The organism is Dietzia sp. NPDC055343, assembly GCF_053645265.1.
This window is the reverse complement of the sequence record NZ_JBSHMJ010000002.1, coordinates 1-112590: the sequence shown is the minus strand read 5'-3', so window position 1 is coordinate 112590 and position 112590 is coordinate 1. Positions and strand designations below refer to the sequence as shown.

The window sequence follows — 112590 nt, the reverse complement described above, 5'->3', positions numbered from 1 at the left end:
CGGCAATATCCTGCGCGACTACCTCACGGACCTGTTCCCGATCCTCGAGCTGGGCACCAGTGCCAAGATGCTCTCGATCGTGCCGCTCATGGCCGGCGGTGGGCTCTACGAGACGGGCGCCGGCGGTTCCGCGCCGAAGCACGTCCAGCAGCTGGTAGAGGAGAACCACTTGCGCTGGGATTCGCTCGGGGAGTTCCTCGCGATCGGTGCGAGCCTCGACGACCTCGGTCGCAAATACGACAACCCGAAGGCCACCATCCTCGCCCAAGCGCTGGACACCGCGACCGGCAAGCTGCTGGAAAACGGCAAGTCGCCCTCGCGCGTGACCGGCGAGCTCGACAACCGGGGCAGCCAGTTCTGGCTGGCGTTGTACTGGGCGCAGGAGCTGGCGGCGCAGACCGAGGACGCCGAGCTCGCAGCGCGGTTCGCCCCGCTCGCCGAGAAGCTGGACGCCGACAAGGACACGATCCTCGAGGAGCTGACGGTCGTCCAGGGCCACGCGGTCGATCTCGGCGGTTACTACCAGCCCGACACCGAGAAGCTGAAGTCCGCGATGCGTCCGAGCAAGACGCTCAACGACCACCTCGACAGCGCCTTCGCCTGATCTCCCGCTGAACCCTCACTACCCACCGCGCCCCCGCCGGAGTGATCCGACGGGGGCGCGGTGTGTCGTGGGACGAGGAATACGACGACGACTCAGCTCATGTCACTCGCCGAACGCTGCGCTCAGGCACCGCATCGCAGCCAGGGTCTTGGGCACGCCGATGTACGGCATGAGGTGCACGAAACACTCGGCGACCTCTTCCTTGCTCATCCCGGCCACCTCGACCGCGGTCCGGATGTGCCCGGTCAGCTGGGGCTCGGTGCCGCCCATCGCCGCCAGGGCCGCCATGTTGAGCATCTGACGGTCGCGCAACTCGATCCCCGGCCGCTGGTAGGTGCCGCCGAACACCGCGCCCACCACCCAATCGGAGGCGCCCGGGGCGAACTCGTCCAACTGTTGCTTCCAGGCGGCGGCGCCCTCGGGCGACTGTGTCTCCTCGACGAACTGGTTGCCCTTGTCCATACTCAAATCCACGAGTGTCCTTCTCGACGATCGGAAAGTGCCTGGTCAGGCTAGCAGTCTTCCTACACTGCGGCAGGTGGTGAGCGAGCCGGGCCGAGCTGTCGGAGCGCTGTGCCATAGTTCAGTTCCGCGCGCCGGGCCCGGTCTTACAAGGGCCTGCGCCATCAAACCGAGGAGAGGCCATGCCCCGAACCCAGCCCGATCTCGACTCCGGCCTGTGCTGGCGTCTGCTGCTCGCCGCGGTGCAACTGCTTTATGAGCGTGGGCTGACCGGCCTTCGGGTTGTCCCCTCCATAGGTGCCGTCGGCTGGTGGCGGATTGAGATCACCACCGCAGCGAATCTGCGCTCTGGCGTGAACCTGCCGGCACGCGACGAGAATGCCGTCTTCCGGGCAACGGAAGGAGCCTTCCCGCGTGTGGGTGAGCTCGAGATCCTGCCCTCCACGACCGTGGACCAGGTTGCGGACGAGATCCTCCGCGAACTCGGCCCTCTCACAGGGGCCGGTTACTTCAACGACCGGGAGTATTGCGGTTGGTTCACCGGGATGTGCCGACAGGCGGAAGCCCTCGGCTCGCCGCCTTCCGCTTTCGATGAGTTCCACAACGGGTGGCGGTGCGGAGCATTCGACATCACCCCACCTCCCGGATGGGAGGCAGCACAATGGTCCGACGCGTGAAAGGTGCCGGCATGGCCAGAACGCTGGTGATGATCGGCGCAGCACTCCTGGCCGGGGGCTGCGCGGCCGGGCAGGCCGGTGATCAGAGCGAACAGCCCACCAGCCAGATCCCGAGTTCATCCGCTAGTCCCACCCTCACCACGACCGTCACCGCGGCATCCCCCTCGCGGAGCAACTTGACCAGCGTGGGCCCGGACGCCTTCGCCGCGCCGAGCAGCCCGGGCGTCTATGCGTGGAACTACTCCACGGGCGGCCGACACGTGGGACTGTGCGTTTCCGCAGGAGATACGGTGACCTGTACCGGGAGACCAGTCTCGGAGATACCGGATCTGACCGAGCACTTCCCCGGCCGTCCCGGCGCCGTCGAACTCGGCGTAGCAGGTCTGCGCTATACGTTTGTCGAGGGGGTGCCGCCGGTGTCCGCCCGGCTCGAGACCGGTCAGGCTGTAGAGATCGGCACTGTGCGGTGCGCCATGCCTGACGCGGCCACGCTCGAGTGTGGCTCCGGCAGCAACTCGTTCACGATCAGCGGCCCCGGCCGGGTCATCACCACCTCGGGTGCCATCCTCGGCGAGCGCGATACCTCGAACCACCCGGGCCCGGACTCCACGGGCACTTCGTCAGCCATCCCGGCACCGGTGGCACCCGCTGGCCAGCCGCGGGAATTCATCGGGGCCACGGGTCTGGTCAGCGGGGTTCGCACGTCTTCCGGTCACCTGGTGACCGCCTCCGTCCCGCCGTGTGACGGCAGGGGAATCCTCATCCTCGACTCGTTCGTCGAGACACCCCAGCCGCAGGCTGGGATCGCGGCCCTTCTTGACCGCCACCCGGGTGCTGAGTTCGCCACCCCGGGCCAGTGCCCGTCACTTCGCGCCGGTGTCGACGGAGCGCGCGTCTACCCGATCTATATGGACCACGCGCACGACACCGCGGAACTGTGCCGCGATAAGGCGGCTCGCGGCGGCAATGCGAGGTTGCTCACCACGTCGGCGGAGTACATCGATCCGTGCTGATGCCGCCGGTGGCCGCCGCCCGCGCGGCTAGATCCCCTTGTTGAGCAGCCGCTCCCACTTGCCGGGCATAGGCGCCGCCACCACGAGCTCTGTGCCATCGGGCAGTGGAATCACCATCTTCGTGGCGTGCAGGTGGAGGCCCCTTCCACCCCGCTCCTCCACCAGCGCGTTGAAGCGCAGGTCACCGTAGCGGTCATCTCCGGCGATCGGGTGCCCGGCATGCTGGAGATGGACGCGGATCTGATGCTTTCGTCCGGTGAGCAGCCGGACGTCCACGAGCGTGGCCCGGTTCCCCACCCTCCGGCGGACCTCGACATGTGTCTCGGCGCGCTGCCCGTTCGTGTGCACCACCACTTCGGCGGCCCGCCGCAGCAGCGGTGCGTCCAACGCCGTGACGTCCTCGGGCCAGCGGCCTGAGACGATCGCCAGGTAGTGTCGTTCGATCTCGTCCTCGCGGTCGCGGAGCATCTCGTGCAGATGCCGGAGCATCGAGTGGGTCTTGGCGAGGACGAGCACCCCGGAGGTATCCCGGTCCAACCTGTGCGCGAGTTCGAGTTCGGGCACGCCGGGTCGCAGGTGCCGGAGGGTCTCGATCACACCGGCGGGAACATCTGTCCCCCTGTGCACCGCCACTCCGGCTGGTTTGTCCACGATCAACAGGTCGGCGTCCTCGTAGAGAACGCACCTGCGCATCTGTTCCAGAAGTGCTGAGGGCGGCCTCGGTGAGACGGTGGCAGGGGCCTCCACATCGAGGGCGGGCACCTCGATCACGTCGCCTTTGACAAGACGGTAGTTCTGTTCGGTCCTACGACCGTTGACCCGGAGTCTGCCCTTGCGCAGCAGCTCGAACAGCAGGCCCGCCGGCACGCCTTTGAGGTGGGATCGCAGGAACTTGTCGAGTCTGCGGCCCGCGTGCTCGTCGTCGACGGTGATGGCGGCGGCCGGGCGCGAAACCATCGATTTTTCAGACCGGGATACCGACGCAGGCCTCGACGACTTCTTCCGGTGGGCGGGAGGCGGCCGCCCCGACGACCGGATCCGGTTGCGACCGACGTGCCCACCGGCCCCTGTGTGCGGGCGACGCCCTGCAGCTCTCCCCGCACCGGAATCGGACCCTCTGGCAGACACTCTGACTCCACGTGACACGAACAGCGACCGGACCTTGACACCTGAACTCCACCACACTCCTGCACGACCGGCCACTCGGTGTGCCCCGGGGCACGCAACAGGAACGGGCGCAGGAAGCGCCGGTCAGCCCAGAGAGGCGTGGTTCAGTGTGCTCAACTGCTCGTTGACGTCAGAGAACGTGGCGGTCACGTCCGTGATCCCGAACCCGGCAAGTCGCTCGGTGTGCATCCTGACGTAGGCCTCGGCGTTCTCGCGGGTGTCGAAGAGATAAATGCCCCCGGAGAGGTCGGCCGACTGGTCCTCGATCCAGAGCTTCCAGATGAATCCCGGCTCCTCGTTGATCGACTCCGCGAGCCCGCGGAACGCCTCCGCCATCTCCGCACCCCAGGGCCCCTGCATGGGGAAGTTCACCTGTACCACCACAGCCATCATCGACCTCCTGGTTTGCACCCGAACCTCAGGGTTACGCGTTGTGGATGGATCACCGATCCTCCCAGACCTGCCGCCAGTACCCGGCGAGTGAGTCGACGGTCTCGTGCGCGTTCAAGCCGCTCGGTTGGGGAACGACCCAGAGCGCGACCCCGTTTGGCCAGCCCCGAATCGCCGACGTGTCCTGCGGTCCCGTCGTCGCCCGCGGCTGCGCGAAGGAGATCCGGTAGGCGGTGATTCCCGCGACCGCCACGAGGTCGGGCCGTAGGTCGCGGACCCGCGAGATCAATCTTTCCCCCCCGGCGCGGAGCTCCTCGCGGCTGAGCTCGTCCGCTCTGGCGGTGGCACGACCCACCAGGTTGGTCACGCCGATGCCCCGCGACGTGAGCTGACGCTCGTCCGCGGCCGAGAGTCCGGCCGCGGCGTCCACGAGATGGTCGGTCAGGCCCGCTCGGTGAAGCGAGGGCCAGAAGCGGTTTCCCGGCCGGGCGAAAGGTGCGTTGACCGCCGCGGTCCACAGGCCCGGGTTGATCCCCGCAATGAGCAATCGGAGCCGCGCGGGGGCGGCGGGCAGTACATCGTCCATCGCGTGCGGATCGTCTGTGGCGAAGCGTGCCAGGTCCTCGCGCCCGGGCCTACCCCCGCCCATCGGAGAGGGGCGTCGTGGGACACCGGACGATGCTGCAGGTTCCGTCACGGGTGCGCAGCCTACTCGGCCGGGTGGCGCCTGTCTGCCCGGCCGAGCGGGCGGCGGTCCGATCAGGGCTTGAGGACGTACTTCAGGGTTTCCACCACCTGGTCGGTGGTCGTGCACCACGCCTGGGCTTCGGCGTCGACCTCCTTGAGTGGATGCACGATATCCGCGTCGTGGAGGGTCACGTAGGGCTTACCGAGGGCCGCACAGTAGCCGGCGTCGAATGCCGCATTCCACTGCTTGTACTTGTCGCCGAACCGCACCACGACCAGATCGCTCTGCTCGATCAACGTACGGGTACGGATGGCGTTGACCTTGGCGGACTGGTGGTCACGCCAGAACTGGCTACCGGTCTCGCCCAGGTGATCTCCGGCGGCGTCGCTGGCCGGGTGGTCGGTGACCGGGGCGGTGAACACGACGTTTAGCCCGGCGGCCTCTGCGCCGCGTCGGATCTCGTCACGCCACTCGGTGTGGATCTCGCCGGAGAGGTAGACGGAAAAACTCATATACTCAGACTCCTATATGGGAGTGACGTCGATTCTGGCCACTGCCTCTGAACGTCACTTGTACTGGACGCTAGCCGCTGACCTGCGCTCGATCGAATCGAGGCCCGTCAGCCGATCGTGTAGGTGAATCCCCGCTGGAATGTGCGGTCGCCACGGTCGGTCTCCGGTATAAGTGTCCGCTTGGCCGGCAGCGGTCCGGGCGACGGTAGGCGTGATCGAACTTCGACTGCCACCTGCGACCGACGGGAACCTCGAGAACCTCGGGACAATAGAACTATGGACGATCTGCTCATCCCTCTCGGCCCGGGTGCGCCTCATGGCCTCCGAGTGCCAGCAAATGAACTCGTCGAGCTGTTCTCCCGTTCCTCCGGCCCCGGCGGGCAGGGCGTCAACACCACCGATTCACGGGTCCAGCTCAGCCTCGATCTGGCCACCACCTCCGCCCTCGACGACGCGCAGCGATCTCGGGCGCTGCGCAATCTGGACGCCCGGCTTGACGGCACCGTGCTGACCGTCGCCGCCTCCGAGGAACGCTCCCAGAGGCGCAACCGAGCGGCGGCCCGTTCCCGCCTCTCCGAACTGCTGCGCGACGCCGTCGCCCCGGCCGTCCCGCGGCGCCCGACCCGCCCGACCAGGGGGTCACGGCGTCGCCGCCTGGAGGCGAAGACCCGACGCGGCGCGATCAAGGCGAACCGGCGCCGCCCCGATTCGGAGTAAGACCGCCGACGCCGCCAGTCACCTGCACACCGTTGGTTCATACGACGACGAGGTGATCACCACCGTCGGAACTGCGGCGTTCACCGCGAGTCGATCAGCTCGATTCCGTATGCCGCGACGACAGCCCGCACCTCGGCGAGGTAGCGCTGCGCCTGCCCGGTGAGCGGGATCCCGGAATGGCTGATCCAGCCGATCTCGATGCTCTCGTCCACCTCGAGCGGGATGGCGACGATCTCCGGGTCGAGGTCGTCACTGATGATGCCGGTCGAGATCGTGTAGCCGTCGAGTCCGATCATGAGGTTGAAGATGGTCGCGCGGTCGGAGACCCGGATCTCCCGCTTGCTCGACAGGGTGGAGAGGATCTCCTCGGCGAAGTAGAACGAGTTGTTCGCGCCCTGATCGAAAGTGAGCCGCGGCAGGTCAGCCAGATCGTCGAGTGTGACGCGATCCCGGGAGGCCAGCGGGTTCTGCCGGGAGATGAAGATGTGCGGTACCGCCGCGAAGAGCGGGTGAAAGACCAGCCCGGAATCCCGAAGGAGTTTGTCGATGACCTTGCGGTTGAAGTCGTTCCGGTAGAGAACGCCCACCTCGCTGCGGAGTGTGCGGACATCCTCGATGATGTCCCAGGTCCGGGTTTCGCGAAGCGAGAACTCGTACTGTTGAGCGTCGCCGGACCGCACCATCCGGATGAACGCCTCCACCACGAACGAGTAATGCTGCGCCGACACCCCGAGCAGCCGGCGGGACGGTGGCTGACCGAGGTATCGCTGCTCCAAGAGCGACATCTGTTCGACGACCTGCCGGGCGTAGCCGAGGAACTCCGCACCCTCGTCGGTCAGCGTCACCCCCCGGGCAGAACGAACGAGGAGGGTGCGCCCCACTCGGGATTCAAGGTCCTTCATCGCGGCAGACATGGTCGGCTGGGCGACGTAGAGCAACTCCGCAGCGCCGGTGATCGAGCCCTCCGCGGCGACCTCGATGAAGTAGTGCAGCTGCTGGAGTGTGATACCTCTGGATTTTCGATGCATAGCTACAGGCTATAGCGATCCATAGTAAACGCTAGTTACCCGATATCTGAACTGGGACTGCAGGATGGGGATACAGAATTTCCGTAGCGCCGAGCCCGGCCGACCAAGCCCTGAATTGGACGTACATGTCGAACGAACTCACGTTCAGCATCACCACCACCCGCTTCGACGAGAACTACTCGCCGTCGGAGAGCTCTCGGGCCACCACGAACTTCGCCAACCTGGCCCGGGGCGAGCACCGGCAGCAGAATCTCCGCCGAACCCTGTCGATGATCAACCACCGATTCAACGACCTCGCACGCCGGGATAATCCGACCGGGGACCGCTATTCGGTCGACCTCGAGATCGTTTCAGCGGACCTACAGTTCCATACGGCCGATGCCAATCACCGGTTCCCGCTGATCGAGGTGCTGGATATCCAGATCGTCGACCACCGGACCGGGCACCGCCTGCCGGGGATCGTGGGCAACAATTTCTCGTCCTACGTCCGCGACTACGACTTCAGCGTCCGGCTGCCGGCGGTCAACGAGGGAAGCTCCGAGTTCACCGTGCCCGGCGACTTCGGTGTCCTGCACGGCAAGCTGTTTCAGCATTTTCTCGACTCCGCGGCGTTCGGGGAACGATTCGAGGTGGATCCCGTGATCTGCATCAGCGTGTCGACGAGCAGGACCTATCGCCGGACCGGGAGCCACCACCCGACTCTCGGCGTGGAGTACCAGCAGGACGACTACTCGTTGACCGACGAGTACTTCCACAAGATGGGTCTCCAGGTCAGGTATTTCATGCCGCCCGGCGGGGTCGCCCCGCTCGCGTTCTATTTCCGCGGCGATCTGCTCAACGACTACTCGGACCTGCAGCTCATCGGCACGATCAGCGTCATGGAGACGTTCCAGAAGATCTATCGGCCAGAGATCTACAACGCGCACTCGGCCGCAACTGACGTTTACCGGCCGTCCTTGGATCAACAGGACTACTCGCGTACCCCCATTGTCTACGACCGCGACGAGCGCAGTCAGCTCGCGAAAAAACAGGGTGCGTACACGGAAGAACACTTCATCAAGCCGCACCGAGAACTCCTCGAGCAGTGGGCCTCCCGCAACCCCGTTCTCATCGGATGACCACCGGAGGAAAGTCGACCATGAACCGAACCCTGCCCACGTCCACCGTCGGCAGCCTGCCCAAGCCCTCGTGGCTAGCCCAGCCTGAAGTCCTCTGGTCGCCCTGGCGGTTGCAGGGCGACGAGTTGATCGAGGGCAAACAGGATGCACTTCGTATCGCGGCCCACGAACAGAGCAACCGCGGCATCGACATCGTCAGCGACGGCGAGCAGACCCGTCAGCACTTCGTGACGACCTTCATCGAGCATCTCGACGGCGTCGACTTCGAGCAGCGCGAGACCGTCCGGATCCGCAACCGCTACGACGCGAGCGTGCCCACAGTGATCGGCGACGTGAGCCGCTCAAAGCCGGTGTTCGTCGACGACGCGAGGTTCCTCCGGCAGCAGACGGATAAGCCGATCAAGTGGGCGCTCCCCGGCCCCATGACGATGATCGACACGCTCTACGACGGCCACTACAAGAGCCGAGAGAAGTTGGCGTGGGAGTTCGCGACGATCCTCAACCAGGAGGCCCGCGATCTCGAGGCCGCGGGGGTCGACATCATCCAGTTCGACGAGCCCGCGTTCAACGTCTACTTCGACGAGATGAAGGACTGGGGCGTGGCGGCACTGGAACGAGCAGCCGAGGGACTACGCGCGGAGACCGCGGTACACATCTGCTACGGCTACGGGATCAAGGCCAACACCGACTGGAAGGCCTCCCTCGGGTCGGAATGGCGACAGTATGAGGAGTCGTTTCCCCTCCTGCAGCAATCCAGCATCGACATCATCTCGCTGGAGTGCCACAACTCTCGTGTCCCGATTGACCTCGTCGAGCTCGTCCGGGGCAAGAAGGTCATGCTCGGGGCGATCGACGTGGCAGACGAGCGGGTCGAGACCCCGCAGGAAGTCGCCGCCACTCTCCGGCGGGCACTCGAGTTCGTCGACGCGGACAAACTCCTGCCGAGCACGAACTGCGGGATGGCGCCCTTCCCCCGGGACATCGCGCTCGCGAAGTTGAGCGCGCTCAGCGCGGGAGCACACATCGTTCGCGAGGAGATTTCTGCCGCGTCCCTGACCGAGGCAGTGAGGTAGCTAGGGTTCAGTCATCCGGATCCCGGGCGACCCCGTGGCACAGCTCGCGCGTTCATCACGTCAGCTGGGCTCGACCGCGCGCGTTTTCAAGGGCTTGTCAGTGGCCCCTGGACGTCGTACCGGACCACCACGAAGTCACGGTTCCGCTCGCACCCCTTGAGTTCGAGATCGAAGGCACCGCCGAACAGCGGCTTTCCCGAACCGAGGGTCACGGGCGCGATCGAGACCACCACCTCGTCGAGCATCCCGGCCCCGGCGAATTCGGCCGCGATGCCACCACCCCCCATCACCCACACATCGCGGCCGCCGGCCGCGGATTCAAGAGCCCCGCGATGATCCGCAGGGTCCCCGGCGACGAAGGAAACATGCTCGTTCACCGCCTCCAGACTGCGGTGGGTGAACACGAAGGTGGGGATCTCCGGCAGCCACTCACGGTCGTGCTGAAGCACCCACATATACGTGGACGAGCCCATGACCTGGGCCCCCAAATCGACGAGGAACGCCGCGATGCTGTCCGGCCCGTTCTCGTCGATATCGTGTTTGAACAGCCAGTCCAGGGAGTGCTCATCGTCGGCCAGAAACCCATCGAGGGTCGAGGCTGTGAAGTAGCGGTAGCGGGTCATGGAAGCCCTCCTGAGGCGCGGCGGTTCCGCGTGATCGGATCCGGATCGAGGTGCGCGATGTCCCGGTTACTGCATGGTAAACCGGCATCCCACCGAGCCCCGGCACACACCATTCTCTTGTGCGGCGAATCGCAGGGGGCGATGGTGCTGTCATGAGCATCGAACGAATCGTTCCCGATCTGACGGTCACAGACCTCGGACGGGCGGTCAATGAACACGTCACGGTACTAGGGCTCGAAGTCGTCATGGACCACGGGTGGATCGTCACGCTGGCTGACTCTGCAGGCCATCAGCTGAGCCTGATCACCGCCGATGACACAGCTCCCGAGAACCCCGACGTCTCCGTCTTCGTGGATGACGTCCAGACCGCGTACGACCGCACCGTGGCTGCAGGTCTCGAGATCGTGCACCCTCTCACGACAGAAGAATGGGGCGTCGCCCGGTTCTTCTACCGCGACGCGTCAGGCAATGTGATCAACGTCGGCACGCATGCTCGGTGACCGCCCGACTCACACGTTGAACCGGAACTCCACCACGTCTCCGTCGACCATCACGTAGTCCTTGCCCTCCATACGGACCTTGCCGGCGGCCTTCGCAGCAGCCATGGAACCGTGCTCGTCGAGGTCGGAAAACGACACGATCTCGGCCTTGATGAAGCCCTTCTCGAAGTCGGTGTGGATCACGCCGGCCGCCTTGGGCGCGGTGTCGCCCTTGCGAATGGTCCAGGCGCGCGACTCCTTGGGGCCGGCGGTGAGGTAGGTCTGCAACCCGAGGGTGTGGAACCCGGCGCGGGCGAGCGCGGCGAGGCCGGGCTCGGTCTGGCCGATCGACTCGAGGAGCTCCATGGCGTCGTCCTCGTCGAGCTCGAGCAGCTCGGCCTCGACCTTGGCGTCGAGGAACACGGCGTCGGCCGGCGCCACGGCGGCGGTCAGCTCGGCCTTGCGCTCGTCGCTGGTCAGCACCGCCTCGTCGGCGTTGAACACATACAGGAACGGCTTCGCCGTCATGAGGTGCAGGTCGCGCAGCAGTCCGCGGTCGATCTCGTCCTGCGCCTTGAACAGGGTCCGGCCGTCCTCGAGCACGGCCTGCGCCTTGCGGACCTCGTCCAGAACCGGCGCGAGTGACTTGTCCTTGCGGGAGTCCTTCTCCAGACGCGGGATGGCCTTCTCGACCGTCTCGAGATCCGCGAGGATCAGCTCGGTGGCGATCACCTCGATGTCGGACATCGGGTCGACCTTGCCGTCGACGTGGATGACGTCCGGGTCGTCGAACACCCGCACCACCTGGCAGATGGCGTCGGCCTCGCGGATGTTGGCGAGGAACTTGTTGCCCATCCCCTCACCGGTGCTCGCACCCTTGACGATGCCGGCGATGTCCACGAAGGACACCACGGCCGGCAGGATCCGCTCCGAGCCGAAGATCTCGGCCAGGCGGTTCAGCCGCGGATCGGGCAGGTCCACGACGCCGACGTTGGGTTCGATCGTGGCGAACGGATAGTTCGCCGCGAGTACGTCGTTGTTCGTCAGGGCATTGAACAGGGTCGACTTCCCGACGTTGGGCAGTCCGACGATTCCGAGGGTGAGGCTCACGGGACCCGAGTCTACGTCCCACTCCCCTGCCGGCCCGCCTCGCCACCCACGCCGGTGTCCGGCAGCACACCGCCGCTCCCTCTGACATCATGAACCCCATGAGTGACGAGCCGGTACGTCCGCCCACGCAGGACTCCGACGACCAGCATGTCGACCGTTCAGTACTACTCGGGATCGGGGGCCGCTGGCTCACGGACTGGGCACTGCGCCTGGCCATCGTCCTGGTGGCCGGTTGGCTGCTGTCCCGGGTCGGCGGCGCCCTGTGGGTCGGCATTCTGCCGATCCTGCTGGCGCTCATCGTCGCCACCGTGCTGTGGCCGCCGACGGGCTGGATGACGAGACACCACGTCCCCAAGTCCCTCGCCGCGCTCATCTCGATCCTCGGATCGCTGGGCGTCGTCGCCGGAGTGATCGCCCTCATCGCGCCGTCGATCGTCGAGCAGAGCGTCCAGCTGGCCGACCAGACGTCGGAGGCGATCGGCACGGTGCAGGACTGGCTGCGCGGGCCCCCGCTCAACATCCGGGACGAGCAGCTCGACGGGGTTCTCAACCAGCTCAGCACCACCCTTCAGGACCGCGGTGACCAGATCGCCAACGGCGTGTTCACCGGTGTGAGCGCCGTCGGCTCGCTCGTCGTCACCGTCGTCATGGTCCTGGTCCTCACGTTCTTCTTCATCAAGGATGGGCCGCGGTTCCTGCCGTTGGTGCGCCGGGTCGCGGGCCGCAACGCGGGCCGTCACCTCACCGAGGTGCTTACCCGCAGCTGGAACACCCTGGGCGGGTACATCCGTACCCAGGCGATCGTCTCGTTCGTCGACGCGGCGCTCATCGGACTCGCGCTGGTGATCCTCGGCGTGCCGCTGGCGTGGGCGCTGGCGGTCATCACGTTCATCGCCGGCTTCATCCCCATCGTGGGTGCGTTCACGGCCGGCGCGCTCGCGGTGCTCATCGCGCTGGTGGCCAACGGTTTGACCACGGCGATCATCGTGCTCGTCGTGATCATCGCGGTGCAGCAGCTGGAGGGCAACGTGCTCCAGCCGATCCTGCAGTCCCGCGCCATGAACCTGCACCCGGTCGTGGTCCTGCTGGGCGTCGCGGCGGGTGGCACCCTGTTCGGCATCATCGGCGCGTTCCTCGCCGTGCCCGTGCTGGCGGTGGTCGCGGTGATCCTGAGGTACCTCGGCGAGCAGATCGACCTGCGCACGGGCGACGTCACGGCATCGGATCTGGCCTCCGCGACGGATGAGGGCCGACTCACGGCGTGGCTCGGCGAGATGTCCAGCTCGCGGTTCGCTCCGCTGCGCAAGAGCAGCAGCGCGATCATGGCCGGGATGATCGACGAGAAGCCCCACATCGCCGCGACGGGAACCGCGGGCGGGCGCGTCGCCACGGGCACCGGCGAAAGTGTCGGGGACGACGACGACAACGCCGCCACCGCTCCCGGCGGCGACGATCTGGTGCCGACACAGGGTGAGCTTCCCGAGCCCGGCCCGGTCGATCCGGACGCCGTGACCGGTAACCGCCCGTCGCCCGCGGAGCAGAAGCTGAACCCGCTGCGCCGCTTCGGTCGATTCCTCGCTCGCAGGCTCGAGGGTTAGAGTCTTGTCCCGTGAGTAGACGCAGGAGTGGACGGGTGCCGGCGGACGAGAGGTCCGTCGTGTCCTCGATGCGTGGACTGCCCGCGTGGACTGCGGTCCTGCTGACGGTGGCCATCTCGCTGACCGGGGTGGCGATCGATTCGCTCTCCGGTGAGCTCGGTGCGGCGTTCACCGTCTTGTTCTTCGTCGGCTGCGTCCTCGCGGTGCTGATGGTCTCGCGCCGTTCGCTGTTCGTCGCCGGCGTGCAGCCGCCGATCGTGATGGCGGTCCTGGTGCCGCTGGTCTACGTGATCGCCGGCGTGGGCGGGGGCTCGGGGCTGTTCTCCCGCACCCAGATCATCTCGATCGGCCTGCCCCTGGCCACCCGGTTTCCCCTGATGATCACCACCACCGTCGTGGTGATCGCGCTCGCGCTGATCCGCGCGTACGTCCTGGAGCCACGGAACTCGCGACCCGTCGCGCGTCCCCAGCGGAGCGCCCCGGCACACGCCCGCCGCTGAGGCCGGGCGCGCCCGGGGCGCGTGGTGTTGGTGGGGCCGATCGGCCCCCGCGGGAAGAACCCGATCAGGCCTTGTTCTTCTCGGTGATCCGGAGCTCGCGCGGCAGCGCGAACGTGATCGTCTCCTGCGCGGTACGTACGGTGTCGACGTCGTTGTAGCCGTGCTCGGCGAGCAGGTCCACCACGCCGCGCACGAGGATCTCGGGCACCGAGGCGCCTGAGGTGACACCCACGGTGGTCACTCCCTCGAGCCACGACAGGTCGATCTCCTTGGCGTAGTCCACCAGGTGCGCGTCGCGCGCGCCGGCCTGGAGGGCCACCTCGACGAGTCGAACCGAGTTGGAGGAGTTCGTCGACCCCACCACGATCACCAGGTCACAGTCGGGGGCCATCGCCTTGACCGCGCTCTGCCGGTTCTGCGTGGCGTAACAGATGTCGTCCGACGGCGGATCGATGAGCGTGGGGTACTTCGCCTTGAGGCGACGCACTGTCTCCATGGTCTCGTCCACGCTCAGCGTGGTCTGGGAGAGCCAGATGAGCTTCTCCGTGTCGACCGGCACGTCCAGGGCGTCCACGGAATCGGGTCCGTCGACCAGGGTCACCACGTCGGGTGCCTCACCCGCGGTGCCCTCGACCTCCTCGTGCCCCTCGTGGCCCACGAGGAGGATCTGGTAGCCCTCGCGGGCGAAGCGCTTGACCTCGGTGTGCACCTTGGTCACCAACGGGCAGGTGGCATCGAAGGTGCGGAGCTCCAGACTCTTGGCGCTATCGCGGACGGCGGGGGAAACGCCGTGTGCGGAGAACACTAGGTTGGCTCCGCGGGGGACCTCATCGGTCTCGTCGACGAAGATCACGCCACGGTCGGTGAACTGCTCCACCACGTACTTGTTGTGGACGATCTCCTTGCGCATGTACAGCGGGGCACCGTGCTTCTCCAGTGCCTTCTCCACGGTCTCGACGGCCCGGTCGACACCGGCACAGTAGCCACGCGGTTCCGCGAGAAGCACTCGCTTGGTTGCCGGTTCGGCGATCATGTCGGTCTGCTCGGTCATGACCCCAGGGTACGGTTCATACTGGATTTCGACCATTACGTCTCCGGGCCTCCCCCGGCAGGAAGGTTCGCATGCTCCGCCCCCTGTTCCTCACCCGTGCCACGATCGGCCTCGCCGCCACCGCGGTGGAGGGTGTCGTGGCGCTGCCAGGTCGTGCGGCGGACGCGGTGTCCACGATTCCCGGCGTCCCGGTCAAGCTCGCCGGCTCCCTCGTCCAGTCGTACCTCCACGCAGGTCAGCGGCTCACCGATCTCGCGGTCAAGGGTGACCGGGTGATCGCGGCAGTGTTTCCCGCGCGCACCGACCAGCCCGAGTGGGCGACGTTCGACGAGGACCTCGTGACCGACGATCCGATGACCGGCGAGGCGGATGCGGGTGGCGCCGACGTCCCGTCCGGCCGCGTCTCCCCCCGGCACCCGTGAGCGGCTCGGCACCCGGGGCCAAGAGCAGCCCGGAACAGCCGTGGCCGGTGCGGGTCGTCTCCGACCAGATCGCCGCGTGGATCCACCGGCTGGGCGCGGTCTGGGTCGAGGGCCAGATCACCCAGTTGAGTCTGCGCCCGGGCACACGCACCGCGTTCCTGACGCTCCGGGACCCGTCGGTCGACAACTCGTTGACCCTCACCTGCCCGCCTCGCCTCATCTCCGAGGCGCCGGTGCCGGTCACCGAGGGCAGCCGGGTCGTGATCCGCGGCACCCCGCGCTTCTACACTGGTCGCGGCTCATTCTCGTTGCAGGTCTCGGAGATCCGTCCGGTCGGCGTGGGCGAGCTGCTCGCCCGGATCGAGCGGCTCAAGCAGGCCCTGTCCGCCGAGGGGCTGTTCGATCCGCGTCTGAAGCGCCCGCTGCCGTTCCTGCCCGCCTGCGTGGGTCTGATCACCGGACGCGCGAGTGCCGCCGAGCGCGATGTCGTGGAGGTGGCCCGGGGTCGCTGGCCCGACGTCCGGTTCGCGGTCCGCAACACCGCCGTCCAGGGCGTCTCGGCGGTGCCCCAGATCCTCGATGCGCTGGCGGAGCTCGATGCCGACCCCGTCGTCGACGTCATCATCCTCGCGCGCGGCGGCGGCTCCGTCGAGGACCTCCTGCCGTTCTCCGACGAGGCGCTGATCCGTGCCATCTCCACGTGCCGCACGCCGGTGGTCAGCGCGATCGGCCACGAGCCGGACTCCCCCCTGTCCGATCTGGTGGCCGACCTGCGCGCCGCAACGCCCACCGACGCGGCCAAGCGGGTCGTTCCCGACGTGGTCGAGGAGCGGCGCCGCATCGCCGAGGCGCGCGCCCGTACCGCGCGGGCCCTGCGCGCCTGGGTGGACCGCGAGCAGCACCAGCTCACCGCGGTGCGTTCCCGCCCCTGCATGGCCAACCCGCACGGACTCGTGGACTCGCGAGCCGAGATCGTGGCCGAGGCACTACGCGCCGCCCGCCGCGACATCACCCGCATCATCGACTCGGAGTCCACGTCGCTGGGCCACCTGTCAGCGCGATTGACCACCCTGGGCCCGGCGGCCACGCTCGCTCGGGGCTACGCGGTAGTGCAGTCCGTGGCGGGCCCGAACGACGGCCGAGTGGTCTCGTCCATCGCCGACGCCCCGCCCGGCTCGCAGCTGCGCATCCGGGTCTCCGACGGCGCACTCTCCGCCGCGGTGCTCGGCGCCACCCCGGCCGCCGGCCGTCCCACCCGGGCACCGGATCCCGACCCCACCTCGCCCACCTCCCCCACCTCCGAGGAGCAGTCCTGATGTCCGACGAACAGATCCCCGTCTCCGAACTCGGATACGAGAAGGCCCGCGACGAACTGATCGAGGTGGTGCGGATCCTCGAGGCCGGCGGACAGGATCTCGACTCGTCGCTGGCGCTGTGGGAGCGGGGCGAGGAGCTCGCCGCGCGGTGCACCGAGCACCTGGACGGCGCGCGCAAGCGCATCGACGCGGTTCTGGGCGAGGACGACGGAGCCGACGCCGACCGCGGCTGAAGCTGGCGGCCCCGACCGGGTGCCCCTAGCCGGTAGGCAGCGGCTCGGAGTCCTGCACCGCGGTGGCCATGGTCTCGAAATCGGAGTTCGGCGCGGAGCCGGTCACGGCGACCCGCGTGTCTCCGGTGTCGAGCACCCAGACAGGACGCACGTCGTCCCCGTTGTAGACGGACCACTCGCGGCCCGAGATCGGCACCATGGTGCGGCTCGGACGCGGCTCGCCGTCGACCATCCGGACCACGTCCTCCGGCGCGTCGGTCTGGACGAGCTCGATGTAGCTGCGCTCCCCCGTCACCCAGCCGACGTGGCTGGAGGTGAATCCGCCCAGCGACTGGACGCGACCGGAGTTCGACGTCCATCCCTCGGGGACCTCGGGCGAACGGATCGGGAAGTCGAGGGTGCGGGCGTCCTCGGCGAGCGACGCCCCGGCGTCGAACTCGCGGATCGGGCCCTGCTCCGGCCCGGACGGCGAGAAGGCGCATTGTCCGGCGAGGCCGGCGAACACGCCGACGATCACCATGAGCACCACCACCGACCAGAACATGTCGCGGTTGCCCTGCAGGATTCTCGGTTTCGCCTCGGCCACGACCGCCAGTATCCCACCTCGCCGCCGCGCGACCGACGGTCGGTCTACAGCACTGCCCCCGACGTGGAACAATGAGTGTCGACACCACAGCCGAGCCGCGCCCGTCATCGCCCGCGCGCGGAGCCAATCCGAGGAGCCCGACGATACATGTCTGACGCCAAGCGCCCTGATCGAAATCTCGCCATGGAGTTGGTCCGCGTGACCGAGGCCGCCGCGCTGGCGGCCGGCCGCTGGGTCGGGCGGGGTGACAAGAACGGTGGCGACGGCGCCGCGGTCGACGCGATGCGCGAGCTCATCTCGACGGTCGAGATGGACGGCGTCGTGGTGATCGGCGAGGGCGAGAAGGACGAGGCGCCCATGCTCTACAACGGCGAGCGGGTCGGCACCGGCTCCGGGCCCGCCGTCGACGTGGCCGTGGACCCGATCGACGGCACGCGCCTCATGGCCGAGGGGCGCCCCAACTCGATCGCCGTGATCGCGGTGGCCGAGCGCGGCGCGATGTTCGATCCGTCGGCGGTGTTCTACATGCGCAAGATCGCCGTGGGCCCCGAGGCCGTCGGCAAGATCGACCTGGCCGAGTCCACGGAGTGGAACATCCGCTCGGTCGCCGAGGCCAAGAACATCGATGTGGGCGACCTGACGGTCTGCGTCCTGGACCGCCCCCGCCACGCGGAGCTGATCGCCGAGATCCGCGCCGCCGGCGCCAAGGTCCGTCTGATCATGGATGGTGACGTCGCGGGTGCGGTCGCCACCGCCACCGACGGCAGCTCGGTCGACATGCTCATGGGCGTCGGCGGTACCCCGGAGGGCATCATCGTGGCCTGCGCCATGAAGTGCATGGGCGGCGAGATCCAGGGCCAGCTGTGGCCCCAGGACGACGCCGAGCGTCAGAAGGCCGTCGACGCCGGTCTGGATGTCGACGCCATCCTCACCACCGACGACCTGGTCAAGGGCGACAACTGCTTCTTCGCCGCCACCGGCATCACCAACGGCGACATGGTGCGCGGCGTCAGCTACCGCGCCAACGGCGCCATCACCCGCTCTCTCGTCATGCGCTCTAAGTCGGGCACGGTCCGCCACGTCGAGGGTCGCCACAAGATGGAGAAGCTTCGCGAGTTCTCGGCGGTCGACTACGGCCAGGACGCCTGACACCACCGGCTGACGGTTCCGTCCATAAGAGCGTTCCGCACACGTCGTCCAAGAAGGCGTGTGCGGAAAGCTCTTTTCGTGGCGGGCGCGCGCAAGAGCGCGCCGCTCCCCTGCGGAGAGCGCCGGGCGCGCCTACTCTGGCGAACATGGCCGATCAGAGTGGATTCCGAATCGAACACGACACGATGGGCGAGGTGCGGGTGCCCGTCGACGCCTTGTGGCGGGCGCAGACCCAGCGCGCCGTGGAGAACTTCCCCGTCTCGGGCCGGGGCCTGGAGCGCGCCCAGATCCGCGCGCTCGGTCTGCTCAAGTCCGCGTGCGCGGCCGTCAACGGCCAACTCGGTCTGCTCGACCGGGCAAAGGTCGATGCGATCGTGGCGGCCGCCGACCGGATCGCCGAGGGCGAGGTGGACGAGCACTTCCCGGTGGACGTGTTCCAGACCGGCTCGGGCACCAGTTCCAACATGAACACCAACGAGGTCATCGCCTCGCTGTGCGCCGACGCGGGCGTGACGGTGCATCCGAACGACGACGTGAACATGTCGCAGTCGTCGAACGACACGTTCCCCACGGCAACCCATGTCGCGGCGACCGAGGTCGTGATCGGCGATCTCGTCCCGTCACTGACCGTGCTGGCCGAGTCCTTCGAGGCCAAGTCGGAGCAATGGCGCGAGGTCGTCAAGGCCGGCCGTACCCATCTCATGGACGCGGTCCCGGTGACGCTGGGCCAGGAGTTCGGCGGGTACGCCCGTCAGATCCGGGCCGGGATCGAACGGGTCTGCGCGACACTGCCCCGCGTGGGCGAGTTACCGATCGGCGGCACCGCGGCCGGCACCGGACTCAACGCCCCTGACGGCTTCGGTTCGGCGGTCGTCGAGGAGCTGCGCTCCCTCACCGGGCTGGAGGAGCTGCGGTTGGCCGTGGACCCCTTCGAGGCGCAGTCCGCCCGCGACGGGCTGGTCGAGCTGTCGGGCGCACTCCGCACCGTCGCGGTGTCGCTGACCAAGATCGCGAACGACATCCGATGGATGGGCTCCGGCCCCATGACCGGCCTGTCCGAGGTGCATCTCCCCGACCTGCAGCCCGGATCCTCCATCATGCCAGGCAAGGTCAACCCTGTCCTGTGTGAGACGGTCGCGCAGGTCGCCGCACAGGTGGTGGGCAACGACGCCGCGGTCGCCTGGGCCGGTGCCAGCGGAGCGTTCGAGCTCAACACCGCCATCCCGCTGATGGCCCGCAATGTTCTCGAGTCGGTGCGGATCCTATCGACCTCGTCCGAGTTGTTCGCGCAGCGGTGCATCGACGGGATCGAGCCGGATGCCGACCGGATGCGCCGGCTGGCCGAATCCTCCCCGTCGATCGTCACCCCGCTCAACTCAGCGATCGGCTACGAGGAGGCCGCGCGTGTGGCCAAGCACGCCCTCGCCGAGGGGATGACGATCCGCGAGGCCGTCATCGCGCTCGGTTTCGTGCCGGATCCGTTGAGCGAGGAGGAGCTCGACCGTCGGCTCGACGTGCTGGGGATGACCGGGCTCGACCGCGAGCGCTGAGACGACGACCTCCGGGTGTCAGCCCCCAGCCCGGCCCTCTCTCCCGGCCGGGTGGGGTGCTGACGCGTGGGTCAGGCCGCGCGGATGCGCCGCAGCTCCCCCGGGGTGCCGTCGGGATGGAACTCCTCGAGCATCGTGGTGACGAGCTCGGCGATCGCCGACCGCTCCGACCGGCTCAGCGTGACGTGGGCGAACAGCGGGTGACCCTTGAGCTTCTCGACCACCGCCTGGATCCCGTCATGCCTGCCGACGCGCAGGTTGTCGCGCTGGGCGACGTCGTGGGTGAGAACGACCCGGGACCCGCTACCGAGGCGGGACAGCACGGTGAGCAGGACGTTGCGCTCGAGTGACTGCGCCTCGTCGACGATCACGAACGAATCGTGCAGACTCCGCCCGCGGATATGGGTCAGGGGAAGCACCTCGAGGATGTCGCGGTCGATGACCTCGTCGATGACGTTCTCGCTGACCAGGCCCTCGAGCGTGTCGAACACGGCCTGCGACCAGGGTGACATCTTCTCCGACTCGCTGCCGGGCAGGTAGCCGAGTTCCTGACCGCCGACCGCGTAGAGGGGCCGGAACACGACGATCTTGCGGTGCCGGCGCCGCTCGAGAACCGACTCCAGTCCGGCACACAGGGCGAGTGCCGACTTGCCCGTGCCCGCGCGACCACCGAGGGACACGATCCCGATCGACTCGTCCAACAGGCAGTCGATCGCGATGCGCTGCTCTGCGGAGCGCCCGCGCAGGCCGAATACCTCGACGTCGCCGCGGACGAGCCGGAGCCCACCGTCGTCGGTCACCCGCGCCAGTGCCGACGAGGATTCGGTCTGCACGCGTACGCCGCAGTGCACGGGCGTGGCGGCGTCGAGTCCGGCGGCGCGGGCCGCCAGGGGGCTCACCCGTCCGTCGGCGAACAATCCGTCGACGAGCTCCTGGGTGGTGGGCAGATCGTCGACGCCGCGGTACCCGGTGAGCACGACGTCCTGGGCGTGGTACTCATCCGCCGGCAGCCCCACGGACCCGGCCTTGACGCGCAGCGGGATGTCCTTGGATACCAGGACGGTCTCGGCGCCCTCGGCCCGCAGGTTGAGCGCGCACGCCAGGATGCGGGAGTCGTTCCCGGTGTTGCGGAAGCCCGAGGGCAGGACGGACTGGTCGGTGTGGTTGAGCTCGACGCGCAGGGTGCCGCCGACATCGGTGACGATGAGGTCGCCGTCGAGTCGGCCGTTGCGCAGCCGCAGGTCCTCCAGCAGACGTAGCGCCTCGCGGGCGTAGTAGCCCAGCTCGGGGTGGTGACGCTTGGCCTCGAGTTCCCCGATCACCGCGATGGGCAGCACCACGTGGTGCTCGGCGAAGCGGGTGACGGCCCACGGATCGGACAGCAGAACCGAGGTGTCGAGGACGTAGGTACGTACGGTGTCGGTCACGGCGCGCTCCTGACCCGCGGCACCCGCAGGCGGTTCGGGATGGACCGGTCGGGCCAGGTCACCGGGTGGTGACGGGGCCGGGTGCCGGCCCCCTCCCGATCGCGTTCGTCGATCATCGGCTGGGACCTCCCGACGGTCGGCTTCCCCACCGACCGTTGGGCCTGACGCTACGCCGGAATCACATCCCTGTAGTTAAGTTGAGGTGAACTCCGCACTCCTGCCAGTCCGCTGTCGTCACTCGACCATCAGGCGGACGGTCTCGGCGACGAGCGCGGGGCGGTCCGCGCCGTCGATCTCGACGGTGACGAGGCTGTTGAGCTGGACGCCGGAGGTCTTGCGCTGCAACGAGGTGAGTTCGATGCCGGCCCGGATCCGGGACCCGACGGGCACGGCAGCAGGAAAGCGGACCTTGTCGAGCCCGTAATTGATCATCATCCCGAAGCCCCGGATCTCCATGACCTCGGCGCCGAGCAGCGGCACCAACGACAGGGTGAGATAGCCGTGCGCGATGGTCGCGCCGTAGGGGCCCTCGGCCGCGCGGACCGGGTCGACGTGGATCCACTGGTGATCACCGGTGGCATCGGCGAAGGCGTCCACCCGCTCCTGCGTGATCTCCATCCAGGAGCTGTAGCCGACGTGCTCCCCTATCGCGGCCTCGATTCCCGCGATCCCCTCGAACACCCGGGGTGCTGTGGTCATTCCAGTCCTCCTCGTGCGACGAGTTGTGCCGCGATGACGTTGCGTTGGATCTCGTTGGTGCCCTCGCCGACGATCATCAGCGGGGCGTCGCGGAAGTAGCGTTCGACGTCGAACTCGGTGGAGTAGCTGTAGCCGCCGTGGATACGGACCGCGTCCAGCGCGATCTCCATCCCCACCTCGGAGGCGAACAGTTTGGCCATGCCCGCCTCCATGTCGCAGCGCTGGCCCGCATCGAACTTCCTCGCGGCCGACAGGGTCAGCTGCCGGGCGGCGGTGAGCTTGGTGGCCATATCTGCCAGGTGGTGTCCCACGGCCTGGTGTTTCCAGATGGGCTGGCCGAACGACTCGCGCTCCTGCGCGTAGTCCAGTGAGTCCTCGAGCGCGGCCGCCGCCACGCCGAGGGCCCGGCTCGCCACCTGGATCCGTCCGGTCTCCAGCCCCGTCATCATCTGCCCGAAGCCCCTGCCCCGCTCTCCGCCGAGGATCCGGGTGGCCGGGGTACGGTAGCCGTCGAACGAGAGCTCGCAGGTCTCCACACCCTTGTAGCCGAGTTTGGGCAGATCGCGGGAGACGGTCAACCCGGGCCCGTGCTCGACCAGCACGATCGACATCCCGCGGTGCCGGGGAGTCGCCTCCGGGTCGGTCTTGCACAGCAGCGCGATGAGCCCGGACCGGTGGGCATTGGTGATGAACATCTTGGCCCCGGTGATCACAAGGTCGTCGCCGTCCCGCCGGGCGACGGTGGTCATGGCCTGCAGATCGGAACCCCCGGCGGGCTCGGTGAGCGCCATCGTCGCGCGCATCTCGCCGGTCGCCAACAGAGGTAGATAGGTTCTCTTCTGCTCCTCGGTCCCGAACCGGGTCAGCAGCGTCGCGACGACCGTGTGTCCACCCATCGCGCCCGCCAGGGTCATCCAACCGCGCGCGAGTTCCTCGGTCACCTTCACGTAGCACGGCATGGACACCGGGGTACCGTCGTACTCCTCGGAGACGGCCAGACCATAGATGCCGATCTGCTTCATCTGCTCGATCCAGCGCTCCGGGTACCGATCCGCCTGCTCCATCCCGCGGACGGACGGCTTGACCTCCCGGTCGATGAAGTCGCGGACGGTGGCGATCAGATAGGTCTCTTCGTCGCTCAGCTCCGACACGCGCGCCCCGCTCCACTCGTCTGGCCTCTGCCCGTCCGGGACCAATGTACGACATAATCATTCGCATGGTTACAGCCCGAGACGATGAACCGGGAAGGAGTCCCGTCCGCTTCGGCGGCCCGTTCTTCGACGACCTGCGGAAGGGGCAGATGTTCCACAGTCCGTCGCTGACCCTCACCGACGGACTCGCCGCCGCCCACCAGGCTGTTCTGGGCGACCGCCTCCGGCTCCCCCTCGATCGCGTGCTGTCCACCGCGGTCACCGGTGGACCGCTCGCCCACCCGGGCCTGGTCACCGATGTCGCGATCGGTCAGTCCACCGTCGTCACGCACCGGGTCAGAGCCAACCTGTTCTACCGCGGGCTACGCTTCCACCGCTTCGCCCGCATCGGCGACACCCTGACGACCCGCACCGAGGTGGTGGGACTGAAGCCCAACCGCAACAGGGACGATCGCCCGCCCACCGGATTGGCGGTCCTGCGTATGACGACGACCGACCAGCACGAGCAGACGGTCCTGGATTTCCACCGCTGCGCGATGCTGCCCCGACGGTCCGGCACGGGCGAGGGAGATCCTGGCACAGCCGACCAGCCCGACGACCCGGCCTCGTTCGGCCACGAGCCCCGCTCCACCTGGTCGGTCCCGGACGACTGGGATCTCACCGCGTATCCCGCTCTCGTCCCGGGTACGGACGAAGGAGCCCCGACCGCCGGCACGGTCCTGCGATCGGGCGCCGATGTGGTCTCGAGCGCGCCGGAACTCGCCCGTCTCACACTCAATCTGGCCGAGGTACACCACGATCACCGCGCGGCCGGCGGGCGCAGACTGGTCTACGGAGGGCACACCATAGGACTGGCCCTGGCCCAGGCGACACGCATGCTGCCGTCGATGCTCACCGTCCTGGGCTGGCAGTCGTGCGACCACACCGGACCGGTCTACGAGGGGGACACGGTGTCCAGCGATGTGATCATCGGCGAGAGCACGCGGTTGGACGGGGGCGGCGCCGCACTCGAACTGCGATCGCTCGTGCGCGCCCACCGAAGCGACGGGGATGTCGACGTCCTGGATTGGGCGTACACCGTCCTGATGCCCTCATGACCTCCTCCCCCGGTACGCCCCGGAGAGCCGGCGGCGTCACGCGCCCGCAGAAGACGGCTCTGCTGGTGGCCAAGCAGATCATCGAGGACATCGCCCGGCGCGGCAACACCGTCGGCGACCGCCTGCCGCCGGAGCACCTCATGCTCGAGGAGTACGGCGTCGGCCGCGGAACGCTACGCGAATCGTTGCGTTACCTGGAACTCCAGGGCGCGATCACCCTCAAGCCCGGGCCCGGTGGCGGCCCGATCGTCCAGCAACCCGACGCCGGGACCCTCGCCGCCTCCCTGAGCCTGCTCCTGCAGTTCGAGAACGCGCCGTTCGCCACGATCATGGAGGCGCGCTCGGTCATGGAACCCTCCATCGCGCGACTCGCGGCGCAGCGGATGAGCCCCGAGGCCCTCGAGGAACTCGGCGCCAACGTCGACGCTCTTCGTGCCGGGAGCGCGGACACCGCCTCCTTCACCGCCGAGTCGGAGCGCTTCCACGCCCTCATCGCGTGGGGCTCGGGCAACACCTTGTTCGGGTACCTCTTCGACGCGATGGTCGGCATCCTCGCCGGGGCCACGATGGGGATCCGGTACCCGAGGCGGCAACGCGACCACACATGTGCGATCCACGAGGAGATCTACACCGCGATAGCCGCCCGCGACGCCGACGCCGCCTCCGAGCTCATGTCCAGACACATCACCGACCACACGGTCTACCTGGAGAAGCGGTACCGCTCGGCGCTCGAGCAGCCGATCCGCTGGGACCTGGGCGGCTGAGCCGCCAGCGGCGGCCTCAGATGTGTCGGCCGCCGGTGACCTCGAGGACCGTGCCGGTCATATAGCTGGACATGTCGCTGGCCAGGAACAGCACCACCCGGGCCACTTCCGCCGGCTCGGCGGCGCGGCCCATCGGGATCTCCTTCATCTTCTCGTCCCATATGTGTTCGGGCATCGCCAGCGTCATGGCGGTCCGGATGAGCCCGGGCTGCACGGCGTTGACCCGCACCCCGGCGAACGCGACCTCCTTGGCCGCGGCCTTGGTCAGCCCCACGATCCCCGCCTTGGCGGCGGAGTAGTTGGTCTGGCCGACCAGTCCGACCTTGCCGGAGATCGACGAGATGTTGACGATCGCGCCGGACCCGTGGGCTCGCATGCGGCCGGCGGCGGCGCGGGTGCCGTTCCAGGTCCCCTTGAGGTGGATCGCGATGATGTCGTCGAACTGCTCCTCGGTCATCTTGCGCATCGTCGCATCCCGGGTCACCCCGGCGTTGTTGACGAAGACCCCGAGGGGGCCGAACGCGTCCTCCGCGGCGTCGATCATCGCCTCGACTGCGACCCCGTCCCGAACATCACAACGGATGTAGCGGGCCACGCCGTCACCGCCGAGCTCGGCGATGGCCGCGGCGCCGGCGTCGTCGTCGATATCGCCGAGGACCACCCGCGCGCCCTCCTCGATGAAGGTGCGCGCGATCTCCAGCCCGATTCCACGGGCGCCGCCCGTGACCACCGCGGTTCTGCGCTCGAGAAGTCCCGTCATGTCCCCTCTTTCCCGTCGGGTCCCAGCTCCGCCAGGACCGCCTCTGTGTGTTCCCCGAGCGCCGGAACCGCGCCCATCGGCAGCTCTACGTCCGCAAACGTCCGAGGGTGTACGGCCCGGCGCCGCCGTAGCCGGAGATGGTGACGACGACGAGACCGTCCCTGCGCGCACGGAGTACGTCCGCCCAGTGGCAGGCCGCTCATCCGGGTCCCGCCGCTCTGACCGCGGCGCGCACCAGACCGCCTCCGATGATGAGCTTCTGGATCCCGCTCGTGCCCTCGTAGAGGCGCAGCAACCGGATGTCGCGGTAGATCCGTTCGACGGTCACGCCGCGCATGTAGCCGGTCCCGCCGTGGACCTGGACACCGAGATCGGCGACCGTGCCGGCCATCTCGGTGCAGTACAGCTTCGCCACGGACGGCGCGATCCGGCGATCCTCCCCGGTCACCCATTTGTCGGCTGCGTCGCGGACCAGCGCCCGTCCGGCCATGACGCCTGTCTGCATCTCCGCGAGCATCGCCTGGACCAGCTGGAATTCGCCGATCGGCCGGCCGCCCTGGGTGGTCGCGGCGGCGTAGGCGACGGATTCGTCCAGAACGCGCTGCGCGGAGCCCACGGCCACGGCGGCGATATGAACCCGGCCGCGGGCGAGCGAGGTCATGGCCGCACGGTAGCCGGCATCCACGTCGCCACCGACCACCGCGGAGTCCGGCACCCGCACACCCCGGAACACGACCTCGGCGGTCCAGGCGCCCTCCTGGCCCATCTTGACGTCCTTCGGCCCCACCGAGACGCCCGGTGCTTCCGCGGGGACGAGGAACACGGCGATCCCCGTGCCCGCCGCGTCAGCGGGCCGCGTGCGGGCGAACACCACGAACAGCCCGGCCGAGGGGGCGTTGGTGATGAATCTCTTGGTCCCGTCGATCACCCAGTCGTCGCCGTCCCGGACCGCCCTGGTCGCCAACCCGGCGGGGTTGGACCCGGCGCCGTCCTCGGTCAGGGCGAAGGACGCGATCACCTCGCCGGAGGCGATCCGGCCGAGCCACTGTCGCTTCTGCTCGTCGGTGCCGAAGTCGACCAGCACCTGGCCGGCGATGCCGTTGTTGGTCCCGAACTGCGACCGGACGGCCAGGCTGGTGTAGCCGAACTCCATCGCCAGTTCCACGTCCTGCCGCAGGTCCAGCCCCAGCCCGCCCCACTGCTGCGGGATCGCGTAGCCGAACAGTCCCATGTCGGCCAGAGCGGCCCGGGTGGCCTCGTCGATCGCATCGGCGTCGGCGAACTCCTGCTCGCGGGGGACCAGTTCCGTCCGGATGAAGTCCCGCGTCGCCGCGAGGATGTCCGCGAAGTCCTCGGCCCCGACCTCCATCGTGCCCTCCACCCGTTCGTCCTACTCGAGACCGATTCGCCCCGGCCCGAATGTACGCTAGCAACTATTATCATCATTTGTGATCCGCCGACAGCTCCGCGGCAACTGAGTAGTGTCGCCACCATGAAGGCCGCCGTATGTGTCGAGACCGGATCGCCGCTGGTGATCGAGGACATCCCCATCCCCTCCCCCCGCGCGGGCGAGGTGCTGGTACACAACCATGCCTGCGGGGTCTGCCACACGGACCTGCACGTGATGAAGGGCGAGGTCGGCTTCCCACTGCCGGGCGTGTTGGGCCATGAGATCTCCGGCATCGTCGCCGAGGTCGGCGCCGGGGTTACCAACGTCGGGCCGGGTGACCGGGTGGTGGGCTCGTTCATCATGCCGTGCGGGACCTGCGAGAACTGCGCGCGCGGGATGGAGGACCTGTGCTCGACGTTCTTCGCGTACAACCGCCTGCGCGGCACGCTGTACGACGGCGAGACCCGCCTGCACCGCCCCTCCGGCGAGCCGCTGTCGATGTACTCGATGGGCGGGATGGCCGAGTACAGCGTCACCCCCGCCACGAGCGTGTTCCGCCTGCCGGACGAGCTCGACCTCACCGACACCGCGATTCTGGGGTGCTCGCTGTTCACCGCCTATGGTGCGGTTCGCAACGTGGGTGAGGTGCGGACCGGTGAGTCGGTGGCGGTGATCGCCGTGGGAGGGGTCGGACAGAACATCGTGCAATTGTCGGCCGCCAGTGGCGCCGAGGCGGTCGTCGCCATCGATGTCGACGACGACAAGCTGGCTCTCGCCCGTCGAATGGGCGCAACACACACCGTTAATTCGTCCCACACCGATGCCGCCGAGGCGGTCGCGGAGATCACCGGCGGCCGCGGGGTCGACGTGGCGTTCGAGGCCCTGGGCTCGGCGCGCACCACCACTCTGGCCGTGGACATCACCCGGGAGGGCGGCCGCGCCGTCGTCGTCGGCATCCCTCCGGCGGGAACCACCCTCGACGTGGACCTCGCCCGCATCGTCCGGCGCAAGATCCAGATCAAGGGCTCCTACGGGGCCCGCGCCCGGCGCGATGTACCCGACCTCATCCGCATGCTCGCGGCGGGCAAGCTCGACCTGAGCGGCGTCATCTCACGGCGCGTGGGCCTCGATGAGGCGCCCGACACCTACGAGGCGCTGGACCGCGGCGAGATCCTCGGCCGCGCGGTGGTCCTCACCGGCGGTGTCGGGTAGCCGTACCCGCCTGACGCCCGCGTCCTTGACCCCGGCGCTCCTGACTCGCACCGTCGATCCATCGCGTCCTCACCGCATCCCTACCGCATTTTTTCCGCATCCCTACTGGCATCTCCACCGCATTCCCGCGGCCTGCCCACGGCACAAGCTCATCCGGCAGAGGGTTTGGCTCAAAGTCACTCGAGCTATGTGGGCCGAATCCGCTTCTCGATGAGGGGCGCGCCGGTCGCCCGCCAAGGCGCGGCCTGCGTCTGACGCCGCGACCCCGGCCGCCCTTGGCGGGCGACCGGGGTCGAAGTGTGATGCTGCCAGTTCGTGAAGCGAGGCTCAGAGCAGCTCGATGATGGTGGCGTTGGCCTGGCCACCGCCCTCACACATCGTCTGCAGGCCGTACTTGATGCCCTCGTTACGCATATGCGCGATCATGTCGGACATCAGGCGGCCGCCTGAGCCACCGAGCGGGTGACCGAGCGCGATCGCGCCGCCGTTGGGGTTGAGCTTGGCCGGGTCGGCGCCGGTCTCGGCGAGCCACGCCATGGGCACGGAGGCGAACGCCTCGTTGACCTCGAACACCCCGATGTCGTCAATCGACAGACCCGACTTCTGCAGGGCCTTGGCGGTCGCCGGGATCGGGGCGGTCAGCATGATGACCGGGTCGTCGCCGGCCAGCGTCGCGGTGTGCACCCGCGCGATGGGCGTGCACCCGTACTTGGCGGCGGCCTCCTCGCTCATCACCAGCACGGCCGAGGCGCCGTCCGAGATCTGCGAGGCGTTGCCCGCGTGGATGACACCGTCCTCCTTGAACGGGGTCTTGAGCCCGGCCAGGCCCTCCACGGTGCTGCCGCGGCGGATGCCCTGGTCGGTGTCGAACATCCCGTCGGGGGTCTGAACCGGGATGATGTGACCGGCGAAGAAGCCGGCATCCTGCGCGGCGGCGGCCTTCTCGTGCGAGGCCACCGCGAACTCGTCGAGCTGGGTGCGCGTAAAGCCCCAGCGCTCGGCGATCATCTCGGCACCGACGCCCTGGTTGGGGGCTATGCCGTTGTAGCGGGTCATGAACTTCTCGCCGTACGGGAACGACTCGGCCGAGACGTGCGACCCCATCGGGACGCGGGTCATCGACTCGACGCCACCGGCGACAACGACGTCCTGGTAACCCGACTCGATCACCGCGACGGCGAAGCTCAGAGCCTGCTGCGACGAACCGCACTGGCGGTCGATCGTCACACCGTTGACCGTCTCCGGCCAGCCCGCCGACAGAGCGGCGGTCCGGGCGATGTCGCCGGCCTGCTCACCGGCCTGGGTGACACAGCCCCAGATGACGTCCTCGACCGCGGCCGGGTCCAGTCCCGCGCGCTCGACGAGCCCGCTCAGCACCGCGCCCGACAGATCGGCGGGGTGAACGCCGGCCAGACCGCCCTTACGCTTACCGACCGCGCTGCGCACGGCCTCGACGATCACTGCACCCATATGGTGTTCTCCTTGTCCGAAAATGGCCCCGGCACGGGCCGCGACCCGTTAGTGGCACATCCTAGTATTGGCCGTGTCCCGGCGGTGTGTCGTTCTCAGCCGATGTACGGCGGGGTCCTGCGCAGCTCACCGCGCGCGATGGTGCGGCGATGCACGGCGTCCGGGCCGTCGACTATCCGCAGGGCCCGCGCCCACGCGTAGAAGTACGCGAGCGGCGTGTCGTCCGAGACCCCGGCGCCACCGAAGATCTCGATCGCCCGGTCGATCACCGCGCACGCGACCTGCGGCGCGATCACCTTGATGGCCGAGATCTCGAAGCGGGCCTCCTTGGCGCCGACGGTGTCGATCATCCAGGCGCAGTGCTGCACCTGCAGGCGCGCCTGGTCGATCTCGATGCGCGAGTTGGCGATGTGCTCCTGCACCACCCCCTGCTCGGACAGGTAGCCGCCGAACGCGTGACGTGACTTGGCACGGTCCACCATCAGGGCCAGCGCCCGCTCGGCCATGCCGATCGCCCGCATCGCGTGGTGAATTCGTCCCGGCCCGAGACGGGCCTGGGCGATCGCGAACCCCGCGCCCTCCTCCCCCAGCAGGTTGGACACCGGCACCCGCACGTCACGGAACACGAGCTCGCAGTGGCCGTGCTGGTCCTGGTAGCCGAACAGCGGCAGGTTGCGCTCGATGGTCAGGCCAGGGGTGTCCCGCGGCACCAACACCATCGACTGCTGGCGGTGGGTGTCCGCGTCCGGGTCGGTCTTACCCATGACGATGAGGATCTCGCAGCGGGAGTCCGCCACACCGGTGATCCACCACTTGCGGCCGTTGATCACGTACTCGTCGCCCTCGCGACGGATGACGGTCTGGACGTTGGTGGCGTCCGAGGAGGCGACGTCGGGCTCGGTCATGGCGTACGCCGAGCGGATCTCCCCCGCCTTGAGCGGCTCGAGGTATTTCGCCTTCTGCTCGTCGGTGCCGAACAGGTGGAAGGTCTCCATGTTGCCGGTGTCCGGGGCCTGCGAGTTGATGGCCTCGGGGGCGATGACCGGCGACCAGCCGGTGATCTCGGAGACGGCGGCGAACTCGAGGTTGGAGATCCCCGACCACTCGGGCAGGAAGAGGTTCCACAGCCCGCGACGCCGGGCCTCGGCCTTGAGGTCCTCCATGACGGGCGGGTGCTCGTTCTCTCCGTGCTCACGCAGGTACTCGGCCCATACGGGTTCGGCCGGGAAGACGTGCTCGCGCATGAACTCCCACATGTTCTCCTGCAGCTCGAGGCTGCGCTGGCTGTGTGCGAATTCCATTGTCACTACTCCTGTTTCAGGTGTCCGGTTCAGTGCTGCGTCGATTCAATGCAAAGTCATGCCGCCGTCCACCACGAGCGTCGTGCCCGTGACGAAGGACGCGGCATCGGAGGCGAGGAAGAGCAGGGCGGCGTCCAGCTCGGGCTGGAGGCCGAGGCGACCGAAGATCGTGCTGCCGGTGATGTCGGCGAGCATATGCTCGGGGATCTCGTCGGTCATCTCGGACGCGAAGTAGCCGGGCGCGAGCGAGTTGACCCGGATGCCGCGCCGGCCGCCCCACTGGGAGGCCAGGTCCCGGGTCAGTCCCATGACGGCGGCCTTGGTGGCCGAGTAGGCGGCCTGCGGCGCGAATCCGGCGGTCAACCCCAGCACACTGGCCACGTTGACGATGCTCGAGCCCGGGCCCATGACCGCGGCGCACTCCTTGGCAGCCCAGAACGACCCGCCCAGGTTGACGTCCACAACCGAGCGGAACTGCTCGGGGCTCTCCTTGAGCGCGGGCACGGCCGTGCCGAGGCCGGCATTGTTGACCAGCACGTCGATCCGACCGTGCTCGGCCATAGCGGCGCGGACCATCTCGGCGCACGACTCGGGGTCGGCCACGTCGCAGGCCACGGTGGAGGCCACCGCGCCGCGCGAGCGCAGTTCCTCGGCCAGCGCCTCGAGCCGTTCCTTGCGGCGGGCGGCCAGCACGACGGTGGCCCCCGCCGAGGACAGCGCGCGGGCGAACCCGGCACCGAGTCCGGACGAGGCCCCGGTGACCACCACGACGCGACCGTCCATCCGGAACCGGTCCAGCACGGGCACCGCGGTCTGCGGCCCGGTGCGGGGATCGACAGGTGCGGGCACTGCGGGTGAACTCGCGGTGTCGGAGTCGGTCATCAGTTGGTCCCCTTCCGGGAGTCGAGGATCGAGTGGCCGTGGTCGACCAGGTCGCGGATCTGCGGACCGATGTCGCCGAAGTCCTGACCGGCCATGTCGCCGGCCAGCGAACGGGTGGCCACGCCCTGGGCGATCGCCGCGAACTTGAACGTGGCGAACGCGAGGTACCAGGGCATGTACGACGGGTCGGTGCCGGTGGCCGCGCAGTAGCGGTCGAGCAACCGCTGCGGCCCCGGCCACCCGGGCTCGGTGGTGATGCTGGGGATCAGCGGCACCTCGGGCCCGTCCGGGTCGCCCCAGTACAGGACCGTCTGCGCGAGGTCGGCGACGGGATCGCCTAGCGTGGACAGCTCCCAGTCCAGGATCGCGAGGATACGGCCCGGGTCGTTGGGCGCCACGACGTAGTTGTCCAGGCGGTAGTCGCCGTGGATGATCCGCGACGACGGCGAGGTGGGCATGCTCTCCCCGAGCCGGGCCGCCAGCTCGGGCAGCCGATCGGCCCGGACGGAGTCGACCGCCTTCTCGGACTGCCCGAGCCACCGGCGCAGTTGCCGCTCGAGGTAGCCGTCCGGGCGACCGAGATCGGCCAGGCCCACTGCGTTCTGATCCACCGCGTGGAGCGCGATCAGAGCGTCGATCTGCGCGTCGGCCATGGCCGCCTTGTCGTCGTCGGACTCGGCGAAGCCCGGCGGCAACGCGTCGCGGATGACGTGGCCGACCACCTTCTCCATCACGTAGTACGGCACGCCCAGGTCCTCGCCGGTGGTCTCGTTGAGCACCACCTGCGCGACCGGGACGTCGGTGTCGCCCAACCCGATCTGGATCCGCGCCTCGCGACCCATGTCATGGGCGCTGGGCAGCAGCTCGCCGGTGGGCGGCCTGCGCAGGATGAGTTCGCCGGCGTCCGAACGCAGGGTGAAGGTGAGGTTGGACTTGCCACCGGCGATGAGCTCGGCCTCGAACTCGGTCCAGGCCTTCTCACCGGTCGCCTCCGCGATCTTGGGGCCCACCACGTCGGGCCGGAGCAACTCGTCGACGGGCAGCCCCTCGGACTCTGTGTCTGTCTGGGAAGTGGTCATGAACTACGATCCTCGCGGTCGATGGACGGATGTGTGGCCGGTTCGGGCGCGACTAGCCGCGGCCGACCGTGTGCAGGTTGTCGCCCCGCGTCTCCTTCATGATGGCCGTGGCGATGATGGTGCAGACACAGAGCACGATGATGTACGCGCTGATCAGCCAGTACAGGTCCCACTGGATGAACTGGGCGTTGAGATAGGGAGCGCTTCCGCCGAACACCGCGACGGACAGCGAGTACGCGAACCCGATCCCGGCCGTGCGCATCTTGGTGGGGAACGCCTCGGACATGAACGAGGACAGGATCGACCCGGCCGCGGCGACCAGGGTCATGGCGATGAGCGAGGCCACGAACAGGGTCCACGGGCGGTCGTCGATCATGCCCATGAGGAAGGGGGTCGTGACGATGGTGCCCACCGCGAAGATGAAGATCACCGGACGGCGGCCGATGTGGTCCGACAGCAGGCCCCACAGCGGCAGGGTGCACAGCGCGATGAGCTGGCTGGCGAAGATCATCCAGAAGGCGGAGCCGGAGTCCATGTCGCGCTGGGTGATGGCGAACGTGGACGCGTACGAACTCCAGGTGTAGTGGGCGACCGTGATGCCCGAGACCATGGTCACGACGAGGGCGATGGCGCGAGCGAGGCGACCGCGGGAGAACGTGGTGACGACGGCGGAACCGGCGTCGGACCCGGCTCCCGTGGCCGCGGCGGCGCTGTCGGCGGCCTCGGCGGCCTCGGCGGCCTCGGCGGTGTCGAACACCTCGGACTCCTCCATGCCGGACCGCAGGTACAGCACGAACAGAGCGAACACGGCGCCCAGCAGGAACGGCACGCGCCAGCCCCACGAGCCGACGGCCGACTCGCTGAGCAGCTCGGTGATGCCGCCGCCGATGCCGTAGGCGATCACGGTGCCGCCCATGATGGCCACAAAGACGAGACTGCCCCACATCCCGCGGCGGTGCGGCGGCGCGATCTCGGCGACGTAGCTGTACGCCGTGGCGGACTCACCGCCGTGCGCGAAGCCCTGGACCATGCGGCAGAGCAGCAGGAGGGCGGATGCGAAGACACCGATCGTCCCGTAGGTGGGCAGCAGTCCGATCAGCAGGCTCGCCGCGGCCATCATCAGCATGGTGACGATCAGGACGTGCTTGCGTCCCTTGACGTCGGCGATACGGCCGAAGACGATGCCGCCCAACGGACGCATGAGGAACCCGACGGCGAAGACGGCCAGGGTGGCGAGCAGCGCCGAGACCGGGTTGTCATTGTTGAACATCGCGGCGGCGATGAACGGGGCGAACACCGCGTAGGCGGTCCACTCGTACCACTCGAACAGCTGGCCGGTGGTACTCGCGGCCAGCGACTTGAGGGCGCCGGGGCTCTTGGTGGCCGTCACGGGCGCGGTGGGCTGCCCGGGGACTTCTGGACGGACTGTGGCATCAGCCATGTCGGTTCCCTTCGATGGGGTGAGGGTGGGTGAGGGTTCGGGGCGGGACATCAGGGCGTGTGTGCGTCGCGGAGTTCGCGACGCCGGATCTTTCCGGTCTGGGTCTTGGGCAACTCGCCCACGACGTGGACCTCGGCGGGCCGCTTGTAGGCCGCGAGCCGCTCGCCGGCAAAGGCGGCCAACTCGTCGGAGGTCGCGGTGCAGCCCGCCTTGAGGGAGACGAACGCGACGACCTTCTCGCCGCGGTACTCGTCGGCGAGCCCGACCACCGCCGCCTCGAAAACCGCGTCGTGCTCGTAGAGCGCGTCCTCGACCTCACGAGGCCACACCTTGTAGCCGGAGGAGTTGATCTGGTCCTTGAGCCGGTCCACGAGGTAGACCCAGCCGTCGGCGTCCATGACGGCGACGTCGCCGGTGTGCAGACGACCCCCGGGCATGGTGGACGCGGTGGCCTCCTCGTTGCGCCAGTACCCGGAGACGATCTGCGGGCCGGCGAGCACCAGTTCGCCCTGGTCGCCCGGCGGGACCGGGCGGTCGTCCGGTCCGACGACCTCGGCGGCGATGCCGGGCAGGGGCACGCCGATCGAGAGGGTCCCGCTGGAGGGGTCCACGGGTGCACTCCGGCCCGGCGGCACCGCGATGACGCCGGAGGTCGTCTCGGTCATCCCGTAACCGTTGTGGATGTAGTGGCCGAACCGTTGGGCGAAGCGGTCGACCGTCGACGGAGGGATGGGTGCACCGCCGCTGTAGAGGGCCTTGACGGCGGCGAAGTGCTCGGGTCCGGCCTCGTCCAGTCGCATCAGCGCGTTGTAGGCGGTGATCGAGCCGATGGTGAACGTCACCCCGTGTTCCCGGAAGGCGTCGAGGACGATCTCGGGACGGAAGCGTCCGGCGAAGACCAGGGTGGTGTCCGTGATCAACCCGAGGGTCGCGTTGATCACCGCGCCGGTGATGTGGAACAGCGGGGCGATCGCCAGAACCACGTCCCCCGGGGCCACGTCCACGAAGTCGGCGAAGCTGCGTGCCACCGCCACGACGTTGGCGTGCGAGTTCATCGCGCCCTTGGGCGGACCGGTGGTGCCGGAGGTATAGGTGAGCAGCGCCAGGTCATCGGGCACGATCTCGACCGGCGCCGGGACCCTGCCCGCGAACCGCGTCATCAGCTCGACCAGGTCGCCGTCCTCGGACGCCGGGGCCCGGCTCTCGTCGGTGAACATCCGGGGATCGTCGCGGCTCTGCAGGTCGCGCTCGCTCGTGCTGAGAATCCAGCCCACCTCGGTTCCGACGACGGCCTCGCGGATCGCGGGCACGTCACGGTCGGTGGCGATCACCCCGATCGCGCCGGAGTCCTCGACGGGAAGCCGGAGCTCGCGGCCGAAGTACATCGGGTTGAGGACCACCGCCGCCGCGCCGATCTTCCACAGTGCGAGCATCGCCAGTGCGTACTGCGGGATGTTCTGCAGGTGGATGCCGACACGGTCCCCGGTGCCCACACCGCGATTCTGGAGACCGGCGGCCAGGGCGTCCGCCCTGGCATCGACCTCGCGTGCGGTGAGGGCGGCGTCGAAGTAGGCGATCGCGACCCCGTCCGGGTGGGCGTCGACCCGCTCAGCCCACGCGGCGATCAACGTCGTGGGTCGGGCGACCACTTCCTCGTCGAGCCCCGGGCGGTACATCTCCTGCCATGGGCGCGAGTCCGTACGGCTCATCCTCGACCTCCGTTTTCGTCTCCGACTCAGCACTATCCCGACCGATCGATCGCTCGGTGTGAGATAGTGTTGCCCACACCACATCCGGTGTCAAGCGCGGGGGCCGGGACGTCCCGGGGATCAAGGAGAATGAACTCATGGACAACTGGCGCGAGTTCGGGACCGACGAGCTGACACCACCGTTGCGGGCCGCCCTCGGCGTCTTCGCCCGGCACGGCTATCACGGTGCCTCCATCAGGACGATCGCCGAGGCCGCCGGCCTGTCCGTTCCCGGGCTGTACCACCACTACAAGTCCAAGCAGGCGATCCTCGCAGCCCTGGTCGATGCGGCGATGGCCGAGATGCTGACGCACACCGCCGCGGCGGCCGAGGACGCCGGCGACGCCCCCGCCACCCGGTTCGCCAACATCGTGGAATGCCTCGCCCGCTTTCACATGGCCCGGCGCGATCACGCCTTCGTGGCGTCCACCGAGATGCGCAGCATGGACCCGGACGTCCGGGCTCATCACATCTCGCAGCGGGACGCCCAACAGACGATGATCGAGGACGCGATCCGCGCGGGAGTGGACGCCGGCGACTTCACCTGTCGCCACCCCGAGGACGCGGCGCGCGCCATCGCCTCCCTGTGCGTCTCGATCTCCTCCTGGTATCGACCCGGCGGGCCGCTGACGGCCGACGACGTGGTGGCCCGGCACCTCGGATACGCGCGGGCGATGGTCGGCGCGAAGGAGGCCTGAACCGCGTCCGGCCAGGGCCGATCAGCGGCTGCGACGCCCCTTGGCCCGACCCGGCTGACCCGCGCGGCCGGACGCGCCGCCCTGGCCGCTCTTCTCGCCCCGGCCGGCTCGCTCCGCCCGCGCCCGAGCCTTGGCCGCGGACTTCTCGCGGGCCGAACGCTTCTCGCGCGGCGGCTCCGCCCCGCCACGCGAACTGGCCGCGGAGCGCCCGCGAACGATCCCCACGAACTCGTCGATGAGCTCGTCCCCCTCCCGCGTCGCGGACCACGCCACCCCCATCCGGGTCGCCGGGACGCCGTCGAGTGGACGGACCACCACGTCCCGCCGGCTCAACGCGCGGGCATACGGCAGAGGCAGGACGAGCAGCCCCACATTCGCCGCCACGAGGTCCACGGCAGCAGAGACCTCATCCGGGGTCGCGGTGATCGTGTCGAGGGGATCGAGCCACCGCTCCCCCGCCAGGTCGTCGGCGTTCAGTGAGTCGAACGCGCCGATCTCGTGTTCCTTCTCGGCGAGCACCGACATCGTCTCGGTGTACAGCGGCACCCGCAGCAGCCCGGTCGGCGCCGACCGGGGCGCGTCGGCGGCCTCACGGAAGAAGATCACGTCGAACCCCTCGGCGCCCGCCTCCGCGGCGAGAGTCGCCCGCGGATCACCCACGCGCCTCGCGGTGACCGGCACGTCGCCCCGGCGCTCGCGCCAACGGGCCAGCCACTTGTCGGGCTGTACCCCCGGGACATAGCCGACCGACAGGGCCCCTCGCGCCGGATCGCGCTCCTCGTTCACCCCAACACGGTAGCCTGCCCGCTACTGAACCGAGTTCTACATCGGACGACGAAACCCCCCGCGAATGAACCGCGGGGGGTTTCGTCTTGGCGTGGGGACTGTGTCCACTCAGCCCAGGATCTTCCAGTCCTCGAGGCCCTCGTACAGCGGCTTGGCCTTCGCCAGGGCGGTCACCCGCTCGCGCAGGGCTGCAGTGTCGGCGTCCTTGCCAGCGGCCAGCGCGGTGCCGATGACGTCGGCGACCTCGCGGAACTCCTCCGCGGTAAAGCCTCGGGTGGCCAGCGCCGGGGTGCCGATCCGCAGGCCGGAGGTGACCATCGGCGGGCGCGGGTCGAACGGCACGGCGTTGCGGTTGACGGTGATGCCGACCTCGTGGAGAAGGTCCTCGGCCTGCTGGCCGTCGAGCTCGGAGTCGCGCAGGTCCACCAGCACGAGGTGGACGTCGGTGCCGCCCGTGAGGACCGAGACGCCGGCGTCCTTGCAGTCCTGCCGGGTGAGCCGCTCGGCGAGGATCTGGGCGCCCTCGATGGTGCGCTGCTGACGCTCCCGGAACTGCTCGGTGCCGGCGATCTTCATGGCCGTGGCCTTGGCGGCGATCGCGTGCATGAGCGGGCCGCCCTGCTGGCCCGGGAACACGGTGGAGTTGAGCTTCTTGAACAGCTCGAGATCGTTGGTGAGGATCATGCCCGAGCGCGGCCCGCCCAGCGTCTTGTGCACTGTCGTGGACACGACGTCGGCGTGCGGCACCGGGCTCGGGTGCAGGCCCGCGGCCACCAGACCGGCGAAGTGCGCCATGTCGACCCACAGCTTGGCGCCCACCTCGTCGGCGATCTCACGGAACTTCGCGAAATCCAGCGTGCGCGGGTACGCCGACCAGCCGGCGATGATCACGTCCGGCTTCTCCGCCAACGCCATCTCGCGGACGGTGTCCATGTTTACCTGCATGGTCTCCGGGTCGACCTCGTAGGCGGCGACCTCGTAGAGCTGGCCGGAGAAATTCAGCTTCATGCCGTGGGTGAGGTGCCCGCCGTGCGCGAGCGACAGGCCCATGATCTTGGATCCCGGGGCGGCCAGGGCCATGAGCACGGCAGCGTTGGCCTGCGCGCCGGCGTGCGGCTGCACGTTGGCGTACTTCGCGCCGAAGACCTCCTTGGCGCGGTCCCGCGCGAGGTTCTCGACCACGTCGACGTGCTCGCAGCCGCCGTAGTAGCGGCGCCCCGGGTAGCCTTCGGCGTACTTGTTGGTCAGGACCGATCCCTGCGCCTGCAGTACGGAACGCGGGACGAAGTTCTCCGACGCGATCATCTCGAGCGTGTCCCGCTGACGGGCCAGCTCCCCGGCCATCGCCTCGGCGACCTCCGGATCCAGTTCGGACAGGGAGGCGGAGAACACGTCGGTGTTCGGGTCGGTCATGTTTGCTCCTCGCGCGTCGGCGTACACCGTGGACGAAATCGTGGCGGGTGACGGACCGTGTGGTCGTCGTCATCGTCGTCGTCCACCTTAGTGCCATCGACCCTCACGCCTCCTACCACGTACAGACCTGCCACAATCACGAGTTGTGAGCAGACATGCCGGCGACTACACGCCGTACGTGGAGTTCGACCGCCGAAGCTGGCGGCGGTTGCGTCGCGCCATGCCGATGGTGCTCACCGAACAGGACCTCGAAGGGCTGCGCGGCCTGGGTGAGCATCTCGACCTGGACGAGATCGCGGAGATCTACCTGCCTCTCAGCCGGCTCATCCACCTGCAGGTTTCGGCCCGGCAGCGACTGTTCCAGTCCACCAACCTGTTCCTCGGCGAGGCCTCCGACGCACCGATGCCGTTCGTGATCGGCGTGGCCGGCTCCGTCGCGGTGGGCAAGTCCACCTCCGCGCGTGTTCTGCGCGCGCTGCTCACCCGCTGGGACTCCCACCCGCGCGTCGACCTCATCACCACCGACGGCTTCCTCCACCCCAACCGCGAGCTCGAACGCCGCGGCCTCATGCACCGCAAGGGCTACCCCGAATCGTACGACCGGCGGGCGCTGCTGCGGTTCGTCACCGAGGTCAAGTCCGGTGCGCCGCTGGTGCGTGCGCCGGTCTACTCGCACACCAAGTACGACATCGTGCCCGGCGAGCACATCGAGGTGAAGCGGCCGGACATCCTCATCGTCGAGGGTCTCAACGTGCTGCAGACCGGGCCGCGGCTCATGGTCTCCGACCTGTTCGACTTCTCGTTGTACGTCGACGCACGTATCGAGGACATCGAGCAGTGGTACATCGAACGCTTCCTCGAACTGCGGAGCACGTCGTTCTCCAACCCGAACTCGCATTTCGCGCATTACGCGGACCTGTCCGACCAGGCGGCCCGGCTCGCCGCGCGGGAGATCTGGACCTCGATCAACCGGCCGAACCTGGTCGAGAACATCCTGCCCACCCGGCCGCGGGCGACGCTCGTGCTGCGCAAGAACTCCGACCACTCGATTCAGCGACTGCGCCTGCGCAAGATCTGACGCACCCAGCCGCGGGCCTGCCGCAGCGACTCAACACTCGCCCACGACGCCGAGCCCAGTCGTCCCTGACCGCGCGCGGTCGCCGGGCATCCAGTCGTCGCCGCAAAGCCCCCGAAATCTCACCAACGCACCCGTTGACGCCCTCCCAGGTCAAATGGTTCACTAGTTTGGTAACTAACCCACTAACCCGAGGAGGGCGACGCCCGTGGACGACGGCAAACCGCTCTTCGTGCAGATCGCCATACAGGTCGAGGCATCGGTCCTGGACGGCTCACTCGCGGAGGGCGAACGCGCCCCGTCGACCAACGAGCTCGCGAGCTTTCACCGCATCAACCCGGCGACTGCCGCCAGGGGCGTCAACCTCCTGGTGGACCGCGGCATCCTCGTCAAACGTAGAGGCCTCGGAATGTTTGTCGCGGACGGCGCAAGGGAGCTCCTGCGAGCCGAACGACAGCAGCGCTTCGCGGATCACTTCATCTCCCCCATGCTCGACGAGGCCCGCGCCATCGGACTGAGCCCGGAGGACGTCGTGGACCTGATCCGAAACACCTCTGACCACAGCCAGCTGAAGGAGAAGGCGTAAATGAACAACGCCATCGAGGTCCGCGACCTCACCCGCAGGCACAAGTCGGCTACGGCACTCGACGCGGTGACCGTCTCGTTCGAGGCCGGCGTCATCCACGGTCTTCTGGGACGTAACGGCGCCGGCAAAACCTCACTCATGTCGATCGCGTCCGGCCAGGACTGGCCCACGGGCGGGCAGGTGTCCGTGTTCGGTGAGCGCCCGCACGAGAACGAGCAGGTCCTGCCACGCATCTGCTTCGTACGCGAGGACCAGAAGTACATCGAGGACTCGCTGGCCCGCCACGCGTTCGCGGCCGCCGCCATGGCGTATCCCAACTGGGACCGGCCCCTGGCCGACCGTCTGGTCGAGGACTTCCGCGTCCCGGCCAGGACCCGCATCAAGAAGATGTCGCGCGGCCAGCGGTCGGCGGTCGCGGTGATCATCGGGATAGCCTCCCGCGCCGAGCTGACGTTCTTCGACGAGCCCTACATGGGTCTGGACGCCGTGGCCCGCCAGCTGTTCTATGACCGGCTACTGGAGGACTACGCCGAGCATCCGCGCACGATCGTGCTGTCCTCGCACCTGATCGACGAGATCGCCCATCTCATCGGAAACGTGGTCCTGATCGACCAGGGGCGGATCATGCTCGACGAGCCCGTCGACTCGCTGCGCGGTCGGGCCGTGACGCTCATCGGCGCCGCGGACACCGTCCGCGAGCTGACGGACTTCCGGCAGGTTCTGCACACCGAGTCGCTGGGCCGCCTGACCCGTACCACCGTGTTGGGCGCGCTCGAGGAGCATGAGCAGCGACGGGCTCGCTCCCGGGGCGTCGAGGTGCTCCCGGTGTCGCTGCAGCAGCTGATCGTGCACCTGACGTCGGGAACCGTGGGTGCCGACCGGGACGGGCGAGAAGCGACGACGACAACGACCACCCCACTTCGCTCCATCGACTCGGAGGTCGCATCATGACTGCCGCAACACTGGACACCCCGATGGCCACACAGCGTCGGCGCACCTCGTGGGCCACCCGCATCCCGGCGGCGTTCCGGCTGCAGTTCATCGTCCCCACCAACCTGATCATCGTCCCGGCGTTCGTGTTCCTGACGGTCTGGGCGATCGCGATCGGCATCACGATGTGGATCCACGCGGCCGCCGGCGACCGGATCGCCGCCGCGGAGCCGATGTACGGCGGCGCCTCTCAGGCCGCGGTCTGGACTCTCGGCTTCATGGCCGCGTACACGGTCACGCAGACGCTGCCGTTCGCCATGGCGCTGAGTTTCAGCCGCCGGACGTTCGTGGTGGGCGCCTACCTGGCGTTCGTGGCGGTCTCGGTCGGTTTCGGGGTGGCCTACACTCTGGCCGCCTGGATCGAGCGGGTGACGGACGGCTTCGGCATCCACGCCTATCAGTTCGACACCCCGTTCATGACGAGCAGCAACGGCCTGGTCGGCGGGGGCCTGTTGGCCGGCGCCCTGACGCTGGCGGTCATGGTCGTGACGTTCATGTTCGCCGCCGTCTTCCGGCGCACCTCGATCCTGAGCTTCTGGACGCTCCTGGTGGTCCTGCTCGCACTGCTCGGCGTAGTGGTCCTGCTGATCGTGCAGGACGTCGGCTGGTCCGGTATCGGTAGCTGGTTCCTCCGGCAGACCGCGATGACGGGGTCCGCGTACTTCCTCGGGATCGCGGTGGTGGCCGGACTGCTCGGCTATCTGATCCTGCGCAGGGACACGCCCGTCAGCTGACGCTGATAGCAGCAGTGTCGGGCCCCGTCTATCGCGGCGGCGCGCCGGTCTCCCCCTCGGGAACCCCGCGCCGCCGCAGCTCCGCCTCGGCCCGCGCCAGGCCCCCGTGCTCGAGCGCGGCCAGGTAGCTGTGGTCCGACCACACCAGTCGGCCCCGCCGCCGGACCTCCACCTCGAGCTCGCCGGCGAGGTGCTCGATCGCGCCGGCGGAATTCCGTCCCTGCGACGGCAGCGGCACGGGCAGCACGTGCGCACGCTCGAGCGGCGACCGCCCCAACACGCGCACCTGCCAGCCGTAGCCGCGACCGGCCAGCCGCCATTCGTCGTCGCCCACCTCGGCGCGCACGGGTGAGACGACCGGGTTGCCCAGCCGGATCACCCGTCCCCCGGGCAACCGCACGACCAGCGCGGTGACCTCGGTTCGTAGCGGACCCGAGTGGATCTGCCCGCCGGCGAAGGCGACGCAGGTGTCAGGCTCGCTGAATGCCTGCGCCTGCCCCCACCACCAGGATTCGGGAAATCCCTCCGCGCCCCAGTTCTTCTCGCCGTAGACCTCGGCGCCGTCGAACTCCCAGCGCTGGCCGTCGAGCTCGGCCCACCCGTGTGCGCGCCCGCCCAGCAACCAGGGGTGCCAGTACTGGTTGAGTGCGGGCACCGACTGGAAGATGCTCGACCCACCGACCGCGGGGTGCGGCCACTCGACGGGGTCGGTGATGTCGACGTGCAGCCGCGCGCCGTCGCCCAGGTCCACACGGATTCCGTCGTGGCGGTACTCGAACAGGTCCCCGGACCGGGCCCCGACGCGGTGCGGGTGCGCCCAGCCGTGGGGTGCGGCGGCCAGGCGGAGGGAGGAGAAGATCGACGACGACCGCCCCTCACCGTCCCGCCACGTTCCGCCCGCTTCGACCGGCAGTCGCACCTCGTCCGCGGCCAGCCCGAGCGTGGCCCACTGCCCTTCGGGCCCCCGGTTGACCCCGATCAGCGCGATGACCACCCGCCCGCGATCGGAATCCGTGAGCCGGAGGAAGTAGCCCTCCATGTCCACGCCGTGTGCTCGGAGCGGATCGCCGAAGGGCACGTCTGCGCCGGTGGCCCGGTACCAGCCGAGGAGGCTCATGCTGCCAGCGTCGCACATGAGGCCTAACTTGGACACCGTGACCTCACCGCCTCTCGCACTCCGCCCGCCGAGCAACCGCGTCGACCCGCGCTGCCGGAGGTGGTGGACAGCGCAGGCCGCCCTGGTCGTGGTCGGCCTGCTGATCGCGCTCTCGGTCGTCCCGTTGTTCCTGGGCCCGTTGCTGCTGCTCGCCCCCGCGGTGTGGCTCGTGATCGGCGCGGCGGCGATCGTGGTGGTTCCGCGCGTGCGCTGGTCGATCCACCGCTGGGAGGAGACCGACACCGCCATCTACAGCCGTAGTGGACTGTTCTGGGAGGAGTGGCGCGCAGCGCCGCTGTCGCGGGTACAGACCGTCGACAAGACCCGCGGGCCCCTGGAGCGGTTGTTCGGTCTCGCGACGGTGGTGGTGACCACGGCGTCGTCGAAGGGCGCGGTCCGGATTCGTTCCCTCGACGCGCAGGTGGCCGAGGAGATGGCCCGGCGTCTCACCGTGACCGCCGAGGGCGACCAGCGGGACGCGACATGACGGCACGAGCACAGCGTCTGGACCGTCGGACCATCACCGCGAGCACGGTCATCGCGGCCGGCGCCCTGCTCCTCGCGGCGATCCCCACAGCGATCGGCATGTTCCTCGGCGGGCTCGGCGCCGGCTGGGTCGCGCTGTGGTGCGTCGCCGGGCTCGTCATCGGCACCGCATCGACCGCGGCCATGGAGGCGATCCGCCTCGCCGTCACCACCTTCCGCCTCGACGACCACCGCGTCGAACGGCGCGTCCGTTTCCTGGCCAGCACCACCACGTCCATCGCCACCTCCCGGGTACGCAGCGTGGAGATCTCGGCGAATGTGGTCCAGCGACGGATGGGCATCGCGACGGTGAAGCTCTCCAGCGGCGAGACCGACGGAGCACGCCTCACCCTGGCCTCGCTCGATCGGCAGGCCGCCGAGGGATTGCGACGCCGACTGCTGGCCGATCGCGCCTCGGCGGACTCCACCGAGGTCGCGCGCGTCGATCCGGGCTGGGTGCGCTACGCCCCGGCGAGTCTCATGACCCCCATGTTCGGTCTCATCGCGGTGGGCGTGGTGTTCCAGGTGGCCGACTGGTTCCAGGCGGTTCCCGAGATACTGTCCTGGGTCTGGGGCCGCATCGAGGACGTCCCGATCCCCCTGCTCGTCGTGGCCGCGATCCTGGCGGTCCTGCTGGTCGGGTCGCTGATCTCGGCGGTGTTGTTCGTCGAGAACTGGTGGGCGATGCGCCTGCATCACCACCGGGACGGCTCGCTCGAGATGCGCCGCGGCCTGCTCGTGGGTCGGCACACGACGCTGGACGGCAGCCGGATCCGCGGTATGACCCTGCACGAACCCCCCGGTTTCCGCATGGTCGCCGCCGCGCGCCTGGACGTCGTCGCGATCGGGGTGGGAATCGGCAACGACGAGAACGGCCAGACCAAGCCGAGCCCCGCCCTGGTGCCGGCCTCACCGCGCGACGTGCCGGTCGGGGTCGCCGAGTCGGTGCTCGGGGTGGAGCTGCCCGGGTCGGGGTCGCTACGTGCCCACCCGCCCCGGGCCCGACGACGACGACACCTCCGCGCCCTCCTGACCACCCTCGCCCTCACCGCGTTCGCACTCGTGCCGGCGCTGGTGTGGTCATGGCTGTGGTGGGTGCCCGTCGCCGTGGTCGCGGTCTCCGGGGCGGTCTCGGCGTGGATCGCGTCCGACAACTCCCGCGGATTGGGCCACGCGGTCACCGACCGTGTGGTGGCACTGCGCAAGGGGTCGATCATGCGGCGAACCGACGTCCTCACCCGGGATGGGATCCTGGGCTGGAACATCCGCCGCACCCCGTTCCAGCGTCGCGCGGGCCTGGTCACCCTGTTCGCGACCTCGGCCGGCGGCACGGGCGCATTCCGGCTCCCCGACCTCGGCCACGACCAGGCGGCGCAGGTCTGGCGCACCGCCGGCGACGTGTGGGATCACCTGGCGCTCTAATCGGCGTCGAGGGGCCTGACGTCCGTGGCGGGATCCAGCTTGCGGACAAGGCTCGGGGCGAGTTCGGCGAGATCGAACTCGGCCAGGAGTCGGCGGGCCTCGTCGTCGTCGACCCCGGCGAGGATCCGCGCGATGGTCACCCCATGCGTGGGAACGGTGACCACCCGGATCTCCTCCCCCGCCTCCACCGGGCCGGCGGTGAGGACCCGCGCATACGCGCCGGGGCGACCGCCCTCGGTGAACCGGCGCACCCACTTCGGGCGACCGACGCGGTGCGCGAAGGTCTGGCACGGGATGCGCGGCGTGGTGATCTGCAGGCGCAGTCCGCCGGTTCCCACCTCGAGCTCGGTTCCGATCTGCAGCTGGGAGGTGTCGATGCCGGTGACCCGCAGGTTCTCGCCGAAGAAGCCCAGCGGGACGGGTCCGCCGAGCTCAAACTCCCACTGCTCGACATCCGAATCCGAGAGCAGATAGACGGCCTTCCACTCGCCGCCGTGATGCTCGCGGTCGGCCTGGATGTCGCCGTGGAGGCCCAGGCGACGCACTGCGACAGGGCCCTCGACGGGGCGCTTGTCGATCGCCGAGACACCCACGCGGCCGGGCACGGTGAGCAACTGGTCGACCACGCACACGGCGCGGATCGTGAAGGCGTCCGGGACGCCGGCCGACTCGACGCCCGACATCAGTGGCCGAATCGCCGGTTGCGGGCGCCGTAGTCGCGCAGCGCGCGCAGGAAGTCGACGCGGCGGAACGCCGGCCAGTAGGCCTCGGTGAACCAGATCTCCGAGTACGCGCTCTGCCACAGCAGGAACCCGGACAGCCGCTGCTCGCCGGAGGTGCGGATCACCAGGTCAGGGTCGGGCTGACCGGAGGTGTAGAGGTGCTCGCCGATCCCCTCTACGGTCATGGCATCGACCAACTCCTGGCCGGTACGGCCCTCCGCGATGAGCTGCGCGACGAGGTCGCGGGCGGCGTCGGCGATCTCGTGTCGGCCGCCGTAGCCGATCGCCACGTTGACCTTGCAGCCCGGCCGTCCGACGCTCGCCTTCTCGGCGGCGCGCAACCGCGCGGCGATCTTCTCCGGGAGCACCTCGAGGCGGCCGACGATCCGGACCTCCCAGTTGCGGTCGGGCCCGGTGATCTCGTCGACGACATCGGCGATGACCTGGAGCAGTTCCTCGAGCTCGGCGGCGTCGCGGCCCAGGTTCTCGGTGCTGAGAAGGTAGATCGTGGCCACGTCCACGCCGAGCTCGTCGCACCAGCCGAGCAACTCCGCGATTTTGGTGGCACCGGCGCGATAGCCATGACTCACATCGGTGAATCCGGCCTCGCGTGCCCAGCGCCGGTTTCCGTCCGCCATCACGGCGATGTGGCGGGGCAGCCTCGACTCGTCCAGCGAGGCGCGCAGGCGCGACTCGTAAAACGTGTACAGGGGTGAGGAGGCGTCCACGCGGGACAGAGTACCGCGCGGTGCCCCCTCGACCGAGCGCCGCCTCGACCACCATCGGATCATCCGCGGCGACCCTTTCGCACCGCTTCGGCGAGTGTGCGCAGGCTGTCGGCAGTGGTGTCCCAGCCGATGCAGGCGTCGGTGACGGACTGGCCGTACACCAACTCGGCGGCCTCCACCGACTGGGCCCCGGGCTCGATGAAGCTCTCCACCATGAGACCGGAGATGCCGTGCTCGCCACCGGCGATCCGATCGGCGAGCTCGCCGACGACCTCGGCCTGGCGCACATGGGACTTGCCGGAGTTGGCGTGGCTCGCATCGACCATGACCAGACCCGGGAGCCCGACCTTCGCGACCGATGCCACGGCGGCGGCCACCGACTCGGCGTCGTGATTCGGGCCACCGGTGCCGCCGCGCAGGATCACGTGACAGTCGTTGTTGCCGGCGGTCTCGACCACGGACGCGCGCCCCTCCGCGTCGGTGCCGAAGAACACGTGCCGCGACGCCGACGACCGGCAGCCGTCCACTGCGACCTGCACCTCACCGTCGGTGCCGTTCTTGAAGCCGACCGGCATGGACAGCCCCGACACGAGCTGGCGGTGCACCTGGCTCTCGGTCGTGCGTGCGCCGATCGCGCCCCAGGAGACGGCGTCCGCGATGTACTGCGGGCTGGTCGGCTCGAGGAACTCGGTGCCGACGGGAAGTCCCAGGTCGAGCACGTCGAGCAACAGCTTGCGCGCGGTACGCAGGCCACGCGGGATGTCGTAGCTGCCGTCCAGCGCCGGGTCGTTGATGAGACCCTTCCAGCCGACGGTGGTGCGCGGCTTCTCGAAGTAGACGCGCATGACGATCAGCAGGTCCTCGGCGAGCTCCTCACTCAGGGCGGCGAGGCGCCTGGCGTAGTCGAGCGCGGCCTCGGTGTCATGAACCGAGCAGGGGCCAACCACCACGAGCAGGCGGTCATCGCGGCCGGCCAGCACATCGGCCACATCGCCGCGGCTGCGCTCGACGAGCGCCTCGCGGGCCGCACCCAGCGGCATCTCACCGAGGATCTCGGTGGGGGTCGGCAGCGGCGAGTACGACAGGACCCGTCGGTCAGCGGTCTGGGTGGGATTCTCGGCGGTGATGGTCACGGCGGTGCGCTCCTGGTATCTCGGTGGTGGCGGGCCGGGTGCCGTGATCTGACGATGCCCTCGTCGACACCCGGGCCGCCTGTCTGAAATGGCGGGAGGCGGCGACCATGCTGGTCACCGCCTCTGGGCTCCGGGTGTCGACGTCCCTTCTAGAGGACGCGTGCGCTCGCGGCGCGGGCTCCACCCGGAGCCCACATAAAGCGCCAATAGGCGCGAGCGTTCGACATGCGGGCCACCATAACAGAACCTCCCATCGGGGCGGCGGCGGGGCGGCCGCGCCCCGGCGGACATCACAGGGGCCAGAGAACAGTGGCTCGAACACTTGATCTAACTATTCCTCCCCCGTAGACTAGTTCATACGTTCGATTTCGCGGTTCGACCGACGAGGAGGCGGTGAGCATGGCCATGACGAGGCCTGGGTCCACCGGCCCGCTCCGCGCGGTCCTGGACCCCGTCGACGAGCTCGATCCCGATGCGGTGAGCGACGCCGCCCGACACGCCACGAAGGCACAGAACCTCGCCGGGGCCACGCGCCTGGAGGCCGCTTTCCGCCTTGTCGAGGCCTTCCGCAGAACCGACGAAGCCGAGAAGACCGCGGCACGTCCGGCGTTCGCCCGACTGGAACCCGCCGACCGCGCCAGGAACGAGTTGTCCGCCGCAATGTGCCTGACCAGCTGGCACGCTGCCCGGCTCGTTTCCGCCGGCATACAGCTCCACACTCGCCTTCGACTTCTCCGCGACTCCGTCTCCCACGGCCTGTTCCCCGAGCAGCTCGCCATCGACACCGCATGCCGACTGGCCGAAGTGCCCGACCGGATCGTGCGTTCCGTGGAATCCGACGTAGTCCGCATGCTGGGCCGGGCACTCGACGGCGGCAGCAGACCCAGCCGCACCGCCCTGGATGCGATTGTCGATGCGGCGGTGACCAAACATGACCCAGGATCTCGCGAAGACGCGGTCGCCGCCGCTTATGAACAGCGCAAAGTCCGTTTCCGCCCGGGGCCCAACGGCATGACCACCATGTGGGCGAATCTGCCCGCAGCTGATGCCGAGAAGCTCCGCCGTCGGATCGACTCGGCCGCCCAGGCCGCACTGGATGCCCTCCACCCGCGTACCCGGGACCAGCTTCGAGCGGACGCGCTGTGCGCGCTCGGCGACCCCACTACGAATGATGTGTGTGACCCGCTCGGCGACGAGACGACCGGCAGCCCGTGGGCCACCGACTCGCCGGTCCGCATCTGCGTCATCGACGGTCGTGCGCAGGGCCTACCCAACCAGGTCGAGTTCGTCCGAGGCGCGTACGCCAGCTTCGACTGGCTGTGCGAGCAGCTGCTAGCGGGCGGCGACTCGAAGGTGCGCTTCGAGGTGGTCGACCCCGCCCCCGGCGCGCTCGACTCTCCCGACGCGGGCCTGAAGTATGTCATCAGTGCGGCGCTCGCCGAGCGCATCCGTCTTCGTGACGGCACCTGCCGGCACCCGGGTTGCACTGTCGATGCGAAAGACTGCGACGTCGACCATATTCTGGCGTTCGACCAGTTGAACCCCGCCCTAGGCGGCCCGACAGCCGAGTGGAACCTGCTCTGCCTGTGCCGCAAGCACCATCGCGAGAAGACATTCGGTCACAACGCCTACCGACCGGGCCCACTCGGCGAGCTGATCATCATCACAGGCTCCGGACACGAGTACCGAACGCTCCCCGGTGGCCCACTCGCCCGCGCCCGCGACCAGATACTCGAACACCAATGGCGAGAACACGTCGCACACCTCATCGCCGAGGACAACCACGTCACCAATCCCCCGGGAGCCGACCGGCAATACCGCCGGAACCCCTCGTATGGCGCGCCACCCTCCCACGAGGACGTCGGCGGCGATCCCCGCTCCGCTTGAGCCCACACCCACCCGCTCGGCATGCTCAGCGCTGCCACGTGTCCGAACGCCCGGCCACCTCATGGATCGCATCGATCTCTCGCAGCCCCATTCGCCGGGGCTGGGATCGTAGGTACCGGCCGACGCCCCTACGCGGCACCACCACGACCGCGCCATCGGTCGGCTGCGTCCTGACCGTGAACCCGCGGCGGGCGCCCACCACGACGATCAGTCCGGTCACCGGGACCGGGAAGCCAACTCGTTCCGCGAGCATGCACGAAGCCCGCGTGGCTTCGTAGCGACTGTTACGTACGTAGGGAACTCTGCGTCCGTTGACCATCACCGTGTCTCCGCCCACCCACACCGCCGCCTTCGGGTGGTGCTTGGCGTTCACTGTGACCACGCCGCCGGGGCCGATCACGATGTGGTCGATATCGGCACCACGGTCCCCGACCCGGACCGCGTGCAGGACTCGCCACTCAGTCCCGACGCGCGAGAGTTGTTCGGCGACCGCCTCCTCGCCATCGGCGCCGATCCGCCAGGCTCGCTCATTCGTGTTCGCATCGACGAGCCGGGCCAACAGGTGGCGCACCCGGCCCTGAGCCCGGCGTTCGGCCAACGCACACTCGCGCGCCGCAGCACCGGCACGCACATCAGCGAGGTCGCGCCAGCTCCTCCCCGGCGGCGTCGGCATTGATGAGACGACACCAGCCGGGGGCGGGCCTTGCCAGGCCTGCGTGTCGGAGGTGTCAAAGGTGTCGAAGTGCTCATCTATCGCTGCTCGCAGCAGCGGCAGGTTCGACATGTCATCGGAGTGGAAACGTCCCGTCTTCATGTCGAGGTAGCCCAGATCAGTGCCACCGGGAGTGGCGGCGTACAACCTGTCGTGCCCGAAACGGGCCCACCGGCGAACGATCCACTCCGTCACGAGGTCTCCCCCTCGTCGCACGCCGAGGTCGTCGAGATAGTCAGATAATGCCCGATCATCGGTTGTCCTTTGCCAGTTCATCCGGCAGCTGGAGAACCCGGGCGGGGTGAGGGCGACGAAGACGGCGCGGAGGCGCTGCACGCGCACTCGAGAGGGAGGGGACGCCCGAGGACTCGCGCTACATGAGGGGTTCGTGGCCGCGCCGGGGCGCCAGCACGGCCGCCAACAGCATAGATGACCCGTTTCTCGGCCGGACGGAGTTCCGGAGCGCAAGCCATTAGGTGACCGGGAATACCAGACCGGGTCCTTTTGTTTGACATGTCAGCAAGTTAGAATAGGGCCGACGCCCCAGGCAGATCACGACAGACCAAACGAGAGGCCATCACCATGCAGTTCGGAGTCTTCAGCATCGCCGACATCACGCCGGACCCGCTGACAGGCGAGATACCCACCGAGCACGAGCGATTGGAGGCGATGGTCGAGTACGCGGTACAGGCGGAGCAGGTCGGACTGGACGTCTTCGCGCTGGGCGAGCACCACAACCCGCCGTTCGTCACGTCCTCCCCCACCACGACGCTCGGCTACATCGCGGGCAGGACCTCCGAGATCATCCTCTCGACGGCCACCACGCTGATCACCACCAACGACCCGGTGAAGATCGCCGAGGACTACGCCATGCTCCAGCACCTGGCCGGCGGCCGGGTGGACCTGACGATGGGCCGCGGCAACACCGGCCCGGTGTACCCGTGGTTCGGCCAGGACATCCGCCAGGGCCTGCCGCTGGCCATCGAGAACTACGAACTGCTCCACCGACTCTGGAACGAGGACGTCGTGGACTGGGAGGGCAAGTTCCGCACGCCGCTCCAGCAGTTCACCTCGACCCCGCGCCCGCTCGACGGCGTGGCCCCGTTTGTGTGGCACGGCTCGATCCGCTCCCCGCAGATCGCCGAGCAGGCCGCCTTCTACGGTGACGGCTTCTTCCACAACAACATCTTCTGGCCGATCAGCCACACCAAGCAGATGGTCGAGCTGTACCGCCGCCGCTACGAGCACTACGGCCACGGCTCCGCCGACCAGGCGATCGTCGGCCTGGGCGGGCAGTTCTTCGCCCGCGCCAACAGCCAGGACGCCGTCAACGAGTTCCGCCCCTACTTCGACAACGCCCCCGTCTACGGCCACGGCCCGTCGCTGGAGGACTTCACCGCACAGACCCCGCTCACGGTGGGCTCGCCGCAGCAGATCATCGACCGCTACATGACGATGCGCGAGCACGTCGGCGACTATCAGCGCCAGATGTTCCTGGTCGACCACGCCGGCCTGCCGCGGAAGACGGTCCTCGAGCAGATCGAGATCCTCGGCACCGAGATCGTGCCCGTACTGCGCCGCGAGCTGGACGCCCTGCGCCCGGCCCACGTGCCGGACGGCCCCACCCACGCCGGCCGGGTCGCCGCCCGCGACGCCGAACTGGCCGCGTCCGGCGAGCCCGCCTACGACGACGCCTACCGCTTCGGCACCGGCGACAACTGGACGGGCCTGACCGTCGAGGGCGGTCAACGCGCCCAGGAGCAGTCCCTGGCCCGCGACCGCCGCAACCAGACCCGCCTCGAGCAGTCGCAGGCCGGGAAGGAGAACAAGTGAACACCCACGCCACCAACCCCGCCGGCGAACGGCCGCTGAACCTCGTCGTCGTCGCCGCAGGAACCTCGGTTCCCTCCAGCACCAGGATGCTCGCCGACCAGCTCACCAAGGCCACCCGTGACGCGCTGGCGCGGCACGGCCAGGACGTCCACGTGACGGTCCTGGAGGTGCGGGAGCTCGCGCACGAGATCGTCGACGCCACCTTCACGCGGTTCCCCGGCTACAAACTCAAGGTCGCAGTGGAGGAGATCGGACGCGCCGACGGCGTGATCGCGGTGACGCCGACCTACAACCAGTCGTACTCGGGCCTGTTCAAGGCACTGTTCGACGTGATCGAGCCGGGCACCCTCACCGGCGTCCCCGTGGCGCTCGGCGCGACCGGCGGCACCGCGCGACACTCGCTGGCGATCGACTACGCGCTGCGGCCGATGTTCGCCTACCTCAAGGCCGACGTCGTGCCCACCACGGTGTTCGCCGCGAGCGAGGACTTCGGCGCGGTGACCACCGCCGCCGACGAGAACTCGCTGGCCTCCCGGACGGCGCGCGTCGGAACCGAGTTGGGTGACTACATGTTGCGCTTCGCCGGCGTGACGGCCGGCGCCGTGGCACCCACCCGCGCCGACGCGGGTCGGGGACGAAGGACCGACGACGACGAGTTCGGCGACTTCGTGCCCATGGGAGATCTGTTGGGCCGCTGATCAGGTCAGCGACACGGGGCGGGGCTCAGGAGCGATCCTGGACCTCGTCGCCTTCCACACCGGCACGGTCCGTGCCCTCGTCGGCGAGCTGATCCGCCTCCGGGTGCTCGGCGTCGAAACTCTCCGGCAGACCCTTGATGTGCTTGTTCATGTTGCGGATCAGCAGGATCGTGGCGATCAGCAGGAGCAGTACCACCGGGATGCCGATCGGCGACGCCTTACCGAACTCCGGTCCGAGCGGGTTGTCGTTGTACCCAGGCGTGCCCGGCGACTGGTTCTGCGCCAGCACCATCGCCGACTCGTACGCCAGAATCTGGACTTCGGGCCCCAGGGTGATCATCGCGGGTCCTCACTCGTGCTCGGTCCGACTGGCAGGTCGACGTGCGGGTCGACGCCCTCGAACAGGTCTGCCTCGTATTGTCCCTCACCGAGCTCCGGCGAGCCCACCCGGCTGGCGGCCAGCTCGAACTCCTCGGTCGGCCAGACCCGCTGCTGCATCTCCACCGGGGCCGCGAAGAACCAGCCGTTGGGGTCGATCTGGGTGGCATGCGCCAGCAGCGCCGAGTTTCGCTGTTCGAAGTAGCCCGCACACTCCACGCGCGTGGTGACCCGCTCCATGATGTCCGGGCGGTCGCCCCAGCGGGACAGGAACTCCTCGAAGTGGCGGACCCCGTCCCGGGCGTACAGCTCGTCGTCCAGCAACTGCAGGCGGCTCTTGGGGAAGCCGTGCGTGTAATAGACCTTGGCGATCGCCCACGGGTCGCCGGCCTCCGAATAGCGGGTGGGATCGGCGGCGGCCTCGTAGGCGGCCATCGATGCTGAATGCACCTTCAGATGATCCGGGTGGGGATACCCACCGTTCTCGTCGTAGGTGATCATCACGTGCGGCCGGAACTCCCGGATCCTGCGGACCAGGGCCCCGGTCGCCTCGTCGTCGTCGACCAGGGCGAAACATCCCTCGGGCAGCGGCGGCAGGGGGTCGCCCTCGGGCAACCCCGAGTCCACGAACCCCAACCAGTGGTGGTCGACGCCCAGGATGTCGGCCGCGCGCGCCATCTCGCGGCGCCGCACGGCAGGTAGGTCCGCGGTGATGTCCGGGCGGTCCATCGCCGGGTTGAGGATGTCGCCACGCTCACCCCCGGTGCAGGTCTCCACCAGGACGCGGACACCCTCGGCCGCGTACCTGGCCATGGTCGCGGCCCCCTTGGACGCCTCGTCGTCGGGATGGGCGTGAACCGCCATCAGCCGGAGACCGGCCATCGTGGCACCTGCCGTTCTGTGCTCGCGCTAGTGTGACCGCCCCATTCTAGGGTCGTCCGCGCCGGAGATGCCCCCGGGCGGCCCCGCCGACCCGCCCCCGATAGCCTGGGGGCATGAGTGAGCCGAGGTCGGACGCCACGTCGCCGCGTCCCCCTGCCCTCCCCGAGGGGCGATATGACGGGGTCGACGAGCGGTCCGGGTTCATGGGCAAGGTCGTCGCCGGGTTCCTCGTGGCGCTCGTCCTCGCGCTCCTGGTGGCCGGTGGGTTCACCATCTACCGCCTCAACGCCACGCCCTCCATCACCAGCGAGGTGATCGGCGTCGAGGTGATCGACGAGCAGTCCATGCGCATGTCGATGACCGTCACCCGCGACGAGCCGGGCGAGGCCGCCTACTGCATCGTCCGCGCGCAGGACCAGTCCAAGGGCGAACTCGGCCGCCGCGAGGTCTACGTCCCCCCCTCCGACAACGGCACCGTGCAGGTCGATGCCGAGATCGCCACGACCGGGCGCGCGTACATGGGCGACGTGTACGGGTGTGGCAACGACATCCCCGACTACCTGCGGCGCTAGCCCGTTGGGCGACCGGCCCTGTGTTAGCATCGGTTGCATCAGCACGGCTCCCTTTGGCGGGGCCGTGTTTTTGTTACCTGCACGGCGAAACACAGATTGGAGTGCGCCCCATGGCGAACGACACCCAGGTCCACTGGCTGACCCAGGACTCGTACGACCGCCTCTCGGCCGAGAAGGAGGCGCTCATCGCGAACCGCCCCCTGATCGCCGCCGAGATCAACGAGCGGCGCGAGGAGGGCGACCTCAAGGAGAACGCCGGCTACCACGCCGCGCGCGAACAGCAGGGCCAGGAAGAGGCCCGGATCCGCACGATCGACGACCTGCTGGCCAACGCCCAGGTCGGTGAGGCCCCCACCGAGTCCGGCGTCGCACTCATCGGATCCGTCGTCCGCGCCTACTACAACGGCAACGAGGACACCAAGGAGACCTTCCTCATCGGCACCCGCGGGGAGGGCTCCGGCAAGGACGACCTGGAGATCTACTCCCCGGAGTCGCCGCTCGGCAAGAACATCCTCGGCGCCAAGGTCGGCGAGACCCGCGAGTACACCGCACCCAACGGCAAGACCGTGTCCGTCACCGTCGTGACCGCGGAGCCGTACCAGAGCTGACGGTCTCCGACCGCCTCCCGGTGGTAGGTTTTCCACGAATGTCGGGCCGGATTATCGGACCCGATTCCGCGCCGGTGTAGCAGGAGTTCCACGTGTCAGACGGTTCCCACGACAGGCCCCTCGGCCCCGCGCCGAAGATCGAAGCGGCGGCCGGGCGGGTTCTGGGTCCGGCGCTGCGCACAGGCCAGTCGCCGTTCGAGGAAGACCTGTACACGTGGACCCCCGAGGTCGCAGAGGAGCTCGCCCGCCGACTCGACGCCGATCCGGACGAGTCGGCGGGCGAGTCCATGCGCTCCCCCGTCATGCAGGCGCTGCACGACCAGCTCGAGGGCGCGCCACGGCCCGTCGTGCTGCTGGCCGCCGAGCTGCTCTACATCCAACAGTTGCCGCTGTCCACGGTGACTGCCCGCCTCAAGCGTGGACGTGTCCGCGACGTCCTGTCGTGGACCGAGAACCCCCCGGAGATCCCCGCGGACCTGGACGAGGTACTCACCGAGCGGGGCCCGCTGACCGGCGGGCTGGGCTTCAACGTCCAGATGCGCGAGCACCTGCGTTGGCTGTGCTCGTTCATCATCCACTGGGCGGAGCTCGACGCCTCGGTGCGCGACGCCGCGCTCAGCGACCCGTGGGAGTTCCAGCGCGCCGCCCGCTCCACTCCCGGCGACTGGCGGGCGATCCGTTACAGCCTGCAGTATCTCGTGTGGCCGGGCCACTTCCAGCCGATCGTCAAGCACGAGCACAAGACCCGCATCCGCGATGCCTTCGCCGACCTCATCAGCGGCCCGTCCGGGATCGACGAGCTGGACATCGATCAGGACCTGCACAGGATCTCCGAGGTCCTGTCCGCCCAGCTCGGCCAGCCGGTCGACTGGTACCGGGGTTCGGTGGCCAACCAGTGGCAGCGGCACCGCGACGACCACTCGCGGCGGGCGTGGCTCGTGCGCCCGGGCCGCGGCGGGGTCGGGCAGGCCGGCCAGTGGGTAACGCAGAACCGCATCGCCCTGCCCGCCTCCCATCTCCCGCGGATCCCGGCCCACGCCAGCCGCCTCGAGGTCTCCCAAGCAGTCGAGCAGGGGTACCCGCACCTCGACTACCAGGCCCGTTTCCAGCTCACCGCCGAACTGCACACCTTCCTGTCCCGGATGAGCCCGCAGGACGTGGTGGCCACCGTCGCCGACGCCCGGCTGCAGCTGGGCACGCTGACCGACGATCTCGGTTACGTGGAGGACGGCGGCCAGCAACTCGAGCGGTCGGTGCTGTGGAGCGAGGTCACCCTCGACCTCGACTCGCTGCCCAGCCCGCTGTCGGAGTTGATCGGCGAACCCGGAACCGTCGTGGACCTCACCGACGGGCTCGACGCGCTGCTGTCGGCCATGCACCCGGGGAGCCACTCCTCCGAGTCCGCGATCGCCGAGGCTCCCGCCGCCGGCGCCGTGCCCACACTGCCCGCGGTGACCGACGAGTTGGCCGACGGTCTGCACATGCCCCGCGAGGAGCTGCAGGAGATCGTCGACACCCTGCAGTCGCGGCAACAGATCGTGTTCTACGGCCCGCCCGGCACCGGTAAGACCTACCTCGCCCAGGAGCTGGCCCGTTTCCTGGCGGGTGCCGACGACCCGAGCCGGGTCCAGCTGGTGCAGTTCCACCCCAGCTACGCCTACGAGGACTTCTTCGAGGGCTACCGCCCCACGCTCACCGAGTCCGGCCAGCCGGGCTTCGCACTGCAGGCGGGCCCGCTGCGCCGGCAGGCCGCGCGTGCGACGTCCGAGTCCGGGCGGGACCACCCGAGCTTCCTCATCATCGACGAGATGAACCGCGCGGACCTGGCGCGCGTGTTCGGCGAGATGTACTTCCTGCTCGAGTACCGCGACCGCACCGTGTTGCCGCAGTACAGCCCGGACACCTCGTTCCGGCTGCCGCGCAACCTGTTCATCATCGGCACCATGAACACCGCCGACCGGTCCATCGCGATGGTCGACGCCGCCATCCGCCGTCGGTTCGCGTTCATGGAACTGCACCCCGACACCCCGCCGGTCGCGGGCGTGCTTCGCCGGCACCTCGAGGCGCGCGACGCAAGCACGGAGCCGGCCGACCTGCTCGAGGCGCTCAACTCGGAGATGGACGACTCGGACCGCGACCTGCGCATCGGCCCCTCGTATTTCATGAAGGACGAGGCCACCGAACCCGGAGGCCTGGAGGCCATCTGGCGCTTCGACCTGCTCCCCCTGCTCGAGGAGCACTACTACGGTCGGCTCACCCGCGCGGAGGTCCATGAACGGTTCGGTCTGGCGGCGCTGCGCCGGAAGATCGGCCGGGCATGACCGCACCCTCGACGGGCTCGGCGGCAACGTCTCTGGCCCTCGAGTTCGACGAGTTCGACCGCCGCGGAAAGCTCGTCACCCTGAGCTGGGAGGGTGCCCACCACCTCTCCCAGACGCGACTGGTGGAGGTCCTGCCCGCCGGTCGCGACACCTGGCGTCTGATTCCCAGCGGGGCCGTGGGCTCGGTGCGCGTCGAGGGGCTGTCCGTTCGGGTCATGCCCGCCGCGAGCCTGGGGCTGACCCAGCTGTTCTTCCTCCTGGACCACGCGGCCGACGACGCCTTCCTGCCGTCGGCCGTCCAGGCACGTGACGACGACGAGCTGTGGGTCTCCGTCGCCGAGTCCATGGCCCGGTTGGCGCACCAGGCATTGGCTCCCGGACTGCTGCGCGGGTACCGCCGCGTCGACGAGTCGCTCACGACCGTGCGGGGGCGGATCCGCCTGGGCGACCAGATCCGCCGCCGGCCGGGCATGACCATCCCGCTCGAGGTCTCGTACTCGGAGTTCACCCCGGACATCGCCGAGAACCGGATTCTGCGCACCGCCGCGCATCGACTGCAGTTCCTGCCGGACCTGCCGGACAACACCCGGCGCCGCCTGGCGATGGTCGACGCCCGCCTGGCCGACGCCTCGCTCATCCCACAGGGCGCGCCGGTGCCCGCCTGGACACCGTCGCGGCTCAACGCCCGCTACCAGGACGCACTCGCGCTGGCGGACCGGATCGTTCGACGTATCTCGGTGGAGGTCGAGGACGGGCACGCCTCCTCGGCCGCGTTCGTGACCGAGATGCCGGCCCTGTTCGAGCGTTTCGTGGAATCCGAGTTGACCGCCGCGCTGCACGGTCACGGTGGTCGTCTGCTGCAGAACCCCGTCGTCGACCTGTCGTCCGGAACCGAGGCGGGCCCCGACGACACGGGCGAGGCCGAGGACGGAACCGACGACGACAGCGCGGGACGCCACCGCGCCGCCCCCGGCCGACACCGCGCGCCCGCCGACGACGGCGACCACATCTCCGTGCGCACCGGCCTGGTCTACGAGGTCGACGGTGACCCGGTCACCACGTTCGTCGCCACCTACCCCACCGACCGGCGCGCCCGCGCCGCCGAGCACTACCGGCTTCTGGCCGCCTGTACCGCACTCGGCGTGGACCGGGCCTACCTTATCTACCCGGCGCAGCGCCGCGACGACGCTCCACAGCCGCGGCGGATCGTCCACACCGACATCTCGATCGTCGAATACCCCGTCGACCTGTCCGGAGGGCCCGCGCAGAGCCGCCGGGCTATCGTCGAACTGGCACAGCAGGCCCGGGCGCTCGCGGCCACACCGGCGGCCCCGGCCGCGCGCCACCGCACCGGAGCGCGGCACCACACCGCGGTCCGCCACCACACCGCGACCCAGAACCGCGAGGGGAGACGACACGCGCGATGAGCGAGACCGACGATCCGGCCCGCCGCCTCGTGGTGAGCCTCGCGCTGGTGGCCGTGGGGACGGTCGGCGTCTACCGCGGCGCCTACGAGGTCCTGGCGCAGCAGGCGCGGATCGCACGCCGCGTGATCCCCAAGCCCACCGGTCGCCCCTTCGGGGGCGACGGTCTCTACCGACCCGGCGCCGCGACGCCGGAGCCGTGGCGGCCCGGCATGGAGTGCGACGTCCACATGATGGTGTTCGGCGACTCGCTCGCCGCCGGCCTGGGCGCCGACTCGGCCGCCGAGCTGCCCGGCGTGCTGATCGCGCGCGGCCTGGCCGAGGAATCAGGCCTGAACGTGCGGCTGAGCATCAAGGCGATCGTCGGCGCCACCTCCAAGGGCCTGCCCGGCCAGGTCGAGGCCATGCAGATCGCCCACGGCGACCCGGACATCTCCGTGATCCTCATCGGCGGCAACGACATCACCGCACGCAACGGGATCGGCCCGTCGGCGCGGCGCGTCGGTGAGGCCGTGCACGCGCTACGCGAGGGGGGCTCACACGTGGTGGTGGGCACCTGCCCCGACCTGGGGATCATCAAGCCGGTCCCCCAGCCGCTGCGTTCGGTCATGGCCACCCTCAGCCGGCGACTGGCGTCCGCGCAGGCCGTCCAGGTACGCAAGGCCGGCGGCGTGCCCGTGTCCCTGGCCCAGACCCTGGCGCCCGAGTTCCACCGACGCGGCGAGAGCCTGTTCTCCCCCGATCGCTTCCACCCCAACTCCGCCGGTTACGAACTCTCCGCCGGCCTGCTGCTGCCCGCGGTGTGCGTGGCGCTCGGCGTGTGGGACGAGGCGCCCGAGGAGTCGGCGCCGCAGGGCGCCGGGGAGGCCGCCGCGGCGCTGGACGAGACCGAGGCCGCCGCCGAGGTCGGCCCGCACCGCGACTCCGTGGTCGCCCGGCTCACCACGCGTCTGACCGACTTCGTCCGCAACCACGAGGACGCGGAAGGTCAGGACGAGAACACGTTCCTGCATAATGAGAACGTGGACGGCGACCCGGAGAACACGGGGGACGCCCGCGAGGCCGCGGACACCCTCCGACGCCGGAGCCGCATCCTCAGGTTGGCCCGCCCCGCGCGGGAGGACCCTGGTCCCGCAGACTGACCCGACCGCACGGTGCTCTCACCAGATACAGAGCACTCACCTGACAAAGAAGGAGCCTTCCATGCCGGAAGCCGTGATCGTCTCTTACGCCCGTTCCCCCATCGGGCGCGCCAACAAGGGTTCCCTCGTGGGCATCCGCTCGGATGACCTCACCGCCCAGATGGTCAAGGCGGCCCTGGCCAAGGTGCCCGAGCTCGACCCCACCCAGATCGACGACCTGATGCTGGGCAACGGTCTGCCCGGCGGCCAGCAGGGCTTCAACATGGCCCGCGTCGTCTCGGTGCTCGCCGGCATGGACACCGTCCCCGGCACCACCGTCAACCGCTACTGCTCGTCGTCGCTGCAGACCACCCGTATGGCGCTGCACGCGATCAAGGCCGGCGAGGGCGACGTGTTCATCTCCGCCGGTGTGGAGACCGTCTCCAACTTCCAGTACGGCACCTCGGACCACATCCCGAACACCCACAACCCGATCTTCGCCGACGCCGAGGCCCGCACCGCCAAGCGCGCCGAGGGTGGCGCCGACGTGTGGACCGACCCGCGCGACCAGGGCATCCTGCCGGACGTCTACATCCCGATGGGCCAGACCGCCGAGAACGTCGCGCAGATCACCGGCATCACCCGCGAGGAGCAGGACCACTGGGGCGTGCGGTCGCAGAACCGCGCCGTCGAGGCCGTCGAGCGTGGCCACTTCGCCAACGAGATCACCCCGGTGACCATGCCCGACGGCACCGTCGTCACCGCTGACGACGGCCCGCGGCCCGGCACCACCTACGAGAAGATCTCGCAGCTCAAGCCGGTCTTCCGTCCCGACGGCACCGTCGCGGCCGGCAACTGCTGCCCGCTCAACGACGGCGCCGCCGCCCTGGTGATCATGTCCGACACCAAGGCCAAGGAGCTCGGTCTCACCCCGCTCGCGCGCGTCGTCTCCACCGGCGTGTCCGGCCTGTCGCCGGAGATCATGGGCCTCGGGCCGATCCAGGCCGTCAAGAACGCCCTGAAGATCGCCGGCAAGCAGATCTCCGACATCGACCTGTTCGAGATCAACGAGGCGTTCGCCGTACAGGTGCTCGGCTCGGCCCGTGAGCTCGGCATCGAGGAGGACAAGCTCAACGTCAACGGTGGCGCCATCGCGCTGGGCCACCCGTTCGGCATGACCGGCGCCCGCATCACCGCGTCGCTCATCAACAACCTGCAGGCCGAGGACAAGCAGTTCGGCGTCGAGACCATGTGTGTCGGCGGTGGCCAGGGCATGGCGATGGTGCTCGAGCGCCTCAGCTGATCCCCAGCGCGGCGGGCAACGTGCGACCCGCCATCGCGAAGAGCGTTCCGCTCACGCCCTCTCGGGAAACGTGAGCGGAACGCTCTTTTCGTTGTATCGAACTGCTGCCGGCCACGCTGCGCGCGGTACATGACAGCGGCCCCCGCTCCCTGTCTCGAGGGGGCCGGGGCCGCTCCCCTCGACCGTCGGCCGTCGGCCGCGGTGCCATCAGCCGCAGTGCCGTCAGCCGCGCTGCCGACGCCACCCGTGAGACGCAGCCGACGCACCAGGCCACCGGTCGAACCCAAGGCCTCCCGTGAAACGGCGCACGGCCTCGGCTCCCTGATGGGGGCCGAGGCCGTGCGGTTTCAGTCCGGGTTGAGGCGGGCCCCGGGTGGGGCCTCGGCGTTCCCGGACGCGTACGAGGTCAGTCGCGGAAGTAGCTCATCAGGCGCAGGATCTCGATGTACAGCCAGACCAGGGTCACGGCCAGACCGAGGGCGACGCCCCAGGCCATCTTCGCGGGGGCGCCGGCGCGCACGAGGCGGTCGGCATTGTCGAAGTCCATCAGGAAGCTGAACGCGGCGAGGCCGATGCACACCAGCGAGAAGATGATCGCGATGGTGCCGCCGTCACGCAGCGGGTTGAAGCCGAAGAACATCGCGCCGACGAAGTTGCCGAGCATGAGTACCAGGACGCCGATGATCGCGGCGGTCATGAAGCGCGTGAACTTGGGGGTCACGCGGACGGCGCCGGTCTTGTAGACGAACAGCATGCCGGCGAACACGCCGAACGTGCCGAGCACGGCCTGGCCGATCACGACCCCGGCGCTGGCACCCGCGATGTTCATGGTGAACACGTGCGAGACGGCGCCGATGAACAGACCTTCGAACGCTGCGTAGACCAGGGTGACGGGCGCCGAGTCCATCTTGCGGCCGAAGGTGGCGACCAGAACGGTGATGAACCCGCCGATGCCGCCGACGAGCAGCAGCGGCATGGCCAATCCCGCCGAGATCGACAGCCAGTAGGCGATGATGCCGATCACGCCGATGACGCCCAGGGTGATCCCGGTCTTGGAAACGACGTCGTCGATCGTCATGGGGCGGTCGTCGGTGGCGAACTGCGGCTGCTGTGCCGCGTAGCCGGGCTGCGCGCCGAAGCCCTGCTGGCCATACTGACCCTGCTGGAAGGCGGCCTGCCCGGCGCCACCGAACTGTGTGGCGCCCTTGGCGCTCGACTCTGACAGTGAGCTGAAGACCGGGTTGCTGCTCTTGCGCATCGGGGTCCCTTCGGGTGTGTCGGGGGAGGTCGGTTGTCGAGAGGCCCCGCCGGGATACCGACGAATCACTCGTAGTTGGTTAACGCACGGTCATCGTTGCTTGTTCCCGCAGGCGGATACTGTCCTGTCCATCCCGGGAACCAATCCCACTGACGTCAGTTAACGATATGTCGTTGACATTCTTCTAGATGTCGTTGATACTCGTATCCAGCCGGGTGCCATCAGGGCACCCAGAACACGAGAGGAGACGTTCGATGCGAAGCAACGACGTCATGTTCAACCCGGAGGGCTTCGGCCCGTCCGGACACGGCGATGGAGGCGGATTCGCCGGCCACCGCCGGGGCGGCCACCCGCGCCGCGGCGGCCGTGGCCATGGCCACGGGCGGCCGCACGGCCACGGTGAGCACGGGGCCCCCGGCGGCCCCTTCGGCCCCGGTGGGCCATTCGGCCCGGGCGGGCCGTTCGGTCCCGGCGGGCCGTTCGGACCCGAAGGCCCCTTCGGTGGGGCGGGCCGGTTCGGGGAGGGCCACGGTGGGCGGCGCGGGCCGTCCCGGCGACGGCGCCCCGGAGACGTCCGCCATGGCACCCTGCTACTCCTCGCGGAGGGCCCCATGAACGGCTACGGCATCATCCGCCAGCTCGCGGAGCGTAGCGGCGGAACCTGGCGCCCCAGCTCCGGAGCGGTGTACCCGGCCCTCGCCCTCCTCGAGGACGAGGGACTGATCGGCCCCGCCGAGGACGCAGGGCCCAAGCACTACCAGCTCACCGATGCCGGCCGGGCCGAGGTTGACGAGCTGGCGGACCGCCCGGCCCCCTGGGACGACGCCACGGAGGAGGCCGCTTCGCGGCTCGGCGGGAATGCCGAGTTGTGGAAGGCCTTCGGCGATGCCGCGATGGCGGTTCGCGCGGTGGCCCAGACGGGCGATGAGGCGATCGGGGCCGCGGCCACCGACGAGCTCGTCGCACTACGCAAGCGGCTCTACGGGCTACTGGCGGACGGCACCGACTGACCGCAGTCCACCGCGCGACCCCACTCTCCGCGACCCAACGCCCCGCGACCGCCGATCTCGCGCGAACAGAGCCACAGCACCCACCGCATGGGATATATGTGACATCCAACACAGATACGAGGTGGTGGGCACATGGCCGGAGTGACCGGGGTGTGGGTGGCGAAGCTCGTCGTCGTCGTCGCGATGGTGGCGACAATCGGAGCCGCGCCGGCTGCGGCCGGGGACCCACCGGTCCCCTACTCGACGCCGGCCGCGGCCTCGCTCGACGTGGTCGAGGACAATCCCCACGGAGAATGGAGTGGCGGCTTCGCTTCGTCCCTGCCGACCGACAGCGCGACGCTGCGGCCGATGCTCGACCGCGCACGCGGGTCGGGAGTCGATCCTGCGCGCTACGCCACGCTCGCGCGCCAGTACTGGCTCGCGGTGGGTGCCGAGAAAGCCGGGATCGACCTACAACACTGGGTGCCCGAGCGCGGGCTCGCCGCCAACCTCGAGAACGTCGACAAGGTGTACGTGAACTACCTGCGGCTGGCGAACTCGCGCGACGACTACTTCTGGACGGGGATGGCCGGGCTCGCGGGGATGTCGTTCGCCGCCGGTTTCTGGGATCTCGAGGAGGTCGGACAGCTGCTCACCGTGCCGGCCGTGCACCAGCTGGGCGCCGCCGTCGGCGGCGCGCTCAACGACCTTCCGTGGGAACTCGCACGCGAGATGCCCGAGGATGTCCGACTGCTGGCCACGGTCGGCCCAACGCTCACCCGCGCGGACATCGACTGGTACCTGCACCGCCTGTTGGTGATGCAGCGACACATCTTCATGGACATGATTCCCGCGCACGAGGCGTACGCCGCCGAGGGGTTGCCCGCCGTCGAGGAGCTCGCGGCGGGCGGGGCCTATGACGGGTACGTGGTCGACGCCTGGCGCATGGTCGACGCCGGCGGTCCTGCGAACCTGGCCGAGGCGCTGGTACGGATGGCGTCGCGCGAGCAGAACCAGATCATCGCCGACCAGTGGGACGCCACCGCGGCGGGCCGCGACGGGAGCACAGCGGCGGGCCGCGACGCGGTGTTGGGCCGCGACGATGTGGGGCGCGTGCTGACCTACATCACGACCGTCGGGGGCAGCCCCGACATCCCCGGCGCCCGTAGTCTCGGACATTTTCGGCCACTGACCGTGCAGGCGCAGGTGGACGGGCGGCCGATGACCGTCCACACCCCGCTGCCGGCGTTCAACTGGGCTGACCGCTGGCCGCGCTGGGAGTACATCGAGCAGGACCTCGTACCGCGCTATCGCGAGTTGGTCCAGGACCGGCCCGCCGAGGCCAAGCAGGTGCTCGGCGTGGTGTTCCGCGAGCGGGCCGAGCAGAACCGGATCCTGCGGCGACTTCCGGAGTTCCTCACCGAGATGACCAGCGGCTGGGCGGTGGTGGCAGAGTGATCGCAACGGTCGGCCTGCAATAGGAGAAGACCCCGATGCCCGAGCAGCTGTTCGTCTACGGAACCCTCGCGCCGGGTCGGCCGAACGCGCACGTCCTGGCTGATGTGCCGGGGGCCCGGCGGCATGCGACGATCAGCGGTTCACTGTACGACCGCGGACGCCCCGGCAACGCGAAGAGCGTTCCGCACACTTCCCTCTCGGGCGATGCGTGCGGAACGCTCTCGGCGATGACGGGGCCGGCCAGCTCACGGTGGGTCAGCGTAGGTCGAATCAGCGCAGGGCTACCTTGTGATTCCAGGATCGGACCGTGCGCCAGGCGCAGAACACCAGGATGAGCCCCATGGTCGCCAGGAACCCGATGGGCATCGCCTCGCTGTTGGCGGTGCCCACGGTCATCTCGTCCAGAACGTTGAACGAGACCAGGCCCAGGCGGTCGCCCTCCATCCCGATGCCGAGCGGGATCGCGACCATGCCGAGGAGGGACGCCAGCTGCATGCCGACGTAGAGCACGACGAACACCACGATCGGGCCCGCGGCACCCATTCCCGCGAAACGGTTCTCGTGACCGACGGAGACGGCGAAGTAGTAGTAGATCGGCCACACCAGGAACGAGGCGAGCATCAGAACCGCACCCGCGACGATCATCCAGGCGGGCGCGATCTCCGCGAGGTCCGCCATGATGTCGCCGATCACCGCGACCGACGGCGACGTGATACCCGAGTTGATCGCCACGGCCCACCACACGATCCAGCCGAGCAGGGCGGTGAGTATGGCAGCGGCGAGCGAGACGAGCACCGCCCAGAGGAGCTTTGCCCGGAAGATGGTGGCACCGCGCACCGGGATCGACTGCGTGAAGTACCCGGTCCGCCCGTAGCCCGACCGCCAGTAGTCGGCGACGAGCAGGAGTTGGACGCCGGGTACCAGCACGAACACGGCGAGGAAAGCGAGCAGCAGCCCGAGCACGGACAACACCGACCAGCCCGACGCGCCAAGCAGGCTTCCGAGGAGCCCCACCAGGACGGTGATGCCGAAGTACATGCCGAGTGCTCCGCGCGTACGCAGCCACTCGTGCTTGAGCAGTGTGGTGGTCATCGGTACGTCTCCTTGAAGATCTGGTCGAGGCTGGCGGAGTGGTTCTGGCGCAGGTCGTCGGCATCGCCCTGCAGGATCACCCGGCCGTGGCGCATCATCACCGCGGCGTCGAGGATCGGCTCGAGGTCGTGTACGAGGTGCGTGGAGATCAGCAGCAGCGAGTCCTCCGAGAGGTTGCGCACGATGCCGTCCACGATCAGGTCGCGCGCGGCCGGGTCGACGCCCGAGATCGGCTCGTCCAACAGGTAGACGCTGGCGTCGCGGGACATGGCCAGCGCGATCTGCACCTTCTCACGCATGCCCTTGGACATCTCCTTGAGTCGCGAGGTCTCGCTCAGCCCGAAGAAGCCGATGAGATCGCGCGCCTTCTCGAGCTGGAAGTCTGCGAAGAAGTCGTTGTAGAGGCCCAGGCAGTAGGTCACCCGGGCGGAATCGGGCAGGAAGCTGGTGTCCGGCAGGAAGGACACGAGCGCCTTTGACTCGGGGCCCGGGGCGTGGCCGGCTATGCGCACGTCACCCGAGTAACCGGACAGCACGCCGGCGAGGATCTTGAGCAGTGTCGTCTTGCCGCAGCCGTTCTCGCCGAGCAGCCCCACGATCCGGCCGGGCCGCAGTGTCATGGTCAGTTCGTCGAGGGCGCGGGTCGGGCCGTAGCTCATCGTCAGGCCGGAGACCTCGATGAGTGCGTCGTGATCGGCGTGGGGGGAAGGGTCGGCGTGGTGGGCGGTGTTCTCGCTCATGTCAGGCTCCTCCGCCATCCGGAATGTCAGTGGTGTGGTGCTCATGGCTGTCCCATCTCTTGTCGAGTAGTGCCCGGGCCTGGTCGTGCGCCATCCGAAGGCCGCGGACGCGGCGGACGAACTCGTCGGCGGCGTCGGTGGCGAGGTCGGCGCGGACCTCGTCGATGCGGGCGTCGTCGTGGGTCACGAACCGCCCGGTGGCCCGCTCGGACCGGCACAGCTCGAGCCGTTCCAGTTCCGCGAGTGCCCGCTGGGCGGTGTTGGGGTTGACGCCGAGGTCGGCCGCCAACTCGCGGACGCCGGGCATCTTCTCGCCCGCCGCCCACTCCCCGGTCACGATGCGCCGCGAGAACTCCCCGACGAGCTGCACCCAGATCGGGGACGAGGTGTCGAAATGCATCGCCGCTCCCCTCCGTGTTGCTGTATTAGGTACTTAATACAGTGACACGAAGGCGGGGCCGAGTCAAGAAGAGAGAAAGAGAAACCGCGACGACGCCGACACCGATGAGGCCGCCGCCCGGACGGTCACCACAGCACGGCTGGCATCGATGTCGGACACGTGGGATAGACAGGGTCCATGCAACCGGCAGATGAAGAAGAGACCCGAATGGCACGGGTCGTCAGCGAGTACATGGACGGCGGCCTACACGCCGACGAGGTGTGCCGCCGACACGGGCTCACCCGCACCGAACTCGCCCAGTGGTGCGACTGGCTCGATTTCCGGATGACATGGGTGGACCCGAACAGGCGCCCGCCGGTCCCCTCCCCGGCTCCGGACTACGCGCCGCCCGGGACGCCGCCTCGAGGTCGCAGCCCTTCACAAACCCCCCGGTGAATCACCGAGGGGTACCGGGACTCAGCGGTCCGCGTGGGCGGCCTCCTCGGCCAGTGCTTCCGCGGCGGGGGCCTCGGTCTGGGCGGTGTTGCGCAGGAACCACACGCCGATCACGGTGATCAGCGAGATCGCGGCGCCGGCGATCAGGGCGTTGTGGACGCCGTTCATCTGAGCCGCCAAGGCGTCCTCGCCACCCTCGCCGCCAGCGACCTGACCGAGCGTCATCACGGTGATGAACAGGGCGGTACCGGCCGCCGCGGCGACCTGCTGCAGTGTGGTCAGTAGCGCCGAGCCGTGGGAGTACAGGTGCGGCGGGAGCGACCCGAGCGCCGAGGTCATGAGCGGCGAGAACAACAGCGCGAGGCCGAACGTCAGGGTCATATGGAAGGCCACCACCATGCCGAGCGAGGAATCGGCACCGAGGGTCGTCATGCCCCACAGGCCGGCGGAGGCCAGTATCGATCCGGGAATGATCAGCGGGCGCGGACCGACCTTGTCGTAGAGCCGTCCCACGAACCAGCCGAGGACGCCCATGACCAGGCCGCCCGGCAGCAGCGCGAGGCCGGCCTCGAGCGTGGTCGAGCCCAACACCTGCTGCATGTAGATCGGCAGCAGGATCAGCACGCCGAACAGCGACATCATGGCGATGAGCATGAGCACCAGGGCGACGGTGAAGGTGGGCGAGGCGAACGCCCGCACATCGAGGAGCGCATTGTCCTTGAGCGCGAGCTGGCGCCACACGAACACCGCGAGCGAGAGCAGACCGACGATCACCGGGATCCACGGGGAGATCAGCGCATTGCCCATGGCGGCCTCGCCGATCGAACTGAGGCCGTAGATCAGGCCGGCGAAGCCGAGAGCCGACAGGACGCCCGAGAAGACATCGAGCGGGACGTCTCGGTTCTCGGTGACGTTGCGGATCAGCGCGCCGCCGGCGATCAGCGCCAGCACGGCGATCGGCAGGACCGACCAGAACATCCAGCGCCAGCTCAGCGAGTCCAGCACCACGCCGCCGACGGTCGGCCCGATGGCGGGAGCCACGGCGATCACGATGGAGATGACGCCCATCGTCCGACCGCGACGCTCAGCGGGCACGACGTTGAGGACGGTGGTCATGAGCAGCGGCATCATGATGGCCGTGCCGACGGCCTGCACCACGCGCCCGGCGACGAGCATGGGGAACACCATCGCCAGCGACGCCAGCACCGTACCGGCGGTGAACGTGCTCATCGCGATGATGAAGACGGTCCGCAGCGGCAGCCGCACGAGCATCCACCCGGTGAACGGGATGACCACGGCCATCGTGAGCATGAAGGCCGTGGTGAGCCACTGCGCGGTGGCCGCGGTGACCTCGAACTCGACCATCAGGTCGGGCAGCGCCACGGACATGATGGTCTCGTTGAGGATCACGACGAACGCGGCCGCGACGAGCAGCGCGATGAGCCGGATCGTGGCTGCAGGCAGTCGGGTGGATTCGGAACTGCTGCTGTGGTCGGCGGCAGTGGACTGAGACGTCACGGGTCGTCCTTATGAAATACGAACTGCGGGAAAGAGTACAAAGCCCGGGCGGCACGACGCCGCACGCGGGAACCAACGCACCCTACCCGACCACCATTCCCGGGCGCGCGTCAAGTGATGCGCGTTACCCGGACCCGTGCCCGGCGATCGACGGCACCGAGCTCGCGTCATCGGATACCCCGCCCCGTATCTTGCGGATACCCATAGGGGTATGTAGATTCGTCGTTGTCACCACCCCGACCGCCGGGTCGGCCCCGTCGCCGCCCGGCCCACCAGACGGAGGACGCGATGCTTCTCGAACGGATCTATGACGACGACCTGGCCCAGGCCGGGTACCTGATCGGCTGCCAGGCCACGGGCGAGGCGCTCGTGGTGGACGCCCGCCGCGACGTCCGCGCCCATCTGGCGCTGGCGGCCTCCCACGGGATGACCATCACCGCGGTCGCCGAGACGCATATCCACGCCGACTTCCTGTCCGGCACGCGCGAGCTGGCGGCGGCAACCGGCGCCCGGATGTATGTCTCCGGCGAGGGCGGCGAGGACTGGCAGTACGGGTTCGAGGCCACCCGCCTGTACGACGGCGACGAGATCACGCTGGGCAACATCACCGCCCGCGCCGTCCACACGCCGGGCCACACCCCCGAACACCTGTCCTTCCTCATCACCGACGGCGCGTTCGCCGACGAGCCCGGCTACATGCTCACCGGCGACTTCGTGTTCGCCGGCGACGTCGGCCGTCCGGATCTGCTCGACGAGGCCGCCGGCGGTGTCGACACCCGTTTCGGCGGCGCCGCGCAGATCTTCGACGGCCTCAGGCGCTTCGTCGCGCTGCCCGACCACGTCCAGGTCTTCCCCGGCCACGGCGCGGGCAGTGCGTGCGGCAAGGCGCTCGGGGCGTTGCCGTCGACCACGGTCGGCTACGAGCGGCGCCACGCGTGGTGGGCGGGGTATGTCGCCGACGACGACGAGGAGGGCTTCATCTCCGAACTGCTGGACGGCCAGCCGGACGCGCACGCCTACTTCGGCCGGATGAAGCGGCAGAACACCCGGGGCCCGGCGCTGCTCGGGCAGTTGGCGAACCCCGTCCTGCTGGACCCGGACGAGGTCGCGGGTGCCGTCGACGCGGGAGAACTCGTCGTCGTCGACACGAGGGCGGCCGACCAGGTGCACGGCGGCACCGTCGCCGGCTCCCTCAACATCCCCGGCCCCGACAAGGCCGCCACCTACGGCGCCTGGGCCTACGACCCCGACCGCGAGTCGCGGCCGCTGGTCCTGCTGGCCGCCGACGCCGACGAGGCCGCCGCGACGCGCGACCACCTGGTCAGGGTGGGCATCGACGCCATCGCCGGTTACCTCACCGGCCTCGACGGGCTGCCGACGGTCTCCCCCGAGGTCATCACGGCCGACCAACTGGGCGCGCCGGACCAGGCGCTGTTGCTCGACGTGCGCAACGCCAACGAGCACAGTGCGGGCCACATCCCCGGCTCCGCGCAGCTCAGCGCCGGCCGCGTGCTGTGGAACCTCGACCGGCTACCGGAGGACGGACTCATCGTGACCTACTGCCAGAGCGGCACCCGCAGCTCGGTCGCGGCCAGTGCCCTTCGACGGGCCGGTCACCGCGTGGCCGAACTGGAGGGCAGCTACGCCGGCTGGCTCGCCCGCGACACCGTCCGCGCCTGAGCCCGACCATGGACCCGATGATCATCCTGGTGGTGGCGCTGTCCGTGCTGGTGGGCCTGTCGTTGGGCCTGCTCGGCGGCGGCGGCTCGATCCTGCTGGTCCCGCTGCTCACCTACGTCGGCGGACTCGCACCCCACGAGGCGATCCCCACCTCACTCGTCGTGGTGGGGACGACGTCCGTGGTGAGTCTCGTCGGGCACGCGCGCAGGGGACACGTGCGCTGGCGTGCCGGACTGGGATTCGGGGTGGCGGCCATGGTCGGTGCGTTCGGCGGCGGCCTGGCCGGCGGGCACGTCCCCGGCACCGTCCTCATGGTCGCGTTCGCGGCGATGATGCTGGCCACCGCCGTCGCGATGCTCCGCGGACGGCGCGAGGAGCCGGGCCGAACCGACAGCCCCGTGAGAGCACCGTGGCGCGTGCCGCTCTACGGCCTCCTCGTGGGCGCCGCCACCGGGCTCGTCGGGGCGGGCGGCGGCTTCCTCGTCGTCCCGGCGCTCGCCCTCCTCGCAGGGCTACCCATGGCCGCCGCCGTGGGGACCTCACTACTGGTGATCAGCATGCAGTCCTTCGCGGGCCTCGGCGGCTACCTGACCTCGGTGAGCCTGGACTGGCCGCTGGTCGCGGCGATCGCCGCGGCGTCGGTCGCCGGGTCGCTCGCCGGCGTGGCGATGAGTTCGCGCGTCTCGGAGCGGGCGGTGCGCCGGGCCTTCGGCTACGTGGTCCTGGCGATGGGCGTGTTCGTGCTGGCCGAGGAACTGCACGGCGTCGCGCGGACGGTTCTCGTCGCCGTCGTCGTCGCGGCGGTGCTCCTCACGGCCGCACTGTGCCTGTTCACCACCGACCACTGCCCGCTGCGGCGGCGGCCCACCACACAACAATCAACCAAGGAGAAACACCATGTGTAGAGCTGTGAAGTGTCACAAATGCGGCAAGACCACCTGGGCGGGCTGCGGAATGCACGTCGACCAGGTGATGGCCGGAGTCCCCGGATCGGACCGCTGCCAGGGCCATGCCGGGGAGCCGGGTGAGGGCGGCTTCTTCGCGCGACTGTTCAGGCGGTAGCCGTCCGACGGGAACCGCTCGCCCGCGCCGGTGGTGCAGAATCAGCGCATGGCAGCAACGCGCACCGCAGAACGGCCCGGGATCGACAGGCGGACGCTGCCGGCGTACGCGGCGGGCGAGACAGCGATGCCGTTCGTGATCACCGGGATGGACGAGCTGGTCGACCGGGACACCGAGTGGGAGCCGCATTCCCACCCCACGCACGAGCTGCTGTGGAACCGGCGCGGCGCGTCCAGCGCCACCATCGGGTCGCGCACGTGGACCATCACCCCGTCGGTGGGACTGTGGATCCCGGCGGGAATGATGCACTCCGCACGGGCGGCGGCGGGCACGTGGTACCGGACCGCGCACGTGGACGTGCGGACCGCCTCCCCGCTCCCGACCGAACCTGTGGCGGTGGAGGTGACCCCGCTGCTCACACTCGTGCTGGAACGCCTGGTCGACACGGCGCTGACGGCCGACTCGCGCGATCTCACCGAGCGCATGGTGTTCGACCTGCTCGAGCCCTCCCCGGACGCCCTCCTGGTGCAGAAGCCGACCAACGCACTCCTGCGTCCGATCGTGGCCGCCCTCGAGGCGCACCCCGGTGACAGTCGGACTCTCGCCGACTGGGCCGCGCGGCTCGACGTGAGCGAGCGGACGGTGACCCGCGCGTTCCGCGCGGAGACCGGCCTGAGCTTCGGCGCGTGGCACGCGGCACTACGCGCACAGCACGCCGCCCTACTGCTCGGCGGCGGCATGACGGTCGACGAGGTGGCCCTGCGGGTCGGGTACCGCTCGGCGAGCGCGTTCGGCGCCTCGTTCCGGCGGACGACCGGCCTCACGCCGGGCCAGCTGCGTTCGCCCGGCGGCTCCCCCGTCCCTGAGGTGTCCGGATCGCGATAGACGACGTCCGGATCAACTGATTGCGCACGGACGCAGGCCAGTCGTAAGGTTTTAGGCCAGCCTCACCTAACACCCCCGGGTGTGTGGGGCCGTGTCCCATCTCCTGAGAGTGAGAGAGCCGCCCTATGCGTTCTCGTGGTCTTGTCCCGTTCCTGATCTCCGCCACGGCGGCCCTGGCGTTGTCCGCATGTGGCGCCTCCGACGCCGACCAGTCCGACAGCGCGTCCGCGGCCGGGTCGTCGGAGAACTACCCCGTGGTGATCGAGCACGCGCTCGGTACCACCACGATTGAGGAGCAGCCGGAGCGTGTGGCCACGGTCGCGTGGGCCAACCACGAGGTGCCGTTGGCGCTGGGCGTCGTCCCCGTCGGGATGGCCGCCGCCAACTTCGGTGACGACGACGGCAACGGCATGCTCCCGTGGGTCGAGGAGAAGCTCGACGAGATGGGCGCGGAGCCGCCGGTGCTGTTCGACGAGACCGATGGGATCGACTTCGAGGCGGTCGCCGACACCGACCCGGATGTCATCCTCGCCGCCTACTCGGGCCTGACGCAGGAGGACTACGACACCCTCAGCGAGATCGCGCCGGTCGTGGCCTACCCCGAGGACCCGTGGGCCACCTCGTGGCGGGACGTGATCCGGTTCAACGCCCAGGGACTCGGGCTCGAGGCCGAGGGTGATGCCCTCGTGACCGATCTCGAGACCGAGATCTCCGAGGCCGCCCAGCAGTACCCGGACCTGGCCGGCACCAAGACCATGTTCCTCACGCACGTGGATCCGACCGACCTGAGCACGGTGAACTTCTACACCGCCAACGACACCCGCGCCGCGTTCTTCTCCGACCTCGGCCTGGATACGCCCGCCGCGGTGGCCGAGGCGTCCGAGGCCGGAGGCTTCTCCGGCAGCATCAGCGCCGAGCAGCTGGACCGGTTCGACGACGTCGAGCTGATCGTCACCTACGGCGACCAGGAGCTCGTCGAGACCCTCCGCGCCGATCCGCTGCTGTCGCAGATGCCGGCGGTCAAGAACGACGCGATCGTGTTCCTCGACGGCAACGGCCCGATGGGCACCGCCGCCAACCCCACGCCGCTGGCGATCTCGTGGGTGCTCGACGACTACGTCGCGCAGCTCGCGGAGGCCGCCGGCACCGGTAAGTGACCGACCGGTGACCGTCACCCGGCCGGCGCCCGCAGCAGGCAGCATCACGCCGCCGTCCACTGCGGGCGTCGCCGCCGTCCGCCGCCCGGCCCGCGTGCGCCTGTGTTGGCTCCTCGTCGTGATCGCGGTCCTCGTCGTCGTCGTCATCCTCTCGGTCACCATCGGATCGCGCGCGGTGACGTGGGACGAGATCAGCGCCGCGCTCGGCGGCTCCACCGACGGCCTGGGCGCCGCGGCCGTGACCAAGCGCCTGTCCCGCACCGCGTTGGCCCTGCTCGTCGGCGCGGCGCTCGGCCTGGCCGGGGCGGTCATGCAGGGCGTCACCCGGAACCCGCTCGCCGACCCGGGCATCCTCGGCGTGACCATGGGCGCCTCCCTCGCGGTGGTGACCGGCATCGCGTGGTTCGGGCTGTGGACCTACTCCGGCTACATCTGGACCGCGATCGCCGGCGCCGCGATCGCGGCCGTGTTCGTCTACATCGTCGGTTCGCTGGGGCGCGGCGGGGCCACCCCGCTCAAGCTGGTCCTCGCCGGGGCCGCGACGTCGGCGGCGGCGTCGTCGTTCATCAGCGCCGTCGTGCTACCGCGAGGGGACATCGCCGGCGGCGTCCGCTCGTGGCAGATCGGCGGCGTCGGCGGCGCCAGCTCCGAGGCGATCGAGCAGGTCCTGCCGTTCCTCGTGGTGGGCACGGCGATCTGTCTCCTCGCCGCGCGGCCGCTCAACTCGCTGGCCCTGGGCGACGATCTCGCCGCCGGACTCGGCGAACGCGTCCTGCTCACGCGCGCGCTGGCCGCCCTGGGCGCGGTGCTGCTGTGCGGCGCCGCGACCGCCGTGGCCGGTCCGATCGCCTTCGTCGGACTCATCGTCCCCCACGTCTGCCGCCTGCTCGTCGGGGTGGACCACCGCTGGCTGCTGCCGTTCTCCGCGCTCACCGGCGCCGTGCTCGTCACCGCCTCGGACGTCCTGGGGCGCGTGATCGCCCGGCCCGCCGAGATCGACGTCGGCATCATCACCGCACTCGTCGGGGCGCCCGTGCTCATCGCGATCGTGCGTCGTCAGAAGGTCAGGGAACTGTGAGCACGCTGACGCCGGTGCGCCCGTCGGGCGTCGAGATCGTGGCCGGCGGCCGACGCAGTCGAGGGCGCCGCCGGCGGATCGTCCTGTGCGCGATGGTGCTCGTCGCCGTGGTCCTGTTCGCCACGACGTTGATGGTCGGCAAGACGGTCTACTCCCCCGCCGAGGTGCTCGGTGTGATCCTCGGGCAGGACGTGGCCGGCGCGTCGTTCACCGTCGGGCGCCTGCGCCTGCCGCGGGCCGTGCTCGCCGTGCTGGCCGGGATCTGCTTCGGCATCGGCGGCGTGACCTTCCAGACCATGCTGCGCAACCCGCTCGCCTCGCCCGACATCATCGGGATCAGCTCGGGCGCCAGTGCGGCGGCGGCGTTCGCGATCGTCATCCTGGGGCTCGGCGGTGCGCAGGTGTCGGTGTTCGCGATCGTCGTCGGCATCGCGGTGGCACTCCTCATCTACGTCCTGGCGTACCGGGGCGGTGTGGTGGGGACCCGGCTCGTGCTGATCGGCATCGGGATCGCGGCGACGCTGGACGCCGTCACCAACTACATCCTCAAATCCGCGCCGCAGTGGGAGCTGCAGGAGGCGATGCGCTGGATCACCGGCAGCCTCAACGGCGCCTCGTGGGACAGCGTCGTCCTGGTGCTCGCGGCGTGTCTGGTGTGCGTGCCGATTCTGCTACTCAAGGCGCGCGACCTGTCGATGCTCGGTCTGGGCGACGACACCGCCTCCGCGCTCGGCGTCCGGACCGAGCGCACGCGGATCCTGCTCATCGTCTCCGCCGTGGGGCTGATCGCGTTCGCCACCGCCGCCACCGGCCCGATCGCCTTTGTGGCGTTCCTGTCCGGCCCCATCGCCGCCCGCATCGTGGGCCCGCACGGCTCGCCGCTGATCCCGGCCGCGCTGGTGGGGGTCGTGCTGGTGCTGGGCGCCGACCTCGTGGGGCAGTTCGCCTTCGACACCCGGTTCCCCGTCGGCGTGGTCACCGGCGCGCTCGGCGCCCCGTACCTCGTCTACCTCATCGCCCGCACCAACCGCACCGGAGGCTCACTGTGACCGCCGACCACACGCTGCACGCCGAAGAGCTCACCCTCGGCTACCGCGAGCGCACCGTCATCCACGATCTGGATCTCGAGGTGCCGGCCGGCCGCCTCACCGCGATCGTCGGCGCGAACGCGTGCGGCAAGTCCACGCTGCTGCGGTCGATGTCGCGGTTGCTCACGCCGAGCGCGGGCCAGGTGCTGCTCGACGGCAAGAGGGTGCACCGGATGCCCGCCAAGGAACTCGCCCGCACGCTCGGGCTGCTCCCCCAGTCGCCCCTCGCGCCGGAGGGGATCACCGTGTCCGATCTGGTGGGGCGCGGCCGCAACCCGCACCAGGGGATGCTCTCGCGCTGGAGTAGGGACGACGACGAGGCCGTCGCCGCCGCGCTGGAGGCCACCGGCTCGCTCGAGCTGGCGGACCGGGCGGTCGATGAGCTCTCCGGCGGCCAGCGCCAGCGCGTGTGGATCGCGATGGCCCTGGCCCAGCAGACGGATCTGCTGCTACTCGACGAGCCGACGACCTTCCTCGACGTGGCGCATCAGGTCGAGGTGCTCGACCTGCTGGTGGACCTCAACCGCGACCGTGGGACGACCATCGTGATGGTCCTGCACGACCTCAACCTGGCCGCCCGCTACGCCGACCACCTGGTCGCGATCGCCGATGGCCGCGTGCACAGCGCCGGGCCGCCCGACGAGGTGCTCACGGCAGAGACGGTCCGTGCGGTGTTCGGACTCGAGTGCGAGGTGATCCCGGACCCCACGTCCGGCCGGCCGCTCATGCTGCCGCTGGGGCGGCACGGGACACTCGACGAGTTCGCCGCCGGGTCACGAACGGCGACCTGCCCGGTCATCTGACGGCCGTCGGTGACCTATGCCACACTCCGAATATGGAGCGATTGTCGAGCGCGATCATGGCAGCCTTCCTCCGGAACAGGCGAGCCGCCCGCTCCCCCATCCTGCTGTATCGGTACGGGCTGGGGTGGCTACTCGGTTCACGGCTGATGCTGCTCGAGCACACCGGCCGCAGGTCCGGCCTGCCCAGACAGGTCTGCATCGAGGTCGCCGAGCGGCCGGCACGCGATGGCCTGGTGGCCGCGAGTGGTTTCGGCCGATCCGCCCAGTGGTACCGGAACCTGGAGGCCGATCCGAGGTGCCGGGTCAGCTCCGGCACCATCCGCCGCCGCCCCGCCACGGCCAGAGTGCTCTCGGCAGCCGACTCCGCGGCAGCGCTCGCTCGCTATAAAACACTGCATCCGATGTCATGGAAGCTCCTACGCCAGGTACTGGTGGACGACTTCGGCCAGGATGCGGATTCCATCCCGATGGTCGAGTTCCATCTCCACTGACGCGCACAGTTGTCGAGGGATCAGTCCCTCGGAGCACCCGCCCAGCCGGGTCCGCGAACGAGATAGCTGGCGCGATCCCGCCAGGTGCGCGACCGGAACACGTCGCGGGCGATCGCGCCCCACTCGTGCGTGGCGATCCGCAGAGGGTTGAACGTGTCGATGTTCGTGGTCAGGCCGTAGACGACCCGCTCCCCTTCGGGCTCGTAGGTCCCGAACAGCCGATCCCACACAATGAGGATGCTGCCGTGATTGCGATCGAGGTAGCGGCGGTTGCTGCCGTGGTGCACGCGGTGTGCCGAGGGCGAGTTGAACACCTTCTCCAGCGGCCCGATCGATCGCACGGCCTCGGTGTGGATCCAGAACTGGTAGATGAGGTTGACCGCCCGCGCGTCCTGCACGATCGCCGGCCGAACCCCCAGCAGCGAAAGCAGCCCGTACGGCACGGACACGGTCAGCGCCTCGGCCACCGGCTGGCGCAGCGCGGTCGACAGGTTGTAGCGCTCACTCGAGTGGTGCACGACGTGCATGGCCCACAGCCACCGGCTCTCGTGCGACAGCCGGTGGTTGCAGTAGTAGATGAGGTCCCATCCGAGAATCGCAGCGGCGTAGGCCAACGGCCCCGACCCCAGGTCGAGGGGGCTGCGGGCGAACAGTTTCTTGGCGGCGGTCTGCGCGCTCCACAACGTGGACGCGGTGACGACGGTCGAGGCCACCGCCGTGACCGCGGAAGCGCCGGTGATCCGGCGTAGTGCGGGCGGAAGCGCCGCGGCGGGCTCACCGACCGAGGCCGGGGCCGGGGCCGAGCCGGACGACGACTCCGTCACCGAACCCGCCTCCAGCAGCCCGGTGCTGCGGTTTCGGCGGATCACGTCGCCGGCGGTGGTCGCGGCCGCGGCGGCCACGGTCAGGCCCATGAGGGCTTTGGCGTACCGGCCGGTTCGCGGGGTGAGCGGCGCCAGGATCTTGTCGGCGATGTACGGGGCGATCAGGCTCCCGATTCCCATCGACAGGCTGGCCAAAGTGTCGGCGAGTTCGTAGTCGCCGGCCCGCGCGTCCTCGGCGGGGTGACGCTTCTGCCACGCGTATTCGGCGACCATCGACCCGACGAACCCGGGGATCGCCAGCACTGTCAGATCCAGCTTCATGGCCACAGGATAAGCGACGCGTGACGGCGGTCACGGCTCGGTGGCGGGAGCCGGCACGGGCCGCGTAATTTTTGCCGCCGGCAAGAGAAGAACTCACAGCCAACCCGAAGGTGACATCCAGTCACCCTGCAGGCGCCGTTCATAGTGTCGCTTTCATAAAGCACACCACCGCATCGACCAGAGCCCGCCGGCCACGCCGCCGGGGCGCCCTCCACCTCGCCTCGCTCGCGCTGATCGGCGGGCTCACACTCACCGCGTGCGCCCCGGGAGGCCCCGACGATGCCGCGATGGTGGCGACGGCCCAGACCTCCACTGAGCAGACGTCTGTATCGGGGGCAGGCTTCTCATCGTCGTCCTCCGTGGGCGCGACCACCACGACCGAGACGATCTCCGCCACCCGGACCGCCGCGGAGGCGTTCATGGCCACACTGTCCGACGAGCAGGTCGAGACGCTGACCTACGGCTACGACGACGAGACCAGGTCCACCTCCTGGTCCAATTTCCCCGTGACCTTTGTCGAGCGCGCCGGGTTGAACCTGGCAGAGCTGACCGACGAGCAGAAGTCCGCCGCCCTCGGCGTGCTCGAGGGCCTGCTGAACGACGAGGCGTACCAGACGGTCGTGGGCATCATGAACGGCGACCAGTATCTGCTGGACAACAGCACCAGCTCCGAGGATTCGCTGGGCCAGTACTACATCGCGATCTTCGGTGACCCGTCCGACACGGAGGCGTGGGCGGTCCAGTTCGGTGGCCATCACCTCGGGATCAACGCCGATCTGAACGGCGCCGAGAACTCCATCACCTTCGCTCCTACGCACCTCGGCGTGCAGCCCGCGGTCTACACGGACGCCAGCGGGCAGGAGATCCAGTCGTTCGATGCGATCTACTCCTCGGCGTTTGCGTTCTTCGACAGCCTGACCGACGAGCAGCGCGAGGCGCTCTACCAGGGCGAACAGGTCGAGTCGATGGTGTGCGCACCCGGCGGTACCTGCGACTTCCCGACCGGCACCGGTCTACTCGGAGCAGATCTCACGGACGAGCAGAAGAGCCTGCTGCTGGGGGTCATCGCGAACTGGGCCGGCATGGCGGATGAGGAGACCACCGCGGCGACGCTCACCGATATCGAGGCCACCCTCGACACCACGTACATCAACTGGTTGGGCGCCACCGAGTACGACATGTCCACCGGCGACGGTATCTACTTCCAGATCTCCGGCCCGGACGTCTACATCGAGTTCGCTGCCCAGCAGGGCTCGGCCGGGGCGGATGTCGACGGCGTGACGACTTCCGGCTGGGGCCACGTCCACACCATCTACCGCGACCCGACCGACGACTACGCTGGCAGCGTGACCCAGCAACAGTCCTCCGGCCCCGGCGGCGGATCCGGTGGCTCCGGCGGCGATGGCGTGCCGGGGGCCGGGGGTCCCGGGGGCGTACCGCCCGAGGCACCGTAAGTCGCAGCGCGGAGGGCCGCCGCGTGACCCGGGAGCCGTAGCGTAGGTGCCGTGACCACCCGGGAGCCGTCGTGCAGCCGCTGATCCGCGCGGCCAGCCTGCGTGGGTTCGACGCGCTCGTCACCGAACTCGGCGGCGACCCAGGCCGTCTGCTCGAGCGATTCGACATCGCGGCGGACGTCCTCGAACACGACGACGGGCTGCTGTCGATCACCGCGCACGACCGCATGCTCGACGCCGCCGCGGCCGAGCTGTACTGCCCGGACCTGGGCCTACGGCTGGCCGAGCGGCAGGACCTGACGATCCTCGGGCCGGTGGCCCGCGCGGTGAGCACGTCGGCCACCGCGACCGAGGCGCTCGACGCGGCCGCCCGCTTCCTGTTCGTCCACAGCCCGGTACTGACCATCGGCGTGGACGACGACCCCTGGGGCCGGCGCGGGGTCGTGGCGCTCACGTACCGCAAGGAGGTCTCCGAGTCGCCGTACTCGCCGCAGGCCGTCGAGCTCGGCCTGGGCGTGTTCTACCGGGTCGCCGTGCAACTGCTCGGCCGGTCCACAGGGTTGCGGTCGGTGGAGATCCCCCACGGGCCGCTGTCCCAGGTGAACCGATACCTCGATTTCTTCTCCGCGGACGTGAAGTTCGACCGGCCGGTGGCCGCCCTGTGCGTGGACGTCCGCGTGCTGGACTCGGCCTTCGAGACCGCGGATGAGGAGATCCGCCGGGCTGCGATCGAGCACCTCGCCGGCGCCTACTCGGATCCCGCGGACTCGATCGCGACCCGGATCCGCCGGATCGTGAGCGAGAGCCTTCCCGGCTCCATTCCTTCACTTTCGGAGGTGTCGAGGACGCTTCACCTGCATCCGCGGACTCTTCAGCGGCGCCTCGTCGTCGTCGGCACTTCTTTCGGACAGATCGTCGACGACCTGCGCCGCGACCGCGCGCACCGGTACATCACCACCACCGACCTGTCCTTCACGCAGATCGCCGACCTGGTGGGTTTCGCCGAACAGGCCACGCTCAGCCACGCGGTGCGGCGGTGGTTCGGCGTCTCGCCCAGGCGGCTCCGCAACCAGGCCAGGTTGTCGCGCTGACACAAGTTTTCTGCCGGCGGGCGTCCGATCCTAGAACGATGACCACGCAGCAGCACACCCCGCCGGCGGGCATCGCGACGACGCTCGAGCAGATCGGCGCCCGCACCATCCCCGAGTTCGACGGGGTCCACGACATCTGGCCCCGCGGCGAGCGTCTTCGCGCGATCCGCGCCGCCGCGACCGAGTACAAGCAGCGCTTTGTCCAGCAGGGGCAGGTGCGCGCCGTGAAGTCCGTCGACGTGGCCGGTGCGCCGTACCCGGTCAACTACGCGTTCGACAACGCCGTGTCGGTGCCCAGCCTGCCGCTCATCACGATGATCAACCGCATGGTCGTGGTGCAGTACGACGATTGGAGCGGCCGCCCCCGCACGCTGGTGTTCGAGCCGACCGTTCCCGCCGGCTCGGCCGAGGCGCCGTTCTACAACAACCTGCAGAAGATGGTCGACAAGATCCCCGGCGGCCAGCTCGCCAGCAAGGTGATCCTCAAGTACTTCAACGAGCCGGACGTGGCGTTGGCCAAGGTGGGCCTGACGCCTGCGGATGTGGACTTCTGCACGTTCGACCACCTGCACGTGCAGGACCCGCGGATGATCCTCGGCTCCACCGAGACGATCCCCGGCGACTCCGCCCCGCGCGAACCGCTGTTCGGCGACGCGAGGATGCTCGTGCACCGCCTCGAGCTGGCGACCCTGCAGGACCTGCACCCGATGCAGTGGGCCTGGTACGTCGAGGACGGCCTCGGCGGCGTGGACATGGACAAGTTCGCACTCTTCGACGGCGACATCGAGCTCGGCCCCGGCATCGCCCTGCTGTGGACGCCCGGCCACACCGACGGCAACCATTCGCTGGTCATCAATACCCCGGACGGCGTGTGGGTGTCCTCGGAGAACGGCATCTCGCTGGACAACTGGCAGCCGGAGCTGTCGAAGATCCCGGGCGTGCGCCGCTACCACGAGCAGTACGGCCGCGAGATCTGCCCCAACGCCAACACCCTCGAGGACGCGCTGGATCAGTACGACTCCATGATCAAGGAGAAGACCATGGCGGATACGTGCCCGGCAGATCCGCGCTGGCTGCAGATCCTGCCGTCGACCGAACTGGCGCCGTGGAAGCGGTTCTGGCCCGTGGTGCCCACGTACTGCCACGGCGGGATCTCATACGGCCGCATCGAGTCGGGTCTGAAGGACGAGAAGTGACGACGACAACACGGCCCGGCGCCCTCGTCACGGGCGCTGGTCGCGGGCTGGGCCGAGCGATCGCCGAACTGCTGGCCGATCGCGGGTACCTGGTCATGGTCACCGATCTCAGTGGCGAGGCCGCCTCCGCCGCGGCCGCGGAGATCGGGCGTGGGGCGCTCTGGGCTGAGGTCGATGTGCGCGAGCACACGCAGGTCGAGCGGGCGCGCGATGAGCTGATCGCCGCGGCCGGGTCGCTGAAGGTGTGGGTGAACAACGCCGGCGTGCTGGTCACCGGACCGGCGTGGGAGCAGTCGGAGGAGCTGCGCAAGCTGCACCTGGACGTCAACGCGCTGGGCACGATCAACGGCACGATCGCGGCGATCGACGCGATGCGGGGTGGCGCCTCCGGCTCCGCGCCGGGTGACGGACCCGGCGGCCACATCATCAACATCGCGTCGCTCGCCGGCATCTCGGCCGTTCCCGGCGAGGCCGTGTACGCGGCGTCCAAGCACGCGGTGATGGGATTTTCCAGCAGCACCGTCGCCGACCTGCGGCTCGCGGGAGTGCGCGACATCGACATCTCGTGCGTGTGCCCGGACGGCATCTGGACACCGATGCTCTACGACAAGCTCGAGGATCCGCAGGCGGCGCTGTCCTTCTCGGGAGTCCTGCTCCAGCCCGCGGACGTGGTGCGGGCGGTCGGCACGGTGCTCGACTCGCCCCGGCACGTGGTGGCGCTGCCGGCGTGGCGGGGCGCGTTGGCACGCGTCGGTGCCGCATTCCCCCGGTTCGGCACGGCCGCATTGCCGCTGCTGGCCGCGAAGGGGAGGAGGGTGCAGGAGAAGCTGCTGCGCACGAACGGACCCGTCCGGCGATGAGTGTCACCACCCGCAGCGCCGTCACCACCCACCGCTCCCCCAGCCCGACGGCGCGGTTCCTCTACTGGGGCTCCCGCGCGACGCTGCGACACGTGTACCGGGCGTGGCCGTTGACCGAATCCGGCATCCGCGGACTGGGCGCCGTCGAGCGGGGATTCGCCCGGCTACCCCACGCGCCGGGCGTCGCGGTGGAGTCGGCTTCGCTCGGCGGCGTCCCGGTGGTCACCACGACACCGCGGTCGGGTGCTGCCGGCTCCGACGTCTCGGTGCTCTACCTCCACGGCGGGGCGTTCGTCTTCTGCGGTCCGGGCACGCACGCCCGGCTGTGCTCGAGCCTTGCCGTCCACCTCGACGCCCCGGTCCACGCGGTGCGGTACCGCAAACTGCCCGAGGTGGACCTGGCTGCGCTGATCGACGACGTCTACGCCGCCTACCGCTGCCTGGCCGAGCAGCTGCCCGACGACCATCGGATCGTGGTGGCCGGGGATTCGGCCGGCGGGTTCCTCGCCGCCAAGATCTGCGAGCTGGCAGCGCTCGACGGCGTGCGGGCGCCCGCCGCGATGGTGGGGTACTCGCCGCTGGTCGATCTCGATCGCGAGGTCCGGGACGGCTCGTGGCTCACCCGCGATGCCTTTCAGCCCGCGAGGACCGTGCAGCGTGCTCAGGAGCTGTGGTCCCGTGGGCCGGCCGGCATCCGGGGTGAGCGGTCCATGCTCGATGTGGCCGCCGAGGCCTTCCCGCCCGCGCTCATCACGCTGGCTGCGGGCGAGCTGGTCGAGGAGGGCGCACTCGCGCTGACCGAGCGCCTCCACGCGGCCGGACGCACGGTCGAGACGCACCGCTGGCACACGGCCGTCCACGCGTTCCCGGTGCTCGGCGGTCTGGCACCGGAGAGCCGGAGGGCGCGCGAGCTGACGGTGGAGTTCCTCCGCAGGGTGCTGGCGTAGCCCGCGACCTCCTGCCGGTACTTCAACCGCCCGCGAGCTGAGCGGTGATGATCTCGCGCGCGCGGCGTCCACTCGTCGTGGGCAGGAGGGGGTACACGTGCAGGAGCGAATCGCCCTCGTGGAACGCGACCTCCACGCCTGCTTCTCGCAACTTGCCCACCAGCCGATGGGCATCGGGGTTGAGGATGTCGTGGGTCCCGCTGAACACGGTGACCGGCCCGAGTCCGGCGAACTCGCCGAAGATCGGGCTCACACGCTGGTCGGTCACGTCCACATCCGCGCGCCAGGTCTCGGAGAAAAACCGGCCGCCGGGCACCGCCAGCCACGGATCATCGGGCTGGACGTCCGGGATGCGGGGGTTGGACCAGGTGAGGTCGACAGCCGGCGCGATGAGCACGGTGCGGGAGAGCTCGATGCCGTGCCGGTCGCGCAGTTCCATGGCGGTGGACAGCGCGATCTGCCCGCCGGCCGAATCACCGACCAGCCTCGTGTCGCCATACTCGTCGCGACTTTCTCGAACGATGTCCACGAAACCGGCGATGACCTCTCCGACTGTGCCGACCGGGACGAGCGGATAGATCGGCACCACGACGGTCGTCTGCGCCTCGACGGCGATCCGACCGATCAGCTGCCAGTGCTGGCGGACGATCTCGTTGACCCACCCGCCGCCGTGCGCATAGACGACGCTCCCCGAGGGCGAGATACCGGCAGGAACGACCGTGTACACGGGCCACCCGTCGCGCCGGGTGACGGTGATGTCCACGTCCACGCCGATCCGACGGGGCGGGCCGAACGGCGCCGGACGGAGAGCTCGAGTTCCGAGGTGCTCCCGCGCCGCCTCCTCGCTCCGATACGGTCGCTGCCTGCCCGTCGCGCGGAGGTATAGCGGGATCAGCTTCTCAGGAATATCCACTCGGTCGTCCTCCCGGTAGGCCGTCCGGCGCGGTGCCGGGGCGTTCTCCCGATTATGGGCGGCGGCGCCTACCCGCACGGATGAGTCCCTCGACGGCGTCCGGCCGTGGCAGCACGATGTCGCCCGAGCCGCGAGGGCTCGGAGCGGATGCCGGTCGCACCCCGCGGGCCTACGCTCGACCGGCGGGAGGCGGGACGCCCTCGGAAAGGAGTAGTGTGATGCCCGAATGGCTGGCGGCAGGCGGTGCCGGGCTCCTCGCCGGCGGCGCACTCCTCCTCGGCAGCGCGATCGCCTGGCTCGTGGCGGTACCCGCGCGCGTGGTCGCCGTGGTGATGGCGTTCGGCGCGGGCGTGCTGATCTCCGCGTTGGCGTTCGAGCTCGTTGAGGAGGCGATGGACCAGGGCGGCCTCGCCGCCACGTCGCTGGGTTTCCTCGTGGGCGCGCTGGTCTACGTGGGGCTGAACCTGCTGCTGGCCCGCCGCGGCGCGCGACACCGTAAGCGCTCGGGCGCGCAACAGCCGTCGGATTCGGACAGTGGTGCGGCGATCGCCATCGGTGCTCTGATCGACGGCGTCCCGGAGTCGATGGTCCTCGGCCTGAGTTTCCTCACCGGCGGGGGCCTCAGTGTTCCGATGCTCGCCGCGGTCTTCATCTCCAACGTCCCCGAGGGGCTGTCCAGCACGGCCGGCATGAAGAGGGCCGGACGACGGCCCCGTTACGTATTCGGAGTGTGGGGCGGTATCGCGATCGCCTCGGGACTGGCGGCGCTGGCCGGTTATCTGCTCCTGGACGGCGCGCCCGCCGGCGTGCTGGCCTTCGTCAACGCTCTGGCCGCGGGGGCGATCCTCGCGATGATCACCGACACGATGATCCCCGAGGCCTTCGAGAAGGCCGCGGTCTACTCGGGGCTCATCGCCACGCTGGGCTTCCTCGCCGCCTTCAGTCTGCACGCGGCAGGCTGAGACGGGATCGGCTGCGGGGCTCGACCCACGTCAAGGCCCACACCGTCAGCCGGCTCCCCGTACGGCTGCGCCCACGGTCGCCACGAGTTGGTCGGCCAGCGGGTGGGCGGTGTCGATGAACGCCGCCGGGCTGCCGATAGGTGCGGCCACCGTGATCGTCGAGTCGCCCTGGTAGACCTGCCCGGTGATCAGGTGCCGCCAGGTGCCCGGCGGCAGGGACACCGCGACCTCGGTCTGGCCAGGCGCCATCACCGGCGCCACGAGCAGGGAGCCGCCCAACATGAATTGGTCGTCCGCTCCTGCGGCGGCGGTGCCGGGGTGGGTGAGCCACATGTGCCGGATCGCCGGGACCCCGGTACGGGCGGCCTCGTCCAGAACCTCGGCCCGATAGGGCGCAAGCGCCGCGAAGATCCGACTGTTGCGGGCGAACGCGTCGATCTCCTCGGGGTCGAAGACCTGACGGTTGACCGCCGGCCGGTTGCCCTCGTGGCTGCGGAACATCGGGCCGAACGCTGCGTACTCACCCCAGCGGGCGAGCAGTTCCGCGTCGCGGACGTAGTCGGTCAGCTGCAGGTTCACCGAGGTGTAACCGCCGATGTCGGAGTGGACGACCGGCCAGCCCGACACCCCGGCGGCGAACGTCCCGGCGAGCGCCGAGGCGAGTCCGTCCTCCTCCGACCAGCCGACCATCTGGTCGCCGTTCCAGAACGCCGGACTCTGCGAGTCCATCCCCGAGGTGCCGGCGCGGAACCAGGTCACGCAGTCGGGGCGTCCCGCCTTCTCGCAGCCCTCACGCACGACCTCCGACCACAGGCGGGGCCAGGCGTTGTGCATGAGGGTGGCGTCACCGTCGTGAAGGACGGCATCCATCGGCAGCGCCTCCCCGAAGTCCGCCATGAATCCGTCGACCCCGTTGGCCAGCACCTCCTCGGCGATGACCGTGGACATCCAGTCCCGGCCCGCCGGGTTGGTGAAGTCCACGAGCGCCGCCGAGTACCCGCCCTGGTCGACCATGTAGGGGCTGCCGTCGGGCGCGCGCACCAGCAGCCCGGCGTCCCGCGCCTCCGCCCACAGGTTGCGGATCCCGGGGTCGTTCTTGGGAGCGGCGTCGACGAGCCACGGGTTGACGTAGGTGGTGGTCCGGATGCCGCGATCATGCAACTCACCGACGAGCTGCTCCCACCCCGGGTACCGCTGCTCGTCCAACTGCCACGTCCACCACAGGCGATCGCCGAAGTCCGTGGTGCGCTGCCCGGTCCAGTCCTGGAGCCACACGCCCGCCACCTCGGTTCCGGAGGCCTCCAGCCTGTCCACGGTCTCCCGCACCGTGTCCGTGCCGCCCTGGATGCCGACGATCGCGCCCTGCTGGGTCCAGTCGGCCAACCGCGGCCGCTCCACCGGACCCTGCTGCGTGGCGATCAGGTGCGCCGGGGTGTCACCGCGGGTGAGCTCGAGCCGCATCGACGGGGCCCACACCTCAAGGCCGACCCGGTCGGGAGTGCGGGTGTCGCCCACCGCGAACGCGTGCGCGGCCTCGTCGTCCGGGTCCACCCGGACGCCCTGCAGGTCGCCGGTGACATACGACGGCCACGCCGCGTAGGTCATCGAGGTGGTCCCGCCCGCCCCGCCGTTGGTGACGTCGGCCAACAGGGTCAGCGGCTGTTCGCCGCGGCCGACGCCCTGTTCGCGGGCGACCACGGGGACGAGCCGGCCGTCGAGGTTGAAATCGTCGAACTGTTCGCCGAAGCCGTGCACGCCTGCGCCGGCCGACCGGCCGCCGATCCACTGCAGGACCGGGTCGTCGCCGCCTGCCGAGGTGGCGCCGGTGTCGACGTCGGCCGCTACCCCGCCGTCAGCGCGCTCGGTGAAGCTCACCGTGAACGGGACCGCACCGTCCGCGGAGACGAGGTCGCCGGTGAGAGTGACGGATCCCGGGGCGGCCTCCACCCCGGTCAGCTGCTGGGCCGTCCACTGTCGATCGTGGTTCACGTCGGCCCAGAAGTATCCTCGGTGCTCCTCCCAGGAGACGTGCCCTGTCCCGGCGGACAGGAAGGCTGCGCCCGGGGCGTTCGACCACACGGTCTGCTCGCCCTCGACCACCCGCACCGCGCCGTCCTCGACGACCACGGAGTGCGCGCCCAGCGGGTGCACGCCGACCGCGCCCGGGTCGACGGTGAGCCCGCTGGGAGACATCACCTCGAGGTGATCGGTGGGCACGCCCAGTAGATCGACGCTGGCCGCTCCCCCCAGCGCGAGAGATCCGGTCACTGCGGTACCGACGGCGCTCAGCGCCCACCTACGAATTGTGTCGCCCATCACACCGGGCACTCTAGCGGTCGATCACGCCTATGAAAAATATTCCATCATTCGTCCAGCGCACAGCTTCGGCCTGGGCCGGAGGGTCAGGCGCGCGAGTCCTGGCCCGGTTGGCTGGTGACCGTGGTCAGCAGGAACACGCTGTCCTCGAGCGCCAGCACCGAGTGCCGCTCGTGGGTGAGGATCCAGAGTTCGCCCTCGCCGAACTCGCCCTGGGATTCGTTGTCCAGATCCACGCGGACCCGCCCCCGGAGGACCTGCAGGCTCGCGGCCGGCGGGGAGTTGTGCTCGGCCAGCCGGACCCCGTCGCGCAGGGCGATGACCGACTGACGCAGGGGCCCGTCGTGAGCGACGAGCTCGGCGCTGCGTCCGTGCTCCTCGGCGCGTGCGGTGGCCAGGTGGGACTCGGCCAGTTCCTTGAGATTCGCCATGATCGACCTTTCCGAAGCCGGGCAGATGGGGCGCCGTCCGCTCGGCCGCGGAGGGCGTGTCCTCAACGTACCTATGCCGGACGGCCCTGGCTTCCGAAGCGATCAGTCCTCGTCCGCCACGACGCCGCGCAGGCCGTCGGCCCCGAACAGCGGCTCGAGCATCGAGGAGAAATCGGGGCCGCGGCGCAGCATCTGGCCGCCGTCGACGTTGATCACCTGCCCGGTGATCCACGTCGAGCCTTCGCCGAGAAGGAACGCGGCGGCCTCCGCAATGTCCTCGACCCGGCCGACCCGCGGGAGCGGGGTGTTGACGCGGTAGTCCTCGGCGATCGCCGGGTCGGACAGGATCGGCGCCACCAGATCGGTCTCGATCAGGCCCGGGCGGATGCCGTTGACGCGCACGCCGCTCGCGCCCAACTCGTCAGCGGCGAGCCCGACCAGATGGTCGACGGCCGACTTGGTCACCCCGTAGGCGCCGAACCACCGGTGGGTGTTGCTCGCGGCGATCGAGGAGATCGCGACGAACGAACCGCCGCCGCGGGCGACCAGCGCTCGCGCTGAATGCTTGAGGGTGAACATCATGCCGTTGACGTTGAGGTCGACGGTCCGCTTCCAGGCCTCGGTGTCCATCTGGGTGAGCGGGCCGATCGTCTCGCTGCCACCGGCGCAGGCCACCACACCGTCGAGCGCGCCCCCGTGTTCGACCGCCGCCGCGACCGCCGCGGCCACCTGGCCCTCGTCTGTGACGTCGGCGGCGTGCGCACGGACGGCGTCGGCACGTCCGGAGTTCTCCGCGATCCGCTGCGCGGTCTCCGCTAGCCGCTCGGCGCCCCGGCCGACGATCGTGACCTTCGCGCCGCGGCGCACCAGCTCTTCTGCCACCCCGGCGCCGATGCCGCTTCCCCCGCCGGTGACCAGGACGGACTTCCCCTCAAAGCTCATGCCCGCAGCGTAGAACGCGTTCCAGTTCCGTGGGGGCGGTTCGGAACCGCGGGCGCATATTGCGAGACCGCGGATTCCGTTACCTCCCATTCACAGAAGCTTCCATTGCCGTACCGCCGGTCTCGTAATACCCGGCAACCTTGCCCGCCTTGAATGGCTGTCGTTCCCGCCCCTGTCACGAAAAGGCCATCCCATGAAGTCACGTCTGCTCCCCGCGCTCGGCGGCGCCGTCGTCGTCGGCACCCTCGCCCTCACCGGCTGTTCCTCGTCCGCCGACGCGGCGCAGGACGACCGCACCGTCCGCTTCGCGACGCTGCCCATCAGCGACGACCCCAACGCCGAGACCCCGGTCGAGGAGATCGCCGCCCTGCTGGCCGAGGAGACCGGCTACGAGGTGGAGATCACCGACGTCCCCAACTACTCGGCCGTGATCGAAGCCATCCGATCCGGGCACGAGGACATCGGGATCATGAGCGCCTTCCCCACCGCCATGGGCGTCAACACCGGCGAGGTCGATCCGCTCGTGGCCTGGCCGGGCGACGACTCCCCCGTCGGACGGTGCGTCGTGCTGGCCGACTCCCCGATCCGCACCCTCGAGGACATCACCCCGGACGACACCGTCGCCTTTGCCGACCCGGCCTCCAGCTCCGGCTACTTCATGCCGGTGTACATGCTCGACCGGGCCGGACTCACCCAGGGCGAGGACTACGAGGTCCTGTTCTCCGGCGGCCACGACCGCAGCCAGCTCGCGCTGAAGAGCGGCCAGGTGGACGTGACCTGCACCGCCGCGATGTTCACCGACATGGCCGGCCAGGGCAGCCCCTACTTCCCGTTCGAGGAGGGCGAGACCCGCGTGATCGGCGAGAGTCCCGCCATGCCGGTCTCGCTGGCCGTGCTGGGCAACCAGAAGATGAGCGAGGACAAGCGCACCGCGCTGCTCGAGGCGCTGCCGGTGGTGTTCTCCGCCGCGAACGCCGACGCGCTCGGCACCTACGGTGAGGCGCTGCCGGAGGGTGTCGAGCCGATGATCGAGCCCGGTCCGGAGACCTTCCAGACCCTGGTCGACATCGCGGCCGTGGCCGGCGTGGACATCTCGGACCTCGAGTGATCGGGACAGGATCCGCCGCCATGACCTCCTCCAACCCCGTCCTCACCAGACCCGCCACCATCCCGGCGACCTCCGCCTCCTCCGCCTCCTCCGCCGGTGCCGCCGCGGGTCCCGCGCACACGCCCCTCGGCCCGCCGCGGGTACGCGTGCGCGAGCTGTCCGTGCGCTACGCCCCCGACGCCCCGTTGGTTCTCGACCGGGTCGACCTCGAGCTGCACCCCGGCGAGACCGTAGCTCTGCTCGGCTCCTCCGGGTCGGGAAAGTCGACCCTGATGAAGTCGCTGACCGGCTTCGCGCCGATCACCTCCGGAACAGTGACGATCGACGGCGCCGACGTCGCCGACCTCACCGGCCGCGGGCTCCGGCAGCTGCGCTCGAACGTCGGTCAGGTGTTCCAGCAGTTCAACCTCATCGGCCGACTGTCGGTGCTGACCAACGTCCTGCTCGGATCCCTGCACCACGCGGGCCCGCTCAACCGGTTCGGCACCTTCCGGGCCGTCGACCGGCAGCGTGCCTACGAACTCCTCGAGCGGGTCGGGATCGCCGACAAGGCCCTGGTCGAGGCGCGGCAGCTGTCGGGCGGCCAGCAGCAGCGGGTCGCGATCGCGCGCGCCCTCATGCAGAAGCCCCGGTGCATCCTCGCCGACGAGCCGGTCGCCTCGCTCGATCCCCGCACCAGCCACACCGTCCTGCACCTGTTGCAGTCGATCGCCCGGGACGAGCAGGTCCCGGTCCTGGTCAGCCTCCACGTGCTGCCGCTGGCGCTCGAGCACTCCGACCGGGTGATCGGGCTCCGCGAGGGCCGGGTCCTCATCCAGGGCCGGACCGCCGACCTGGACGCCGAGGCCCTGTCCGCGGTCTACGACCACGAGGAGGAGCAGGCATGAGTCGGCCCCAGACATTGACCGCCAAGCCCGGCGGCACCCGCGCACCCGAGGAGACCGCCGAGGTCGAACGCCAGCTACAGGCGTTCCGTATCCCCCGGGCCCGGTTCACGGCCGGCGTCGTCGTCGCCGTGATCATCTTCCTCTGGTCGGCCGACGGCGCGCAGTTCAACTTCCTCCAGCTCGGCGACGGCGCGGCCAACATGGGTGAGTACCTCGCCCGGTTGTTCCCGCCGGACTTCTCCCAGTTCCCGCTCATCGTGGAACTGCTGGTCGAGACACTGCAGATGGCGATCGTCGGCACCGTCCTCGGATCGTTCCTCTCTCTGTTCATCGCGTTCGGTGCCGCCAGCAACATCGCGCCCCGATGGCTGTACTACCCGTGCCGCTGGACGATGAACATCATCCGCTCGGTGCCCGACCTCGTGCTGGCGCTGATGTTCGTCTCCGCCGTGGGTCTGGGGCCGTTCGCCGGCATCCTCGCCATGACGCTGGGCTCGCTCGGGTCGATCGGCAAGATCTTCGCCGAGGCCATGGAGTCGGTCGACCGCGGGCCCGTCATCGCGATGGAGGCCGTGGGGGCGTCCAAGCGGCAGATCATCCAGTACGCCGTGCTCCCGCAGGCCATGCCTCTGCTCACCAGCTACACCCTGCTCATGTTCGAGGGCAACGTCCGCGGCGCCACCATTCTCGGACTGGTGGGCGCCGGCGGCATCGGACTCGAGCTCACCACCGCCATGAACCGCTACGAATACGGCCATCTCAGCGCCATGGTCCTGTGCATCATCGTGCTGGTCACGGTGATCGACCAGGCCAGCGCTCTCATCCGGAAGAGGATCCAGTAATGACCGCCACCGCACCCGCCACCGCAGCGACCGCGACCACGCCGGAAGCGACGCCCGCACCCGCCGCTCCGGTCGCCATCACCCTGCCGCTGTCCCCGCCCGCCAACCTCCGAGACCTCGGTGGGATCGCCATCTCCGGCGGGACCACCCGGGCGGACTTCGCCTGGCGCGCCGACGACCTGTCCATGATCGACGACGCCTCCGCGACCCGCCTGATGTCCGCAGGCCTGAGCACCGTCATCGACCTGCGCTCGATCGCCGAGACCGAGATCACCGGCCGCGGCCTGCTCGGCGCGTACCCCGTCGCCTACCACCACATGCCGTTCATGGCCTCGATCAGTTCGGCCGTGGACCACGTCGCCGACCCGTCGGAGATTTGGGACCAGTCCCGCTTCGCGCAGATGTACATCTCGCTGTTCGAGAACGCGGCGCCGCAGATCGTCACGGCGATGGCCGTGATCGCCCACGCGCCCGGCGCCGCGGTGTTCCACTGCGCGGCTGGCCAGGACCGCACCGGGGTGTTAGCCGCGGCGCTGCTGCTGGCGGTGGGGGCGGACAGCGACGCCATCGTGACCGACTACGCCGAGACCGGCCACAACATCGCCGCGGTCTCGGTCCGGGTGCGGCCGGTGATCGAGCCCATGATGGCCAGACTTGGCCTGCAGATGGACGTCGCTGCCAGGGCCGCAGTGCGGACCGAGTACTCGCGGGCGCCCATGCTCGGACTCCTCGAGCACCTGCGCACCACCTACACCGATCCGCTGCAGCCGCTGTACGACGCCGGCCTGACCACGGGCCTCGTCGACCAGTTGCGTCGACGGGCGCTCGGCGCCTGACCATGACTGCCACGCAGGCGGCCGGGCGGCGTTCCGGGCCGGGCCGCCCCCCGGAGCCCGGGCACGACGAGAAGATCATCCAGGCCACGCTGCGCCTGATCGACCAGGGCAAGCCCGTCACCGTCAACGCGGTGGTGACGGGCAGCGGGGTCTCCCGCGCCGCCGTCTACCGGCGGTGGTCCTCGCTGACAGACCTGGTCTCGGATGCGCTCGACCACGGCCGCGCCATCCCCGAGGTGGACATCAGTGGAGATCTCAGGCAGGCGGTGCTCGAGATGCTCTTCGAGCGCCAGGAAGAAGCGCGCGGGGTGACCTACCCGCAGCGCCGGTTCCGCAAACGGCTCGAGCTCGTGATGTCCGATCAGGAACTGCAGTGGGCGTACTGGACTTCCCACGTCAGTCGCCGCCGGCGCGGGATGATCGAGGCCCTGCGCGCCGGGGTCGACCGCGGCGAGTTCCGGGTGGACCTCGACGTCGAGGCGGCCCTGGACGCACTGTTAGGGGTCATCTACTACCAACTCGTGGTCCGCGGCGCGAGCCTCTCCGACCGCGAGACCGAGCTGCGCTGCCGGCACGCCCTCGACACGATCTGGCGGGGGATGCAGGCCTGACGCCGCCGATTCGACCCGGTGAGGGCGGGACCGTGGTACTTCAGGAGCCATGGACTTCCAGGAATCAATCGAGATGGTCGGTCAGGTGATCGACGCGGCGGGCGTCGCGGCGATCGTGATCGGCACGGTCGCCGCCACCGTGCTCGCCGGGTGGCGGCTGCTGCATCGCGAGCCCGGCGTGTACCGGCAGTTCCGCCGCTTCCTCGGCCGGTCCATCCTGCTCGGCCTGGAACTGCTGGTGGCCGCGGACATCATCAAGACCGTGGCCGTCATGCCGACGCTCAACGACATCGCGGTGCTGGCCGCGATCGTCGCGATCCGAACCTTCCTCAGCTGGTCGCTCGAACTGGAGATCTCCGGCCGGTGGCCGTGGCAGAAGGAGAAGGACGAGGCGAACGAGCAGGAGAACACCACGAGCCGGTGATCGCGCGGGGCGGTCACCGGCTCGTGGCGTCGGTTTGGGGTGGTGTGGGTCAGAGGGCGTAGGCGCCGCGGTTGCTGGCGGTGCGGCCCTCCTTGAGGACCAGGAGGATGTTGCTGTGGTCGGCCAGGGAGTCGATGTCGGCGAGGGGATCGCCCTTGACGACGACGACGTCGGCGAGCTTTCCGGCCTCCAGGGTGCCGAGCTTGTCGCCCAGGTCGCACAGCTCCGCGGATGTGCGGGTGCCCGCGACGATGGCGTCCATCGGGGACATGCCGCCGAACTTGACCAGGGCGCCCAGCTCACCGAGGGTGGCGCCGTGATCGGGGACCAGACCGGCGTCGGTGCCGACGGCGACCTTGATGCCCGCCTCGACCGAGGCCTGCAGCGACTCGTGCGCGAGCGCGTGCCATTTGTCGCTCTTGGCCTTGGCCTGCGGGGTGGCGGTGTCGGGCTTGAGGGTCTCGATCAGCGTGGGTACGAGGAACTGGCCGCGCTCGACCATCTCCTGGCGCAGGTCGTCGTTGAGGGCGTAGCCGTGCTCGACACTGTGCACGCCGCCCTGGACCGCGGCCTGGATGCCGGCGAACCCGATCGCGTGGGCGGCGACCTTGCGGCCGCCGTAGTTGTGGGCCTCCTCCACCAGCGCGGAGACGATGTCGACGCGGGCGCCCAGCCAGTCCGGGTCGTCGGAGGGGGAGGTGACGCCGCCGGAGGAGGCGACCTTGACCACGTCGATGCCATCGCGCAGCAGCCCGCGCACGTGGCGGCGGGCCTCGTCGACCGAGTCGACCAGCAACCCGCCGACCAGGCCGGATCCGTCGATGCCCGAGGGGATGTGGAAGTCGGCGTGCCCGCCGGTCTGGCTGAACATCTTGTCGGCCACCAGCAGACGCGGGCCCTCGACCAGGCCGTTGGCGACGGCCTCGCGCACGCCCACGTCGATGCCCATGAGGTCACGCACGGTGGTGACACCGGACTCGATGGTGACCTTCAACCGGTCGATCAGTTCGAAGTAGCGGTAGGACGGCGGGACCATGGCCGCCATGATCGGCGAGCCCTTGGTGCCGGGAAGGGAGAGGTGGACGTGGCAGTCGAAGAAGCCCGGGGTCACGGTGTTGCCACCGACGTCGATCTTGGTGGCCGAGTCATCGGACTGCGGCGCGCCGTCCGCCGGGCCGGCGTAGGTGATCTTCCCGTCGTCGATCACCACAACAGCGTCGGCAACCGGGTCGGCACCGGTGCCGTCGATGAGGCGGGCGTTGTGCAGGATAGTGGTCGTCATAAAGGCCAACTTACGTCCTCCCCGGCCCCTCCGATGCCGCATCGACGAAGTGGCCCCGCGCACGGGCTGCCGGACTGACCGCCGGTGTCAGGAGGCGATCCCGAACCGGCTGGCCAGGAACGGGATCCAGCCCATGCACTCCGGGGTCAGCGCCATGCAGGTCACCTCGTCCGGGCCGGGGCCGAACAGGAATCGCATCGGGTTCTCGAGTGAACCTTCGGGGAACATCAACCTCACTCCTTACGGTGAACGTGTTGTCCTACAAGCCTTATCGTCGTCACCGCAGGTGTGTGTTACGCCACTTCAGGGATCGTCAGCCTCCGAGCGTGGCCCGCGGGCCGTCTACCAGGACCGGGTTCAGGCAGGAGTCGGGGATCACGGAGAGCGAGCACCAGCCGCCCGGCAGGACGGGACGGTAGTCGGGTCCGACTCCCCCGCCCGCGATGATCTCGCGGTAGGCGTCCACCCCGGAGGTGGGCGTGCGCTCGAGTGCGGGGTCGGTGAGCACGTCCACCTGGTAGAGCCCGAAGCGCGGCGAGTAGCTGCCCCACTCGTAGTTGTCCACGAGTGACCACTGGTTGTAGCCGATCACCGGGTAGCCGTCGGCCACGGCCCGCTGGAGCCAGAACGCGGTGTCGCGCAGGAAGTCGCCGCGGTCCACGCCGTCGGCCCGGGCGCCGTTGTCGGTGGGGAACCCGTTCTCCACGATGTAGATCGGCTTGCCCGGGTACGACTGCGCGTAGTGCTTGATGGCCTCGTAGATCACCTCGGGCTGCGGACGCACGGCGGCGAAGTCGTCCCAGGCCGCGTTGATCGTCGTGAGGTTGTTGAGGGCGACGCCGTAGTAGTAGTCGATGCCCACGTAGTCCACGACGTCGGCCACGCGGTCGCCGATGAGGGTGTCGGTGAAGTCGGTCGCCAGCGGCAGGTACGCCTCGTTCATGGTCACCATCGCGTCGGGGTCGGCACGGTGGGCGGCAGCATAGCCCAGCCGGTGCGCGGCCTCGATCTGATCGAGGAAGCTCGAGAAATCTTGGAAGCCGACCCGGCCGATCGTCATCTCGTGCTTGAAAAATACGAGGGGCTCGTTGAGCGTCACCCACATCGTCCCGTCGCCGGCCCACCGCTCGGTGATGAGCTCCGAGAACCGCCCGAAGGCCTCCACGGCGTCGCCGGAGAGCATGCCGCCCCTGTCGGCCAGCCAGCCGGGATAGGTGAAGTGGACCATGGTGATCATCGGGATCATGCCGTGGTCGCGGATGGAGTCGATGATCCGGTCGTAGTGGGCGAGCGCCTCGTCGTCGTACTCCCCCGGCGCCGGTTCTATTCGCGCCCACTCCACACTCATCCGGAACGTGTTGACGCCCATCGCGGCAGCGCGCGCGATGTCCTCGGGGTATCGGTTCCAGAAGTCCACCGCGTCACCCACCGGATCCACCTCGCCCCCGGGCGAGGTGGCGTCGACGTAGCGTTTCCAGTTGGAGTCGGGGTTGGAACCCTCGACCTGGAAGCCGGAGGTGGCCACGCCCCAGTGGAAGCCCCCCGCCGCGGGCGCGCCCGGCCCCGCGCCTGACGCCTCGGCGCCCGCGCGCGGCACCTGCGGTAGCACGGCGACGAGGGCCACCGCTGCGAGCACCGCCGTGATCCTGGTGATGATCGACCGGCCCCCGACTGCTCTGCTCCCCCGACTCATGCGCGCACTATACGCAGATACGCAGGCCTTTCACGCGAAAAGCGGGTACTTAGCGACACAAGCGAAAAATGTTCGGGATCGGGTGTGACGAACCGGGGACTCGCGACGTCTTAGTGGTGTACGTGTTCATCACAGGCCGGCGCGTCGTCGGCCCGGGCCCAGGAGGAAACCATGTCGAATGCAGTCCCGCAGACCGGTCGTGAGAAGGCGCGCACCGAGGTGGCCGAGACCGACAAGGCCGAGGACACCACGGAGGAGTTCGTGCCCCGCGGTCCGCTGCAGACCACCCGCGGCGTCACCACCCTGGACGACGCCGTGGTGGCCAAGATCGCCGGCATGGCCGCCCGCGAGGTGCCCGGCGTCTACGACATGGGCAACGCCGCGCGGCGTGCCTTCTCGGCGGTGGCCGACCGCATCCCCAACGCGCAGACCAACGTCACCGGCGGGATCAGCGTGTCCAAGGGTGAGACGCAGGCCGCGATCGACGTGACCGTGGTGGTGGAGTACGGCGTATCGATCGTGGAGGTGGGCAACGCGATCCGCCGCAACGTGATCGAGCAGGTCGAGGGCACCGCGGGGCTCGAGGTGGTGGAGGTCAACGTCAACGTGGTGGACGTGCACCTTCCCGAGGACGACGACGACAACGCCTCCCGCTCCGGCACCACGTCCCGGAACCCCGAGCTGAACTGATCGGCCTGCGCCGACGAGGCGAGCGAGGAGAGTCATGAAGATCACGCATCTCACCCTGCTGGTGGGCCTGTTCCTGGGCGCCGTGGCGGCGTTCGGGTCGATCGGCCAGTTCCTGGTCGTGCTGCTGTTCGGCGCGATCGGGCTGGCCGTAGGGCTCGCCATGGACGGACGGCTCGAGATCAAGGGCGTCACCGACCGGTGGGGCGACCGGCGATGAGCGGTTCCCCAACCGATACGGTGTCGGCACCGTCGAGCGCCGCCGCTTCGACACCCATCAGTTCTACACCTGTCGAGGAGCGCGGTGTCACCACCGTTCCCGCGGCGGTGGTGGCCCGGATAGCCGAGCAGGTGGCCTCCGAGCACCCGCGGATCGGGGGCGCCGCCGGTGGGGTCCTGGGCGTACGCGCCCGCCGCGACTTCGCCTCCCGCCCCTCCGCCGAATGCGATCTCTACGGCGCGGTCGCGGTGCTGCGCCTCGACGTGGGTGTCGCGTTCCCGGTCGACCTGGCCGCCACCTGCGCAGGTCTGCGAGCCCGGGTGCGGGAACGCGTCGAGATGCTCACCGGGCTGCAGGTGGGCCGGCTCGATCTGGAGATCTCCTGGCTCAATCCCGCCGGGAACACGAGAGGAGCGCTGCTGTGAGCGCACGTCAGGCAGGGATCGGGCTGGTGCGCCGGCCCGCCCGGGCCATCCCTACCGGCATCGCCGGGGTGATCCTGCTGGTGTTCGGCGGGCTCGGCCTGTGGCTGCTGGGCACCTACGTGGTGGAGGGCCAGTGGCCGGTGGCCGCCGCGAACCAGGTCGACGCACTGGCCTGGACCACGCTGGAGTCCATCGCGGCGCAGGCCGCCGCGGGGGCGCTGGCCGTGCTCGGCCTGGCACTGGTGCTGCTGGCCGCCTGGCCCGGCCGGGTGTCGCGACTGCTGGTCCTGGGTGACGACCTGCCCGGCGATACGGCGCTGAGCCGCCGGGACCTGGCCCGACATCTGCAGTCGGCGGCCGAGAACGTCGACGGCGTGCACAGCGTGCGCATCACACCGCGACGTCGGCGGATCGACGTGGACGTGGTGACCGTGGTCGACGATCCCGCTCCGGTCGTCTCGGCGGCCACCACCGTGGTGGACCGGGCCCTCGGGGAGCTTCGCCCCGGCGAGCCCACGGCCACCCGAGTCCGTGCACGTCGCCGCTGAGAAACCGATCGCTGAGGAAGGAGAGTCACATGCGCAGTCAATCCGGACCTCGTAACCGTGTCGTCCTGCTCGTGCTGGGCGTGCTCGCCCTGGTGGCTGCGGCGTGGCTCGCGGCCGCCGCCTTCGACCTGGTGCCCGCCGGCGGGACACTCGACCCACTCGTCCCCGACGGGGCGTCGACCCCTGCCTCCCTGCTCGAGGATGCGGGCTGGGCGTTGCCGGTCGGCATCGCGGTGAGCGTGGTTGCGGTTCTCGCCGGGCTCGCGCTGCTCATCACCCAGATCCCGACCGCCCCCGCGCGAGCCGTGCTGCGACTGCATGACCCCGAGGGCACCGTGCTCGCGACGCTCGAGCCGCAGGTTCTCGAACGAGCGCTGGTCGAGCGCGTCGAGGACGTGCAGGGCGTGGACAGCGCCTCGGTACGGGCCACCGGCTCGGCCACCAGAGCCGGAGTGGTGGCGGAGGTGACCGTGGCCGAGTCCGCGGAGATCGCCTGGACCCTCGAGCAGGTCCGCCGCCGGCTCTTCGAAGACCTGCGTCTCTCGCTCGGGGTCGAGCCCCGATCGGTGGACGTGCTGGTGAGCCTGCGTGCCGCCAAGAACTCCGCCCGCACCGATCGGGTGGCCGTGGGCGGCGAGAAGGAATGAACCCCGAGCCGGGCGGCCCCACCGACCGGGTCCTGGTGCTGCGTGCCCAGGACGGCGACGCCGCTGCCTTCGACCGGTTGATCGACCGACACCAGGGCCGGCTGTTCCGGATCGCCTACCTGGTGCTCGGGGATCGGCAGGACAGCGAGGACGTGGTGCAGGAGACCCTGATCGCGGCGTGGGAGCGGCTGCACCTGCTCTCCGATCCGGACGCGGTGCGGGCCTGGCTCTCCCAGATCTGCTCCCGCCGCGCCACCGACATCGCCCGCCGGAACGCCCGCCGGGCGACCGACGCGCACTCCCCCGACAACCTCCAGTGGCACCCGGACAGCGCTCCGGCCGCCGATCCCGCCCGGCGCTCGGAGGTCAACCTGCAACTGCAGGCGCTCGCGCGGGTGCTCGCCACGATGGAACCCGATCTGCGCTCGTGTTGGACGCTTCGAGAGATCGACGGAATGTCCTACCGGGAGGTGGCGCACGCGCTGGACGTCACCGAGTCCACGGCGCGCGGGCGGATCTCCCGGGCCCGCACGCACGTGATCGACCGAATGAAGGAATGGCGGTGAACACCATGCGTGACTCCCCCGCGGCCGGTGTGCCCGACGAGTCCGAAGCCACCCGCGAGTACCTCGACCGGATTCAGGCGTTGCACCGCGACTGGGACGAGGCCGAGGCGCGGGGCGACGACTCCGTGCAGGTGTCCTCCCGCGTGCGGGCGGCGCTGTCCGAGGTGGTGCACGCCGATGCCCGGCACGGCGCCCGCGTCGAGATGCCGCCCACCGAGGCGGGCCCGTACTCGCTCAGCGAGCAGGCTCTACGGACGCTGATCCGCGACGCAGTGGACGCCGTTCCGGGCGCGATGAGCCTGCGCACCGCCGTGGACTTCGCCGATACTCCCGAGTGGGGCGCCCGCGGACTGCCCGAGCGGGTGCTGTGCCGGGTGTCGTTGTCCGCCGCGAGCCGGGACCTGCGGGCACTGGCCGACGATGTCCGTGCGTCCGTCGTCTCCGAGTGCGTCCGGGAGCTCGACCTGGGCGGCCTCATCGTTGATGTGCACATCGAGGATCTCCATGACTGAGCCACAGAAGACCGCCGAGGCTTCCCCTGCCACTCCGACAGCCGCCGACCTGCTCGCCGTGGTGACGTCCGTCCCGGGCGTGCACGCGATCGAGCCGGGGCTCGGCACGGCACTGCGCACGATCGACGCCCGCGTCCGCCGTAGCAGTGCCCGGACCGCTCACTTCGGGCTGCACATCGACACCGCCGAGGGCACCGCCCTGGTGGAGGTGTGCCTCGACCGGTCGCGGCCGGTGCGCGAGGCGGTGCGGGACATCCAGCTCGAGTTGCGCCGGGTGCTGGCCGCTCAGGCAGACCAGACCGACGCCGAGGTGACGGTGCGGGTGCAGTCGCTGCAGCGGTGACGTGTCACGGGCCCTGCTGACTCAGGTGCTCCTCGCCCGAAGCCGCCACAGCATGGTCCGCTCGCGCGCCCGGGCGACATGGAGCGGATCGGCCTCGTCGGTCGCGCGCGGATGTCGCGGGGTCGTCTCATGCATGCCGACGACAATCAGCCCCGCGTCCGCGATGCGCTGGAGGAACTCCTCCCGGGTCCGCAGCCCCAGTAGCTCGGCGAGGTCAGACAGGATCAGCCACCCCTCGCCGTTCGGCGTCAGATGCCGGGCCAGCTCACCGAGATAGCGGTGCAGCACGTCGGACTTCGGGTCGTAGATGCCCTGCTCCAGCGCCGAAGTCGGGCGGCCCGGGATCCAGGGCGGATTGCACACCACGACGTCGGCACGCTCCGGGGCGGCGGGCCAGAGATCCGCCTCCTCCGCCCGCACCCGATCCGCGACTCCGAGACGGTCCGCGTTGTCGATCGCGCACCGCACCGCGCGCGGGTTGATATCTGTCGCCACGACTTCCCTGGCTCCGCGCCGGGCCAGCAGGACCGCGAGCACTCCCGTCCCCGTGCCGAGGTCAAAGACCAGCGGCCGGTCGACGCCCGCTGGCCACGCAGCGTCGACGACCAGGTCTATGTACTCGTCACGGGTGGGGGCAAAGACGCCGTAGGCGGGGTAGATGCGCTCACCCAGGGCGGCCACCTCGATGCCCGTGCGGTGCCACTCGAATGCGCTGATCACCCCGAGGAGCTCCGATAGCGAGACGAGCGTCGACTCCCCCGGGCCTTCGCTGGCCGGCGTCCCGTATGCGTGCACGCAGGCCTCTCGCACGTCGGGCGCTCGACGCAACCCGATCGCGTAGTCGGGCTCGAGTTCGATGAGGATCTTCCCCAGGACGGCCGCCCGCTGGGATCGCGCCAGCCGATTCGCGTGGAAGAGGTCGCCGGTCTCGACGCCACGAGACGACTTCGGTGTTTTCGACGACTTCGACGCCTTACGGGAGGCCTGCTTCTCCAGCCGCCGATCGAGGGCACGCATCAGTTGCCGGGCATTGTGGAAGTCGCCTCTCCAGAGCAGCCCGGTGCCTGCCCGCGCCATCCGGAGGGCGCTGTCCGCGGCGATGTCGTCGTCGATCACCACGATGTCCCGCGGCGGCTTGGCGCCGTTCTCCGGACGCCAGCCCGCGCGGCGCTGCGTTCCGCCCTCGCTCCAGGTGATGGCCGTCATGATGCGCTCAGGCACGCGTGTACACAGCAGATGTCGGCATCCTCGTAAATCGCGGCCAAAAACTTGCTTCCACCTTCAAGTTATAGCTGGTAGGGGGGCTTGCGGCAAGGCCGGGGTGGGGGCGCACACTAGCGCGATGCCCTGCCAGAACGCCTCCGCCTTCGCCCTTCCGGACCACCTCGCGCACAAGACCGATCCGACGCTGATCGGCGCCGACGATCGTCACTTCGCCGCGATCTCCCACGCACTCGCTGACAAGGTCTCCGCGCTCTCCGCGCGCTTGGACAGGCGTCGTCGCGACCCGGCCGGGCGCGGCGCGCAGACCATCGATCGCGACGCCGACATCCGCCGCCTGGTCGCCGAGCTCAGCACGCTGCGCCGCTTCGGGTTGGACGTGTGCATCGGGCACTTCGCGACCGCCGGCGGCGAGCGCGTGTACGTGGGCCGCATCGGCCTGCTCGACGCCGCCGGCACTCCCCTTCTGGTGGATTGGCGCACCCCGGCCGCGGAGCCGTTCTTCGCCGCGACGCTCGCGGATCCGCTCGGCGTGACGTCTCGACGTCGGTACCGCTGGTCGGGCGGGCGCATCGTGGATTTTTGGGACGAGGTCATTGGCGACGACGAGGTGGCCACCCACACGAGCCTCGACGATCAATCCGCGTTCGTGGCGAGCCTGGCCGGGGCGCGCACGGGCCGGATGCGCGACGTGCTCTCCACGATCCGGTCGGATCAGGATGCGATCATCCGGGCCAGCGCACGGGGTGCGCTCGTGGTGGACGGCGGGCCCGGCACGGGCAAGACGGTCGTGGCGCTGCACCGCGCGGCGTACCTGCTGCACGAGCAGTCGCGGTCCGGGCTCAGTCGCGGCAACCTGCTGCTGGTCGGTCCGCACCGGCCGTACCTCGACTACGTGGCCGACGTGCTTCCGGCACTCGGCGAGCACAGCGTGCAGATCGCGACGGTGGCCGACCTCGCCGTGGCCGGGCTCGGCGGCGTCGGGCGCGGCGGCCTCGCTGATCTCGCCGACGAGACGGACTCGGAGGTGGCCCGTCTCAAGTCGACGGTGGAGATGGTCGAGGCGATCGAGGCAGCCGTTCGGTTCTACGAGCAGCCGCCCGAGGAGTCGATGCTGGTGCAGTCCGAGTGGGTGGACCTGCGGCTCACGCGGGCCGACTGGGCCGAGGCGTTCGGATCCGTCGAGGACGGCACGCCCCACAACGAGGCGCACACGCAGATCCACGAGACGCTGGTGGAGGTCTTGCTCGAGAAGGCGGGCGCCGACGTCCCCGTCGATCACCTCAGGGCCGAGCTGCTGTCCGATCCCGAGCTGCACCGTGCGCTGTACCGGGCGTGGCCGATGCTGCGGCCCGAGGATCTGGTGGGCGACCTGTGGACGGTGCCCGCCTACCTGCGACTGTGCGCGCCGTGGCTCAGCACCGAGCAGATCCGGCTCCTGCAGCGCACTGACTCGCAGGCATGGACCAGCGCGGACCTGCCCCTGCTGGACTCGGCCCGGCACCGGCTGGGGGATCCCGAACGTGCCAGGGTTTCTCGGCGCCGGAAGGCTGAGCGCGCCGCCGAGCTCGAGAGGCGCCGGATGGTCATCGACGAGGTGATCGCCGCGGACGACGATCCCGAGGGCGTCGCTCCCATGCTCCGTCACGCGGACCTGCAGGAGGCTCTGTTGGACCCGTCGACGGATGATGGCCTCGGGGCCGACGATCCTCGTCTAGCAGGGACTTTCGGTCACATCATCGTGGACGAGGCCCAGGAGCTCACTGATGCGCAGTGGCTGATGCTTCTGCGCCGGTGTCCGTCCGCGAGCCTGACGGTGGTCGGTGACCGTGCGCAGTCTCGCCGGGACTTCGGCGAGTCGTGGGCTGAGCGACTCGAGCGGGTCGGTCTGTCCCCGGAGCACGTCTCGCAGGTGGGGCTCAGCATCAACTACCGGACGCCGTCGGAGGTCATGGACGCGGCCGCGCCCGTTATCCGATCCGTGCGGCCCGACGCTAATGTTCCCGAGTCGGTGCGCAGCAGCGAGAGGCCGGTCGAGTACGGGCGGATCGACGACCTCTCGGTCGTCATCGCAGACTGGCTCGCCGAGCACTCGGAGGGAGTCGCCTGCGTGATCAGCGCTCCCGGGCTCGCCCTGCCCGACTTTCCCGCCTCGGATCGCGTCCGCTCGTTGAGCCCCGCGGGCGCAAAGGGCCTTGAGTTCGACCTGGTGGTGCTGGTCGATCCTGAATCCCTCGGCTCGGGGGTCACCGGCGCGGTGGATCGCTACGTCGCGATGACCCGGGCGACGCAGCGCCTCGTGGTGCTGACTCCGTAGAGACCATACTAAGAACCGCGGCTCAGGCGCGTTTCAAACGAACGAGTCGGTAGCATCAGCACCGTGCTATAAAATCCTGCCCACTTCAAATTTGGCATTGCCTCTCTAGCCCCTGCTGAAATGCTAGCGACCTAAGAACTCAACGGACCTGACCTACTCGAAAACTCGAACGATCACCACTTTCCCGCCGCCCCAGAGATCTGCCGGAGCGCTGCGGACACTAGCCACTTTGACAGAATACCGATATCAGGAGGTGCCGCCACATGGCCGCAATATTCAAAACCGTTTCGTGGCAGGTGGATCAGCTCGTCAACGGCGTGAGTACCGGACAAATTCAGCTGCCCGATCTTCAGCGTCCCTTCGTGTGGCCTACAACAAAGGTCCGAGATCTATTCGATTCGATGTACCGGGGATACCCAGTCGGTGCGCTAATGTTCTGGGACGTGGCTGCCGATGGCGAGACGCGGGCAATCAACTCCGAAGGACAGCTGGGTGCCAGCCACCAAATAATTGATGGGCAACAGCGGCTGACCAGTTTGTTTGCTGCGATTCAAGGGCAGCCTGTTCGCGACGAGGCGTATCGCCACCGCACTATCACTATCTCTTTCAATCCGTTCAGCGAGAAGTTCGAAGTCCGCACGCCCGCTCTTGCCAAGTCGGTCCATTGGGTAGAAGACATCGCAACCTGCTTTTCCTCCCCCATCTCGGCACGCAAAACCTTCATAAAACGTCTTGAGGCGGCCGGACACACCCTTGGCGAGGAAGAAGAGGAACGGGTTGAGCTTGTCTTCTCACGGCTCATCGAGCTCAAGAACTACCAGTTTGATGTAGTCCATATCCAAAAGGACGTAGAGAAGAAGCTAGTTGCCGACGTATTCGTCCGAATCAACTCAGAAGGCGTACGACTCAAGTCTTACGACTACATCCTGACTTGGCTTAGCGTTTTCTGGCATGAGGGCCGGGAGAAAATCGAAGAGTTCGCAAGAAACTCACGAATTTCCCCTCAGCGCGCTTCGGAAATCGCTGGCGCCCCTGTCGCGTGGACAGCATTGAATCCTTACATCGCCGTCGAGACCGGTCATGTGGTACGCGCGATGGTGGCGGTTGGCCAGGGCCGAGGACGCCTTCAGGACGCCTACGCGGCACTGCAGGCGAAGGATAAGAGCACTGGGCAGGTCGATTCGCAACGTCAAGAAGTTGAGCTCGACAAGCTTCGAGCCGCCCTTCCTGTCGTCACCAATGAGGTGAGCTGGACCGAGTACATCCGATCAATTCGTACGGCGGGCTTCCGCTCATCAGCCAATCTCACGTCCAACATGAACATCGTCTATTCCTATGTGATCTTCCTGCTGGGCCGCAATGAGTACGGAGTTGAACTCGCCGCTCTTCGAACCTTGGTGGCGCGCTGGCTGTTCATGGCGCAATTGACGGCCCGCTATACCGGCTCGTCCGAGTCTCAGATTCAGAAAGACCTGGACCGCATCGCTACCGTCAACGCAGGCGACGCCTCGGGCTTCATCGAGCTGCTCGACTCTATAATCCATTCCCAGCTCACGCCCGACTTCTGGGAATACAACATGCCTCAGAACCTCATGACGTCCGGTCCTGCACTGTCGCCGTACTACCAGTGTTATCTCGCGGCGCTTAACATCCTTGATGCCAAGATGTTCATGCTCGACGCACGCGTAGTGGACTGGATGGACCCCTATCAGCCAGCGGCGAAAGGTACGGAGGGCCACCATCTGTTTCCCCGCGCATACCAAGAGAAAGTCCTCGGGATTACCGATATCAAGCGCATCAATCAGGCCGCCAACTTCGCACCGACCGATTGGAGCACAAATATCGCAATCTCCAACCAACCTCCTGCCACGTATTGGCCACAGTTGGTAGAGAAGCGCTCCAGCTCACCCGAATGGCTATCTAAACAGATGTACTGGCACGCCCTCCCCGATAAGTGGGAGCACATGAGTTATGACGACTTTCTCAATTCTCGGCGTACTCTGATGGCGCAAGTGACCAGAGACGCCTATGAGCAGCTGTCCGGCCTGACAACTTCGCCGCCTACCGAGGTAGGTCAGAATCTTCCAGAACCACTTGGAGAGCCGAGCTTGGCTGAGCTGGTCGAACGCGGCTTACTCCAGCCGGGGGATCTTCTCGATCCCATTGACCCCAGCTGGGAAGTCGATGCTGTGATCGATGCTGACGGCGTCTTGGTGATTGACGGCACCCACCAGTTTGATTCACTGGACGAGGCGGCCCATTCACTCGATGTGACCAATATGACCGGATTGAATTTCTGGGCCCTTGAGTCATCAACAGGGTTGCTGCCGTTGCGAGATCTAGTGGCCTCGGGACGATCGAACACGTAATCAAATGGGCATAGGCCACCCGGCAAACCCGGGCGGCCTATGCCCGCAATTTTAAAGTCAGCCCACCGTCGCGACCTTCCACGCCGAATGGATGGCGCCGTGGATGTAGCCCACGTTGCCGGCGTCGCCGATCACCTCGACGCCGATCCCGGCGTCGCGGAGGGAATCGGCCAGCGGTGCCGCGGCGGTGGTGCCGTCGGCGTAAATGACCATGTCGGCGGGCGCGGACTTAGCGTTGCCCTTGGCGTCGGTCCACTCCACGCTCGACTCGGTGATGCGGGTGACTTTCACGTTGCGCTTGATGGCCACACCGTAGTGCTTGGCGTGACGCACCGCGGTCCACCGGCGGGGCATCGCCAGCGGCAGGCCCAGCTGCTGTGAGTCGTGCAGCAGTGTGACGATCCGGCCTCGCTCACCGAGGAACTCCGCGAGCTCCAGTCCGACCAGCGAGCCGCCGATCACCACGACGTTCTTGCCCATCGGCAGCGCGATCTTGGTCAGGCGCCGGATCCACGACGGCCGCTTGGTGATGCCGGACAGCCGGCCGAGCTTCCCGGCGAGCCGCAGGAAGGTCCCGGCCTCCTCTGCGGTAGCGGTACCCAGCATCGTGGCACGCAGCGAATCGCCGGTGTGCACGTGCGGCAGCTTGCCGCCCGGGATCTGCGGGGCCGGCCGCACCGCGCCGGTCGCCACGATCACGCGATCGGCGCCGAGCGCACGCACGGTCTCGACCGTGGCCTCGGTGTTCAGCCGGACGTCGATGCCCAGCTGGTCGATCTTGGCCTGGTAGAAGCTGATCAGCGGCTCGTTGGCCGGGGTGGTGAGCGTGGAGAACCACATGGTGCCGCCCAGCCGGTCCGCCTTGTCCAGCACGGTCACGCGGTGCCCACGTTCGGTCAGCACCACGGCGGACTCGAGTCCGGCGGGTCCGGCGCCCACCACCACGACATGCTCACGCTGGGGCGCGGGTGTCAGCGGCAGCAGCCCCTCGTTGCCGAGCGGCGGGTTGACGGCACAGAACGGGGTGTCGTCGAAGAAGTTCTCGGCCACGCAGAGGTAGCAGTTGATGCACGGGCGCACCAGCTCGGGCGTCCCGGCCTTGAGCTTGTTGGGCAACTCCGGATCGGCGAGTAACTGCCGACCCATGGCGGCGAAGTCGATGTTGTCGTCGTCGATCCCCTTCTCCGCCACCTCCGGCACCATCCGTCCCACGCCGATCACCGGCACCGACACGGCCTTCTTGATGGCCGCGGCGTTGTCCAGGTAGGCGCCGACGGTGTCGGGCAGGGGGCCGTCGGTGAAGTTGTCGAACGGGTTGCGGCCCCAACCGGTCACGTGGATCGCGTCAGCGCCGGCCTGCTCGAACAGCTGCGAGGCCAGGATCGCCTCGTCCAGCTCGAGCCCGCCCTCCTGGCCGTATTCCTGCCCGGCCACGCGCACGATCACCGCGAGCGTGTCCCCCACGCGCTTCTTGACGGCCTCGATGACCTCGCACGCCAACCGCGCCCGGTTGACCAGCGCTCCCCCGTATTCGTCGGTGCGCTGGTTGTCTCGCCGGTTGAGGAACACGCCCAGGATGTAGCCGTGCGCGACGTGGATCTCGATCGCGTCGGCCCCTGCGCGGGCGATGCGGTCGGCGGCGTCGGCCCAGGTGTCGATGAGCCAGGCGATGTCCTCGTGGGTCATCTCCTTGTAGACCGTCTTCTTGCCACCGGTCGCCGCGCCCATCTTGCCCAGCTCCTCGGGCGTGCTGTCGGCGAGCGCGGAGTAGTCATAGTCGTAGTCCGGCATGCTCGGCGCGATCACGGGACGGTCGTTGGCCACGTCCACCCGCGCGACCTTGCCGTGGTGGGTCGACTGCACGCACAGCTTCGACCCGGCCGCGTGCACGGCGTCGGCGAGCGCCTTGAGACCCGGGATGTACTTGTCATCCGACAGCCCCGGCTCCTTGAGCGACGCCGCGCCTACCGGGAACGCGATCGCACACGCGCCGGTGATGATCAGGCCGGCCCCACCCTTCGCACGCGCGACGTAGTGGTCGATCTCCCGCTGCTCGATCTCGCCGTCCTCGGACACGTTCATGTCCATGGCTGGCAGCACGATGCGGTTGAGCGTCGACATGGGGCCGATCCGGCCGGGCGACATGAGACGAGGGAAGCTGGTGATGGTAGTCACCTCAAGGAGATTACGCCGCAGTCGACACGTGTCAAGAACAGGTTCCAGTCCGCGATCGGCCGCCCGGGCGTCCGAACCTGAACCGTCGCGACCGGATGCGCACCACCTGAGCCGCAGGTACGGTTTCGACGCAGTTCCACGTGAGCAAAGGGAAACCTACTAAACGCGTGGTCCAGTTCTGTGCACTATCCCTTATCAACTGGTTCGGTGAAAGGACATACGAATGATCACCCTGGGTGTAATTCTGTTGATTCTCGGCTTCATCTTCAAGATCTCGATCTTGTGGACGATCGGCATCGTGCTTCTCGTCATCGGGCTGGTCCTGTTCGCGCTCGGCGCGGCCGGACGGACGATCGGTGGCCGTAAGCACTGGTACTGATCAGCCGCTCGCGCGGTGTGAACAACCAACTTTCGGCGGATAGCTCCAGCGCACGGCTGGCAGCTGTCCGCCGATCGTCATCCATTGATCCCTGTGGGCTTCTGGTCGGCGAGTGATGCCGGTGGGCGCCGCAATTCCCCCGACGCAACCTCTACTCTCGAAGCCACCATGCCAACCACCCTCGACCCCGTCTCGGCCGCGCTCAAGACCGCTACGTCGTTCGTCGTCAACGCGGTCGAAGTCCTGCGCTTCGGCGGCCTCCAGACGGACGAAGAGCCGTCCCCGTTCGAGATCGTCGCGCGGCGTCCGATGTTCCGGCTGCGCCGGTATTACGCGACGTCAGCGGGGGCCGCCGGTATCGGTGACGTCGGCACCGGGAGCCTCGGCCGTGGAAACGACGACGACGACGACGCCGCGGGCATCGACGAGGACACAGCGCCGCGACCGCCGATCGTGCTCGTGCCGCCGATGATGATCTCCGCTGACGTCTGGGACGTGTCCCCCTCGACAAGCGCAGTGGCCGCCCTGCACCGTGCAGGCATGGACCCGTGGGTGATCGACTTCGGGTCGCCGGATCTGGAGGCGGGTGGCCTCGAACGCACCCTCACCGACCACGTGGTCGCGGTGAGCGAGGTCATCGATCTGGTGGGCGCCGCCACCGGCCGCTCGGTGCATCTCGGCGGGTACAGCCAGGGCGGGATGTTCTGCTACCAGGCAGCGGCATACCGCCGCTCGCGCGACCTCGAGAGCATCGTGACGTTCGGCTCCCCGGTCGACTGGCGCGGCAACGCCCCGCTCGGCGTTCCCGAGGATGTGGTCGTCAGCATCGCTCACGTCGTCGCCGACTACGTCTTCAGCGACCGCTCGCTGCCCGGGTGGCTGGCCTCGACGGGGTTTCGCCTGCTCGACCCAGTAAAGACCGCCCGTTCACAGGTGAGCTTCCTGCGGCAACTCCACGACCGCGAGGCGCTCCTCGGGCACGAGAGGCAGCGCCGCTTCCTCGCCGGCGAAGGGTTCGTCGCCTGGTCCGGCCCGGCGATCGTCGACATGATGCAGCAGGTGGTCATCCAGAACCGAATGATGGTCGGCGGCTTCGTCGTCGGTGATCACGTCGTCTCCCTGGCCGACATCACATGCCCCGTCCTGGCTGTGCTCGGCGAGGTCGACGAGATCGGTGTCCCGGGCGGCGTCCGCAAGATCGCGTCCGTCGCGCCCGCAGCCGAGGTCTTCGAGTTCCCGATCCGTGCCGGGCACTTCGGGCTCGTCGTGGGCTCGGTCGCCGCCTCGCTGACGTGGCCCGCCGTCGCCGACTGGATCGGGTGGATCGAGAACATCGGAGAGCGCCCCGACGGCATAACCGAGGTCGAACCGGGCTCCGACGACGGCTCGTCCCCCACCAAGACAGTGATGCTTGCGGCCGACGGGGCGATGCGGGTCGCCGGTCTCGGGATCGGCGCGGTACGCGGAGCGGGCCACCTCGCGGTGGGCGCGCTCCAGACCACGCGGGCCCTCGGGTACGAGGCACTGCACGCCGCACCGCGCCTCCTCCGGTTGGGGCAGATCCAGACCGGCACCAGGATCTCCTTCGCCAAGATCATCGCCGAGCGCGCCCGGACCCAGCCGGATGACGCGTGCTTCCTCTTCTCCGACCGGGTCCATACCTATTCCGCCGTCGACTCGCGGATCACGAACGTGGTCAGGGGACTCATTGCGGTCGGGGTGCGCCAGGGCGACCACGTCGGCGTACTCATGGAGACGCGCCCCTCGGCGCTGGTCACCGTCGCCGCGCTGTCGCGTCTGGGCGCGGTGGCGGTGATGCTGCCCCCGTCCCGGTCTTTGCCCGAGCTCCTCCGGCTCAGCTCTGTGACCGAGGTCGTCACCGACCCCGAACACACGCCCAGGGTCACCATCGC

Annotated in this window: 113 protein-coding genes (1 of these 113 only partly in view); 68 read left to right on the top strand and 45 right to left on the bottom strand. The window is 69.2% G+C overall.

Annotation, left to right across the window (positions count from 1 at the left end; all coding sequences use genetic code 11):
- Positions 1-604, top strand: the final stretch of a protein-coding gene (locus tag ACWIE7_RS01565; RefSeq protein ID WP_454057508.1) for an NADP-dependent isocitrate dehydrogenase. Its footprint begins 1631 nt before the window's first position; the window shows 604 of its 2235 coding nt (coding positions 1632-2235); its start codon lies beyond the left edge, outside the window; the stop codon is at positions 602-604.
- A gap of 102 nt (positions 605-706) precedes the next feature.
- Here ACWIE7_RS01565 and ACWIE7_RS01560 read toward each other — a convergent pair whose 3' ends face one another.
- Positions 707-1078: a carboxymuconolactone decarboxylase family protein gene (locus ACWIE7_RS01560; RefSeq protein ID WP_454057509.1), complete on the bottom strand. Its 372-nt coding sequence runs from the start codon at positions 1076-1078 to the stop codon at positions 707-709.
- A 170-nt stretch (positions 1079-1248) separates the two neighbouring features.
- On the opposite strand from ACWIE7_RS01560, the gene ACWIE7_RS01555 reads away from it, so the two are divergent.
- Positions 1249-1743 (top strand): hypothetical protein, encoded by a 495-nt coding sequence (locus ACWIE7_RS01555; RefSeq protein ID WP_452100755.1) that lies wholly within the window; start codon positions 1249-1251, stop codon positions 1741-1743.
- A gap of 11 nt (positions 1744-1754) precedes the next feature.
- Complete coding sequence (locus ACWIE7_RS01550; protein WP_454068431.1) at positions 1755-2756, top strand: hypothetical protein; 1002 nt, start codon at positions 1755-1757, stop codon at positions 2754-2756.
- Positions 2757-2783: 27 nt separating this feature from the next.
- Here the strand turns inward: ACWIE7_RS01550 and ACWIE7_RS01545 are convergent, their stop codons facing one another.
- From ACWIE7_RS01545 to ACWIE7_RS01530, 4 genes are all read right to left on the bottom strand, one after another.
- Positions 2784-3713 (bottom strand): RluA family pseudouridine synthase, encoded by a 930-nt coding sequence (locus ACWIE7_RS01545; protein WP_454068430.1) that lies wholly within the window; start codon positions 3711-3713, stop codon positions 2784-2786.
- A 294-nt stretch (positions 3714-4007) separates the two neighbouring features.
- Positions 4008-4313 carry a monooxygenase gene (locus ACWIE7_RS01540; protein WP_454068429.1) on the bottom strand — a complete coding sequence of 102 codons (306 nt, stop codon included), beginning with the start codon at positions 4311-4313 and terminating at the stop codon, positions 4008-4010.
- Between the two features lie 52 nt (positions 4314-4365).
- Positions 4366-4962, bottom strand: coding sequence for a mismatch-specific DNA-glycosylase (locus ACWIE7_RS01535; protein ID WP_454068467.1), 597 nt, complete (start codon positions 4960-4962; stop codon positions 4366-4368).
- A 110-nt stretch (positions 4963-5072) separates the two neighbouring features.
- Entirely contained in the window at positions 5073-5513 is a 441-nt protein-coding gene (locus ACWIE7_RS01530) for a YtoQ family protein (protein WP_454068428.1), read from the bottom strand.
- Between the two features lie 276 nt (positions 5514-5789).
- Between ACWIE7_RS01530 and arfB the strand changes: the two genes are divergently transcribed.
- Complete coding sequence (gene arfB / locus ACWIE7_RS01525; RefSeq protein ID WP_452100267.1) at positions 5790-6230, top strand: alternative ribosome rescue aminoacyl-tRNA hydrolase ArfB; 441 nt, start codon at positions 5790-5792, stop codon at positions 6228-6230.
- Between the two features lie 80 nt (positions 6231-6310).
- Here the strand turns inward: arfB and ACWIE7_RS01520 are convergent, their stop codons facing one another.
- Entirely contained in the window at positions 6311-7258 is a 948-nt protein-coding gene (locus ACWIE7_RS01520; RefSeq protein ID WP_454068427.1) for a LysR family transcriptional regulator, read from the bottom strand.
- A 125-nt stretch (positions 7259-7383) separates the two neighbouring features.
- Here ACWIE7_RS01520 and ACWIE7_RS01515 point away from each other — a divergent pair, with 125 nt between their 5' ends.
- Together ACWIE7_RS01515 and ACWIE7_RS01510 are read left to right on the top strand one after the other, a co-directional pair.
- Positions 7384-8376 carry a putative oxygenase MesX gene (locus ACWIE7_RS01515; RefSeq protein ID WP_454057513.1) on the top strand — a complete coding sequence of 331 codons (993 nt, stop codon included), beginning with the start codon at positions 7384-7386 and terminating at the stop codon, positions 8374-8376.
- Positions 8377-8396: 20 nt separating this feature from the next.
- Positions 8397-9449 carry a methionine synthase gene (locus ACWIE7_RS01510; RefSeq protein WP_454057514.1) on the top strand — a complete coding sequence of 351 codons (1053 nt, stop codon included), beginning with the start codon at positions 8397-8399 and terminating at the stop codon, positions 9447-9449.
- A gap of 86 nt (positions 9450-9535) precedes the next feature.
- On the opposite strand, the gene ACWIE7_RS01505 is transcribed toward ACWIE7_RS01510, so the two are convergent.
- Positions 9536-10072, bottom strand: a complete 537-nt coding sequence (locus tag ACWIE7_RS01505) for a dihydrofolate reductase family protein (RefSeq protein WP_454068426.1) — start codon at positions 10070-10072, stop codon at positions 9536-9538.
- A 152-nt stretch (positions 10073-10224) separates the two neighbouring features.
- Here ACWIE7_RS01505 and ACWIE7_RS01500 point away from each other — a divergent pair, with 152 nt between their 5' ends.
- Positions 10225-10572 carry a VOC family protein gene (locus ACWIE7_RS01500; protein WP_454057516.1) on the top strand — a complete coding sequence of 116 codons (348 nt, stop codon included), beginning with the start codon at positions 10225-10227 and terminating at the stop codon, positions 10570-10572.
- A gap of 9 nt (positions 10573-10581) precedes the next feature.
- On the opposite strand, the gene ychF is transcribed toward ACWIE7_RS01500, so the two are convergent.
- Complete coding sequence (ychF, locus tag ACWIE7_RS01495) at positions 10582-11661, bottom strand: redox-regulated ATPase YchF (protein ID WP_454068425.1); 1080 nt, start codon at positions 11659-11661, stop codon at positions 10582-10584.
- A 98-nt stretch (positions 11662-11759) separates the two neighbouring features.
- Here ychF and ACWIE7_RS01490 point away from each other — a divergent pair, with 98 nt between their 5' ends.
- Positions 11760-13259 carry an AI-2E family transporter gene (locus ACWIE7_RS01490; RefSeq protein ID WP_454068424.1) on the top strand — a complete coding sequence of 500 codons (1500 nt, stop codon included), beginning with the start codon at positions 11760-11762 and terminating at the stop codon, positions 13257-13259.
- 11 nt (positions 13260-13270) lie between these two features.
- Positions 13271-13759, top strand: a complete 489-nt coding sequence (locus ACWIE7_RS01485; protein WP_454068423.1) for a DUF6542 domain-containing protein — start codon at positions 13271-13273, stop codon at positions 13757-13759.
- Between the two features lie 64 nt (positions 13760-13823).
- On the opposite strand, the gene ACWIE7_RS01480 is transcribed toward ACWIE7_RS01485, so the two are convergent.
- Positions 13824-14810, bottom strand: coding sequence for a 4-hydroxy-3-methylbut-2-enyl diphosphate reductase (locus tag ACWIE7_RS01480; protein ID WP_230930621.1), 987 nt, complete (start codon positions 14808-14810; stop codon positions 13824-13826).
- Between the two features lie 71 nt (positions 14811-14881).
- On the opposite strand from ACWIE7_RS01480, the gene ACWIE7_RS01475 reads away from it, so the two are divergent.
- The 3 genes from ACWIE7_RS01475 to ACWIE7_RS01465 are packed head-to-tail and all read left to right on the top strand — an operon-like array spanning position 14882 to position 16781.
- Entirely contained in the window at positions 14882-15232 is a 351-nt protein-coding gene (locus tag ACWIE7_RS01475; protein WP_452100276.1) for a hypothetical protein, read from the top strand.
- Positions 15229-16548, top strand: a complete 1320-nt coding sequence (gene xseA / locus ACWIE7_RS01470; protein ID WP_454057518.1) for an exodeoxyribonuclease VII large subunit — start codon at positions 15229-15231, stop codon at positions 16546-16548. Before ACWIE7_RS01475 ends, xseA begins: the two co-directional genes overlap by 4 nt.
- The gene (locus ACWIE7_RS01465; protein WP_452100278.1) at positions 16548-16781 is read left to right on the top strand and encodes an exodeoxyribonuclease VII small subunit; all 234 of its coding nucleotides are present in this window, start codon (positions 16548-16550) and stop codon (positions 16779-16781) included. Before xseA ends, ACWIE7_RS01465 begins: the two co-directional genes overlap by 1 nt.
- Before the next feature lie 25 nt (positions 16782-16806).
- Here ACWIE7_RS01465 and ACWIE7_RS01460 read toward each other — a convergent pair whose 3' ends face one another.
- Complete coding sequence (locus ACWIE7_RS01460) at positions 16807-17367, bottom strand: DUF4245 domain-containing protein (protein WP_454068422.1); 561 nt, start codon at positions 17365-17367, stop codon at positions 16807-16809.
- A gap of 147 nt (positions 17368-17514) precedes the next feature.
- Between ACWIE7_RS01460 and glpX the strand changes: the two genes are divergently transcribed.
- Both glpX and ACWIE7_RS01450 read left to right on the top strand, forming a co-directional pair.
- Positions 17515-18516, top strand: a complete 1002-nt coding sequence (glpX, locus tag ACWIE7_RS01455; protein ID WP_452100279.1) for a class II fructose-bisphosphatase — start codon at positions 17515-17517, stop codon at positions 18514-18516.
- A 146-nt stretch (positions 18517-18662) separates the two neighbouring features.
- Complete coding sequence (locus tag ACWIE7_RS01450; RefSeq protein WP_454068421.1) at positions 18663-20066, top strand: class II fumarate hydratase; 1404 nt, start codon at positions 18663-18665, stop codon at positions 20064-20066.
- A gap of 71 nt (positions 20067-20137) precedes the next feature.
- On the opposite strand, the gene ACWIE7_RS01445 is transcribed toward ACWIE7_RS01450, so the two are convergent.
- The 3 genes from ACWIE7_RS01445 to ACWIE7_RS01435 all read right to left on the bottom strand — a co-directional run bounded on the left by ACWIE7_RS01445 (position 20138) and on the right by ACWIE7_RS01435 (position 23343).
- Entirely contained in the window at positions 20138-21493 is a 1356-nt protein-coding gene (locus tag ACWIE7_RS01445; protein WP_454068420.1) for a PhoH family protein, read from the bottom strand.
- A gap of 234 nt (positions 21494-21727) precedes the next feature.
- Positions 21728-22192, bottom strand: a complete 465-nt coding sequence (locus tag ACWIE7_RS01440) for a MaoC family dehydratase (RefSeq protein ID WP_452100282.1) — start codon at positions 22190-22192, stop codon at positions 21728-21730.
- Positions 22189-23343, bottom strand: a complete 1155-nt coding sequence (locus ACWIE7_RS01435; RefSeq protein WP_454068419.1) for an acyl-CoA dehydrogenase family protein — start codon at positions 23341-23343, stop codon at positions 22189-22191. Before ACWIE7_RS01435 ends, ACWIE7_RS01440 begins: the two co-directional genes overlap by 4 nt.
- 65 nt (positions 23344-23408) lie before the next feature.
- Between ACWIE7_RS01435 and ACWIE7_RS01430 the strand changes: the two genes are divergently transcribed.
- Together ACWIE7_RS01430 and ACWIE7_RS01425 are read left to right on the top strand one after the other, a co-directional pair.
- Positions 23409-24440 carry a MaoC family dehydratase gene (locus ACWIE7_RS01430; protein WP_452100284.1) on the top strand — a complete coding sequence of 344 codons (1032 nt, stop codon included), beginning with the start codon at positions 23409-23411 and terminating at the stop codon, positions 24438-24440.
- Entirely contained in the window at positions 24437-25204 is a 768-nt protein-coding gene (locus ACWIE7_RS01425; protein ID WP_452100285.1) for a FadR/GntR family transcriptional regulator, read from the top strand. The genes ACWIE7_RS01430 and ACWIE7_RS01425 overlap by 4 nt, the downstream gene beginning before the upstream one ends.
- A 16-nt stretch (positions 25205-25220) precedes the next feature.
- On the opposite strand, the gene fabG is transcribed toward ACWIE7_RS01425, so the two are convergent.
- Together fabG and ACWIE7_RS01415 are read right to left on the bottom strand one after the other, a co-directional pair.
- Positions 25221-25964, bottom strand: coding sequence for a 3-oxoacyl-ACP reductase FabG (fabG, locus tag ACWIE7_RS01420; RefSeq protein WP_454068418.1), 744 nt, complete (start codon positions 25962-25964; stop codon positions 25221-25223).
- Between the two features lie 199 nt (positions 25965-26163).
- Entirely contained in the window at positions 26164-27333 is a 1170-nt protein-coding gene (locus tag ACWIE7_RS01415) for an acyl-CoA dehydrogenase family protein (protein WP_454068466.1), read from the bottom strand.
- Positions 27334-27456: 123 nt separating this feature from the next.
- Here ACWIE7_RS01415 and ACWIE7_RS01410 point away from each other — a divergent pair, with 123 nt between their 5' ends.
- Complete coding sequence (locus tag ACWIE7_RS01410; RefSeq protein ID WP_452100288.1) at positions 27457-28566, top strand: zinc-binding dehydrogenase; 1110 nt, start codon at positions 27457-27459, stop codon at positions 28564-28566.
- Positions 28567-28893: 327 nt separating this feature from the next.
- Here ACWIE7_RS01410 and ACWIE7_RS01405 read toward each other — a convergent pair whose 3' ends face one another.
- The 6 genes from ACWIE7_RS01405 to ACWIE7_RS01380 form a co-directional block, all read right to left on the bottom strand.
- Entirely contained in the window at positions 28894-30036 is a 1143-nt protein-coding gene (locus ACWIE7_RS01405; protein WP_454068417.1) for a thiolase family protein, read from the bottom strand.
- Positions 30037-30131: 95 nt separating this feature from the next.
- Positions 30132-31337 carry an acyl-CoA dehydrogenase family protein gene (locus tag ACWIE7_RS01400; protein ID WP_454068416.1) on the bottom strand — a complete coding sequence of 402 codons (1206 nt, stop codon included), beginning with the start codon at positions 31335-31337 and terminating at the stop codon, positions 30132-30134.
- Positions 31338-31382: 45 nt separating this feature from the next.
- Positions 31383-32144 carry an SDR family NAD(P)-dependent oxidoreductase gene (locus ACWIE7_RS01395; protein WP_454068465.1) on the bottom strand — a complete coding sequence of 254 codons (762 nt, stop codon included), beginning with the start codon at positions 32142-32144 and terminating at the stop codon, positions 31383-31385.
- A 74-nt stretch (positions 32145-32218) separates the two neighbouring features.
- A complete protein-coding gene (locus ACWIE7_RS01390; protein ID WP_454068415.1) occupies positions 32219-33298 on the bottom strand; it encodes a phosphotransferase family protein in 1080 nt (359 codons plus the stop codon).
- 52 nt (positions 33299-33350) lie between these two features.
- Positions 33351-34739, bottom strand: a complete 1389-nt coding sequence (locus ACWIE7_RS01385) for an MFS transporter (RefSeq protein WP_454068414.1) — start codon at positions 34737-34739, stop codon at positions 33351-33353.
- A 50-nt stretch (positions 34740-34789) separates the two neighbouring features.
- Complete coding sequence (locus tag ACWIE7_RS01380) at positions 34790-36415, bottom strand: class I adenylate-forming enzyme family protein (protein WP_452100348.1); 1626 nt, start codon at positions 36413-36415, stop codon at positions 34790-34792.
- A gap of 170 nt (positions 36416-36585) precedes the next feature.
- Here ACWIE7_RS01380 and ACWIE7_RS01375 point away from each other — a divergent pair, with 170 nt between their 5' ends.
- Complete coding sequence (locus ACWIE7_RS01375; protein WP_452100293.1) at positions 36586-37185, top strand: TetR/AcrR family transcriptional regulator; 600 nt, start codon at positions 36586-36588, stop codon at positions 37183-37185.
- 21 nt (positions 37186-37206) lie between these two features.
- On the opposite strand, the gene ACWIE7_RS01370 is transcribed toward ACWIE7_RS01375, so the two are convergent.
- Positions 37207-37971, bottom strand: a complete 765-nt coding sequence (locus ACWIE7_RS01370; RefSeq protein ID WP_452100294.1) for a LysR substrate-binding domain-containing protein — start codon at positions 37969-37971, stop codon at positions 37207-37209.
- Positions 37972-38079: 108 nt separating this feature from the next.
- Positions 38080-39384: a serine hydroxymethyltransferase gene (glyA, locus tag ACWIE7_RS01365; RefSeq protein WP_452100295.1), complete on the bottom strand. Its 1305-nt coding sequence runs from the start codon at positions 39382-39384 to the stop codon at positions 38080-38082.
- A 145-nt stretch (positions 39385-39529) separates the two neighbouring features.
- On the opposite strand from glyA, the gene coaA reads away from it, so the two are divergent.
- The 4 genes from coaA (at position 39530) to ACWIE7_RS01345 (ending at position 42769) form a co-directional block, all read left to right on the top strand.
- Entirely contained in the window at positions 39530-40462 is a 933-nt protein-coding gene (gene coaA / locus ACWIE7_RS01360; protein ID WP_230930668.1) for a type I pantothenate kinase, read from the top strand.
- 205 nt (positions 40463-40667) lie between these two features.
- Positions 40668-41045: a GntR family transcriptional regulator gene (locus tag ACWIE7_RS01355; protein WP_452100296.1), complete on the top strand. Its 378-nt coding sequence runs from the start codon at positions 40668-40670 to the stop codon at positions 41043-41045.
- Positions 41046-41996 carry an ATP-binding cassette domain-containing protein gene (locus ACWIE7_RS01350; protein WP_454068413.1) on the top strand — a complete coding sequence of 317 codons (951 nt, stop codon included), beginning with the start codon at positions 41046-41048 and terminating at the stop codon, positions 41994-41996.
- The gene (locus tag ACWIE7_RS01345; protein ID WP_452100298.1) at positions 41993-42769 is read left to right on the top strand and encodes a hypothetical protein; all 777 of its coding nucleotides are present in this window, start codon (positions 41993-41995) and stop codon (positions 42767-42769) included. Before ACWIE7_RS01350 ends, ACWIE7_RS01345 begins: the two co-directional genes overlap by 4 nt.
- Before the next feature lie 28 nt (positions 42770-42797).
- Here the strand turns inward: ACWIE7_RS01345 and ACWIE7_RS01340 are convergent, their stop codons facing one another.
- Entirely contained in the window at positions 42798-43886 is a 1089-nt protein-coding gene (locus ACWIE7_RS01340) for a tocopherol cyclase family protein (RefSeq protein ID WP_454068412.1), read from the bottom strand.
- A gap of 37 nt (positions 43887-43923) precedes the next feature.
- Between ACWIE7_RS01340 and ACWIE7_RS01335 the strand changes: the two genes are divergently transcribed.
- Both ACWIE7_RS01335 and ACWIE7_RS01330 read left to right on the top strand, forming a co-directional pair.
- A complete protein-coding gene (locus tag ACWIE7_RS01335; protein WP_452100300.1) occupies positions 43924-44412 on the top strand; it encodes a PH domain-containing protein in 489 nt (162 codons plus the stop codon).
- The gene (locus ACWIE7_RS01330; protein ID WP_454068411.1) at positions 44409-45872 is read left to right on the top strand and encodes a PH domain-containing protein; all 1464 of its coding nucleotides are present in this window, start codon (positions 44409-44411) and stop codon (positions 45870-45872) included. Before ACWIE7_RS01335 ends, ACWIE7_RS01330 begins: the two co-directional genes overlap by 4 nt.
- On the opposite strand, the gene ACWIE7_RS01325 is transcribed toward ACWIE7_RS01330, so the two are convergent.
- From ACWIE7_RS01325 to ACWIE7_RS01315, 3 genes are read right to left on the bottom strand one after another with little or no spacing between them, the layout of a single operon-like run.
- A complete protein-coding gene (locus ACWIE7_RS01325) occupies positions 45869-46555 on the bottom strand; it encodes an MOSC domain-containing protein (RefSeq protein ID WP_452100302.1) in 687 nt (228 codons plus the stop codon). The genes ACWIE7_RS01330 and ACWIE7_RS01325 overlap by 4 nt on opposite strands.
- Positions 46555-47322 carry an isoprenyl transferase gene (locus ACWIE7_RS01320; RefSeq protein ID WP_452100303.1) on the bottom strand — a complete coding sequence of 256 codons (768 nt, stop codon included), beginning with the start codon at positions 47320-47322 and terminating at the stop codon, positions 46555-46557. The genes ACWIE7_RS01325 and ACWIE7_RS01320 overlap by 1 nt, the downstream gene beginning before the upstream one ends.
- Positions 47323-47381: 59 nt before the next feature.
- The gene (locus ACWIE7_RS01315; RefSeq protein WP_454057567.1) at positions 47382-48455 is read right to left on the bottom strand and encodes a 3-deoxy-7-phosphoheptulonate synthase; all 1074 of its coding nucleotides are present in this window, start codon (positions 48453-48455) and stop codon (positions 47382-47384) included.
- 399 nt (positions 48456-48854) lie between these two features.
- Here ACWIE7_RS01315 and ACWIE7_RS01310 point away from each other — a divergent pair, with 399 nt between their 5' ends.
- Positions 48855-50342 carry a DUF222 domain-containing protein gene (locus tag ACWIE7_RS01310; RefSeq protein WP_454057568.1) on the top strand — a complete coding sequence of 496 codons (1488 nt, stop codon included), beginning with the start codon at positions 48855-48857 and terminating at the stop codon, positions 50340-50342.
- A gap of 25 nt (positions 50343-50367) precedes the next feature.
- Here ACWIE7_RS01310 and ACWIE7_RS01305 read toward each other — a convergent pair whose 3' ends face one another.
- A complete protein-coding gene (locus ACWIE7_RS01305) occupies positions 50368-51390 on the bottom strand; it encodes a nuclease-related domain-containing protein (protein WP_454068410.1) in 1023 nt (340 codons plus the stop codon).
- A gap of 246 nt (positions 51391-51636) precedes the next feature.
- Here ACWIE7_RS01305 and ACWIE7_RS01300 point away from each other — a divergent pair, with 246 nt between their 5' ends.
- Both ACWIE7_RS01300 and ACWIE7_RS01295 read left to right on the top strand, forming a co-directional pair.
- Complete coding sequence (locus ACWIE7_RS01300) at positions 51637-52887, top strand: LLM class flavin-dependent oxidoreductase (RefSeq protein ID WP_454057570.1); 1251 nt, start codon at positions 51637-51639, stop codon at positions 52885-52887.
- Entirely contained in the window at positions 52884-53585 is a 702-nt protein-coding gene (locus ACWIE7_RS01295; protein ID WP_454068409.1) for a CE1759 family FMN reductase, read from the top strand. Before ACWIE7_RS01300 ends, ACWIE7_RS01295 begins: the two co-directional genes overlap by 4 nt.
- A 25-nt stretch (positions 53586-53610) precedes the next feature.
- Here ACWIE7_RS01295 and ACWIE7_RS01290 read toward each other — a convergent pair whose 3' ends face one another.
- Entirely contained in the window at positions 53611-53925 is a 315-nt protein-coding gene (locus tag ACWIE7_RS01290; RefSeq protein WP_452100309.1) for a hypothetical protein, read from the bottom strand.
- Positions 53922-54845 (bottom strand): mycothiol conjugate amidase Mca, encoded by a 924-nt coding sequence (gene mca / locus ACWIE7_RS01285; protein WP_452100310.1) that lies wholly within the window; start codon positions 54843-54845, stop codon positions 53922-53924. The genes ACWIE7_RS01290 and mca overlap by 4 nt, the downstream gene beginning before the upstream one ends.
- A 113-nt stretch (positions 54846-54958) precedes the next feature.
- Between mca and ACWIE7_RS01280 the strand changes: the two genes are divergently transcribed.
- The 6 genes from ACWIE7_RS01280 to ACWIE7_RS01255 all read left to right on the top strand — a co-directional run bounded on the left by ACWIE7_RS01280 (position 54959) and on the right by ACWIE7_RS01255 (position 62194).
- Positions 54959-55417 carry a DUF4307 domain-containing protein gene (locus tag ACWIE7_RS01280; RefSeq protein ID WP_295647548.1) on the top strand — a complete coding sequence of 153 codons (459 nt, stop codon included), beginning with the start codon at positions 54959-54961 and terminating at the stop codon, positions 55415-55417.
- Between the two features lie 110 nt (positions 55418-55527).
- On the top strand, positions 55528-56025 hold the full coding sequence (greA, locus tag ACWIE7_RS01275; protein ID WP_230930698.1) for a transcription elongation factor GreA: 498 nt from the start codon (positions 55528-55530) through the stop codon (positions 56023-56025).
- Between the two features lie 92 nt (positions 56026-56117).
- On the top strand, positions 56118-58346 hold the full coding sequence (locus ACWIE7_RS01270; RefSeq protein ID WP_454057571.1) for an McrB family protein: 2229 nt from the start codon (positions 56118-56120) through the stop codon (positions 58344-58346).
- On the top strand, positions 58343-59773 hold the full coding sequence (locus tag ACWIE7_RS01265) for an McrC family protein (RefSeq protein WP_452100312.1): 1431 nt from the start codon (positions 58343-58345) through the stop codon (positions 59771-59773). Before ACWIE7_RS01270 ends, ACWIE7_RS01265 begins: the two co-directional genes overlap by 4 nt.
- The gene (locus ACWIE7_RS01260) at positions 59770-60912 is read left to right on the top strand and encodes an SGNH/GDSL hydrolase family protein (protein ID WP_452100313.1); all 1143 of its coding nucleotides are present in this window, start codon (positions 59770-59772) and stop codon (positions 60910-60912) included. Before ACWIE7_RS01265 ends, ACWIE7_RS01260 begins: the two co-directional genes overlap by 4 nt.
- Positions 60913-60973: 61 nt before the next feature.
- Positions 60974-62194 carry an acetyl-CoA C-acetyltransferase gene (locus ACWIE7_RS01255; RefSeq protein WP_230930702.1) on the top strand — a complete coding sequence of 407 codons (1221 nt, stop codon included), beginning with the start codon at positions 60974-60976 and terminating at the stop codon, positions 62192-62194.
- Between the two features lie 406 nt (positions 62195-62600).
- Here ACWIE7_RS01255 and ACWIE7_RS01250 read toward each other — a convergent pair whose 3' ends face one another.
- Positions 62601-63452 (bottom strand): Bax inhibitor-1/YccA family protein, encoded by an 852-nt coding sequence (locus tag ACWIE7_RS01250; protein ID WP_452100314.1) that lies wholly within the window; start codon positions 63450-63452, stop codon positions 62601-62603.
- Between the two features lie 254 nt (positions 63453-63706).
- Between ACWIE7_RS01250 and ACWIE7_RS01245 the strand changes: the two genes are divergently transcribed.
- From ACWIE7_RS01245 to ACWIE7_RS01235, 3 genes are all read left to right on the top strand, one after another.
- Positions 63707-64462 (top strand): PadR family transcriptional regulator, encoded by a 756-nt coding sequence (locus ACWIE7_RS01245; RefSeq protein ID WP_454068408.1) that lies wholly within the window; start codon positions 63707-63709, stop codon positions 64460-64462.
- Positions 64463-64594: 132 nt separating this feature from the next.
- Positions 64595-65899, top strand: a complete 1305-nt coding sequence (locus ACWIE7_RS01240) for a hypothetical protein (RefSeq protein ID WP_454068407.1) — start codon at positions 64595-64597, stop codon at positions 65897-65899.
- A 35-nt stretch (positions 65900-65934) separates the two neighbouring features.
- Entirely contained in the window at positions 65935-66234 is a 300-nt protein-coding gene (locus ACWIE7_RS01235) for a gamma-glutamylcyclotransferase (protein WP_454068406.1), read from the top strand.
- Here the strand turns inward: ACWIE7_RS01235 and ACWIE7_RS01230 are convergent.
- From ACWIE7_RS01230 to ACWIE7_RS01215, 4 genes are all read right to left on the bottom strand, one after another.
- A complete protein-coding gene (locus tag ACWIE7_RS01230; protein ID WP_454057574.1) occupies positions 66170-66991 on the bottom strand; it encodes a hypothetical protein in 822 nt (273 codons plus the stop codon). The two genes, ACWIE7_RS01235 and ACWIE7_RS01230, sit on opposite strands and share 65 nt — an antisense overlap.
- Entirely contained in the window at positions 66988-67731 is a 744-nt protein-coding gene (locus ACWIE7_RS01225) for an ABC transporter ATP-binding protein (protein WP_454068405.1), read from the bottom strand. Before ACWIE7_RS01225 ends, ACWIE7_RS01230 begins: the two co-directional genes overlap by 4 nt.
- Before the next feature lies 1 nt (position 67732).
- A complete protein-coding gene (locus ACWIE7_RS01220) occupies positions 67733-68131 on the bottom strand; it encodes a GntR family transcriptional regulator (protein ID WP_452100320.1) in 399 nt (132 codons plus the stop codon).
- Positions 68132-68587: 456 nt separating this feature from the next.
- Positions 68588-70084: an MDR family MFS transporter gene (locus ACWIE7_RS01215; protein WP_452100321.1), complete on the bottom strand. Its 1497-nt coding sequence runs from the start codon at positions 70082-70084 to the stop codon at positions 68588-68590.
- Positions 70085-70372: 288 nt separating this feature from the next.
- Here ACWIE7_RS01215 and ACWIE7_RS01210 point away from each other — a divergent pair, with 288 nt between their 5' ends.
- The 8 genes from ACWIE7_RS01210 (at position 70373) to ACWIE7_RS01175 (ending at position 78328) form a co-directional block, all read left to right on the top strand.
- The gene (locus ACWIE7_RS01210; protein ID WP_452100322.1) at positions 70373-71764 is read left to right on the top strand and encodes an MBL fold metallo-hydrolase; all 1392 of its coding nucleotides are present in this window, start codon (positions 70373-70375) and stop codon (positions 71762-71764) included.
- 8 nt (positions 71765-71772) lie between these two features.
- Positions 71773-72669, top strand: a complete 897-nt coding sequence (locus ACWIE7_RS01205; RefSeq protein WP_452100323.1) for a sulfite exporter TauE/SafE family protein — start codon at positions 71773-71775, stop codon at positions 72667-72669.
- Between the two features lie 205 nt (positions 72670-72874).
- Positions 72875-73711 carry a helix-turn-helix domain-containing protein gene (locus ACWIE7_RS01200; RefSeq protein ID WP_452100324.1) on the top strand — a complete coding sequence of 279 codons (837 nt, stop codon included), beginning with the start codon at positions 72875-72877 and terminating at the stop codon, positions 73709-73711.
- Positions 73712-73836: 125 nt separating this feature from the next.
- Positions 73837-74868 (top strand): iron-siderophore ABC transporter substrate-binding protein, encoded by a 1032-nt coding sequence (locus tag ACWIE7_RS01195; protein WP_452100325.1) that lies wholly within the window; start codon positions 73837-73839, stop codon positions 74866-74868.
- A 7-nt stretch (positions 74869-74875) separates the two neighbouring features.
- A complete protein-coding gene (locus ACWIE7_RS01190; protein ID WP_452100326.1) occupies positions 74876-75946 on the top strand; it encodes a FecCD family ABC transporter permease in 1071 nt (356 codons plus the stop codon).
- Complete coding sequence (locus tag ACWIE7_RS01185; RefSeq protein ID WP_452100327.1) at positions 75943-76995, top strand: FecCD family ABC transporter permease; 1053 nt, start codon at positions 75943-75945, stop codon at positions 76993-76995. The genes ACWIE7_RS01190 and ACWIE7_RS01185 overlap by 4 nt, the downstream gene beginning before the upstream one ends.
- Positions 76992-77837, top strand: a complete 846-nt coding sequence (locus ACWIE7_RS01180; protein ID WP_452100328.1) for an ABC transporter ATP-binding protein — start codon at positions 76992-76994, stop codon at positions 77835-77837. The genes ACWIE7_RS01185 and ACWIE7_RS01180 overlap by 4 nt, the downstream gene beginning before the upstream one ends.
- A gap of 32 nt (positions 77838-77869) precedes the next feature.
- Positions 77870-78328 (top strand): nitroreductase family deazaflavin-dependent oxidoreductase, encoded by a 459-nt coding sequence (locus ACWIE7_RS01175; protein WP_454068404.1) that lies wholly within the window; start codon positions 77870-77872, stop codon positions 78326-78328.
- Positions 78329-78348: 20 nt separating this feature from the next.
- Here ACWIE7_RS01175 and ACWIE7_RS01170 read toward each other — a convergent pair whose 3' ends face one another.
- Positions 78349-79473 (bottom strand): sterol desaturase family protein, encoded by a 1125-nt coding sequence (locus ACWIE7_RS01170; protein WP_454068403.1) that lies wholly within the window; start codon positions 79471-79473, stop codon positions 78349-78351.
- A gap of 287 nt (positions 79474-79760) precedes the next feature.
- Here ACWIE7_RS01170 and ACWIE7_RS01165 point away from each other — a divergent pair, with 287 nt between their 5' ends.
- The 5 genes from ACWIE7_RS01165 to ACWIE7_RS01145 all read left to right on the top strand — a co-directional run bounded on the left by ACWIE7_RS01165 (position 79761) and on the right by ACWIE7_RS01145 (position 85021).
- Positions 79761-80927, top strand: coding sequence for a DUF3500 domain-containing protein (locus tag ACWIE7_RS01165; RefSeq protein ID WP_454068402.1), 1167 nt, complete (start codon positions 79761-79763; stop codon positions 80925-80927).
- Between the two features lie 71 nt (positions 80928-80998).
- Positions 80999-82018 carry an AraC family transcriptional regulator gene (locus ACWIE7_RS01160; RefSeq protein WP_454068401.1) on the top strand — a complete coding sequence of 340 codons (1020 nt, stop codon included), beginning with the start codon at positions 80999-81001 and terminating at the stop codon, positions 82016-82018.
- Positions 82019-82056: 38 nt separating this feature from the next.
- A complete protein-coding gene (locus ACWIE7_RS01155) occupies positions 82057-83214 on the top strand; it encodes a hypothetical protein (protein ID WP_454068400.1) in 1158 nt (385 codons plus the stop codon).
- Positions 83211-84074 (top strand): SDR family oxidoreductase, encoded by an 864-nt coding sequence (locus ACWIE7_RS01150; RefSeq protein ID WP_454068399.1) that lies wholly within the window; start codon positions 83211-83213, stop codon positions 84072-84074. The genes ACWIE7_RS01155 and ACWIE7_RS01150 overlap by 4 nt, the downstream gene beginning before the upstream one ends.
- Complete coding sequence (locus ACWIE7_RS01145) at positions 84071-85021, top strand: alpha/beta hydrolase (RefSeq protein ID WP_454068398.1); 951 nt, start codon at positions 84071-84073, stop codon at positions 85019-85021. The genes ACWIE7_RS01150 and ACWIE7_RS01145 overlap by 4 nt, the downstream gene beginning before the upstream one ends.
- A gap of 22 nt (positions 85022-85043) precedes the next feature.
- Here the strand turns inward: ACWIE7_RS01145 and ACWIE7_RS01140 are convergent, their stop codons facing one another.
- Positions 85044-85934 (bottom strand): alpha/beta hydrolase fold domain-containing protein, encoded by an 891-nt coding sequence (locus tag ACWIE7_RS01140; protein ID WP_454068397.1) that lies wholly within the window; start codon positions 85932-85934, stop codon positions 85044-85046.
- 218 nt (positions 85935-86152) lie between these two features.
- Here ACWIE7_RS01140 and ACWIE7_RS01135 point away from each other — a divergent pair, with 218 nt between their 5' ends.
- On the top strand, positions 86153-86896 hold the full coding sequence (locus ACWIE7_RS01135; protein WP_454068396.1) for a ZIP family metal transporter: 744 nt from the start codon (positions 86153-86155) through the stop codon (positions 86894-86896).
- A 45-nt stretch (positions 86897-86941) separates the two neighbouring features.
- On the opposite strand, the gene ACWIE7_RS01130 is transcribed toward ACWIE7_RS01135, so the two are convergent.
- From ACWIE7_RS01130 to ACWIE7_RS01120, 3 genes are all read right to left on the bottom strand, one after another.
- Positions 86942-89212 carry an alpha-glucosidase gene (locus tag ACWIE7_RS01130; RefSeq protein ID WP_454068464.1) on the bottom strand — a complete coding sequence of 757 codons (2271 nt, stop codon included), beginning with the start codon at positions 89210-89212 and terminating at the stop codon, positions 86942-86944.
- A gap of 86 nt (positions 89213-89298) precedes the next feature.
- The gene (locus ACWIE7_RS01125; protein WP_452100339.1) at positions 89299-89643 is read right to left on the bottom strand and encodes a cupin; all 345 of its coding nucleotides are present in this window, start codon (positions 89641-89643) and stop codon (positions 89299-89301) included.
- 102 nt (positions 89644-89745) lie between these two features.
- Positions 89746-90585 (bottom strand): SDR family oxidoreductase, encoded by an 840-nt coding sequence (locus ACWIE7_RS01120; RefSeq protein WP_452100340.1) that lies wholly within the window; start codon positions 90583-90585, stop codon positions 89746-89748.
- Between the two features lie 193 nt (positions 90586-90778).
- On the opposite strand from ACWIE7_RS01120, the gene phnD reads away from it, so the two are divergent.
- The 6 genes from phnD to ACWIE7_RS01090 are packed head-to-tail and all read left to right on the top strand — an operon-like array spanning position 90779 to position 95293.
- Positions 90779-91693, top strand: a complete 915-nt coding sequence (gene phnD / locus ACWIE7_RS01115; RefSeq protein WP_454068395.1) for a phosphate/phosphite/phosphonate ABC transporter substrate-binding protein — start codon at positions 90779-90781, stop codon at positions 91691-91693.
- 20 nt (positions 91694-91713) lie between these two features.
- Complete coding sequence (phnC, locus tag ACWIE7_RS01110) at positions 91714-92580, top strand: phosphonate ABC transporter ATP-binding protein (RefSeq protein WP_454057590.1); 867 nt, start codon at positions 91714-91716, stop codon at positions 92578-92580.
- Complete coding sequence (gene phnE, locus ACWIE7_RS01105; RefSeq protein WP_452100343.1) at positions 92577-93422, top strand: phosphonate ABC transporter, permease protein PhnE; 846 nt, start codon at positions 92577-92579, stop codon at positions 93420-93422. Before phnC ends, phnE begins: the two co-directional genes overlap by 4 nt.
- Complete coding sequence (locus ACWIE7_RS01100) at positions 93422-94258, top strand: tyrosine-protein phosphatase (protein WP_454068394.1); 837 nt, start codon at positions 93422-93424, stop codon at positions 94256-94258. The genes phnE and ACWIE7_RS01100 overlap by 1 nt, the downstream gene beginning before the upstream one ends.
- 2 nt (positions 94259-94260) lie before the next feature.
- Positions 94261-94869 (top strand): TetR/AcrR family transcriptional regulator, encoded by a 609-nt coding sequence (locus ACWIE7_RS01095; protein ID WP_454068393.1) that lies wholly within the window; start codon positions 94261-94263, stop codon positions 94867-94869.
- A gap of 49 nt (positions 94870-94918) precedes the next feature.
- Positions 94919-95293, top strand: coding sequence for a DUF1622 domain-containing protein (locus ACWIE7_RS01090; RefSeq protein ID WP_452100346.1), 375 nt, complete (start codon positions 94919-94921; stop codon positions 95291-95293).
- 49 nt (positions 95294-95342) lie between these two features.
- Here ACWIE7_RS01090 and ACWIE7_RS01085 read toward each other — a convergent pair whose 3' ends face one another.
- The 3 genes from ACWIE7_RS01085 to ACWIE7_RS01075 all read right to left on the bottom strand — a co-directional run bounded on the left by ACWIE7_RS01085 (position 95343) and on the right by ACWIE7_RS01075 (position 98268).
- Positions 95343-96575 carry an amidohydrolase family protein gene (locus ACWIE7_RS01085; RefSeq protein WP_454068392.1) on the bottom strand — a complete coding sequence of 411 codons (1233 nt, stop codon included), beginning with the start codon at positions 96573-96575 and terminating at the stop codon, positions 95343-95345.
- Between the two features lie 87 nt (positions 96576-96662).
- Positions 96663-96803, bottom strand: a complete 141-nt coding sequence (locus tag ACWIE7_RS01080) for a hypothetical protein (RefSeq protein ID WP_344989077.1) — start codon at positions 96801-96803, stop codon at positions 96663-96665.
- Positions 96804-96888: 85 nt separating this feature from the next.
- A complete protein-coding gene (locus ACWIE7_RS01075; RefSeq protein ID WP_454068391.1) occupies positions 96889-98268 on the bottom strand; it encodes a family 1 glycosylhydrolase in 1380 nt (459 codons plus the stop codon).
- A 171-nt stretch (positions 98269-98439) separates the two neighbouring features.
- Between ACWIE7_RS01075 and ACWIE7_RS01070 the strand changes: the two genes are divergently transcribed.
- Genes ACWIE7_RS01070 through ACWIE7_RS01035 form a run of 8 tightly spaced genes read left to right on the top strand, consistent with a single transcriptional unit; the run spans position 98440 to position 102216 of the window.
- Entirely contained in the window at positions 98440-98958 is a 519-nt protein-coding gene (locus ACWIE7_RS01070) for an Asp23/Gls24 family envelope stress response protein (protein WP_230931521.1), read from the top strand.
- A gap of 34 nt (positions 98959-98992) precedes the next feature.
- The gene (locus ACWIE7_RS01065; protein WP_230931522.1) at positions 98993-99175 is read left to right on the top strand and encodes a hypothetical protein; all 183 of its coding nucleotides are present in this window, start codon (positions 98993-98995) and stop codon (positions 99173-99175) included.
- Positions 99172-99600 (top strand): Asp23/Gls24 family envelope stress response protein, encoded by a 429-nt coding sequence (locus tag ACWIE7_RS01060; protein WP_454058132.1) that lies wholly within the window; start codon positions 99172-99174, stop codon positions 99598-99600. The genes ACWIE7_RS01065 and ACWIE7_RS01060 overlap by 4 nt, the downstream gene beginning before the upstream one ends.
- The gene (locus ACWIE7_RS01055; protein ID WP_454068390.1) at positions 99597-100148 is read left to right on the top strand and encodes a DUF6286 domain-containing protein; all 552 of its coding nucleotides are present in this window, start codon (positions 99597-99599) and stop codon (positions 100146-100148) included. Before ACWIE7_RS01060 ends, ACWIE7_RS01055 begins: the two co-directional genes overlap by 4 nt.
- 29 nt (positions 100149-100177) lie before the next feature.
- Positions 100178-100795 carry a hypothetical protein gene (locus ACWIE7_RS01050; RefSeq protein ID WP_454068389.1) on the top strand — a complete coding sequence of 206 codons (618 nt, stop codon included), beginning with the start codon at positions 100178-100180 and terminating at the stop codon, positions 100793-100795.
- Positions 100792-101361, top strand: coding sequence for an RNA polymerase sigma factor (locus ACWIE7_RS01045; protein WP_230931526.1), 570 nt, complete (start codon positions 100792-100794; stop codon positions 101359-101361). Before ACWIE7_RS01050 ends, ACWIE7_RS01045 begins: the two co-directional genes overlap by 4 nt.
- Positions 101352-101873 (top strand): hypothetical protein, encoded by a 522-nt coding sequence (locus tag ACWIE7_RS01040; RefSeq protein WP_452100253.1) that lies wholly within the window; start codon positions 101352-101354, stop codon positions 101871-101873. Before ACWIE7_RS01045 ends, ACWIE7_RS01040 begins: the two co-directional genes overlap by 10 nt.
- On the top strand, positions 101866-102216 hold the full coding sequence (locus tag ACWIE7_RS01035) for a transcriptional regulator (RefSeq protein WP_454068388.1): 351 nt from the start codon (positions 101866-101868) through the stop codon (positions 102214-102216). Before ACWIE7_RS01040 ends, ACWIE7_RS01035 begins: the two co-directional genes overlap by 8 nt.
- A 21-nt stretch (positions 102217-102237) precedes the next feature.
- On the opposite strand, the gene ACWIE7_RS01030 is transcribed toward ACWIE7_RS01035, so the two are convergent.
- The gene (locus ACWIE7_RS01030) at positions 102238-103437 is read right to left on the bottom strand and encodes a methyltransferase (RefSeq protein ID WP_454068387.1); all 1200 of its coding nucleotides are present in this window, start codon (positions 103435-103437) and stop codon (positions 102238-102240) included.
- A 121-nt stretch (positions 103438-103558) separates the two neighbouring features.
- Between ACWIE7_RS01030 and helR the strand changes: the two genes are divergently transcribed.
- Together helR and ACWIE7_RS01020 are read left to right on the top strand one after the other, a co-directional pair.
- Positions 103559-105754 (top strand): RNA polymerase recycling motor ATPase HelR, encoded by a 2196-nt coding sequence (helR, locus tag ACWIE7_RS01025; protein WP_454068386.1) that lies wholly within the window; start codon positions 103559-103561, stop codon positions 105752-105754.
- A 263-nt stretch (positions 105755-106017) separates the two neighbouring features.
- Positions 106018-108123: a GmrSD restriction endonuclease domain-containing protein gene (locus tag ACWIE7_RS01020; RefSeq protein WP_454068385.1), complete on the top strand. Its 2106-nt coding sequence runs from the start codon at positions 106018-106020 to the stop codon at positions 108121-108123.
- 57 nt (positions 108124-108180) lie between these two features.
- Here the strand turns inward: ACWIE7_RS01020 and ACWIE7_RS01015 are convergent, their stop codons facing one another.
- Positions 108181-110268: an FAD-dependent oxidoreductase gene (locus tag ACWIE7_RS01015; RefSeq protein WP_454068463.1), complete on the bottom strand. Its 2088-nt coding sequence runs from the start codon at positions 110266-110268 to the stop codon at positions 108181-108183.
- A 253-nt stretch (positions 110269-110521) separates the two neighbouring features.
- Here ACWIE7_RS01015 and ACWIE7_RS01010 point away from each other — a divergent pair, with 253 nt between their 5' ends.
- The gene (locus tag ACWIE7_RS01010; protein WP_230931535.1) at positions 110522-110677 is read left to right on the top strand and encodes a DUF6131 family protein; all 156 of its coding nucleotides are present in this window, start codon (positions 110522-110524) and stop codon (positions 110675-110677) included.
- Between the two features lie 168 nt (positions 110678-110845).
- On the top strand, positions 110846-112590 hold a 1745-nt coding region (locus tag ACWIE7_RS01005; RefSeq protein ID WP_454068384.1), incomplete at its 3' end, for an AMP-binding protein.

Coding starts and splice junctions, on each gene's coding strand:
- ACWIE7_RS01080 (WP_344989077.1), bottom strand. CDS start 96,803: ATGTTCCCCGAAGGTTCACTCGAGAACCCGATGCGATTCCTGTTCGGC.
- ACWIE7_RS01165 (WP_454068402.1), top strand. CDS start 79,761: ATGGTGGCGACGGCCCAGACCTCCACTGAGCAGACGTCTGTATCGGGG.
- ACWIE7_RS01385 (WP_454068414.1), bottom strand. CDS start 34,739: ATGGCTGATGCCACAGTCCGTCCAGAAGTCCCCGGGCAGCCCACCGCG.
- ACWIE7_RS01425 (WP_452100285.1), top strand. CDS start 24,437: ATGACCTCCTCCCCCGGTACGCCCCGGAGAGCCGGCGGCGTCACGCGC.
- glyA (WP_452100295.1), bottom strand. CDS start 39,384: ATGACCGACCCGAACACCGACGTGTTCTCCGCCTCCCTGTCCGAACTG.
- ACWIE7_RS01010 (WP_230931535.1), top strand. CDS start 110,522: ATGATCACCCTGGGTGTAATTCTGTTGATTCTCGGCTTCATCTTCAAG.
- helR (WP_454068386.1), top strand. CDS start 103,559: ATGCCCTGCCAGAACGCCTCCGCCTTCGCCCTTCCGGACCACCTCGCG.
- ACWIE7_RS01170 (WP_454068403.1), bottom strand. CDS start 79,473: ATGAAGCTGGATCTGACAGTGCTGGCGATCCCCGGGTTCGTCGGGTCG.
- ACWIE7_RS01205 (WP_452100323.1), top strand. CDS start 71,773: ATGGACCCGATGATCATCCTGGTGGTGGCGCTGTCCGTGCTGGTGGGC.
- ACWIE7_RS01260 (WP_452100313.1), top strand. CDS start 59,770: ATGAGCGAGACCGACGATCCGGCCCGCCGCCTCGTGGTGAGCCTCGCG.
- ACWIE7_RS01290 (WP_452100309.1), bottom strand. CDS start 53,925: ATGATCACCCTGGGGCCCGAAGTCCAGATTCTGGCGTACGAGTCGGCG.
- ACWIE7_RS01345 (WP_452100298.1), top strand. CDS start 41,993: ATGACTGCCGCAACACTGGACACCCCGATGGCCACACAGCGTCGGCGC.
- ACWIE7_RS01555 (WP_452100755.1), top strand. CDS start 1,249: ATGCCCCGAACCCAGCCCGATCTCGACTCCGGCCTGTGCTGGCGTCTG.
- ACWIE7_RS01410 (WP_452100288.1), top strand. CDS start 27,457: ATGAAGGCCGCCGTATGTGTCGAGACCGGATCGCCGCTGGTGATCGAG.
- ACWIE7_RS01325 (WP_452100302.1), bottom strand. CDS start 46,555: ATGTCGGGCGTCGAGTCGGCCGGCGTCCCGGACGCCTTCACGATCCGC.
- ACWIE7_RS01200 (WP_452100324.1), top strand. CDS start 72,875: ATGGCAGCAACGCGCACCGCAGAACGGCCCGGGATCGACAGGCGGACG.
- ACWIE7_RS01060 (WP_454058132.1), top strand. CDS start 99,172: ATGAGCGGTTCCCCAACCGATACGGTGTCGGCACCGTCGAGCGCCGCC.
- ACWIE7_RS01210 (WP_452100322.1), top strand. CDS start 70,373: ATGCTTCTCGAACGGATCTATGACGACGACCTGGCCCAGGCCGGGTAC.
- ACWIE7_RS01070 (WP_230931521.1), top strand. CDS start 98,440: ATGTCGAATGCAGTCCCGCAGACCGGTCGTGAGAAGGCGCGCACCGAG.
- ACWIE7_RS01340 (WP_454068412.1), bottom strand. CDS start 43,886: ATGAGCCTCCTCGGCTGGTACCGGGCCACCGGCGCAGACGTGCCCTTC.
- ACWIE7_RS01230 (WP_454057574.1), bottom strand. CDS start 66,991: ATGACCACCACACTGCTCAAGCACGAGTGGCTGCGTACGCGCGGAGCA.
- ACWIE7_RS01135 (WP_454068396.1), top strand. CDS start 86,153: ATGCCCGAATGGCTGGCGGCAGGCGGTGCCGGGCTCCTCGCCGGCGGC.
- ACWIE7_RS01220 (WP_452100320.1), bottom strand. CDS start 68,131: ATGCATTTCGACACCTCGTCCCCGATCTGGGTGCAGCTCGTCGGGGAG.
- ACWIE7_RS01505 (WP_454068426.1), bottom strand. CDS start 10,072: ATGACCCGCTACCGCTACTTCACAGCCTCGACCCTCGATGGGTTTCTG.
- ACWIE7_RS01075 (WP_454068391.1), bottom strand. CDS start 98,268: ATGAGTCGGGGGAGCAGAGCAGTCGGGGGCCGGTCGATCATCACCAGG.
- ACWIE7_RS01095 (WP_454068393.1), top strand. CDS start 94,261: ATGACTGCCACGCAGGCGGCCGGGCGGCGTTCCGGGCCGGGCCGCCCC.
- ACWIE7_RS01450 (WP_454068421.1), top strand. CDS start 18,663: ATGGCCGATCAGAGTGGATTCCGAATCGAACACGACACGATGGGCGAG.
- glpX (WP_452100279.1), top strand. CDS start 17,515: ATGTCTGACGCCAAGCGCCCTGATCGAAATCTCGCCATGGAGTTGGTC.
- ACWIE7_RS01130 (WP_454068464.1), bottom strand. CDS start 89,212: ATGGGCGACACAATTCGTAGGTGGGCGCTGAGCGCCGTCGGTACCGCA.
- ACWIE7_RS01250 (WP_452100314.1), bottom strand. CDS start 63,452: ATGCGCAAGAGCAGCAACCCGGTCTTCAGCTCACTGTCAGAGTCGAGC.
- ACWIE7_RS01545 (WP_454068430.1), bottom strand. CDS start 3,713: ATGGTTTCGCGCCCGGCCGCCGCCATCACCGTCGACGACGAGCACGCG.
- ACWIE7_RS01045 (WP_230931526.1), top strand. CDS start 100,792: ATGAACCCCGAGCCGGGCGGCCCCACCGACCGGGTCCTGGTGCTGCGT.
- ACWIE7_RS01240 (WP_454068407.1), top strand. CDS start 64,595: ATGGCCGGAGTGACCGGGGTGTGGGTGGCGAAGCTCGTCGTCGTCGTC.
- phnE (WP_452100343.1), top strand. CDS start 92,577: ATGAGTCGGCCCCAGACATTGACCGCCAAGCCCGGCGGCACCCGCGCA.
- ACWIE7_RS01090 (WP_452100346.1), top strand. CDS start 94,919: ATGGACTTCCAGGAATCAATCGAGATGGTCGGTCAGGTGATCGACGCG.
- ACWIE7_RS01155 (WP_454068400.1), top strand. CDS start 82,057: ATGACCACGCAGCAGCACACCCCGCCGGCGGGCATCGCGACGACGCTC.
- ACWIE7_RS01020 (WP_454068385.1), top strand. CDS start 106,018: ATGGCCGCAATATTCAAAACCGTTTCGTGGCAGGTGGATCAGCTCGTC.
- ACWIE7_RS01195 (WP_452100325.1), top strand. CDS start 73,837: ATGCGTTCTCGTGGTCTTGTCCCGTTCCTGATCTCCGCCACGGCGGCC.
- phnC (WP_454057590.1), top strand. CDS start 91,714: ATGACCTCCTCCAACCCCGTCCTCACCAGACCCGCCACCATCCCGGCG.
- ACWIE7_RS01465 (WP_452100278.1), top strand. CDS start 16,548: ATGTCCGACGAACAGATCCCCGTCTCCGAACTCGGATACGAGAAGGCC.
- ACWIE7_RS01255 (WP_230930702.1), top strand. CDS start 60,974: ATGCCGGAAGCCGTGATCGTCTCTTACGCCCGTTCCCCCATCGGGCGC.
- ACWIE7_RS01175 (WP_454068404.1), top strand. CDS start 77,870: ATGGAGCGATTGTCGAGCGCGATCATGGCAGCCTTCCTCCGGAACAGG.
- ACWIE7_RS01085 (WP_454068392.1), bottom strand. CDS start 96,575: ATGACGACCACTATCCTGCACAACGCCCGCCTCATCGACGGCACCGGT.
- ACWIE7_RS01415 (WP_454068466.1), bottom strand. CDS start 27,333: ATGGAGGTCGGGGCCGAGGACTTCGCGGACATCCTCGCGGCGACGCGG.
- fabG (WP_454068418.1), bottom strand. CDS start 25,964: ATGACGGGACTTCTCGAGCGCAGAACCGCGGTGGTCACGGGCGGCGCC.
- arfB (WP_452100267.1), top strand. CDS start 5,790: ATGGACGATCTGCTCATCCCTCTCGGCCCGGGTGCGCCTCATGGCCTC.
- ACWIE7_RS01490 (WP_454068424.1), top strand. CDS start 11,760: ATGAGTGACGAGCCGGTACGTCCGCCCACGCAGGACTCCGACGACCAG.
- ACWIE7_RS01225 (WP_454068405.1), bottom strand. CDS start 67,731: ATGAGCGAGAACACCGCCCACCACGCCGACCCTTCCCCCCACGCCGAT.
- phnD (WP_454068395.1), top strand. CDS start 90,779: ATGAAGTCACGTCTGCTCCCCGCGCTCGGCGGCGCCGTCGTCGTCGGC.
- ACWIE7_RS01300 (WP_454057570.1), top strand. CDS start 51,637: ATGCAGTTCGGAGTCTTCAGCATCGCCGACATCACGCCGGACCCGCTG.
- ACWIE7_RS01120 (WP_452100340.1), bottom strand. CDS start 90,585: ATGAGCTTTGAGGGGAAGTCCGTCCTGGTCACCGGCGGGGGAAGCGGC.
- ACWIE7_RS01540 (WP_454068429.1), bottom strand. CDS start 4,313: ATGGCTGTGGTGGTACAGGTGAACTTCCCCATGCAGGGGCCCTGGGGT.
- ACWIE7_RS01125 (WP_452100339.1), bottom strand. CDS start 89,643: ATGGCGAATCTCAAGGAACTGGCCGAGTCCCACCTGGCCACCGCACGC.
- ACWIE7_RS01330 (WP_454068411.1), top strand. CDS start 44,409: ATGACGGCACGAGCACAGCGTCTGGACCGTCGGACCATCACCGCGAGC.
- ACWIE7_RS01510 (WP_454057514.1), top strand. CDS start 8,397: ATGAACCGAACCCTGCCCACGTCCACCGTCGGCAGCCTGCCCAAGCCC.
- greA (WP_230930698.1), top strand. CDS start 55,528: ATGGCGAACGACACCCAGGTCCACTGGCTGACCCAGGACTCGTACGAC.
- ACWIE7_RS01015 (WP_454068463.1), bottom strand. CDS start 110,268: ATGTCGCCCGGCCGGATCGGCCCCATGTCGACGCTCAACCGCATCGTG.
- ACWIE7_RS01475 (WP_452100276.1), top strand. CDS start 14,882: ATGCTCCGCCCCCTGTTCCTCACCCGTGCCACGATCGGCCTCGCCGCC.
- ACWIE7_RS01265 (WP_452100312.1), top strand. CDS start 58,343: ATGACCGCACCCTCGACGGGCTCGGCGGCAACGTCTCTGGCCCTCGAG.
- ACWIE7_RS01310 (WP_454057568.1), top strand. CDS start 48,855: ATGGCCATGACGAGGCCTGGGTCCACCGGCCCGCTCCGCGCGGTCCTG.
- ACWIE7_RS01280 (WP_295647548.1), top strand. CDS start 54,959: ATGAGTGAGCCGAGGTCGGACGCCACGTCGCCGCGTCCCCCTGCCCTC.
- ACWIE7_RS01350 (WP_454068413.1), top strand. CDS start 41,046: ATGAACAACGCCATCGAGGTCCGCGACCTCACCCGCAGGCACAAGTCG.
- ACWIE7_RS01050 (WP_454068389.1), top strand. CDS start 100,178: ATGCGCAGTCAATCCGGACCTCGTAACCGTGTCGTCCTGCTCGTGCTG.
- ACWIE7_RS01235 (WP_454068406.1), top strand. CDS start 65,935: ATGCCCGAGCAGCTGTTCGTCTACGGAACCCTCGCGCCGGGTCGGCCG.
- ACWIE7_RS01145 (WP_454068398.1), top strand. CDS start 84,071: ATGAGTGTCACCACCCGCAGCGCCGTCACCACCCACCGCTCCCCCAGC.
- ACWIE7_RS01480 (WP_230930621.1), bottom strand. CDS start 14,810: ATGACCGAGCAGACCGACATGATCGCCGAACCGGCAACCAAGCGAGTG.
- ACWIE7_RS01535 (WP_454068467.1), bottom strand. CDS start 4,962: ATGGGCGGGGGTAGGCCCGGGCGCGAGGACCTGGCACGCTTCGCCACA.
- ACWIE7_RS01400 (WP_454068416.1), bottom strand. CDS start 31,337: ATGGAATTCGCACACAGCCAGCGCAGCCTCGAGCTGCAGGAGAACATG.
- ACWIE7_RS01405 (WP_454068417.1), bottom strand. CDS start 30,036: ATGGGTGCAGTGATCGTCGAGGCCGTGCGCAGCGCGGTCGGTAAGCGT.
- ACWIE7_RS01065 (WP_230931522.1), top strand. CDS start 98,993: ATGAAGATCACGCATCTCACCCTGCTGGTGGGCCTGTTCCTGGGCGCC.
- ACWIE7_RS01500 (WP_454057516.1), top strand. CDS start 10,225: ATGAGCATCGAACGAATCGTTCCCGATCTGACGGTCACAGACCTCGGA.
- ACWIE7_RS01375 (WP_452100293.1), top strand. CDS start 36,586: ATGGACAACTGGCGCGAGTTCGGGACCGACGAGCTGACACCACCGTTG.
- ACWIE7_RS01390 (WP_454068415.1), bottom strand. CDS start 33,298: ATGACCACTTCCCAGACAGACACAGAGTCCGAGGGGCTGCCCGTCGAC.
- ACWIE7_RS01380 (WP_452100348.1), bottom strand. CDS start 36,415: ATGTACCGCCCGGGGCTCGACGAGGAAGTGGTCGCCCGACCCACGACG.
- ACWIE7_RS01245 (WP_454068408.1), top strand. CDS start 63,707: ATGCGAAGCAACGACGTCATGTTCAACCCGGAGGGCTTCGGCCCGTCC.
- ACWIE7_RS01520 (WP_454068427.1), bottom strand. CDS start 7,258: ATGCATCGAAAATCCAGAGGTATCACACTCCAGCAGCTGCACTACTTC.
- ACWIE7_RS01040 (WP_452100253.1), top strand. CDS start 101,352: ATGGCGGTGAACACCATGCGTGACTCCCCCGCGGCCGGTGTGCCCGAC.
- mca (WP_452100310.1), bottom strand. CDS start 54,845: ATGGCCGGTCTCCGGCTGATGGCGGTTCACGCCCATCCCGACGACGAG.
- ACWIE7_RS01440 (WP_452100282.1), bottom strand. CDS start 22,192: ATGACCACAGCACCCCGGGTGTTCGAGGGGATCGCGGGAATCGAGGCC.
- ACWIE7_RS01515 (WP_454057513.1), top strand. CDS start 7,384: ATGTCGAACGAACTCACGTTCAGCATCACCACCACCCGCTTCGACGAG.
- ACWIE7_RS01035 (WP_454068388.1), top strand. CDS start 101,866: ATGACTGAGCCACAGAAGACCGCCGAGGCTTCCCCTGCCACTCCGACA.
- ACWIE7_RS01530 (WP_454068428.1), bottom strand. CDS start 5,513: ATGAGTTTTTCCGTCTACCTCTCCGGCGAGATCCACACCGAGTGGCGT.
- ACWIE7_RS01430 (WP_452100284.1), top strand. CDS start 23,409: ATGGTTACAGCCCGAGACGATGAACCGGGAAGGAGTCCCGTCCGCTTC.
- ACWIE7_RS01100 (WP_454068394.1), top strand. CDS start 93,422: ATGACCGCCACCGCACCCGCCACCGCAGCGACCGCGACCACGCCGGAA.
- ACWIE7_RS01550 (WP_454068431.1), top strand. CDS start 1,755: ATGGCCAGAACGCTGGTGATGATCGGCGCAGCACTCCTGGCCGGGGGC.